Origin of the sequence: Paraburkholderia sp. J76, from assembly GCF_905220295.1 — a bacterium.
Classification (GTDB): domain Bacteria; phylum Pseudomonadota; class Gammaproteobacteria; order Burkholderiales; family Burkholderiaceae; genus Paraburkholderia.
The window spans coordinates 402469-515931 of sequence record NZ_CAJMZJ010000002.1; the positions used below are offsets into that span (position 1 = coordinate 402469).

At 62.9% G+C, this 113463-nt stretch carries 105 protein-coding genes and 2 pseudogenes (2 of these 107 cut by a window edge); 53 read left to right on the plus strand and 54 right to left on the minus strand.

Going from position 1 to position 113463, the window contains the following annotated elements; genetic code table 11:
- The 4 genes from U5768_RS05335 to rpsU all read left to right on the plus strand — a co-directional run.
- Window positions 1-63: the end of a cold-shock protein gene (locus U5768_RS05335; RefSeq protein WP_133186543.1), read on the plus strand. The gene continues 141 nt to the left of window position 1, outside the view; the window shows 63 of its 204 coding nt (coding positions 142-204); its start codon lies off the left edge, out of view; it ends in the stop codon at window positions 61-63.
- A gap of 279 nt (window positions 64-342) precedes the next feature.
- The gene (locus U5768_RS05340; RefSeq protein WP_322029332.1) at window positions 343-567 is read left to right on the plus strand and encodes a hypothetical protein; all 225 of its coding nucleotides are present in this window, start codon (window positions 343-345) and stop codon (window positions 565-567) included.
- Between the two features lie 405 nt (window positions 568-972).
- Window positions 973-1239 (plus strand): translation initiation factor IF-1, encoded by a 267-nt coding sequence (gene infA / locus U5768_RS05345; RefSeq protein ID WP_322029333.1) that lies wholly within the window; start codon window positions 973-975, stop codon window positions 1237-1239.
- Window positions 1240-1347: 108 nt separating this feature from the next.
- On the plus strand, window positions 1348-1560 hold the full coding sequence (rpsU, locus tag U5768_RS05350) for a 30S ribosomal protein S21 (RefSeq protein WP_322029334.1): 213 nt from the start codon (window positions 1348-1350) through the stop codon (window positions 1558-1560).
- A gap of 11 nt (window positions 1561-1571) precedes the next feature.
- Here rpsU and U5768_RS05355 read toward each other — a convergent pair whose 3' ends face one another.
- Window positions 1572-1934 (minus strand): BON domain-containing protein, encoded by a 363-nt coding sequence (locus U5768_RS05355; protein WP_322029335.1) that lies wholly within the window; start codon window positions 1932-1934, stop codon window positions 1572-1574.
- Window positions 1935-2358: 424 nt separating this feature from the next.
- On the opposite strand from U5768_RS05355, the gene U5768_RS05360 reads away from it, so the two are divergent.
- The 6 genes from U5768_RS05360 to U5768_RS05385 all read left to right on the plus strand — a co-directional run bounded on the left by U5768_RS05360 (window position 2359) and on the right by U5768_RS05385 (window position 8428).
- Window positions 2359-3330: a ferritin-like domain-containing protein gene (locus U5768_RS05360; protein ID WP_322029336.1), complete on the plus strand. Its 972-nt coding sequence runs from the start codon at window positions 2359-2361 to the stop codon at window positions 3328-3330.
- Between the two features lie 130 nt (window positions 3331-3460).
- Window positions 3461-4771 (plus strand): Nramp family divalent metal transporter, encoded by a 1311-nt coding sequence (locus tag U5768_RS05365; protein ID WP_322029337.1) that lies wholly within the window; start codon window positions 3461-3463, stop codon window positions 4769-4771.
- 110 nt (window positions 4772-4881) lie between these two features.
- Window positions 4882-5505: a sigma-70 family RNA polymerase sigma factor gene (locus U5768_RS05370; RefSeq protein ID WP_322029338.1), complete on the plus strand. Its 624-nt coding sequence runs from the start codon at window positions 4882-4884 to the stop codon at window positions 5503-5505.
- Entirely contained in the window at window positions 5502-6251 is a 750-nt protein-coding gene (locus tag U5768_RS05375; RefSeq protein WP_322029339.1) for an anti-sigma factor domain-containing protein, read from the plus strand. Before U5768_RS05370 ends, U5768_RS05375 begins: the two co-directional genes overlap by 4 nt.
- 234 nt (window positions 6252-6485) lie before the next feature.
- Window positions 6486-6950, plus strand: coding sequence for an SRPBCC family protein (locus tag U5768_RS05380; RefSeq protein ID WP_322029340.1), 465 nt, complete (start codon window positions 6486-6488; stop codon window positions 6948-6950).
- A gap of 341 nt (window positions 6951-7291) precedes the next feature.
- Entirely contained in the window at window positions 7292-8428 is a 1137-nt protein-coding gene (locus U5768_RS05385; protein WP_322029341.1) for a peptidyl-alpha-hydroxyglycine alpha-amidating lyase family protein, read from the plus strand.
- A 21-nt stretch (window positions 8429-8449) separates the two neighbouring features.
- On the opposite strand, the gene U5768_RS05390 is transcribed toward U5768_RS05385, so the two are convergent.
- Entirely contained in the window at window positions 8450-9268 is an 819-nt protein-coding gene (locus tag U5768_RS05390; RefSeq protein WP_322029342.1) for a DeoR/GlpR family DNA-binding transcription regulator, read from the minus strand.
- Between the two features lie 31 nt (window positions 9269-9299).
- Between U5768_RS05390 and U5768_RS05395 the strand changes: the two genes are divergently transcribed.
- A complete protein-coding gene (locus tag U5768_RS05395) occupies window positions 9300-9905 on the plus strand; it encodes an NUDIX domain-containing protein (RefSeq protein WP_322029343.1) in 606 nt (201 codons plus the stop codon).
- Window positions 9906-9937: 32 nt separating this feature from the next.
- Here U5768_RS05395 and U5768_RS05400 read toward each other — a convergent pair whose 3' ends face one another.
- Window positions 9938-10753, minus strand: coding sequence for a helix-turn-helix transcriptional regulator (locus U5768_RS05400; RefSeq protein ID WP_322029344.1), 816 nt, complete (start codon window positions 10751-10753; stop codon window positions 9938-9940).
- A gap of 255 nt (window positions 10754-11008) precedes the next feature.
- Here U5768_RS05400 and U5768_RS05405 point away from each other — a divergent pair, with 255 nt between their 5' ends.
- The 8 genes from U5768_RS05405 (at window position 11009) to U5768_RS05440 (ending at window position 23520) form a co-directional block, all read left to right on the plus strand.
- Window positions 11009-13210, plus strand: coding sequence for a TonB-dependent siderophore receptor (locus U5768_RS05405; RefSeq protein WP_322029345.1), 2202 nt, complete (start codon window positions 11009-11011; stop codon window positions 13208-13210).
- Window positions 13211-13227: 17 nt separating this feature from the next.
- On the plus strand, window positions 13228-14064 hold the full coding sequence (locus tag U5768_RS05410) for an ABC transporter ATP-binding protein (RefSeq protein ID WP_322029346.1): 837 nt from the start codon (window positions 13228-13230) through the stop codon (window positions 14062-14064).
- Window positions 14065-14066: 2 nt separating this feature from the next.
- Window positions 14067-14987: an ABC transporter substrate-binding protein gene (locus U5768_RS05415; RefSeq protein ID WP_322029347.1), complete on the plus strand. Its 921-nt coding sequence runs from the start codon at window positions 14067-14069 to the stop codon at window positions 14985-14987.
- Window positions 14984-17071, plus strand: coding sequence for a Fe(3+)-hydroxamate ABC transporter permease FhuB (gene fhuB, locus U5768_RS05420; protein ID WP_322029348.1), 2088 nt, complete (start codon window positions 14984-14986; stop codon window positions 17069-17071). Before U5768_RS05415 ends, fhuB begins: the two co-directional genes overlap by 4 nt.
- Before the next feature lie 40 nt (window positions 17072-17111).
- Window positions 17112-18857 (plus strand): cyclic peptide export ABC transporter, encoded by a 1746-nt coding sequence (locus tag U5768_RS05425; RefSeq protein WP_322029349.1) that lies wholly within the window; start codon window positions 17112-17114, stop codon window positions 18855-18857.
- A 105-nt stretch (window positions 18858-18962) separates the two neighbouring features.
- Window positions 18963-21329 (plus strand): ATP-binding protein, encoded by a 2367-nt coding sequence (locus U5768_RS05430; protein ID WP_322029350.1) that lies wholly within the window; start codon window positions 18963-18965, stop codon window positions 21327-21329.
- A gap of 17 nt (window positions 21330-21346) precedes the next feature.
- Complete coding sequence (locus U5768_RS05435; RefSeq protein ID WP_322029351.1) at window positions 21347-21784, plus strand: response regulator; 438 nt, start codon at window positions 21347-21349, stop codon at window positions 21782-21784.
- A 92-nt stretch (window positions 21785-21876) separates the two neighbouring features.
- Window positions 21877-23520: an ATP-binding protein gene (locus U5768_RS05440; protein ID WP_322029352.1), complete on the plus strand. Its 1644-nt coding sequence runs from the start codon at window positions 21877-21879 to the stop codon at window positions 23518-23520.
- A gap of 34 nt (window positions 23521-23554) precedes the next feature.
- Here U5768_RS05440 and U5768_RS05445 read toward each other — a convergent pair whose 3' ends face one another.
- Entirely contained in the window at window positions 23555-24199 is a 645-nt protein-coding gene (locus U5768_RS05445) for a biliverdin-producing heme oxygenase (protein ID WP_322029353.1), read from the minus strand.
- A 287-nt stretch (window positions 24200-24486) separates the two neighbouring features.
- Between U5768_RS05445 and glgA the strand changes: the two genes are divergently transcribed.
- Complete coding sequence (gene glgA, locus U5768_RS05450; RefSeq protein WP_322029585.1) at window positions 24487-26058, plus strand: glycogen synthase GlgA; 1572 nt, start codon at window positions 24487-24489, stop codon at window positions 26056-26058.
- A gap of 116 nt (window positions 26059-26174) precedes the next feature.
- On the opposite strand, the gene U5768_RS05455 is transcribed toward glgA, so the two are convergent.
- On the minus strand, window positions 26175-26333 hold the full coding sequence (locus tag U5768_RS05455; protein ID WP_322029354.1) for a DUF1328 domain-containing protein: 159 nt from the start codon (window positions 26331-26333) through the stop codon (window positions 26175-26177).
- A gap of 210 nt (window positions 26334-26543) precedes the next feature.
- Here U5768_RS05455 and U5768_RS05460 point away from each other — a divergent pair, with 210 nt between their 5' ends.
- Window positions 26544-26939: a response regulator gene (locus U5768_RS05460; protein ID WP_322029355.1), complete on the plus strand. Its 396-nt coding sequence runs from the start codon at window positions 26544-26546 to the stop codon at window positions 26937-26939.
- Window positions 26940-27027: 88 nt separating this feature from the next.
- On the opposite strand, the gene U5768_RS05465 is transcribed toward U5768_RS05460, so the two are convergent.
- Complete coding sequence (locus tag U5768_RS05465) at window positions 27028-28677, minus strand: thiamine pyrophosphate-binding protein (RefSeq protein ID WP_322029356.1); 1650 nt, start codon at window positions 28675-28677, stop codon at window positions 27028-27030.
- 452 nt (window positions 28678-29129) lie between these two features.
- Here U5768_RS05465 and U5768_RS05470 point away from each other — a divergent pair, with 452 nt between their 5' ends.
- Window positions 29130-29555, plus strand: coding sequence for a tripartite tricarboxylate transporter TctB family protein (locus U5768_RS05470; protein ID WP_322029586.1), 426 nt, complete (start codon window positions 29130-29132; stop codon window positions 29553-29555).
- 8 nt (window positions 29556-29563) lie between these two features.
- Complete coding sequence (locus U5768_RS05475) at window positions 29564-31123, plus strand: tripartite tricarboxylate transporter permease (RefSeq protein ID WP_322029357.1); 1560 nt, start codon at window positions 29564-29566, stop codon at window positions 31121-31123.
- Window positions 31124-31468: 345 nt separating this feature from the next.
- On the opposite strand, the gene U5768_RS05480 is transcribed toward U5768_RS05475, so the two are convergent.
- From U5768_RS05480 to U5768_RS05525, 10 genes are all read right to left on the minus strand, one after another.
- Entirely contained in the window at window positions 31469-32464 is a 996-nt protein-coding gene (locus U5768_RS05480) for a tripartite tricarboxylate transporter substrate binding protein (RefSeq protein WP_322029358.1), read from the minus strand.
- 97 nt (window positions 32465-32561) lie between these two features.
- The gene (locus tag U5768_RS05485) at window positions 32562-34292 is read right to left on the minus strand and encodes an L-aspartate oxidase (RefSeq protein ID WP_322029359.1); all 1731 of its coding nucleotides are present in this window, start codon (window positions 34290-34292) and stop codon (window positions 32562-32564) included.
- The gene (locus U5768_RS05490) at window positions 34289-34903 is read right to left on the minus strand and encodes a fumarate hydratase C-terminal domain-containing protein (RefSeq protein WP_322029360.1); all 615 of its coding nucleotides are present in this window, start codon (window positions 34901-34903) and stop codon (window positions 34289-34291) included. Before U5768_RS05490 ends, U5768_RS05485 begins: the two co-directional genes overlap by 4 nt.
- Before the next feature lies 1 nt (window position 34904).
- Window positions 34905-35780 (minus strand): fumarate hydratase, encoded by an 876-nt coding sequence (locus tag U5768_RS05495; protein WP_322029361.1) that lies wholly within the window; start codon window positions 35778-35780, stop codon window positions 34905-34907.
- Window positions 35781-35849: 69 nt separating this feature from the next.
- On the minus strand, window positions 35850-36203 hold the full coding sequence (gene sdhC / locus U5768_RS05500) for a succinate dehydrogenase, cytochrome b556 subunit (RefSeq protein WP_322029587.1): 354 nt from the start codon (window positions 36201-36203) through the stop codon (window positions 35850-35852).
- Window positions 36203-36550: a succinate dehydrogenase gene (locus U5768_RS05505; RefSeq protein WP_322029362.1), complete on the minus strand. Its 348-nt coding sequence runs from the start codon at window positions 36548-36550 to the stop codon at window positions 36203-36205. Before U5768_RS05505 ends, sdhC begins: the two co-directional genes overlap by 1 nt.
- Window positions 36550-37269: a succinate dehydrogenase/fumarate reductase iron-sulfur subunit gene (locus U5768_RS05510; RefSeq protein WP_415913859.1), complete on the minus strand. Its 720-nt coding sequence runs from the start codon at window positions 37267-37269 to the stop codon at window positions 36550-36552. The genes U5768_RS05505 and U5768_RS05510 overlap by 1 nt, the downstream gene beginning before the upstream one ends.
- A gap of 112 nt (window positions 37270-37381) precedes the next feature.
- Window positions 37382-38656 carry a C4-dicarboxylate transporter DctA gene (dctA, locus tag U5768_RS05515; protein WP_322029364.1) on the minus strand — a complete coding sequence of 425 codons (1275 nt, stop codon included), beginning with the start codon at window positions 38654-38656 and terminating at the stop codon, window positions 37382-37384.
- Window positions 38657-38822: 166 nt separating this feature from the next.
- Window positions 38823-39104 carry a UxaA family hydrolase gene (locus U5768_RS05520; protein ID WP_322029365.1) on the minus strand — a complete coding sequence of 94 codons (282 nt, stop codon included), beginning with the start codon at window positions 39102-39104 and terminating at the stop codon, window positions 38823-38825.
- Between the two features lie 41 nt (window positions 39105-39145).
- Entirely contained in the window at window positions 39146-39937 is a 792-nt protein-coding gene (locus U5768_RS05525) for a sulfite exporter TauE/SafE family protein (protein WP_322029366.1), read from the minus strand.
- A gap of 235 nt (window positions 39938-40172) precedes the next feature.
- On the opposite strand from U5768_RS05525, the gene U5768_RS05530 reads away from it, so the two are divergent.
- Window positions 40173-41051, plus strand: a complete 879-nt coding sequence (locus U5768_RS05530; protein ID WP_322029367.1) for a LysR family transcriptional regulator — start codon at window positions 40173-40175, stop codon at window positions 41049-41051.
- A gap of 21 nt (window positions 41052-41072) precedes the next feature.
- On the opposite strand, the gene U5768_RS05535 is transcribed toward U5768_RS05530, so the two are convergent.
- The 5 genes from U5768_RS05535 to U5768_RS05555 all read right to left on the minus strand — a co-directional run bounded on the left by U5768_RS05535 (window position 41073) and on the right by U5768_RS05555 (window position 46093).
- Entirely contained in the window at window positions 41073-42074 is a 1002-nt protein-coding gene (locus tag U5768_RS05535; protein ID WP_322029368.1) for an Ldh family oxidoreductase, read from the minus strand.
- A 2-nt stretch (window positions 42075-42076) separates the two neighbouring features.
- Complete coding sequence (locus tag U5768_RS05540; RefSeq protein ID WP_322029588.1) at window positions 42077-43012, minus strand: hydroxyacid dehydrogenase; 936 nt, start codon at window positions 43010-43012, stop codon at window positions 42077-42079.
- Between the two features lie 35 nt (window positions 43013-43047).
- Window positions 43048-44388, minus strand: a complete 1341-nt coding sequence (gene dctA / locus U5768_RS05545) for a C4-dicarboxylate transporter DctA (RefSeq protein ID WP_415913854.1) — start codon at window positions 44386-44388, stop codon at window positions 43048-43050.
- Between the two features lie 116 nt (window positions 44389-44504).
- On the minus strand, window positions 44505-45680 hold the full coding sequence (locus U5768_RS05550) for a UxaA family hydrolase (RefSeq protein ID WP_322029369.1): 1176 nt from the start codon (window positions 45678-45680) through the stop codon (window positions 44505-44507).
- Between the two features lie 62 nt (window positions 45681-45742).
- Window positions 45743-46093, minus strand: a complete 351-nt coding sequence (locus U5768_RS05555; protein WP_281177743.1) for a UxaA family hydrolase — start codon at window positions 46091-46093, stop codon at window positions 45743-45745.
- Between the two features lie 176 nt (window positions 46094-46269).
- Here U5768_RS05555 and U5768_RS05560 point away from each other — a divergent pair, with 176 nt between their 5' ends.
- On the plus strand, window positions 46270-47046 hold the full coding sequence (locus U5768_RS05560; RefSeq protein WP_415913860.1) for a GntR family transcriptional regulator: 777 nt from the start codon (window positions 46270-46272) through the stop codon (window positions 47044-47046).
- Between the two features lie 109 nt (window positions 47047-47155).
- Here the strand turns inward: U5768_RS05560 and U5768_RS05565 are convergent, their stop codons facing one another.
- From U5768_RS05565 to U5768_RS05575, 3 genes are all read right to left on the minus strand, one after another.
- Window positions 47156-47683, minus strand: a complete 528-nt coding sequence (locus tag U5768_RS05565; RefSeq protein WP_322029371.1) for a hypothetical protein — start codon at window positions 47681-47683, stop codon at window positions 47156-47158.
- Window positions 47684-47966: 283 nt separating this feature from the next.
- Window positions 47967-48200 (minus strand): hypothetical protein, encoded by a 234-nt coding sequence (locus tag U5768_RS05570; protein ID WP_322029372.1) that lies wholly within the window; start codon window positions 48198-48200, stop codon window positions 47967-47969.
- A gap of 179 nt (window positions 48201-48379) precedes the next feature.
- Entirely contained in the window at window positions 48380-49021 is a 642-nt protein-coding gene (locus tag U5768_RS05575; protein WP_322029373.1) for a TetR/AcrR family transcriptional regulator, read from the minus strand.
- A gap of 123 nt (window positions 49022-49144) precedes the next feature.
- Between U5768_RS05575 and U5768_RS05580 the strand changes: the two genes are divergently transcribed.
- Both U5768_RS05580 and U5768_RS05585 read left to right on the plus strand, forming a co-directional pair.
- Window positions 49145-49648 (plus strand): DinB family protein, encoded by a 504-nt coding sequence (locus U5768_RS05580; RefSeq protein WP_322029374.1) that lies wholly within the window; start codon window positions 49145-49147, stop codon window positions 49646-49648.
- Window positions 49649-49824: 176 nt separating this feature from the next.
- A complete protein-coding gene (locus tag U5768_RS05585; RefSeq protein ID WP_322029590.1) occupies window positions 49825-50439 on the plus strand; it encodes an HAD family phosphatase in 615 nt (204 codons plus the stop codon).
- Window positions 50440-50648: 209 nt separating this feature from the next.
- On the opposite strand, the gene U5768_RS05590 is transcribed toward U5768_RS05585, so the two are convergent.
- Entirely contained in the window at window positions 50649-51293 is a 645-nt protein-coding gene (locus U5768_RS05590; protein ID WP_322029375.1) for an aspartate/glutamate racemase family protein, read from the minus strand.
- A gap of 124 nt (window positions 51294-51417) precedes the next feature.
- Window positions 51418-51731 (minus strand): annotated as a pseudogene (locus U5768_RS05595) (transposase domain-containing protein); the annotation flags it as partial.
- Between the two features lie 379 nt (window positions 51732-52110).
- Here U5768_RS05595 and U5768_RS05600 point away from each other — a divergent pair.
- A complete protein-coding gene (locus U5768_RS05600) occupies window positions 52111-53271 on the plus strand; it encodes a DUF4919 domain-containing protein (RefSeq protein ID WP_322029376.1) in 1161 nt (386 codons plus the stop codon).
- Between the two features lie 490 nt (window positions 53272-53761).
- Here the strand turns inward: U5768_RS05600 and yfcF are convergent, their stop codons facing one another.
- From yfcF to U5768_RS05620, 4 genes are all read right to left on the minus strand, one after another.
- Window positions 53762-54379 carry a glutathione transferase gene (yfcF, locus tag U5768_RS05605; protein WP_322029591.1) on the minus strand — a complete coding sequence of 206 codons (618 nt, stop codon included), beginning with the start codon at window positions 54377-54379 and terminating at the stop codon, window positions 53762-53764.
- Between the two features lie 121 nt (window positions 54380-54500).
- The gene (locus U5768_RS05610) at window positions 54501-54956 is read right to left on the minus strand and encodes a GNAT family N-acetyltransferase (protein WP_322029377.1); all 456 of its coding nucleotides are present in this window, start codon (window positions 54954-54956) and stop codon (window positions 54501-54503) included.
- A 240-nt stretch (window positions 54957-55196) separates the two neighbouring features.
- On the minus strand, window positions 55197-55799 hold the full coding sequence (locus tag U5768_RS05615) for a hypothetical protein (RefSeq protein ID WP_322029378.1): 603 nt from the start codon (window positions 55797-55799) through the stop codon (window positions 55197-55199).
- Window positions 55800-55992: 193 nt separating this feature from the next.
- Window positions 55993-56373, minus strand: a complete 381-nt coding sequence (locus tag U5768_RS05620) for a VOC family protein (protein ID WP_322029379.1) — start codon at window positions 56371-56373, stop codon at window positions 55993-55995.
- Between the two features lie 259 nt (window positions 56374-56632).
- Here U5768_RS05620 and U5768_RS05625 point away from each other — a divergent pair, with 259 nt between their 5' ends.
- Window positions 56633-56929: a YciI family protein gene (locus U5768_RS05625; protein ID WP_322029380.1), complete on the plus strand. Its 297-nt coding sequence runs from the start codon at window positions 56633-56635 to the stop codon at window positions 56927-56929.
- On the opposite strand, the gene U5768_RS05630 is transcribed toward U5768_RS05625, so the two are convergent.
- The 7 genes from U5768_RS05630 to U5768_RS05660 all read right to left on the minus strand — a co-directional run bounded on the left by U5768_RS05630 (window position 56930) and on the right by U5768_RS05660 (window position 64875).
- Window positions 56930-57733, minus strand: coding sequence for an FRG domain-containing protein (locus U5768_RS05630; protein ID WP_322029381.1), 804 nt, complete (start codon window positions 57731-57733; stop codon window positions 56930-56932). It abuts the gene before it with no gap.
- 119 nt (window positions 57734-57852) lie between these two features.
- A complete protein-coding gene (locus U5768_RS05635) occupies window positions 57853-58353 on the minus strand; it encodes a pyridoxamine 5'-phosphate oxidase family protein (protein WP_322029382.1) in 501 nt (166 codons plus the stop codon).
- Between the two features lie 84 nt (window positions 58354-58437).
- Window positions 58438-59289: a carbohydrate ABC transporter permease gene (locus tag U5768_RS05640; protein WP_322029383.1), complete on the minus strand. Its 852-nt coding sequence runs from the start codon at window positions 59287-59289 to the stop codon at window positions 58438-58440.
- A gap of 19 nt (window positions 59290-59308) precedes the next feature.
- Window positions 59309-60271 carry a sugar ABC transporter permease gene (locus U5768_RS05645; RefSeq protein ID WP_322029384.1) on the minus strand — a complete coding sequence of 321 codons (963 nt, stop codon included), beginning with the start codon at window positions 60269-60271 and terminating at the stop codon, window positions 59309-59311.
- Between the two features lie 82 nt (window positions 60272-60353).
- The gene (locus tag U5768_RS05650) at window positions 60354-61616 is read right to left on the minus strand and encodes an ABC transporter substrate-binding protein (protein WP_322029385.1); all 1263 of its coding nucleotides are present in this window, start codon (window positions 61614-61616) and stop codon (window positions 60354-60356) included.
- 68 nt (window positions 61617-61684) lie between these two features.
- Window positions 61685-63685 carry a beta-galactosidase gene (locus U5768_RS05655; RefSeq protein WP_322029386.1) on the minus strand — a complete coding sequence of 667 codons (2001 nt, stop codon included), beginning with the start codon at window positions 63683-63685 and terminating at the stop codon, window positions 61685-61687.
- A gap of 23 nt (window positions 63686-63708) precedes the next feature.
- Entirely contained in the window at window positions 63709-64875 is a 1167-nt protein-coding gene (locus U5768_RS05660) for a sn-glycerol-3-phosphate ABC transporter ATP-binding protein UgpC (protein ID WP_322029387.1), read from the minus strand.
- 184 nt (window positions 64876-65059) lie between these two features.
- Between U5768_RS05660 and U5768_RS05665 the strand changes: the two genes are divergently transcribed.
- The gene (locus U5768_RS05665; RefSeq protein ID WP_322029388.1) at window positions 65060-66091 is read left to right on the plus strand and encodes a LacI family DNA-binding transcriptional regulator; all 1032 of its coding nucleotides are present in this window, start codon (window positions 65060-65062) and stop codon (window positions 66089-66091) included.
- 150 nt (window positions 66092-66241) lie between these two features.
- Window positions 66242-67993 carry a methyl-accepting chemotaxis protein gene (locus U5768_RS05670; protein ID WP_415913855.1) on the plus strand — a complete coding sequence of 584 codons (1752 nt, stop codon included), beginning with the start codon at window positions 66242-66244 and terminating at the stop codon, window positions 67991-67993.
- A gap of 18 nt (window positions 67994-68011) precedes the next feature.
- Here U5768_RS05670 and U5768_RS05675 read toward each other — a convergent pair whose 3' ends face one another.
- Window positions 68012-68995: a response regulator gene (locus U5768_RS05675; protein WP_322029390.1), complete on the minus strand. Its 984-nt coding sequence runs from the start codon at window positions 68993-68995 to the stop codon at window positions 68012-68014.
- A gap of 285 nt (window positions 68996-69280) precedes the next feature.
- Between U5768_RS05675 and U5768_RS05680 the strand changes: the two genes are divergently transcribed.
- A complete protein-coding gene (locus U5768_RS05680) occupies window positions 69281-69778 on the plus strand; it encodes an acyl-CoA thioesterase (protein ID WP_069265858.1) in 498 nt (165 codons plus the stop codon).
- 35 nt (window positions 69779-69813) lie between these two features.
- Here U5768_RS05680 and U5768_RS05685 read toward each other — a convergent pair whose 3' ends face one another.
- Complete coding sequence (locus tag U5768_RS05685; RefSeq protein ID WP_322029391.1) at window positions 69814-71301, minus strand: ATP-binding protein; 1488 nt, start codon at window positions 71299-71301, stop codon at window positions 69814-69816.
- Between the two features lie 519 nt (window positions 71302-71820).
- Between U5768_RS05685 and U5768_RS05690 the strand changes: the two genes are divergently transcribed.
- Entirely contained in the window at window positions 71821-73596 is a 1776-nt protein-coding gene (locus tag U5768_RS05690) for a diguanylate cyclase (protein ID WP_322029392.1), read from the plus strand.
- A gap of 182 nt (window positions 73597-73778) precedes the next feature.
- Window positions 73779-75353: an EAL domain-containing protein gene (locus U5768_RS05695; RefSeq protein ID WP_322029393.1), complete on the plus strand. Its 1575-nt coding sequence runs from the start codon at window positions 73779-73781 to the stop codon at window positions 75351-75353.
- Here U5768_RS05695 and U5768_RS05700 read toward each other — a convergent pair.
- Both U5768_RS05700 and U5768_RS05705 read right to left on the minus strand, forming a co-directional pair.
- The gene (locus U5768_RS05700) at window positions 75314-75955 is read right to left on the minus strand and encodes a GNAT family N-acetyltransferase (protein ID WP_322029394.1); all 642 of its coding nucleotides are present in this window, start codon (window positions 75953-75955) and stop codon (window positions 75314-75316) included. The two genes, U5768_RS05695 and U5768_RS05700, sit on opposite strands and share 40 nt — an antisense overlap.
- Window positions 75956-76060: 105 nt before the next feature.
- The gene (locus tag U5768_RS05705) at window positions 76061-76714 is read right to left on the minus strand and encodes a GntR family transcriptional regulator (RefSeq protein WP_322029395.1); all 654 of its coding nucleotides are present in this window, start codon (window positions 76712-76714) and stop codon (window positions 76061-76063) included.
- A 118-nt stretch (window positions 76715-76832) separates the two neighbouring features.
- On the opposite strand from U5768_RS05705, the gene U5768_RS05710 reads away from it, so the two are divergent.
- Window positions 76833-77306 (plus strand): OsmC family protein, encoded by a 474-nt coding sequence (locus U5768_RS05710; RefSeq protein WP_322029396.1) that lies wholly within the window; start codon window positions 76833-76835, stop codon window positions 77304-77306.
- A 72-nt stretch (window positions 77307-77378) separates the two neighbouring features.
- Here the strand turns inward: U5768_RS05710 and U5768_RS05715 are convergent, their stop codons facing one another.
- Entirely contained in the window at window positions 77379-78497 is a 1119-nt protein-coding gene (locus U5768_RS05715; RefSeq protein WP_322029397.1) for a succinylglutamate desuccinylase/aspartoacylase family protein, read from the minus strand.
- 35 nt (window positions 78498-78532) lie between these two features.
- Window positions 78533-79303 carry a transporter substrate-binding domain-containing protein gene (locus U5768_RS05720; protein WP_322029398.1) on the minus strand — a complete coding sequence of 257 codons (771 nt, stop codon included), beginning with the start codon at window positions 79301-79303 and terminating at the stop codon, window positions 78533-78535.
- 123 nt (window positions 79304-79426) lie between these two features.
- On the opposite strand from U5768_RS05720, the gene U5768_RS05725 reads away from it, so the two are divergent.
- Window positions 79427-80350, plus strand: a complete 924-nt coding sequence (locus tag U5768_RS05725; protein ID WP_322029592.1) for a LysR family transcriptional regulator — start codon at window positions 79427-79429, stop codon at window positions 80348-80350.
- An 8-nt stretch (window positions 80351-80358) separates the two neighbouring features.
- On the opposite strand, the gene U5768_RS05730 is transcribed toward U5768_RS05725, so the two are convergent.
- Window positions 80359-81276, minus strand: coding sequence for a LysR family transcriptional regulator (locus U5768_RS05730; RefSeq protein ID WP_322029399.1), 918 nt, complete (start codon window positions 81274-81276; stop codon window positions 80359-80361).
- 129 nt (window positions 81277-81405) lie between these two features.
- Here U5768_RS05730 and U5768_RS05735 point away from each other — a divergent pair, with 129 nt between their 5' ends.
- Window positions 81406-82416, plus strand: coding sequence for an NAD-dependent epimerase/dehydratase family protein (locus tag U5768_RS05735; protein ID WP_322029400.1), 1011 nt, complete (start codon window positions 81406-81408; stop codon window positions 82414-82416).
- 78 nt (window positions 82417-82494) lie between these two features.
- Here the strand turns inward: U5768_RS05735 and U5768_RS05740 are convergent, their stop codons facing one another.
- The gene (locus U5768_RS05740) at window positions 82495-83574 is read right to left on the minus strand and encodes a porin (RefSeq protein WP_322029401.1); all 1080 of its coding nucleotides are present in this window, start codon (window positions 83572-83574) and stop codon (window positions 82495-82497) included.
- Between the two features lie 1557 nt (window positions 83575-85131).
- Here U5768_RS05740 and U5768_RS05745 point away from each other — a divergent pair.
- The 5 genes from U5768_RS05745 (at window position 85132) to U5768_RS05765 (ending at window position 91320) form a co-directional block, all read left to right on the plus strand.
- Complete coding sequence (locus U5768_RS05745) at window positions 85132-86580, plus strand: carotenoid oxygenase family protein (protein WP_322029402.1); 1449 nt, start codon at window positions 85132-85134, stop codon at window positions 86578-86580.
- A gap of 99 nt (window positions 86581-86679) precedes the next feature.
- Entirely contained in the window at window positions 86680-88374 is a 1695-nt protein-coding gene (locus U5768_RS05750; protein WP_322029403.1) for a class I adenylate-forming enzyme family protein, read from the plus strand.
- The gene (locus tag U5768_RS05755) at window positions 88371-89090 is read left to right on the plus strand and encodes an alpha/beta fold hydrolase (RefSeq protein ID WP_322029404.1); all 720 of its coding nucleotides are present in this window, start codon (window positions 88371-88373) and stop codon (window positions 89088-89090) included. The genes U5768_RS05750 and U5768_RS05755 overlap by 4 nt, the downstream gene beginning before the upstream one ends.
- Entirely contained in the window at window positions 89090-90079 is a 990-nt protein-coding gene (locus tag U5768_RS05760) for a nitronate monooxygenase (protein WP_322029405.1), read from the plus strand. The genes U5768_RS05755 and U5768_RS05760 overlap by 1 nt, the downstream gene beginning before the upstream one ends.
- Window positions 90079-91320: an acetyl-CoA acetyltransferase gene (locus tag U5768_RS05765; protein WP_322029406.1), complete on the plus strand. Its 1242-nt coding sequence runs from the start codon at window positions 90079-90081 to the stop codon at window positions 91318-91320. The genes U5768_RS05760 and U5768_RS05765 overlap by 1 nt, the downstream gene beginning before the upstream one ends.
- Before the next feature lie 59 nt (window positions 91321-91379).
- Here U5768_RS05765 and U5768_RS05770 read toward each other — a convergent pair whose 3' ends face one another.
- The gene (locus tag U5768_RS05770; RefSeq protein WP_322029407.1) at window positions 91380-92339 is read right to left on the minus strand and encodes a helix-turn-helix domain-containing protein; all 960 of its coding nucleotides are present in this window, start codon (window positions 92337-92339) and stop codon (window positions 91380-91382) included.
- A 290-nt stretch (window positions 92340-92629) separates the two neighbouring features.
- Between U5768_RS05770 and U5768_RS05775 the strand changes: the two are divergent.
- Window positions 92630-92737 (plus strand): annotated as a pseudogene (locus tag U5768_RS05775) (hypothetical protein); the annotation flags it as partial.
- Here U5768_RS05775 and U5768_RS05780 read toward each other — a convergent pair.
- Both U5768_RS05780 and U5768_RS05785 read right to left on the minus strand, forming a co-directional pair.
- Entirely contained in the window at window positions 92734-93462 is a 729-nt protein-coding gene (locus U5768_RS05780; protein ID WP_322029408.1) for a peptidoglycan DD-metalloendopeptidase family protein, read from the minus strand. The pseudogene U5768_RS05775 and the gene U5768_RS05780 overlap by 4 nt on opposite strands.
- 280 nt (window positions 93463-93742) lie before the next feature.
- A complete protein-coding gene (locus U5768_RS05785) occupies window positions 93743-95485 on the minus strand; it encodes an IlvD/Edd family dehydratase (RefSeq protein ID WP_322029409.1) in 1743 nt (580 codons plus the stop codon).
- 285 nt (window positions 95486-95770) lie between these two features.
- Here U5768_RS05785 and U5768_RS05790 point away from each other — a divergent pair, with 285 nt between their 5' ends.
- The 8 genes from U5768_RS05790 (at window position 95771) to U5768_RS05825 (ending at window position 104541) form a co-directional block, all read left to right on the plus strand.
- A complete protein-coding gene (locus tag U5768_RS05790) occupies window positions 95771-96721 on the plus strand; it encodes an ABC transporter substrate-binding protein (RefSeq protein ID WP_415913861.1) in 951 nt (316 codons plus the stop codon).
- A gap of 96 nt (window positions 96722-96817) precedes the next feature.
- Window positions 96818-98341: a sugar ABC transporter ATP-binding protein gene (locus U5768_RS05795; RefSeq protein ID WP_322029411.1), complete on the plus strand. Its 1524-nt coding sequence runs from the start codon at window positions 96818-96820 to the stop codon at window positions 98339-98341.
- Window positions 98338-99375 (plus strand): ABC transporter permease, encoded by a 1038-nt coding sequence (locus tag U5768_RS05800; RefSeq protein WP_322029412.1) that lies wholly within the window; start codon window positions 98338-98340, stop codon window positions 99373-99375. The genes U5768_RS05795 and U5768_RS05800 overlap by 4 nt, the downstream gene beginning before the upstream one ends.
- A gap of 33 nt (window positions 99376-99408) precedes the next feature.
- A complete protein-coding gene (gene yjfF, locus U5768_RS05805) occupies window positions 99409-100554 on the plus strand; it encodes a galactofuranose ABC transporter, permease protein YjfF (RefSeq protein ID WP_322029413.1) in 1146 nt (381 codons plus the stop codon).
- A 253-nt stretch (window positions 100555-100807) separates the two neighbouring features.
- Window positions 100808-101911, plus strand: coding sequence for a sugar ABC transporter substrate-binding protein (locus U5768_RS05810; RefSeq protein WP_322029414.1), 1104 nt, complete (start codon window positions 100808-100810; stop codon window positions 101909-101911).
- A 27-nt stretch (window positions 101912-101938) separates the two neighbouring features.
- Window positions 101939-102952 (plus strand): ABC transporter permease, encoded by a 1014-nt coding sequence (locus tag U5768_RS05815; protein WP_322029415.1) that lies wholly within the window; start codon window positions 101939-101941, stop codon window positions 102950-102952.
- Window positions 102952-103761 carry an ATP-binding cassette domain-containing protein gene (locus U5768_RS05820; RefSeq protein ID WP_322029416.1) on the plus strand — a complete coding sequence of 270 codons (810 nt, stop codon included), beginning with the start codon at window positions 102952-102954 and terminating at the stop codon, window positions 103759-103761. The genes U5768_RS05815 and U5768_RS05820 overlap by 1 nt, the downstream gene beginning before the upstream one ends.
- Window positions 103762-103815: 54 nt before the next feature.
- Window positions 103816-104541, plus strand: coding sequence for a FadR/GntR family transcriptional regulator (locus U5768_RS05825; protein WP_322029417.1), 726 nt, complete (start codon window positions 103816-103818; stop codon window positions 104539-104541).
- A 59-nt stretch (window positions 104542-104600) separates the two neighbouring features.
- On the opposite strand, the gene araH is transcribed toward U5768_RS05825, so the two are convergent.
- The 6 genes from araH to U5768_RS05855 all read right to left on the minus strand — a co-directional run bounded on the left by araH (window position 104601) and on the right by U5768_RS05855 (window position 112208).
- The gene (gene araH, locus U5768_RS05830) at window positions 104601-105611 is read right to left on the minus strand and encodes an L-arabinose ABC transporter permease AraH (protein ID WP_322029418.1); all 1011 of its coding nucleotides are present in this window, start codon (window positions 105609-105611) and stop codon (window positions 104601-104603) included.
- A 76-nt stretch (window positions 105612-105687) separates the two neighbouring features.
- Window positions 105688-107232: an L-arabinose ABC transporter ATP-binding protein AraG gene (gene araG, locus U5768_RS05835; protein ID WP_322029419.1), complete on the minus strand. Its 1545-nt coding sequence runs from the start codon at window positions 107230-107232 to the stop codon at window positions 105688-105690.
- A gap of 67 nt (window positions 107233-107299) precedes the next feature.
- A complete protein-coding gene (locus tag U5768_RS05840) occupies window positions 107300-108304 on the minus strand; it encodes an arabinose ABC transporter substrate-binding protein (protein ID WP_322029420.1) in 1005 nt (334 codons plus the stop codon).
- A gap of 48 nt (window positions 108305-108352) precedes the next feature.
- Window positions 108353-109291 carry a Gfo/Idh/MocA family oxidoreductase gene (locus U5768_RS05845; protein ID WP_322029421.1) on the minus strand — a complete coding sequence of 313 codons (939 nt, stop codon included), beginning with the start codon at window positions 109289-109291 and terminating at the stop codon, window positions 108353-108355.
- Window positions 109292-109347: 56 nt separating this feature from the next.
- Entirely contained in the window at window positions 109348-110277 is a 930-nt protein-coding gene (locus tag U5768_RS05850) for a dihydrodipicolinate synthase family protein (RefSeq protein WP_322029422.1), read from the minus strand.
- Between the two features lie 179 nt (window positions 110278-110456).
- Complete coding sequence (locus tag U5768_RS05855) at window positions 110457-112208, minus strand: IlvD/Edd family dehydratase (RefSeq protein ID WP_322029423.1); 1752 nt, start codon at window positions 112206-112208, stop codon at window positions 110457-110459.
- Window positions 112209-112374: 166 nt separating this feature from the next.
- On the opposite strand from U5768_RS05855, the gene U5768_RS05860 reads away from it, so the two are divergent.
- Window positions 112375-113370: a LysR substrate-binding domain-containing protein gene (locus U5768_RS05860; RefSeq protein WP_322029424.1), complete on the plus strand. Its 996-nt coding sequence runs from the start codon at window positions 112375-112377 to the stop codon at window positions 113368-113370.
- A gap of 34 nt (window positions 113371-113404) precedes the next feature.
- Window positions 113405-113463 carry the 5' portion of a class I SAM-dependent methyltransferase gene (locus tag U5768_RS05865; protein WP_322029425.1) on the plus strand. Its footprint extends 802 nt past the window's final position, so only the first 59 of its 861 coding nucleotides appear in the window; it begins with the start codon at window positions 113405-113407; the stop codon falls past the right edge of the window.

Genomic DNA, 113463 nt, shown 5'->3' on the forward strand with positions numbered 1-113463 from the left:
GTGAGCTTCGAAACGAAGCAAGGCCCGAAGGGTCTGCAAGCGGCTAACATCAAGCCGCTGTAAAGTTTGAAGGACCCGGCATCCTGCAAGGGATGCCGGGTTGCAGCGACACCCTCGCGGAGTTTTATCTCCCATAGTTGGCGCGACCGCTCTTTAGCTGCCCCCGTTTATCGGCAGCTTGCCAGGCGCCATACGCCTCGTTGCACCTCATTCTCCCCTCTGGCTCCAACGCCGCTTTTTCGCTTTCCGACTGCTTCAGATTCGGCTTGCAATGGCTTTGAATCGGCGCCCCCGTGCACTTTTTGCGCGGCACGTGCGCATGCAAACATCATTAAAATTAAAATGCAAAACAAACAAGTTCAACAATACAACGGCTATGCCGTCCAGCCCTCGGCGCATCGTTTGCCCGACGGTAGCTTTTCATCCAACCTGCTGCTCGAACGCATCGATAGCTCGCGACCGGAAGGCCGCTACTGGTTCTATTCGCTCGATTACTTCAAGAGTGAAGCGCAGGCCTTGCAGCACTCGAGCCAGTGGGCACGCAACTGGGTCGACACGCGCGGCTGACAACCCCTCTTCCTTCTGGCCCTGCCGATAGTGGCGGTAAAGATGCCTGCCTTCGGTTACAATACAGGGATAGTTCGTTTCGCACGCACCGAAAAGGCGCGTGCTGATTCGCCGCGAATCTTCCTTTGATGGATAGTCCAGCGAACGCAGCATAAAACTGCTTGCTGGATTGCACGCCCCGACTCGCATCGAACCCGTAGTGCGAGCCGTCACGTCCGACCAATCCCCATCGCGTACCCGATTCTGCCCCCGGACAGGGCAGTGTCCGTAACTTCCGCGACGCAAGAGCCGCGCTGCAAATTCAGGCTTCCCGCCACCGCGCTAGCCCGTGCCGGGCAGCGCTCGCGACTCCTTTCTCAACGCGGCATCCGTGCCCATGTCCCGCCCCTCGATCAGGAACCTTGAATGGCCAAAGAAGAACTGCTGGAACTCGACGGTATCGTTGACGAAGTGCTGCCCGACAGCCGCTACCGCGTCACGCTCGACAATGGTGTGGTGATTGGGGCGTACGCGTCCGGTCGGATTCGCAAGAATCACATTCGCATCCTTGCCGGGGATCGGGTCACGCTGGAACTGTCGGTGTACGACCTGACGAAAGGACGAATCAATTTCCGCCATAAGGATGAACGCAGCGGCGGCGCAACGCAAAGACCCGCATTTCGCCGTCGTTGATGGTGCGGCACGCGGCCGTCGGCTGCGCCTCTTACCTGCGCCATGACGCTGCGTTCACATCCACATCCCCATTCGCCGCTGCTGCCGGATCTCAATCAGGAGAAAAAAGTGACTACCGTATTTCTGAAACCCGACGAGCCCGTAGACGTTGCATTACGTCGTTTCCGCCGCGCAATCGAGCGCAACGGCCTGATTCCGGAGCTTCGCGCACGGACAGCCTATGAAAAACCCACCACGGAACGCAAGCGCAAGAAGGCTGCTGCAGTAGCACGCCTGCGCAAGCAGATCAGACGGTCGATGCCGCCGAAAAAGCGGTACTGAGCGGGACTCCATCAGCCGTTGCCGCCGTGAAAAAGCGTCAGCCTGTTCGATACCGAATTCACGCCCTGCACCGAGCGCGCGACTTCTTCCGCCTGCCGGATCTGGTCGCCGTTGCGCACCGTGCCGCTCAGTGTCACCGCGCCGTCGCGTGAGCGCACGAAAACCCCGGAGACATCGAGTCCCTGCGCCCGCGACAGTGCCCGCCGCACCGCTCGCGAAAGCGCACGGTCCGACTTCGCCGCACCGGCCGGCGCCTGCATTGCGTCCGCCGACATCGCTATGTCTGCCGGCGTAGTCGCCGGCTGGGCGTGAGACACGCCCGCGAAAATCAATAGAAAAGACGCACACACGGCACGTCGCGCGTTCAATTTCATGACCGGCTCCTGTCAATACCGTGCGGATGCAACTCCGTGGCACGGAGAAAATGATCGGAGGAAATCCTCCCGAAGAAAGTCCTGACCGCGCGCATTTGATTTGAACGGCGCGCGCAGTGCTATACGGTTAGCGATCCGAACTGGATGCGCGGCCCACAAAAAATATTGCATGGCTTACCGCAGGCGTGCACTACCGTGACGCCCGAAATAAGTTGCGCGCCTTTGCATCCAGATGCCACGCGCATGCGTACCAGCATCTGAAGACATCATCCCGGACGTTCGTCTCACCACAAACGACGCGCGCCATCGATCCCCCGTCTTCTTCCGACTCCGCGATCCACCCGGGTTTCGCGAGGGCACGGTATCGCCCTCGTTCGCCCGGACGCGCGCGGCCAACGTATGACACATCGACTGGAGAATCACCATGTCTGATTCGAGCGCAATCCTGGATGTCTTCGATCGCCGCGTGCAGCGCCGCAACAGCCGTCGGCAATTCTTTCGCAATGCGGGCGGGCTGGGTCTCGGCATGACCGCGGGCACCTTGATCAGTGCGTGCGGGGGCGGCTCGGGGAATAGCGCGAACGCCAGCGGTGCCGCGGCTCCAACCGACGCGGAGATACTCAACTTCGCGCTCAACCTGGAATATCTGGAAGCGCAGTTCTACACCTATGCGACCACCGGCGCGGGACTGCCCGCTTCGATGACCACGGGCGCCGGTACGGCGGGCGCGGTGGTCCCGGGTCAGCAGGTGCCCTTCCAGGACCCCGTCGTCAAGGCCTACGCCAACGAGATCGCAAACGACGAGCGCGAACACGTGACATTCCTGCGCACGGCGCTGGGTTCGGCCGCCGTCGCGCAGCCAGCGATCGACATCGGCGGGACCAATCCGAATGGCGCGTTCTCGAACGCGGCCCGCGCGGCCGGTCTGGTCGGCGCCGGCGCGCCGTTCAATCCCTATGCGAACGACGACAACTTTCTGCTGGGCGCCTTCATCTTCGAGGACGTGGGCGTCACGGCGTACAAGGGCGCGTCGCCGCTTATCAGCAACAAGACCTTTCTCGAAGCGGCAGCCGGCATTCTCGCGGCGGAGGCCTACCACGCCGGTCTCGTGCGCACGACGCTCTATGCTCGCGGCGTGGACATGACGAGCCTTGTTACGGCGGCGAACGCGATCTCCGCCGCGCGCGACAGTCTCGACAACAACGGCCACGACGACCAGGGCATTACCGGCGCGAGCGCGGGCACGTCGAACATCGTGCCGCTCGATGGAAACGGCATCGCTTTCAGCCGCAACTACGCGAACGTCCTGAACATCGTCTATCTCACCAGCACTGCGGCAACGAAGGGCGGCTTCTTTCCCAACGGGGTGAACGGCAGCCTCAACATGAGTGCGTGAACGGCCTTCGGGTGCATTCGCAGTGACCGGACGGCACGCCGGCAACGGTGGGATCAATGGTCCAGCGAGGCTATACCTGTTGCCACCCCATGCACCGACTATCGTTGCGCACGCGCGCAAGGGAGTTTCGATGAACAGGCCGGCCCCCGTAACATTCGTTTCTCCCTCGCTCTCGGAACAGGCGCGCGAAACGATGCGCGCGGCGCTCGCCGGGACACGGCGCGGCCCGCGCGCGATGCTCGCGTTCGCCGGCCCCGCCGTCGTGGCATCCATCGCCTATATGGACCCGGGAAACTTCGCGACCAATATTCAGGCTGGCGCGGGTTATGGCTATTCGCTGCTGTGGGTCGTTGTCGTGGCGAACGTCGCGGCCATGCTGTTCCAGTCGCTCTCGGCGAAGCTCGGCATCGTGACAGGCCGCAACCTCGCCGAACTGTGCCGCGTGTCGTTGCCCCGTCGATGTGTATTCGCGATGTGGGCCGTCAGCGAAGCCGCGGCGATGGCGACCGATCTGGCCGAGTTCACCGGCGGTGCGCTCGGCGTTTCGCTGCTGTTCCATATCGGCCTCGCGCCCGCCATGGTCGTCACGGGCGTCGTCACATGGGGCCTGCTGCAACTCGAAACGCGCGGTTTCCGGCCGCTCGAATGCTTCATCGCGGCGCTGGTCGGCATCATGGGTTTCGCCTGGTTTGCCGAACTCGTGGTGACGCCGGTTTCATGGCGCGCCGTCGCACTCCACAGCGTCACGCCGGCGCTTCCCGACGCGAACGCGCTCACGCTCGCCGTAGGTATCGTCGGCGCGACCGTGATGCCCCACGCGCTTTTTCTGCACTCAGGCCTGATGCCCGGTCGTGTGGCGGCCAGCACGCAGCGCGAGCGCCGCAAACTGCTGGCATTCTCGAACCTCGAAGTGATCGCCGCGCTCGGGCTCGCGGGAGCCGTCAACATCGCCATGGTCGTCATGGCATCGGGCGCCTTCCACCGGGGTCATGCGACCATCGCCTCGATCGACAGTGCGTGGCAAGCGCTCACCCCCTTGCTCGGCAGCGCCGCAGCCGGTCTTTTTCTCACGGCGCTGCTGGCCTCGGGCGTGTCGAGTTCCGTGGTCGGCACCATGGCCGGACAAATGATCATGCAGGGTTTCCTGGGCTGGCGCATTCCGGTCGCCGTGCGGCGGCTCGTCACCATGGCGCCTGCGTTCGGCTTTGCGATGATGGGTGTCGACACGATGCGCACGCTCGTGATGAGCCAGGTCGTATTGAGTCTCGCGCTGCCGCTTCCCATGATCGCGCTGGTCTGGTTCACATCGCGCGGCGCTGTGATGGGGCCGTTTCGCAACCGGCCGCCCACTATCCTGCTTGCGGTGCTGTGCACTGCGGTCGTGCTTGCACTGAACATCGTCCTGCTGCTTCAGGCGGCGAACGTGACGCTCTTCCGATGAAACTCATCCAGCTCGCGCCAGGCACACGACGTGCGGCACTCCGGCTTCGCCATGCGATACCTGATCGCGCGAGCCCAGTCCGTACCAGCGACGCCCACTTCCATCCGCGCATGAACAACACTTCTCGTAACGCAGACAACCAGGACGCCTCGCCGCCCGGCTCAAGCGGCGCGAAGGACGGGGGCCTTGAAGACGCCCGCCGGGCGCAATTGGACCAGTTGCTCGAAGCGACGGCGCGCGGGGACCAGACCGCATTCGCAGAGTTATATCGTCTCGCATCGAGCCGCGTATTTGGAGTCATCGTACGGATGGTTCGCGATCGCGGCGAAGCCGAGGACCTGCTTCAGGACGTTTTCACGACGGCCTGGCGGCGCGCCGGTCTATTCGATCCCGCCCGCGGCAGCGCGATGACCTGGCTCGTGACGCTCGCGCGCAATCGTACGATCGATCGCCTGCGACAGCACCGCGACGAGGCGCTCGACGACGAAACGGAGCAGACGCTTCGCGACAACGATCCCACGCCGGCGGCGCTCGCGGAAGCGAGCGAGGAGCGCGTTCGCCTCGAGCGCTGCATGGAGCAGCTCGGCGCGCAGCAGCGCGGCGTGGTCCGCGAGGCGTTCTTCACGGGCGCCACCTACAGTGAACTGGCCGCGCATCTGAGCGTGCCGCTGGGCACACTGAAAAGCTGGGTCCGGCGCAGTCTCCTGCAACTCCGGGCCTGCCTGGAACAATGAACATGCCAAATGAAGAGGATTCCGAACTGCGCTGCGCGGAATACGCGTTGGGCGTTCTCGACGCGCAGGAGCGCAGCGGGTTCGAACGTGCCGCCCAGGCCGACCCTGCGATCGCCGCCACGCTCGCGCGCTGGCAGCAGCGGCTTGGGCCGCTCGCGGAGGACTTGAGCCCGATGGATGCGCCGGCGAGAGTCTGGACGCGTATCGAGCTGGAATTAGGCTTCGGGTCCGTGCAGCGCGCGCCGGTCAAGGCGGCTTCCGCAAAGGGCTGGTGGAACAGCCTGAGTTTCTGGCGCGGGGTGGGCATCGGCGCAAGCGTAGCGGCGATTGCACTCGTCGCTGTCGATGTTTTGCTGCAACGCGAGGCGGCACGTCAGGAGAGCGTCGCTGTCGCACCGGCCAATCCCTACCTGGTCGCAACGCTTGCGCCTCCCGACGGCGTTGCGCACTGGACGGCGACAGTGGACGTGCGGCGCCGCGAGATGATCGTCGTGCCCGCTACCAGGACTGCGGTCCCCGCCGGCCGCGCGACTGAACTCTGGCTCATCCCGCCCGGGGCGAAGCCGGTCGCGTTGGGCGTATTCCGTTCCGATGCACCCGTTCGTGTGACGCTGCCCGCGAGCATCGTCGGCGCGCTCGACTCGCGCGCCGCGCTGGCCGTGTCGATCGAGCCACCGGGTGGCTCGCCAACAGGGCAGCCAACCGGACCCGTTGTCGCGAGCGGCCTGATGCGCGGAGCGACGTGACCCCGCGATCACAGGCGAGCCGGGCGTGACGCCATCCTCCGGCAACGCTATCCGTAGAGCCCGGCTTTCGCGTCGATTTGAGAAGTTTCGGTCAAAGCCGGACTGCACCTGAAAATCGAAACCAAAACCGGTTTTTCGCTTTGTGTTTTGCTCTGTGAAAATCACCGGCTCAGCCTGAAAATTCCCGACATCGGAGCCCAACCGCTTTCTCGATTGCCAAACGGGAGTTCACTCATGCCGCGCCGATTGCACGCCAGCCACCGGATCGCCGTCGACGCTCCAGTCGAACAAGCCTTCCTTTTCTTTACACCGGCCGGCGAGGAACTATGGGTCGACGGCTGGAAGCCGACCTACGTGCACCCTCTCGATGGCCGTACCGAGGCGGGGATGGTGTTCCTCACGGGCCAAGGTGACGAGTTGACCATCTGGACCTTGACCGACTTCGACCGCCAGGCGCATCGGTCTCGATATGTGCGTTGCACGCCGGCCTCTCGCACGAGCATCGTAGACGTGCATTGCGCCGCGCTCGACGAGACACGCACCGAGGTATGCGTGAGCTACACGCTCACCGCACTGAACGCCGTGGGCGAACGCCTGCTCGAAGATTTTGAAGGCGAGCGTTTCGCGGCAATGATCGACGATTGGGCGCGCAAGATCGCGCAGCGTCGCGAGTTGCTGCTGGCGGCCTCGATCCGCTGACTTCAGCGCCCCTCAGTTCGACGCGCTGCGCAGCATAATTGCCCATCATTCCGGGCGATATGGCGTCGCGATTGTCGCTGCTCGCGAGAGGCGTGAGCGCGAGGGTTGTGGCAGCATTCAACGACGATAGCGTGTCTTGGCTCGATGCGTTCTTGTTCGTTTTGTGGCCCACTGCTTTACTACACTATCGTCAAGCATTACGAAATCTTTGGGGTGACCTTTCACTTCACCCTATGGGCACATTGGCGGCGGCCCGGTCGATGCGCCACGACGATTGCAATGCACACCACCCGGCACCGTCTTCGATGCCTCGATGCTTCGATGAAAAGGAGGAAGGTTCTATGAGCCCGCTTCATTCCATTGGCTGCCCGTGCTGTGGCGGCCTCTTGCAGGGCGCATTCACGCGTCGCCAGTTTCTCGCGGCTACCGCCGCCCTCGCCGCCGCGCCGGTGTTCGGCCAGACGCAAACGGTTCCGTCCATCGCTTACGATTCCGTTCCCAATCCCGTTGTGCTGCCCGTGGATATGTATTTCGGAGAATGCTCCGGCGTCGCAGTAAATTCACACGGCCATATTTTCGTGCTATCGCGTGGCAATAGCACGGGGCCGGCTTATGGCGCCGCCGCCGCGCAATTGCTGGAGTTTTCCGCCGATGGCCGGTTCGTCAGGGAAATCGGCCACAACCTGTATGCATGGTCGTTCGCGCACACCGTGAAGATCGATCGGCAGGACAACATCTGGGTGACGGACAAGGGTTCGGACATGGTCATCAAGTTCACACCGGATGGCCGCGTGGCAATGGTGTTCGGCCGCAAGCAGGAAGCAGCGGACGAGCAGACCGGACCGCTCAAGCACCCCAACCCACCCTTGCCGGCCGAGCCCGGACGCTTTCGCCAGGTCACCGACGTCGCCTGGGACGCCGCCGGCAATACGTACATCAGCGACGGCTATATCAACTCGCGCGTGGCGAAGGTCGACCGGGACGGAAACTGGCTCAAGTCATGGGGCGATCGCGGCACAGCGCCTGGACAGTTTCATACGCCGCACAGCATTGCGGTCGACGCGCAGGATCGCATTTATGTCGCAGACCGAAGCAATCGACGTATCCAGGTGTTCGACACCGATGGCAAGTTTCTCAAGCAATTCACGATCGACGTTCCCGTGCCCGCTGGCGCGCGGCCCGCAATCGGCCACGTGCCGGACGAAGCGACGATCGCCGAGGGCACGTTCGCGCCGGGCTCTCCCTGGGCAATCTGCATCTCGCCCGGTCCGGATCAGGTGCTGTACAGTGCCGATGCTTACCCTGGACGCATCTACAAGCTGAGCCTCGCGGGCGAGTTGCTCGGCGTGCTGGGCGAATCGGGCAAACAGTTGAAACAGTTCGGCTGGATCCACGAAATGGCGTGCCCCGCGAAAAACGTGCTGTTCGTCGCCGAACTGCTGAACTGGCGCGTGCAGAAGCTGGTGCTGCACGCCTAGCGTAACGGCGCGCCCATCGACTCAGGCGCGCACCACCGTCACACCGGCCGCCTCGATCGGACGGGTGAGCTTCGCCTCCGTCGAACGCTCGACGACGATAGTCTGCGCCATGCCGATCGGACCGATGCAGTATGGCGAAGCGGCGTTGAGCTTGGCTGCCGAAGCCAGTACGACCGTTTCCGCGGCGCGTGCCGCCAGTGCGCGTTTTACATAGGACTCCTCGAAGTCCCCCGTGCTAAGTCCCGCTATCGCATGAACGCCCGTCACGCCCATGAAATACAGGTCCGCGTGGATATGCGCGATCGCCTCCACGGCCGCCGCGCCCACCGTGACCACCGAATGCTTGTACAGCTTCCCGCCGATCAGCACGACTTCAATGGCGGGATGCTCCGCGAGCGCTACCGCGACACCGGGACTATGCGTGACGATGGTCGCCCGCAGGTCGCGCGGCAGGCACTCGACTAAAAGCGCCGAGGTCGTCCCGCCATCGACAATCGCAACCTGGCCCGGCGCGATCATCGCCGCGGCCCTTTGGGCAATGCGCCGCTTTGCCGCCACCTCCATGCCGCGCCGCTCGGCGATGGGCGCCACCGCGGGCGAAGCCGGCAGCGCGCCGCCGTGCACGCGCTGCAAGAGGCCTTCGGCCGCCAGCTCGCGCAGGTCGCGCCGCACCGTGTCCTCTGAAACGCCGAACTTCGCGCTCAGTTCGCCCGCGAGCACCTGACCTTCGCGCTTGAGGGCTTCGAGTATTGCTTTCTTTCGTTGATCGGTAAGCATGGGAGTGGCCCGAATCAGGTTGCACGAATTTTCTTGATTTTGCACGAAACTGCACGATACCATGAACGGCGAATCCTGACCTCGGGGGAACGAGATGACTGAAACGAAAGACCGCGTGCGATTGATCGACACCACTGTGCTGTCCGACGACTGGTATGTGCTGCGCAAGGTGACTTTCGACTTCCTGCGCAGCAACGGCACGTGGCAACGCCAGAGCCGCGAAACCTACGATCGCGGCAACGGCGCGACTATCCTTCTGCACAATCCTGCCACCGGCAACATCGTGCTCACGCGCCAGTTCCGCATGCCCGCCTTCGTCAATGGGCACGACGGCATGATGATCGAGGCGGCCGCCGGTCTGCTCGACCATGCCTCGCCCGAGGAGCGAATCCGCGCGGAGGCCGAAGAGGAGACGGGCTACCGTGTGCGCAATCTGCGCAAGGTGTTCGAGGCGTTCATGAGTCCCGGATCGGTGACCGAAAAGCTCTACTTCTATCTGGGCGAATACGACTCCTCCACGCGCATCGGTAAAGGCGGCGGCATCGCGGCGGAAGGTGAGGATCTCGAAGTGATTGAAATGCCGTTGCGCGAGGCACTGGCGGCCATCGAACGCGCAGAGATCGTCGATGGCAAGACCATCATGCTGGTGCAGCATCTCGCGCTGCATCAGCTTTCGCAGGGCCCATGGAATTGCCGTTAGCGGTTGCTCGCCCAGGCGTTGGCCCGCCGACCTCAGTCGGCCTGACCAACGCGTTGCCGGAACTGCTGAGGCGTGCTTCCAAACGCGCGCCGGAACATCGCGGAGAACGTGCGCACATCCGCGTAACCCAGGTCCTGTGCGATTCGCGCCAGGGGATGCCCGACTGCGAGCTTCGACATCGCCTCGGCAAGGCGTAACTGCTCGCGCCACTGACCAAACGTCATACCCGTTTCCTGGCGAAAGAGCCGTGCGACCGTGCGGGCGCTCGCACCGACTTCGTCCGCCCAGTCATCGAGCGTGTCGTTGCTCGCCGGTTGCGCGATCAGGCGCTCGCAGATCTGGCGCAGACGCGTATTGCCCGGCAGCGGCAGCCGCCTGTCAGGCGCGCGTGCGCAGGCAAGCGCCAGAAGCCGCAGGATCAGCGGCACCAGCAGCGCTTCGCGTGTATCCGTCGCCGCGCAGCCCGTCTTCACATCTTCATCCAGCGCCGGATCGAACATGCCGAGAATCGACGCGCGCAGCAGCGCGTCAACCGTCAGCATCTGGCATTCGGCGCCGCTTGCGGGCAGCGCACCGGGTTCGATATAGAGCGTGCGCATCGAGACCTTGCCGACCATGTGCAGTTCGTGCTCGACCTGCGAGCCGATCAGCAGCGCATGACCGGGCGTCAGCATCCAGAGGCCAAGCGGCGTGACCGCGCGCACGATGCCGGTCGTGGCGTAGACGAGTTGCGAGCGGTGATGAACATGCGCGATTTCGTGGGTGCCGTCGTCGTAATCGATGGACTGGGCGATCACCTCGCGCTCCACAGGGAGCACCCCGAAGGTCTGGAGTTTGGGCGCACTCATGACTGGATCAAATGCCTTGCGTTTAATTTCGCTTTGAAGTTGCCATTATTGGCCGGTTTAATGCCAAAGTTGTCCGGACTGCGCCGCAACACCGCAGTTATAGTAGCGCCTGAGCGGCCCAGCCGTCTTCTGTTTAATGTCCCCTTCGCCTGCAAATGCACCAAGGACCACCAAGAGTCCTTCGCATCGCATTTCAATAGTTAACGAGAATCATTTCGACTTGTATTATTATTTGCACTCGATGGAGATATCCACATGAAGACCGGGGTAGGCAGCACGACTGCCATTGCGTTGCTGCTTTATCTGCTCGGGGGCGGGGGCGCCGCGCTGGCGCAGACAGCCAACGAGAGCGCGCAAGGCGCGAACGACGCGGCAACGGATACGGGCGCGCAGCTTCCTGCCGTCCAGGTGAACAGCCGGCGCGAACGGACCACGACAGGCAGCGCTGACGGTTATGTGCCGATTACTGCCGTTACTGCCACTAAAACGGACACGTCGCTCATCGAAACGCCTCAGTCGGTTTCCGTCGTCACACGCGACCAGATGACCGACCAGAACGTCCAGAGCGTGACCGAGGCGCTGCGCTACACGGCGAGCGTGACGTCCGAAATCCGGGGTGCGTCGGCGGCCGGTGCGCCCTATCTCTTGAGCCGCGGCTTCTACCTCGAGCAGTTCCTCGACGGTGCGCGCCTGCCGAGCGATACCAGTTTCGGCTATGCGATCCCTGCCTTCGACCCTTACGGGCTCGAGCGCATCGACGTGCTGCACGGACCGGCCTCGGTGCTCTACGGGCAGGCGAACCCGGGCGGCGTCGCGAACCTGGTGAGCAAGCAGCCGACCACTACGCCCGTCCACGAGGTGTTCTTCACCACGGGCAGCCACAATCGCGTGGAGGGCGGTTTCGATCTTGGCGGCGCGATTACCGAAGATGGTTCGCTCTCCTACCGACTAACCGGAACCGCGAACCGCAACGAGACCCAGGTCGACGGCGCGAGGCAGAGCCACGTCTACATCGCCCCCGCCATCACATGGAAACCGGACGCGAACACGACGCTCACCGTGCTCGCGAAATACCAGCGCGACCCGGACGTCGGCTACTACAACTTCGTGCCGGCACTGGGAAGCGTGTTCGAGACGCCCAACGGCAGGATCTCGACGCACACGAATCTCGGCGACCCGAATTTCGATTCGCACTCCAGAACGCAGGCTTCGATCGGCTACCAGTTCGAGCACCGCTTCAGCGACGTGTGGACCTTCCGCCAGAACCTGCGCTACACCTATGTGCGCGACAACTTCTCGAACGTGTTCGCGAACGGCTTTTCGGACGAATCGGATACGACGCTCAACCGCTACGCGTTCTTCAACGACGAAAGCGCGAAGTTCTTCACCGTCGACAACCAGGCCCAGGCGAAATTCTCGACAGGCCCGGTCAGCCACACGGCGCTCTTTGGTTTCGACTTTCAGCGCGTGCTCTACCGCGAGCGCGTGGGCCTCGGCGCCGCGCCGCAGCTCAATCCGTTCGCGCCGGTCTACCAGAGCGTGGCGATGCCGAATGCCTTCTCCGACGACAACATCCGCATGAGTCAGATCGGCGTGTATGCGCAGGACCAGCTTGCGTGGAACAAGTGGCGCTTCCTGATCGGCGTACGCCAGGACTGGGCCTCGTCCGATGACAACAATCCGCTCACGGCCTCGTACACGTCGCAGTCCGAGCGCGCGTTCACGTGGCGCACCGGCCTCGTCTACCTGTTCGACAACGGCATCGCCCCCTACGCCAGCTTCGCGAAGTCGTTCGACCCGCAGGCGGGCGTGCTCGCGGATGGGTCGGCCGCGAAGCCGACCACGGCTGAGCAGTACGAACTGGGCGTGAAATACCAGCCTCCCGGCTACAACAGCTTCGTTACGGCAGCGGTGTTCGACCTGCGCGAGCGCAACGTGCTCACCGCCGATCTCGATAATCCCGGCTTCAGCAGCCAGGCAGGCCAGGTGCGCGCACGCGGATTCGAACTTCAGGGCCAGGCGAGTCTTTCCGACAATCTGAACGTCACCGCTTCGTACACCTATCTAAGCAGCGTCACGACGGATTCGAACGACTCGGCCACGACCTTCGAGGGCGGCACGACCCCGCTTCAGGGCAAGACGACCTGGGGGATTCCGCGCAACGTCGCGGCCGCATGGATCGACTACACGCTGCATGGCGGGTCGCTGCGCGGCCTCGGCTTCGGCGGGGGCATCCGCTATCTCGGTTCGAGCTACGACGAGTCGAACACGATCCGCGTGCCCTCGGTCACGCTCGTCGACGCCGCCATCCGCTACGACACCGGCCGTCACTGGCTGCTCTCGCTCAACGGGACCAACCTCTTCAACCGGAAGTACGTGGCGTCGTGTTTCAGCGCGAACACCTGCACCTACGGCGACGGCGTCGAGGTGCTCGCGACCGCGCGCTATCGCTGGTAATGCCGGGGATGAGATCGATGCAGGCAACACCCGCGCCCGACGTCGCCGCCGCGCAGCCGCCGCGAGAACATGCACGCGGCGGCTCGCTGTACGAGATCGAAGGCATGTCGTTCGAAGCGGACGGCCGGGTGCTGCTCGCGCCGCTCACGCTTTCGCTTGCGGCTGGCCGCATGATCGCGCTGATTGGCCACAACGGCTCGGGCAAGAGCACGCTCCTCAAGCTGCTCGCGCGTCAGCAGGCGCCCTCGCGCGGCGCGCTGCGCTTCGCGGGCCGCGAACTGGACGCGTGGTCCGGCCGCGAATTCGCGCGCCGCGTTGCTTACCTGCCGCAACATCCGCCGATGGCAACGGGCATGACCGTACGCGAACTCGTCGCGCTGGGCCGGTATCCCTGGCACGGCGCGCTAGGCCGCCTTCGCGCGCAGGACCAGGCCATGATCGACGAAGCGTTGCGCGTAACGGATACGACGCGTTTCGCCGCGCAACTCGCCGACCACCTCTCGGGCGGCGAACGTCAGCGAGTCTGGCTTGCCATGCTCGTCGCTCAAGGCGCTTCGTGCCTGCTGCTCGACGAGCCGACCTCGGCCCTCGACATCGCGCACCAGATCGAAGTTCTGCGCCTCTTGCGCAGCCTTGCCGACACGCACGGGTTGAGCGTCGTGATCGTCCTGCACGACATCAACCTCGCCGCGCGCTTTTGCGACGAACTCGTCGCGCTGCACGGCGGACGGCTGCTCAAGTGCGGCACGCCCGCCGAGCTGATGCACAGCGAGGTGCTCGAAGCGATCTACGGCGTTCCCATGGATATCGTGGCGAACCCGCGTGGCGGCAGCGCGATCGCGGTGGCGAGATGAACATGCAACGGCGAAGGTTTCTGCATACGCTGGCGGCCGGCGCGGCGGCCGTCTCCGGGCGCGCGGCGCGCGGCGCACCGCAGAGAGTCGCGCCGCGCGTCGTCGTGCTCGACTGGGGGCTTGCCGAGACGCTGCTCGCGCTGGGCGTCGTTCCTGCCGGCGTCGCCGAGATTGGCGACTACAACGCGAACGTGGTCACGCCGCGCGTGCCGCCCGGCGTGCCGGACGTCGGGCTGCGGCTCGCGCCGAGCCTCGAATGGCTCGCGCAGCTCGCCCCCGATCTCATCCTCATCAATTCGAGCCAGGCGTCACAGCGCGATATGCTGGAGCGTATCGCGCCGGTGCGCGCCTTCGCCGTCTATACCGATGCGGGTGCGCCCTACGCTCGCGCCGAGTCGGTCACGAGGGAACTGGGCGCGCTCTGCCACTGCGAGGCAGCCGCGGAGACCCTCATCGCGCAAACCGCGCAGGCGCTCGCCATCAACCGTGCGCACCTCGCGTCGGCCGTTGCGCCTATGCGGCCTCTCTATCTGATCCGCTTCTTCGACGCCCGGCATATCGGCGTGTACGGCGCACGCAGCCTGTTCCAGGACGTACTCGACACGCTCGGCGTCGCCAACGCGTGGCGCGGCCCAACCGACTATTGGGGCATCGGCGTCGCACCGCTGGAGGCGCTAGCCGCCACGCCCGATGCCCGGGTGCTCTATTTCGATCCGCTGCCACCGGACGTTGCGCGCACGCTCGCGTCGAACCGTCTCTGGCGAGCACTGACGCCCATCGCGCACGACCGCGTGGCCGCGCTGCCGCCCTTCTGGGGCTTCGGCATGCTGCCTTCGGCGCGGCGCTTCGGCGATGCCCTCACGCAGGCGCTGCTCGCGGCCCGGGGCGCCGCGCCTCCTGTAACCGGAATGGCCTACCGATGAGCAGACCAGATCGCCTCCCCCAGCCTTGCGCGCACGTGAGGCTCCCCGCGCCGGCGCGCACCGCGCGCTGGCGCTTGCCTCACGCGTTCGTCGCCGCGGCGCTCGTACTCGCGTTCATCGCGGCGGCGGGTTTATCGGCGGCCAATCTCGCGGCCATCGCGCCGCGCTCGCTGTGGTGGCCGGCGCTCGTCGCGCCCGATAGTCACGACATCCGGCAGATCATCGTGCACGACAACTGGTTGCCGCGCATCGTCACCGCCTGGCTCGCGGGCGCCACGCTCGGCCTCGCCGGGACGATCTTCCAGCAGGTGCTGCGCAATCCACTCGCCGAGCCGATGACGCTCGGCATTTCCGCGGGCGCCCAGCTCGCGCTGACGCTCGCCGCGCTCTGGGCGCCCGCCTCGCTCACCGTCCACGGCTTCTCTTTCGAACTCGCGCGCGAGCCCATTGCGCTCGCGGGCGCGCTCGCCGCCGCCGCGGTCGTATTCGGACTCGCGTGGCGAAGCGCTCTCGCACCGGTGACGGTCGCCGTCGCGGGTCTCGTTGTGACGCTCTGGTGCGGCTCGGTCGGCGTCGCGCTTCAGCTATTTCATACGCCCTATATGCGTGGCCTGTTCATCTGGGGCGGCGGCTCGCTCGTCCAGCAAGACTGGAGCGAGGTCGCCACGCTCGCACCCCGGCTCGCGGCGGGCGGCGTGCTCGCGTGGCTGCTGCTGCGTCCGCTCCAGCTTTTCAGCCTCGACGACGCCAACGCCCGCAGCCTCGGCCTCGCGCTGCGCCGTCTGCGGCTCGCCGCGCTTGCGCTCGCCGTAATGCTAAGCGCCGCCGTGGTGAGTACGGTAGGCGTAATCGGGTTCATCGGGCTCGCGGCGCCCGCTCTTGCGCAGCTTGCTGGCGCGCGCCGCATGGCGCAGCGTCTCGTGCTCGCGCCATTGTGCGGCGCGCTGCTGCTGTGGTTGACGGATCAAGCCGTGCAGCCGCTTGCCAACGCGCTCGGCGAACTGGTGCCCGCCGGCGCCGCAAGCGCGCTGTTCGGCGCGCCCATCATGCTGTTTGTCCTCGCGCACATGCGCCGCACACAGCGGCTCGACACCGCAGCCGCGCCTGTGCATCGCATCGCGTGCGGCGTTTCGATCCCGCGCCGCTTCGCGCTGCTCGTGTTCGTAACCGCTATCGCGCTCGTGCTCGCGCTCGATTTCGGCCGCAGCGTACACGGCTGGCAGTTCAGCAGCCTTGCCGATCTCTCTCGTGTCGCAATCTGGCGCGTACCGCGCGAGATTGCCGCGTTTGCGGCCGGCGTCATGCTCGCCCTGGCCGGCACGCTTTTGCAGCGGCTCACCGGCAACCCGCTCGCGAGCCCCGAGGTGCTAGGCGTTTCTGCCGGCGCCGCGCTCGGTTTCATCGCACTGGTAGCCGGCGCGGCCGACGCCGGGCACGGCGCGCGTCTCGCAGCCACTACCGGCGGCGCGTTCGCGACGCTGCTTGCCATTCTCTGGTTCGCGCGCCGGTCCGGCTTCGCGCCACAACGCGTGCTGCTGGTCGGCATTGCGATCAGCGCGTTGTTCCAGGCCGTGGTGGCAGTGGTGATCGCCTCCGGCGGCGAGCGCGCGGCCACCCTGCTCGCCTGGCTCGCGGGTTCGACCTACACGGTCACGCCTCGCGACGCGACGTTTGCGCTCGTGCTTTGCCTGTTGCTCGCCGCGCTTGTGCCGCTCACCGGCCGGCTGCTCCAGATACTGCCGCTCGGCGACGCCAGCGCACGCGCGCTAGGGGTGTCCACGCCGCTTGCGCGCGGCGCCTTGCTCGGGCTCACTGCCCTGCTGAGCGCCGCCGCGACGTTGATCGTCGGGCCGCTGTCGTTCGTCGGCCTCACGGCTCCCCATTTCGCCCGTCTGGCGGGCGCGCGGCGTCCGCTGGACCAGTTGCTGCTTGCCGCCCCCATCGGCGGACTCACGATCGTCGTTGCGGACTGGCTCGGGCGCACGCTGCTGTTGCCGCGCGAACTGCCAGCCGGCCTCGTCGCGACGCTCTTCGGCGCACCGTGGCTCATGTGGCTGCTCGCGCGCCGCCAGTCCGCCGCCTGATTCACGCACCCCACATTCAAGAATAACGACGGAGAACACCATGCTTGCCCACCTGTTCCGGCTACTGCGACGCCTGTGGCCCATCTCGGCGCTCGCGACGCTCATGGGCGCGGCGAGCGGCATCGCCACGGCGGCGCTGCTGGCGCTCACGAACCGCTCATTGCACGACGGCGCCGCCTCGCTGTCCACGTTCATCGCGAGCTTCGCCGGCCTCTGCGCGCTCGCGCTCGCGGGGGAAGTGGTCTCGGACATCGGCAACAACATCGTCGGACAGCGCGTGATCGCGGCGTTGCGCAAGGACCTGTGCGCCAGGATCATCGCTGCGCCGATCAGCGAAATCGAGCAGTTTCGCAGCCACCGCCTGATTGCCGCACTCAATCAGGATATCGATACGATCAGTACGTTCTCCTTCATGTTTTCGAGCCTCGCCATTGCGACGGCCACTATCGCCGGGTGCCTCGGCTATCTGTTCGTTCTCTCGCCGATGCTGCTCCTGATCGCACTCGTTGCCATCGCGCTCGGCTCGATCGTGCAGTCGCTCGCGAGGCGCGTCGGCATCCGCCGCTTCGGGGCCGCCCGTGAAGCCGAAGATCGCCTGCAGAAGCACTATCGCGCGATGGTGGACGGCGCCAAGGAACTGCGCATCAACCGGGAACGCCGCGCGTTCGTCTACGGGCATGAGCTGTCCGGCACGATCGACGCGATTTTCCGGCTGCGCGTGCGCGCCGCCAATGTGTTCGTGAGCGCGAACGCGTTCGGCTCGCTGCTGTTCTTCGCCGTGGTCGGACTGATGCTCGTATTGCAGGGGGGCGCGGGCCAGGTGGACCGCAGCGTGCTGACGGGATTCGTGCTCGTGCTGCTTTACATGAAAGGGCCGATCCAGGAGATCGTGGGTGCGCTGCCGTCCATCGGGCGCGCGCAAGTCGCGTTCAGACGCGTCGCGGAGCTTTCCGCGCGGTTCTCGAGCAGCGAGCCCGCGATGCTCGACGCACCGGCCAGCGCGACGACGCGCGAGGCGCGGTCGTTCGACACCATCACGCTGCGCGATGTCGCGTACCGCTTTCCCGAGCCGCAGGACGATAGCCACGCAAACACACCAGGCTTCGCGCTAGGGCCGCTTTCGCTGACGATTGCCCGCGGCGAAACGCTTTTCATCGTCGGCGAGAACGGCTGCGGCAAAACCACGCTGCTCAAGCTATTGCTCGGGCTCTATACGCCGGATAGCGGCACGCTGCTCGTCGACGGCGACCCCGTGCGCGCGGACGACCTGGACGCCTACCGCCAACGCTTTTCCGCAGTGTTCTCGGACTACCATCTGTTCGACACGCTTTTGCCGGGGGAAACCACGCGTCACGGTGAAGCGCGGCGATACCTGGAGCGGCTCGCGCTCGCGCACAAAGTGTCGGTTCACGACGGCATGTTCAGCACGACTGATCTTTCCACCGGGCAACGCAAACGGCTTGCGCTCGTGCACGCTTACCTCGAAGACCGGCCGGTGATGGTGCTCGACGAATGGGCCGCCGACCAAGACCCGACGTTTCGCCGCATCTTCTATACCGAGATCCTGCCTGACCTCAAACGCCAGGGCAAAACGCTGATCGTCATTTCGCACGACGACCGCTATTTCGAAGCCGCGGACAGGTATATCCGGCTCGAAGACGGGCGTATCGTCGACGAGGTGCGGCCTGCACCGGGTTTCCGTCAATGGTTTTCAGCGCGCACCGCACCTCCCGCGCCTGGCACTCCCGCGCCTGGCACACGCATTCCAGGCGCCATGCGCAAGTAACGATCCCGGCGCCAATAATGTCTCGCGGAGCCCTGAAACCGCGTCCATTCGCTGCGCATGCAACCGCTTCATGCCACAATGTCGGTAATTCCGGACGGAGCACCGATGGCTGACATGATTTCCCCAGCCGGCAGCGACTTCGCCGCCGACTGCGCTAAAGAGCCAATTCACATCCCCGGAGGCGTTCAGCCTCATGGGTTTCTCCTTAGCATCAACAACGATGGCGTAATCGTTCAGGTAAGCGAGAACGTCGCCGACTTCGCCGGCATGCCGGTTCAAGCGGTTCTCGGCAGCCCCCTGCAAGATATTCTCGGCGAAGGCGCTGCGGCCGTGTCAGAAGCGCTCGGCGCCATGGAGCAGGAAGGCGTACCGCAATACGCCGGCACGATTCGCGACCCGCGCGGGCAGCATGGCGAGCACCCGCCGCTTGCTATCGTTGTCCATCGCCATGATGGCGCTGCGATCGTCGAACTCGAACCGGCACGCGATTCCCGCGACGTTTTCGCGTCGATGTATCCGCTCGTCCAGACGTTCATCGCCGGCCTGCAGGGCAGCCAGGAAATCGTCGATCTCGCCCAGCTTGCCGCCAACGAGGTGCAGCGCATTACGGGTTATGGCCGCACGCTGGTCTACAGTTTCGACGCGGACGGTACAGGCCATGTGCTTGCCGAAGCCATCGAACCGGGCTATCCCTCGTATCTGGACCAGCATTTTCCGGGCTCCGACATTCCCGCGCAGGCTCGGGCGCTATACGTGCGCAACCGCATCCGTCTGATTGCCGACGCGGGCTATACGCCGGCACGTCTCGTCCCCGCCCTTCATCCCGTCACGAGCCGTTCGACCGACCTTACCTATGCGTCGCTGCGCAGCGTTTCGCCGGTCCACGTGCAGTACATGAAGAACATGGGAACGTGGTCGTCCATGTCGATGTCGATCGTGGTGCGCGGCAGGCTCTGGGGGCTGATTTCCTGCCATCACGCCGTCCCGCGCGTGCCGCCGTTCGAAGTGCGCACGGCGTGCGAGCACATCGCCCAGGTGCTCTCGCTCCAGATCGAAGCCAAAGAGGATCGCGACGACGCCGCGGCGCGCCTGGAACTGCGGCAAGGCCTTTCGCGGCTGCTTTCGGCGATGGCGAACAGCGAAAACTTCGTCGATGCGCTCACCGCGTCTTCCGCGCACGCCACGGAACTGCTGCGGCTGGCCGGCGCGAACGGCGCGGCCCTCGTTGTCGACGGCCGCACCGTCACGGTCGGCGAAACGCCGGCGCAGGACAGGATCGACGAACTGGTCGTCTGGCTCGACGCCAAGACCGACGACGTTTTTTCCACCGACGATCTTGCCTCGGCCTGGGGCCGTCCCGCCGGACCCGAAAGCGCCGGCATTCTCGTGCTGTCTATTTCGCGGCTGTTTCGAAACTACGTCGTCTGGTTTCGCGCCGAGGTCGTCCGCACGGTCAAATGGGCCGGCGATCCGCGCGCCAAGCTCGCGGCGTTGCCCGCTTCCCTGTCTCCGCGCGAGAGCTTCGAAACATGGACGGAGACCGTCCGCGGGCGCTCGCGTCCGTGGCGGGCCGCCGAACTCGAGATCGCTATCGAGTTTCGCACGGCGCTGCTTGGCATCGTGTTGCGGCGCGCCGAACAACTCGCCGAACTGGCCATGCAGCTAGGCCGCGCCAATCAGGAACTGGAAGGCTTCTCCTATACCGTCTCGCACGACCTGCGGGCGCCGCTTAGGCATATCGCGGGCTTTGCCGAACTGCTCGGGGAAATAGAGGCGCAAAACCTGTCGGACCGGGGCAAGCACTTCGTGGAACGCATCGCCCATGCGGCCCGCTTCGGCGGCAAGCTCGTCGACGACCTGCTCGCGTTCGCCCAGATGGGGCGCGCCGCGCTTCGACCGCAGCGGATCGATCTCGACGCCCTCGTTGAGGCAATCGTGGCCGCCGAAGCACGAGACAACCCTGGCCGCCCGATCGAATGGAAGATCGCCCCACTCGGCGATGTGATGGGCGACCCGCTCCTGCTGAACGTCGTCCTGCAAAATCTCGTTGCCAATGCGGTCAAGTTCACGCGCAACCGAACGACGCCCGGCGAACCGGCCGTGATTGAAATCGGCACCGAAACCAGCGAAGGCGAACTCGCCGGGCAGGACGTCGTCTACGTGCGCGACAACGGTGTGGGTTTCGACATGCGTTACGTCGACAAGCTTTTCGGCGTGTTCCAGCGTCTTCATCGATTCGAGGAATTCGAAGGCACGGGAATCGGACTGGCAACCGTAAGGCGCATCGTGGAACGGCACGGCGGTCGCGCCTGGGCAAGCGGCGAACCGGGCCGAGGCGCGACGATCCGCTTTTCCTTGCCCCGCGGCCCCAGCGCCACCGGGGTCGCCGGCGACGCGGGCGCCAGCGCCGCGGCGCGCCTCACCGCGCTCGAGCAGACCCGGCCATTCCGGCCTGTACCTAAGGAATCCTGACCAAGGAAAGCCGCAATATGTTAAGACCGATCCTGCTCGTCGAAGACAACCCGAACGACGTCGAACTCACGTTGATCGCGCTCGAAAGGAGCCGCATCGCCAACCCTGTCGTAACGCTGCGGGACGGCGCCGAGGCACTCGACTATCTGCGCCAGGAAGGCGAGTATCGAAACAGGGCTCCTGGCAGCCCGGCGGTGATCCTCCTCGACAAGAAATTGCCGAAGGTCGACGGCCACGAGGTGCTCAAGGCAGTCCGCGAGGACGAATCGCTCAAGCGAATTCCGGTAGTGATGTTGACTTCCTCGCGTGAAGAAAAGGATCTGCTGCGCAGCTACGACCTGGGTGTCAACGCGTACGTCGTCAAGCCGGTTGAATTCGACGACTTCATGGACGCCATCAACGATCTTGGCATGTTCTGGGCGGTGCTCAACGAGCCCCCTCCCTTCACGTCCTGACGTGAAGCGAAGTTATTTCCGTGCCGCGAGCCGTACACGACAAACGGTGTGCCCGTTGTCCCGCCCCTCTTGCAACCAGGTGAAGGACGCCTATGGATCATCGCATTCCGCACATGGGCATTGACCCCTCCACCAACGCGTTGTCGATCTTCGACTTGCTGCCGGATGCGTGGCTCATTCTTGACCGGCAGGCGCAGGTCGTTACCGCCAACGCGGCTTATCTCCAGCTCGTGGACACGACGCTGCCGGAGATAGCGGGCCGTTCCATCTATGCCATCAATCAACATGGCACCGAGGGAGAACGGGCCCAGCGTCGCGACTGGCTCATCAATACGCTCTCGGGCATCGGGCCCGGCGAGACCCGCGTTTCGCCGACCCTGCGCTACGACCTTGCCGCGCGCGCGGGCGCCAGCGGTCCCGCGGCCAGGTTCTGGCAGATCAGCGCGTCGGGCGTCAGGACGCAGCCGGAGGGCGACATACTGATCGCCCTGCGCGTGAACGACGTCACGGAAAGCGTCGACGCGGCCGAGCGCAGCCAACGCGAACGAGCCAAGTTGCGCTCGCAGGCGCGGCTGCGGCAGGTGTTGATGGAAGAGACCAATGTTCAACTGCGCCACAATCAGGAGCAACTGCGTCTTGCACTTGCCTTCGCGCAGATCGGCTCCTGGGAACTCTCGCCTGATACGGCCCGCATCGACTGTAGCGAACAATGCCGATCCTGCCTCGGCCTGGCGCCGGGAACCCGGCTGACGGTGAGGCACTTTTTCAATCACGTCGTCGATGCGGAAGATCGCCCGCGCGTACGAGGCATCGTGTTCCGGGCGCTACGGCGCCGCGAACACTTCGAGACGGACTTTCGCGTCGTCACGGCCAGCGGTTCCGTGCACTGGACACTCATGCGCGGTGCCGGGCGCTATCTTCCGGACGGAACGCTGCGCACCGTGTTCGGTTTCACTCTCGACATTACGCCCCGCAAGGAGGCAGAACTCGAGCAGCGCGCCATCGCGCAATCCGAGAAGCAGGCCAGGGTCCAGAGCGAGCAGATGGCGCGCGCAATGGATCACTTCGTGACGGCAGTCAGCCATGAACTGCGCTCGCCGCTTTCCGCGATTCTCTCCTGGTCCACCCTGCTTCAGCGTGCGGCCGACATGTCCCATCTGCAGCGCGCCAGCACGGTAATCGAACGCAATGCGCGCCAACTGGAGAACATGGTCAACGACCTGCTCGACAGCGGCGCCATTGCGACGGGCAAGCTCTCGGTCGAAGTGAGGCCCGTGGATCTCGGCTCGCTGGTCGGGCTCGTGGCGGAGGACATGCGCATGAACGCCGAAGCCAGAGGCATCGCGCTAATCGCGGAACAACTCTTCCCCTGCCAGGTGCTCGCCGACGAAAGCCGCGTGCGTCAGATCGTCTGGAATCTCCTGTCCAATGCGGTCAAATTCTGCGAGGCAGGAACGATCGAAGTCAGCGTCATCCAGCGCGGCAACCAGGCGGAGCTGACGGTGCGCGACAGCGGCAGCGGCATCGAACAGGACGCGCTCGCGCGAATTTTCGAACGCTTTGAACAGGCGAGCACGACAGGCAGCGGACGCGTTGCCGGTCTCGGGCTCGGCTTGTGGCTCGTGAAGCATCTGGTGGAACTGCACGGAGGCAAGGTCACCGCCGAAAGCGAAGGCCGCGGGCGCGGCGCCACGTTCCGGGTCTCGCTTCCAATCTATAGCTCAGCCTTCGCGTAGCTCGCGCGAAGGCAAAGCGCCCCGTGGGCCTGCGCTATCCGGGAGAGTGATCGACTTGCATCGGCGCTCCTCGCGCCGCCGAGAAGTCCGTGAGCAGCGAGATCAGGCAATCGAATGCGTCAACGGCGCCCTTGCACGCGTCGGCGATCTCGGGGGCGGCGGTAACGTCGCTTCGCATGGCCTGCACGAACCGGCGCCAGCGCTCGCCTACGGGCTCGCTGCCACCGTCGAGATAACGCAACGGATGCGGCGCGAGACGCTCGCGCAAACGTCGATAGAGAACGGCGCCGCCTAGTTGCGAGCCTTCCAGCACATAGGCCACGCCCCAGCGATACGCAGCGGTGCTCGGCGCCTTCGGCCAGGCGGTCTCGACAATCGTGGGAACAGGCCGCGCCGCTGCGGGATCGTACAGATCCGCGTCGATGAGAGGGGTTCGTCCGATCGGCACGAGCATGGCGTGCGCGTTGGGCCCGTCGTCATGGCCCGCGAGCCACTTCTCGATCGGCGCTACCCAGGCGCGCAGTATTGCGAGGTGATCACGATAATCCGCGAGAGTGGGTTCATGCGCCGCAAGCGGCATGCTTCTGTCCAGCACGGCGTGGCGACGAGCGGTGGCTTGACGCAGCGCTTCGAGCACGTCTGCTGCTGCGCCCGGCGTTGGCAAGGTACGAGTGGTCATGAATCTGGTAGGCGACGTAGGCGGACTGCCATTCTATCTCTCACCCGGGCGGCAACAATATCGAAACCGCATGCCCGCCCGGCACTTTCAGGCACTTCTGCGTCCCGTCAAGCGACGTTCCCAGCCACTCATGCCGCATAAAACAACGCGAAAATCGCGGTGCCTCCAGGGCAAGACAGACCGCGACGCACCTTCGTTGCGACCGTGGCCCGACAATTGCTCAGTGGACGCAATCCGGGGAGCGCTTCGCTTCCCTGCCTACCGAGGGGTGTGTCTTGCTCAACGTAATGATGGTTGCCGCCGAGGCGGCACCGCTTGCCAAGAGTGGTGGTCTTGGCGACATGGTCAGCGCTTTTTCGTCGGCGCTGCGCAGCAACGGCGTCGACGTCTCCATCCTGATGCCGGGATACGACTCCGCGTTCGAACGCGTCGTTGCGCCCACACCGCTCGGGTATCTGCGCGGCCTGCCTGGCGGCGACGCCCGGCTGTGGCGCGCGGCCATGCCGGACGCCGACCTGACCGTACTGCTTCTCCAGATGGACCACCTCTTCGCGGGGCGAAGCGGCAGACTTTACCAGGACGAGCAGGGCCGGGAATACCTCGACAACTTTGCGCGCTTTGCGTCGCTCTCGGTTGCGGCCGCACGCATCGCCGCAGGTGTGCGCGGCGTTAAGCGGCCACGCATCGTCCACGCGCATGACTGGCATGCAGGACTGACTCCCCTGATGCTCAAACTCGCGGGCGCACCCGCGCGCAGCGTCTTCACGATCCATAATCTGGCGTTTCAGGGCAACTATCCGCTCGGACTCGCGCCTTATGCAGGTATTCAGCCCGAACTGCTCGTTCCCGCGCTGAACGACCCTCGCAGCATCGAGTTCTACGACACCCTGAGCTTCATGAAGGCGGCCATCGTACACGCCGACCGGCTGACCACGGTGAGCGAGCGCTATGCGCGCGAAATCTTCACACCGCAGTTCGGCCATCGCATGGAAGGCGTGCTGGCCGCGAATGCGCACAAGCTCACGGGCATCGTGAACGGCATCGACGATACGCTGTGGAATCCGCTCAACGACGAAATGCTCGCGCAGCCCTACAACATCGACGATCTCTCGGGCAAGCATGCCTGCAAGAAAGCGCTGCAGCAGACGTACGGCCTGCGCGTCGATCCGTTTGCGCCGCTGGTGGCGGTCGGCAGCCGCCTGAGCACGCAAAAGCTCGCTGAAGTCGTTTGCGAAGCGCTGCCTGCCGCGCTCGCGCGCTGGCCGCGCGTGCAGTTCGCGGTGCTCGGCCAGGGGGACGCGGCCATCGAAAACGCGTTGCGCCGGCTCGCCGCGGCGTGGCCCGAGCGACTCGGTGTGCATATCGGCTATGACGAGGAGCGCGCGCATCGCCTGCACGCGGGCGCGGATATCCTTCTGCACGGCAGTCGCTTCGAACCCTGCGGGCTGACGCAGCTATACGCCATGCGGTACGGCACGGTGCCGGTGGCGTCTCGCGTAGGCGGGCTGGTCGACACGATCGTCGATTGTCCGGCGCTTTCGCCCAATGCGGAACGCGCGCAGAACACGCCTCTTGGCAACGCGACCGGATTTCTCTTCGACGGAGAAAGTCCCGCCGACATTTTCCACGCGCTCGGCCGCGCACTCGATGCGTACGGCCGCCCGCAACTGTGGCGCGCCCTTCAACGCAACGCCATGGGCCGCGACTCCGGCTGGTCAGTTCCCGCCCAACACTATCTGAACCTGTACCATTCGCTGGCCGGTCAGATTCATCGGCCAGACGCCGCTCCAGTTTGCCGCGCGGCACCGAAGATTGGCCGGGTGCGGGGGACGCAGCCGCGGATTCGCCGATCGGCCTGACTGGCCGGGGACGGCCAGGGACAGCAGACAGCACGAAACGGACCGGCTCTTCTTCGTCACGGTCCGTAAGCGGCCGACGCGGGGCGTCGGCCGGCAAACTCACTGAACGCGTTGTTTCAGCGTCTGCGGCCAAAAATCAGGCTGGCAATGAAAAGCACGAGGAAAATAAAAAACAGGATCTTGGCTATTCCGGCCGCTCCCGCCGCGATTCCACCAAAACCGAAAACGGCCGCGACCAGCGCGATCACCAAAAAAACAATTGCGTAGTAAAGCATTCAGCTCTCCGGTTTTAGACAAACTTCGTTTCGGGATTCATTCGCTCATCGCGAACCGCTCCATTGCATGGGGAAGGCTCGATGCGCTGCGAAGGCGCTTCCTGGCTTCGCCGGGAAGACGCAACTGTGAGCACAATCCGTGCCGCGCCGGTTCGGGCACGCGTCCTGCATGCTCATGCGTCTTCTTCGACCCCTTTCCCTCACATCAGCATGGCACGAATTCTCCTCGTCGACGACGATCCCGCCGCCCTTCAAGCGCTGGCCTCGGCTCTCGCCGTCGAATTCGAGGTATCCACGTCGCCGGACGGCGCATCTGCGTGGCAGTATCTGGAGCAGGCATCCGTAAGTCTTGTGATTTCGGACCTTCGCATGCCCCATATGTCGGGCGGCGTCCTGTGCGAAAAAATTCGCGATGACGCCCGGCTCGCGTCGCTACCGGTCATTCTCATGTCGGGCGAATACAGCCCTCCGGCTTTCGTTCGCTACGACTGCTATCTGCGCAAGCCCGTAAATACAGCGCATCTGATCGCAACGATCAACCGTTTGCTCAGCGCCGATTCCCACCGCGCCCCCGGCACCCCGCAGACCCGAAACCGTTTCATTTGAAACTGGAAAATCCCGGCACGAAGAAATGCAGGCACACAGAAGTACAAATTGCAGGCGCATTGAAGCAGGCCGGGCCGGGCATACGCGTCTAGGAGGCGCGGCGCTTGAAAGAGGGAGCCGCTACCCCTTCGATCATGATGTTCACACATGCTGGCCGTTTCGCGCGCTGCGCGGTCTGCGCCTGTTCGATCGCGTCTTTCATATCGCCGGCGTGTTCGACCAACGCACCCACTCCGCCAAAGGCCTCGGTCACGCGATCGTAGCGCGCGGGCAGCAGTTCGCAGCCGATCAACCGTTCAGGGCCATAGCTGCGCAACTGGATCTGATATTCGGCGTTCCAGCGCGCGTCGTTGCCGACCACGGCCACGAACGGCAATCCGTAGCGCACGGCGGTATCCATTTCTGCCGCGTGGAAGCCGAACGTGCCATCCCCCATCACGGCAATCACTGGCGCATCGGGGTGCGCAACGCGCGCGGCAAGCGCGAACGGAAGCGCGGCGCCGATCGCCCCGGCGACGCCGTTGATCACGCGATTGGGTGCGCGCAGGCAGGCTTGCGCCCACTGCCCGAATTCGCCGCCATCGGAGATGAAGACGGCTTCGGGATGGCTGTCGAGCAACGCCTGGAACGGCGCGAGCGCCTGAACAGGATGAACGCGCTTTTCAAGCGACGACGACGCTGTGTGCCATTGCTCGGGCCGCCATGCAATCGCGCCGCGCACATCATGCGCCCATCGTTCATCGCACTTGTGCGCATGGCGGGAAACGGTTGACAGCATGTCGAGCGCGATAAAACTATCCGCGACAGCGCTGCCGATCAAGCGCTCCCCCACGGCGCGGCGCGTGCGCGCAATCTCTTGCGGCTCCGGGTCGATCTGGAGAAACGTGCAGCCCGGCGCAAAGGCAGGCGATTTCCCGAAGGCCAGCGTGAAATCCATCCGCTTGCCCAGCAACATCACGCGGTCGGCCTGTGCGAGAACTTCAGCGAAGGCGCCGAGGCTCGGATCGTTGATGCCTCGCGGGCTCTCCATCCCGATGACCGGAACGCCGAGCGCCGCTGCAAGCGTTTCCGTCCCCTTGCGTCCCACACGGGTCATGCACGCCGGCCCCACCAGAATCAGCGGGCGCGACGCATCGGCCAGGCTGGAAACCAGACGCCGGGCCGCTGTATCGTCAAGCCTCTGCCCCACGGGTAAAAAACGTTCGGCATCGATTTCATCGGGCACGTGAGCGGCGCCTTCCAGTACGTCCGCTGGAAGGCTCAGATGAACGGGCCCGGGCCGCCCCGACTGCGCGACGCGTATGGCGTGAACCAGTTCATCGACCAGCGTGTCCGGATGCTGGGCGGTGGCAGCCATCTTCACCAGCGGCGCCGCCACGTCCGCCTGCCGCATCTCCTGAAATGCGCCCATGCCCAACTGGTCGTGCGGCGCGTGCCCGGAAAGAAGCAAAACGGGCGATTCCGCCATCTGAGCCGTATAGAGCGCCGAAACCGCGTTGGCGTGGCCAGGTCCGCCGGTGACCAACGCCACGCCGACCTTGCCAGTCAAGCGTGCGTAGGCATCCGCCATGTGCACGGCCGCGGCCTCATGACGCGTGTGAAACAACTCGATACCCGCGCCAATGCAAGCGTCGAACACCGGCATGATGTGGTTGCCCGACAAAGTGAAGATGTGCTTCACCCCTGCTTTCGACAACGCCTTTACCAGCGCGTCAGCGCCGCGGCATGCAATCGACATTGCGATATCTCCTGTTCAAGCGCGGCTGATTCCCGCATTAATTGGGTATCGAGTGGATTATTCGCGTCATCTATCGCGGCGAAAAGTCAGTAATTCTTGAAGTCGACGAAAGAATTGCTTCGTCTCGCACCCGGCACGCCGATACCCATGTTTTCCCTGATGGCAATCCGAAGGCTAACACATTACATTCCACTCATACATATGAGTTGTATGACTGTGACCGGCAAGCGACGCTCGCTGCGGGCCGCACGCAAGCGCCGGTTACACAGTAAATTTCAATTCGTAGTGCTACCTTTTTGCCCGGCCACACATGGGCCGGTCAACGTTGCCGGACCTCGCTCTCCAGACTTCATGCGCCGGGCTGCGCTGCGGACGTCAATCGCTCAGGCGGCGGAGGTGTACGTTTGAACCTCAGACTTTCTTTCAGCAAGGATTACTACGCCGGCGCACTGATGGTCGTGATCGGCGTGAGCGCCGCCTACGCCGGCATGTCCTATGACGTCGGATCGCTGACGAGCATGGGCGCCGGGTTCTTTCCCGTTGCCGTGGGCGTGCTTCTGGCTTTTATCGGCATTCTGATTGCGCTCGCGGCGAAGGATCTGCCCAAACCCGCATCGAACGCGACGGACGCGCATTCGCGGCTGCCCGACCTGCGCGGCGCCGTTTGCATTATCACGGGCACGCTCGCCTTCATTCTGATCGGCAGGTATGGCGGCCTGATTCCCGCCACATTCGCGATCGTCTTCATTTCCGCGCTCGGAGACCGATCCAATACCCTGTTTCGCGCAGCCGCGTTGTCGATCGTCATGTGCGCGATCGCCCTCGTTGTCTTCTCATGGGCGCTCAAGCTTCAGTTGGCGCCATTTGCCTGGGGATAGTGAGCAACATGATCGAACAATCCTTGCACGACCTTCTTTACGGCTTCTCGGTTGCGCTTCAAGGCACCAACTTGATGTGGTCGTTCTTCGGCGTTCTCGTGGGCAACATGGTGGGCGTGTTGCCGGGCATGGGCGCGCTTTCGGCCATCTCCATCCTGTTGCCGCTGACCTACGTCATGCATCCCGTACCGGCGATTCTGATGCTCGCCGGCATTTTCTACGGCTCCCAATACGGCGGCGCGATCGGCGCCATTCTGCTCAATCTGCCTTCTCACCCTCCCCATGCGATTACCTGCCTCGACGGGTATCCCATGGCAAAGGCCGGCAGAGGCGGCGCGGCGCTGGGCATCACGATGCTGAGTTCGTTCTTTGCCGCATCGACCGGCATCATCCTGATGATTTTCGCTTCGCCCCTGCTCACGGCAATGGCATTCAAGTTCGGCCCCTCGGAGATTTTCTCCGTCATGCTGCTGGGCCTGCTTGCGGGCTCGACCATGTCGAGAGGCTCCGCGCTCAAAGGCGTCGCCATGACGCTTTTCGGCTTGCTGTGCGGCATGGTCGGCACCGACGTCAATACGGGCACGTTCCGCTTTACGTTTGGGCTGACCGACATGAACGACGGGCTCGAACTCGTTGCGATCGCCATGGGACTCTTTGGCGTGGCCGACTTCCTCTGCAACGTCAACCGAATGCAGGTATCGAGCAAATCGCTCAGCGTACGTTTCAAGGACATGCGCCCCACGCGCGACGAACTCAAAGCCAGTTTCTGGCCAATGACGCGGGGAACGGCGGTGGGCGCACTGTTCGGCGCCATGCCTGGAACCGGCCCGACGATCACGACGTTCGTGGCCTATGCGCTGGAGCGCAAGATCTCGAAGCGTCCTCAGGATTTCGGCACCGGCGTGATTGCCGGCGTAGCGGCGCCCGAGGCGTCGTCGCACTCGAAAACCCAGGTCGATTTCATTCCGACGATGAGCCTTGGCATACCCGGCGACCCGGTAATGGCGCTGATTCTGGGCGCCCTCATCATTCAGGGCATTACGCCTGGCCCCCAGTTGATTTCCGAACACCCCGATATCTTCTGGGGACTCATTGCGAGCTTCTGGATAGGCAATATTCTTCTCGTTCTGCTCAATGTGCCGATGATCGGCGTGTGGGTCAAATTGCTCAGACTGCCTTACCGTTATCTTTTTCCCTCGGCGATGTTCTTTATTGCCGTTGGCGTGTTCAGCACCCAGAACAGCCTTTTCGAAGTGTGGCAAGTGCTGGCGTTCGGCTTGATCGGCACCGTGTTCAGCTATCTTGGTTTTTCCGTTGCGCCTATCTTGCTCGGCTTCGTCCTCGGACCGATGATCGAAGAGAACTTTCGCCGCGCGCTGCTTATTTCGCACGGAAATATGTCCATTTTCATCGAGCGGCCCATCAGTTGCGGATTCCTCGCTGCATCGCTGTTGCTCGTCGTGATGGTCACGCTGTCTGCACACCGAAACCGCCGCCGCGCAACAAAAACGGAGCGCATGCGCCAGAGAGAAACGCGTGCCGAAATGCCCCGGGCAAGCAGCGATTAAAATCTGTTGTAAGCAGACCATAGTATCGAAGGCGTGCGAGCATCTGATCTTCGCAATACGCGTACAATACGGGTTACTACCTAACTGAAAACCCGGTTGCCCGTGAATACCCCGTCCTCGCCCGTTCGCACTTCCTCCGATACCTTCCAACGCATTCAACGCCAGATCGCCACCGCAGCACGGTGGATGCTTGAATTGCACGACGACATCAGCGATCTGAATGCGGCCGTCAATCGTCGCTCGATTCAGTCCTGAAATCAGCAGACCAAATGAAAATCCCGCCAGGATATCTCATCCCGGCGGGCTTGATAACGATGAAATTCAGCGATTAGCTGGCGCTGGCCGTCAATTAGCGGTGATATGGCTCGAACTGACGACCTTTTGCCATTTCGCCGATTCCGTGGCAATTCTGGCCTGAAGTTGCTGAGGCGTGTCGCCTACCGGGTCCATGCCGAGCACGGCCAGGTGTTGGCGAGTATCAGGCTGCGATAGCACCTTCACGGTATCCTGCTGAATCTTGTTGATGACGTTCGCAGGCGTGCCGGCCGGCGCCACGAGCGCGAACCAGCCCGTCACATTGAAGCCGGGCAGCCCGGCTTCGCTCACGGTCGGAATATCGGGCCACGCCGCTGAACGATGGTCGCCGGTCACGGCGAGCACCTTGATCGTCTTGCCCTTCATGAAGGGCATGGCAGCGGCGATATTGGGCAATACGACCTGCACGCGATCGGCCATCAGGTCGTTGAGCGCCAGCACCTCGCCCTTATAGGGCACGTGAACCATCGGAATGCCCGCCGCGCCCGAGAACGCTTCGTCGGCCATGTGAACCTGACTCCCGATACCGGCCGAACCAAAGTTCAGCTTGGGATGCTGCGTTTTCCCATAGGCGATCAGCTCTTTGACATTCGAAATGGGCAGCGACGGCGCGACTGCCACGACCATCGGATTACTCGCAACCGTCGTGATATAGCTGAAATCCTTCCCCGTGTACGGGAGCTTTTTGTAGATGTACTGATTAACGGTGAACATGCTCCCCGACGCGAGCATCAACGTATAACCGTCAGGCGGCGACTTCGCTTCGACTTGAGCGGCGATCATGCCGCCCGCGCCGGGACGATTGTCGATGACCACGGACTGCTTCCATAACGTCCCCAAACCCTGGCCGATCGTACGGGCGAGCACATCGGTCGAACCGCCGGCGGAGAAGGGAACGATGATCCGGATCGGCTGGGAAGGCCAGGCGTCTTCTGCACGAGCGGCCGACGGCCCTTGCAGGACAGCGGAAAGTGCGGCAGCGAGTACGAACCCGCGCCGAAACGTGCGAACGAATTTGGGGGGCATTGCGTAGTCTCCGTTTGAAATAATGGGGAACGGCAGTGATCCGGTTCAAGGCCGCAGCAAAGTCGTGTCAGGAAATGCGCGTGCAACGCGGCATCCCTCATTGCGCCATCTGCTCGCAAAGAATCGTTTCTCCCGGCCGTACCCGGCTAAATGTCACTGGCTCCTGTTTGATCTCCACCTCTCCTCCACTCTTGCGAATCGTCGTGTAAGCGGACATCTCCAGATCGCCGGCCTCCGGATAATCCTCACGGAAATGCGCACCTCGCGAATTTTCGCGGGACAGGGCCGCCTCGGTGATGATCTGACTCATTGAAATCAGGTTCTTCAGGTTCAGCCAGTCGTGCCACTGCGCGTTGAATGCGCGGTCCCCATCAACGACGCCCGTGAGCATCAACCGTTCATGGAGTTCGCCCAAAATTTTTCGCGCTTGCAGAAGCCCATCGCGATCGCGGATGATGCCGACGTGCGTCCACATGCATTCGTAGAGCGCTTCCCGAATGCTTTCGAGCCCCTTTCCGTTTTTGGAAAAGGGAACTTCCGATTCCTTGATGGCGCATTCGATGGCAAGCGAATCGGGTTCGCGAAACTCGCCTTGCGCTTTCACCCACTTCGCCATGTTGTCGCCAGCAATACCGCCGAACACCGTGGAATTCGCCACGCCGTTACCGCCCAGCCGATTCGCGCCGTGCACGCCACCCGTGTCTTCTCCCGCGGCGAAAAGGCCATTCAGTTCGGTGCTGCAATCGGTGTGGAACGTGACGCCGCCCATCATGTAGTGCGCGGTGGGCACTACTTCGACGAGGCCGCCCGCGAGATCGAACCCGCAATCCGCGCAGCGCTCGACCATGCCCTTGAACTGCTTGCGCACTTTGTCAGGGCCAAGATGGTTCATCTGGATGTACACCCCGCCATTGGGCGAAGTTCGGCCCGCGCGCATTTCAGAATAAATGCCGCGCGAAACGATATCGCGAGTCGCACGTTCGCCACGCTTGTCGTAGTTGTCCATGAACCGCGCTTTCGAACCGTTCAACAGATGGCCGCCTGCACCGCGCAATCCTTCTTCGAGCACTGTTCCGGTCATCCGCGTGTGACTGCCGGCGAGCAGGCCCGTAGGATGGAACTGCACCATTTCCATATCGCGCAGCGTGAGGCCCGCGCGCAGCGCCATCGCGAGTCCGTCACAGCTCTTGTCTCCCGATGGCGTATGGAACTTGTACATCGTCGGACCGCCGCCCGTTGCGAGCAGCACCGCCCTCGCCTGCACGAATACGAACTTGCCCGTGCGCATGTCGATCATCAATACGCCCGCGACATGCTTGCCGTCGGCGGTCTTGATCAGTTCGATGGCGCGGTGCTCCTCCAGTCGATGGATGCCGCGGCTCCACACCTGCTCGGCCAGCCGGTTGATGATCTCGATTCCAGTCAGATCGCCTTTGTGGACCGTTCTGTCGAACGTCTGACCCGCGAACGCTTTCTGGTGAATCGACCCATCCGGGTTGCGGTCGAAAAAGCAGCCCAGCTCGTTTTCAAGCTCGCGCACGCGCTCGACCGCCGTGCTCACCAATGCCCAGGCGAGGTCCTGATTGGACAACCATTTGCTTCCTTCGATCGTATCCATGAAATGACGCTCGACCGAATCGCCCGGAGCCAGCGCGACGTTATAGCCGCCCTGCACCATGCGCGTGCAACCGCATTTTCCGAGCAGCCCTTTCACGGCAACCGTGATCGAGAGGTCTGGCGCCTGCTTGTGCGCATGGAGCGCAGCAAAAAGACCGGCGCCGCCCGATCCCAGAATCAGGATGTCCGTCTTGACGCGCTCGATATTCATCTTGTCTGCACTCCCAGGCTTTCGAGCACTTCGGCGCGCCGCGCGGCGGTGTCGCCCTTCACTTCGTCGTACAGGCTCGCGCCGTGGCTGTCCATGGCCACCAGCAGCGGACCGAAGCCCTTGATCCTGAATTTCCAGAGCGACTCCGGATTGAGGTCATCCAGATCGACGGCCTCGATCTTCTCGATCCACGTGGTTTCGAGCGCAGCGGTGCCTCCGATAATTGCGAGGTAGACGCCCCCCAGGTCCTCGAACGCGGATTTCGATCCTTCGCGCAAGCCGCCTTTTCCGACGATCATGCGCACGCCGTACTGCTCCATCAACGGCCGCGTAAAGCGTTCCATACGGTCCGAAGTCGTCGTGCCGATGCAGACCGGTTGATATCCGGCCGGGAATTCGTTGCTCGGTGTCACCTTGCGCACGTTCGGCGCCGTGTGAATGACCGCGTGCCCGCGAAGGTCGAATTCCGTCGTGCGCCCCTTGTCGAACAAGTGAATCTGCGTGGCGTCGCGAATGCCGAATAGCGTTTGATGCAATGTCACCGTATCGTTCACTCGCAGTTTGCGGATCTGCGACTCGTCGACAGGCGTATGGAGGTCGTAGTGAGCCATTTCAGAATCCGTAAATGAGACCGTCAGTGGTAAGCCGCGCTTTCGCGCGCCGCGCGGAGTGGCACTGCATGTTGACCGCAATGGGGTTCATGGTGATGTGCGTCGAAGCCAGTTCGATATGCACCGCAAACGCCGTACTGTCGCCACCCAGACCCTGCGGACCGACACCGAGGCGGTTCACCGCCCCGGTCAGTTCGCGCTCGAGCGCGGCGCCCTCGGGATCGGCGCACGCGGTGCCTAGCGCGCGCGTCGCGGCACGCTTGGCTAGCGCAATGGAAAGATCGGACGTGCCGCCGAGGCCCACGCCCACGATCGTCGGCGGACACGTCTTGCCGCCCGCTGAAATCACGCAGTCGACGACAAAGGTCTTGATCGCGTCGATTCCCTCGGCGGGCACGGCCATCTTCAGGAAGGAATTGTTCTCCGAGCCGCTGCCTTTCGGCACCATCTCGATGGTGGCGATTTCGTTTTCGTCCGTGAAGTCCACGTGAATGACGGGAACCTCGATACCGCACGACGTGTGATTGTTCTTGCGCGTGAGCGGATGCACGACCGATGAGCGCAGCGGGTGTTCCCGCGTGGCGCGCTCGCATCCCTTGCGAATGGCCGCCTTCAATTCGAATCCGTCGAACTCGACATTGCGGCCAAGCGCGACGTTGTAAATCGGAATGCCCGTATCCTGGCAAAGCAGGTTTTCGGTATCCTCGGCCACGCGGATATTGGTCCGCATCGTTTCGAGAACCCGCTGCGCCACGGGCGATGTTTCGCTAGCGGCGAGTCTTTCAATGCCGTCCTTTACGTCGGGCGGAAGCAACTTGAGGGCGCGGATATACAGTTCCTTCGAGGCTTCCTCGACGACGTCGAGATCGAGTTTCATGGCCGTCTCTTCCGGATTGGTGAATCTGATTGTGGGTGTCTGGCTCGGTGTGTACGCCAGGTTTCGGTACTAATGAACGAGCGCGAGCAGGAATGCGAGGCCAGTACAGGTGCTCGCGCCCAAACCAAAGGCGAGCCAGTTTTTCCTCAAGCCTGTCCACGGCAGAAGTTCGATCAGCAGAAGGCGAATGCCCCCCATCATGTGAAGCGAGAGCAGAACCACGAGACCCCACTCGCCAAACTTGAACAGCGGCTGGTCGGTCACGCGCAAAAAGCGATCTAAAGAAGCCTCGCCCGTAATGGCGTGGCCAAGCGCCCAGAAGTGAACCGGCAGAAACAACGCCAGCGCGAGACCGGAAACACGATGCACCAGAAAGGCCCACCAGGCAGGATGCGTGCGGGCGCGATAGTCGTTCTTTCGCATCACGATACGACTCCATAAACGGCGCGCAAGCCCATCAGCACGAGGCCTGCGGAAAATGCGAAACAGCCGAGCTGTACCGGCTTTCCGCGCCAGTGCAGCCACTCCTCCGCAATTCTCAGCAGACCGATAGGCACATGGATCGCGCACGCCATCGCGAATACCGTATAGAAGGCGCCGAACAACAAATTGCCGTGCGTGCGACCGAGAATGGCCGACGCACTCAGGCCGCCATGAACGGCGTAGATGATCACGCCCAGATGGACGAACACGCACAGCGCGAGCACGCTCGCACTCATGCGCTGCCAGTACCAAAGACGAGCCTGCGCGCGTAGAGATAGGCCTTGCATTACAGGTCTCCTTCGCGCGCGGCCTTCATCGTCATGCGCTTGAGGCCCGCAATACCGGCTGTGGGAGAAAGATGCTTGGGACAGCGTTCTGTACACGTGGCCTGCGTATGACACGAGTGACAGCCCGCATCGCCCGCCACGGCTCGCAGACGTTCCAGCGTTTGCGTGTCGCGTTCGTCGTTGACGAGCGTCCACGCGCGGTTCAGCGCGGCGGGCCCCAGATAGTCCGGACGCCACGTCACGACGTCGCAGGACGAATAGCACACGCCGCAACCGATGCACTCAATTCCGGCGTCCGCTGCCTTTCGTTGCGCGCTCTCGGGACTCACCCTCGCAAAATCGTCGTGGCGTGTTCGGGTTCCCGAAAACTGCCCTTTTGCCCGGCTCCATTTGTCGAAAAAGTCGCTCATGTCGGTCACGAGATCCTTGATGACCGGCAAGTTCGAAAGCGGCGCAATTTCCAGTTCGTCGTTCACCGCGACTTTCGCCACGTGCGTGCGGCACGTCCAGCGCGCCTTGCCGTTGACATTCATCGCGCAGGATCCGCACATGCCCACGCGGCACGCGAACCGGTACGCAAGGTCGGGCTGCAGTTGCCGCTGGATGAACGTCACGACGTCCAGCACCGTTTGACTTTCATGGCGCGGCACCTCATAGGTCGCAAGCGCTCGGCTAGCACTTCTCCAGACTCTGACTCGAAGTTTGTCGGTATTCACGATGCCTCTCGAATGGCTGCTGACTCAGTACGATTGAACATGTTTCGTCCATCGATTGTTCAGCAAATCGTCACCAGGAAAAATCGAATAATTCTGGCGTTCAGACAAAGGTTTCCTATGCCTCGCCGGGCACGCGCCGAAGCTTGAGCACGGTGGCCATTTGCACGTTGTCGCGCTCCTTCTCGAGGCCGGAAACCACGAGCGTGGCAACAGCATTGCCGATCATGTTCGTGACGGCCCGCACTTCCGAAATGAAGCGGTCCACGCCGAGAATGAGTGCGGCGCCTTCAATGGGAATCTGTTTGAATGCCGTGAGCGTGGCGAGCAACGTGACGAATCCCGCGCCCGATACACCGGCCGCCCCTTTCGAGCTGATCATCGAGAGGACCATCAACCCGATCTGATCTCCCCACGACAGCGGTACGTTGTAGGCTTGCGCGATGAACATCGCGCAGATCACTTGAGCCACGCAGGTGCCGTCGAGATTGAAGGAATAGCCCATTGGCATCACGATACCGACGACCTGTTTCGGACATCCCATGCCTTCGAGCTTTCGGATCAACTGCGGAAATACGGATTCAGACGATGTGGTGGCAAGAACGAGAAGTATTTCTCCCTTCAAATAATTGAGCAATCGAAGCAGGCTGAAACCGCTCATCCGGCAAATGGTGCCCAGCACGACCACGAGAAAAAAGATCGTTGCAGCGTAGATCGTGATGAGCAGCATGCCGAGCGAATTCAACGCCGACAGTCCGTACTTCCCGACCGCAAAGCCCATCGCTCCCAACGCGCCGAGCGGCGCGAGCTTCATGATGAAACCGACGATCTTGAACAGCACCTCGGATACCGACTCGAAGAACGTCAAAACAGGCTGCCCCTTCTCGCCGACATACGACAAACCCACCGCGAACAAACAGGCAATCACGACGATCTGAAGCATGTCGCCCGAAGCAAAAGGACTCAGGAAACTCGACGGAATGATGTTGAGGAAAAATCCCGTGAGCCCCCCGCCGTGATGCACTTCCGTTTGATATTGCGCCAGCACGTGCACATCGGCTGTGCCGGGCTGGATATTCATGCCGACACCGGGGCCGACGATGTTCACCATCAACATGCCGATGAGCAACGCCAGCGTGGTCACCACTTCGAAATAAATAATGGTCTTGCCCGCGATTCGCCCGAGCGTGCGCATCTCGCCGATCTGCGAGGCGCCGCACACGATCGTCGTGAAGATCAGCGGCGGCGTAATCATTTTGATCAGACGAATAAAAGCGTCGGACAGCGGCTTCAGGGATTGAGCAAACGTCGGGAAAAAGTGTCCGACGACAATCCCTATCAGGATGGCGATCAGGACCTGGACATAGATATGCCTGCAAATACGACGCAACATGGTGTCTCCTTGATCCCGCCTCACGCCGCGCGCACGCGACGTTGACGAGAAAGATGCCGGGCCGCGTAGACCCGGCACTCTGACCAGTTGTGGCAACAGCCTGAAGGTCGCCTCTGCCGGACGAATGTTTTCAGGCCGTCTCATGCATTCAATGTTGACCGCTGCTTTACCAGCGCTTCGTCTTGATGTTGTGAACGTGCGCGTGCTCCCCGGCCTTGATGGGCGCAACCACCTTGCCGATATCGACGCCGTACTTGTAAACGGTGTCGCCCACGGCCATGTCCTTGAGCGCCACCTTGTGACCGATGGGAATGTCCTGCTGTGCGACGATCGCGACGACCTCGTCGTCGTCCATGATCCAGGCATTCAACGCCAGGCCCGCCTTGATGCCCTCCACCACGGCAACGCCAACCGTGTCTTCGCGCTCATGCAATACCGCGTGAATCATCGTCTACTCCTTGTTTGAGGTGAACGAGGTGTGAATCTGGCCTACCCGAACAAGGCAGGCACTGAACGAATGATTAAATTGACCGCTGCGACGATAAGAACAACCCAAAGCAGCGTGAGGACGCGTGCTGCCGAAATTGCGCTGCGCAGCCTCGCACCCATGAACAATCCCACCGCGCCACAAGGCAACAGAAAGCTCGCGAGCGGCAGGACAGCAGGGTTTTTATAGAGTCCGGAAACAGAGAAGAGAATCAGCCGGGCGACCGCCGTGGCGGTAATGAGTGCGCTGATCGTGGCTCGCCGCTGGTCGGGATCGCGCAGACGGCCGGCCAGATAAATCGTATAAACCGGGCCCCCAGTACCGAATACTGCCGTCAGGCATCCGCCGAAAAAACCCAGGGGAAGTGCCCAGCGCCCCCCAATCTCGCGAAACTCACCGCGAGACCAGACCTTCCAGAGCGAATAGGCCAGGAGGCACACGCCCAGAATGAGTTCGAGCGGCTTTTCCGGCACGGATACCAGTACGCTCACGCCCAGCAGAAGCCCGATGCACAGCCATGGCCCGAGCCTTTTGAGTTCCTGTGTCTGAACAGACCGAAGGTTGCGCATGCCCACGAGCATCCCGGCGACGAGATCCAGAACCAGCATCACCGGGGTTGCCGTGCGCAGCGGAACCAGTTGCGTGAGCAACGGGATGGCGACGATCGACGAACCAAAGCCCGTCAACCCGTACACCAGATACGCAATCGCCACGACACCGCCCGCCACCGCAATCGAACTGACACCGATTCCGATGGCGCACGCGGACATGTGCGCATTCAACCAGGCAATCATTGATGAGACGTCCGGGGTGACTTTTCAGCGTTGTGGGGGACGAGCGGGGCGATGCCTTAACTGAACCGCTCTGAAACTTTGGGTCGCGAATTTCGGCCGCGTTGCTGCGTCCATTGTCGCGTGCGGCTTCCGAAAGATAAACGCAGTAATGGTTTTCCTGAGACCAGGAAATACTTTAGGGTGCGTAGAATTTCGGGAATCGAAGCGAGCCTGTCTTCTCTGCGAAACGCGAGCAATGCCATCCATTCGCACCCTCAAAATATTTCTCTGCGTCGCCCGATGCGGCACCTTTGCCGCCGCAGGCAACAAGGTTGGCCTCACCGCTGCTGCCATCGGCTTGCAGATTCGCGCACTCGAAAGCGATCTCAATGTGCAGCTTTTCGACCGCAACGCGCGCGCTGCCGTGCTGAATCCGGTTGGCCGCGCACTCATTCCCGAAATCGAAGAAATCGTTCGCCGTTACGAGCTTCTCGAGGTCGCCGCCGGCGGCGACGAAATGTCGGGAACGGTCGTGATCGGCGCACTCGTCTCCGCGCTGATGGGCGCGTTCGCAGATGCCCTATGGTCGATACGTCAACGTCATCCTCGCCTCGATGTGCATCTGCTCGCAGGCATGTCCAGCGATTTCGCGCACCAGGTCGAAGTCGGCGAACTCGATGCGGCGGTCGTCACGCAGTCCCCGCACCCGCTGCCGTCCACACTCCTTTGGACACCTCTGTATTCCGAACCGATGATTCTCATCATGCCAACGGCTCCGCACTTCGATTTGCCGCCAAAGCAGGATGAAATCCTCCGCAATGCACCGTTCATGCGCTTCGACCGCAGCACCTGGACCGGGCACCTCGTCCAGAACGTGCTCGATCAGTGCAAGGCCGAAGTCAACGAGGCGATGGAACTGAATTCCGTCGAGGCGATCGTCGCGCTCGTGCGCCAGGGCTTCGGCATTTCGATTGTTCCTGAACTCGCGAATGTCGATTTCGACAACGATCGCGCAATCAAGGTCATGTCGCTCGATGGCGTCGACGTGCGGCGTCACGTCGGCTTGCTCGAACGCGCGAAGCACAGCCGCACGGCATTCACCGACGCGATCAAAAGTTACTTCACTGCGAGCTGACGCGTCTGGCGCTCGCCGCACTCATCCCGCCAGCGCTCGCAACTGGTTGAGCAGCGCGTCGGGAATGTCGATGCCGTCGCGCGCAGCGGTATCGGCGAGATCGGCGCGACGTTGTCCCGGCAATCGCACGTCCGCGTCCTGCAACATCACTTCGATCAACGCCTCCACACGCGACAGATAGACCGCGTTGCCCGCCAGCGCGCCCGGATCGATCGCCCAGAACAGATGCCCCACGCGCGACTTGCCGCCCTCTTCGGTCAGGAACGAACCTGCCTCGTAGCCAAAGTTCGCCCCAGCCAACGCCGCCGCAAGCAGTTCGACCATCAGTGCGAGCATCGCCCCTTTCGCCCCTCCGAACGGCAGCATCATGCCTTCCAGCGCGGCCTTCGCATCCGTTGTCGGGCGGCCGTCGCGCGAGGTCGCCCACCCCTCGGGAATTGGCTTGCCTTCGCGCGCGGCCACCATGATCTTGCCGCGCGCAACATTGGACAAAGAGAGATCGATCATCAACGGCCTGCCGTCGCGGCGCGGGAACACGGCCGCCACGGGATTGGTGCCGAATACCGCATGTCGTCCGCCCCACGCGGGCATCGCGGCGGGCGTGTTGCTGAACGCAAGCCCGACCATGCCTGCTGCGCCGACCGGCTCCAGATGCCAGGCACCCGCACCGAGATGATGGCTGCGCTTCACGCTCACGACCGCGCTGCCGTGTTCGCGCGCGCGCTCCACGAGCGTTTCGACGGCGAGTTCGCAAGCCGGAAACGCCATGCCGTCCGCAGCGTCGATCAACACGGCTGCATTGCGCGACTCCACGATCGCCGGAATCGCCTTCGCATCGACACGGCCGTTGCGCAACTGCGCGACGTACATCGGCAAACGCGCGACGCCGTGCGAAGACAAGCCGCGTTCGTCGGCGTAGACAAGCGCGCGCGCGGTGGCCCGCGCCGTGCGCGGCGTGGCGCCCGCGGCAAGCATCGTGCGCGTAGCAAGGTCGTGAAGATCACCAGACGAAATCCGCGTCATATTTAAAGTTCCTTCGTTGTCGTTGAGTCATGCTCGCTCGCGAGCAACGCATCCATCACGCGCGATGCGACCAGCGTGCTGACGCGCTCGTTCGATTGCACCGTCAAGCCCGCAATGTGAGGCGTGAGGATCAGGTTCGGCACGCCCGCAAGCGGCGACGCTGCCTTGAGCGGTTCGTCGGCGAATACATCGAGCGCGGCGCCGCCAAGGCGGCCTTGCGTCAGCGCTTCGGCCAGCGCAGTTTCGTCGATCACCCCGCCTCGCGACGTATTGATCAGGACTGCATGAGGTTTCAGCATCTTTAGCTGCGTTGGACCAATCAGATTATGCGTGCTCTCGACGAGCGGCACGTGAATGGTCACGACGTCGGCGGCGCGCAGTGCGTCGTCGAACGACAGACCCCGTGCGCCCGTCTCCTGCCAGCAGGCCGCATCCGCCGGAATCTGCGGATCAAAGCCCACCACCTGCATGCCGATGCCCCGCGCGAGCTGCGCGACGAGCCTCCCGATGCCGCCAAAGCCGATCACGGCCATCGTGCCGCCCGCCGCTTCGCGCCCGTTCGAGAGCGCGGTGCGCGGCCACTGCCCCTGTGCGACGGCCGCGCTCGAAAGATACGCGCCGCGCAGCAGCATTAGCGCCGTGGCGATCACATACTCGGCCACCGCTTCCGCATTTGCGCCCGTTGCCGGGAACACCTGCACGCCGCGGTCCCTGCAAGCACCGAGTGCGATGTTGTCCAGCCCGACGCCAAGCCGCCCGACAACCGACAAGCGCGGCGCACAGTCCAGCAGCGCGGCGGTGACCTGGGTCCGGTTGCGCACGATCAGTGCGTCGGCGTCCGCCAGCAGACTGCGCAAGCGGTCGGGCTCGTCGACGAGCGACGCTTGCGCGTGCACGTCGAAACGCCGCCGCAGCGAGTCCACCGCCGGCGCATCCATGAACTCACTGATAACGATTTTTTTGCGATCGGTTTTCAATTCGGGCGCTCCTGCGCATAAGCGGGCGCTTTCCTTTCGTTGACACTCCCGACCGGTTCGGACTCCGCATCATTCTCGCCATGAGCGGCACGCGGCGCGGCCAGCACCTTGCGCGCCGTTTCGACGTCGAATACGCCCTCCCAGCGCGCGACCACGATCGTCGCAACCGCGTTGCCGATCAGATTGACGATCGCGCGAATCTCGTTGAGCACGCGGTCAATGCCAATAATGAGCGTGATACCGGCAACGGGAATGATGTTGTGCGTGGAGAGCGTCGCCGTGAGGGCCACCAGTGCCGCCCCCGCAACGCCCGCGCCGCCCTTGGACGTCAACAACATGACGGCAAGCAGGCCGAGTTGCTGCAACAGCGAAAGATGCGTGTTGGTGGCCTGCGCGATAAAGAGCGACGTCATCGTGAGATAGATCGCCGCGCCATCGAGGTTGAACGAATAGCCGGTCGGCAGCACGAGACCGACCACCGGCTTCGGGCAACCCAGACGTTCGAGCTTGTCCATCAGGCGCGGCAGCACCGATTCCGTGGTCGATGTGCCGAGCACGATGAGCAGTTCCTCGCGCAGATAGTTGAGCAGCGGCCACAAGCCGACGCCCGCCCAGCGGCAGATCGTGCCGAGCACCAGTACGATGAACAGGATGCTGGTCAGATAGAAGCATACGATCAGCAACCCTAACTGTTGCAGCGTGCCGATGCCATACTTGCCCACGGTGAACGCCATCGCGCCGAACGCACCGAGCGGCGCGAGCCGCATGATCATCTCGACGATACGCATGAGCGCTTCGCCGCTCTGCTCGATCACACGCGACAGGAAACGGCTGCGGCGCGACATGATCGACAACGCCACGCCAAAGAGCACCGAGAACAGCAGCACCTGCAACAGGTTGCCGCGCGCAAACGCGCCGACCACCGAGTTCGGCACGATCTCTTCGAGAATGCTTTGCGACGCCGCTGCATGCGCTTCGCTCACGTAGTGGCTAACGGCCTGCGTGTCGAGCGTAGCCGGGTCGATATTGAGACCTTCACCCGGATGCAGCACGTTCGCCACCACCAGACCGATCACCAGCGCAAGCGTCGTCACGGCTTCGAAATACACGATCGTTTTGACGCCGACTCGCCCGACATGCTTGAGATTTTCCATCCGTGCGATGCCGAGCGACACGGTGCAGAAAATCACCAGCGTAATGAGCATTTTGATCAGGCGAATGAACGTATCGCCCAATGGTTTCATTTCCACGCCGAAATGCGGCCAGAAATAGCCGACGAGAATACCGGCCGCAAGTCCGATCAGGACTTGGGCATAGAGATGTTTTAGCACGCGCAAGATGGTGTCTCCTCCACTCGCTGCTGCCTGGTCATTATGAAATGGCGCGAAACTGCGTTCGCGAAAGCCCGCTGCACGAGCGGGCTTTCGCCATATTGCTTACATACTCGCGTGTTTTACGCGCTTTCGAACAGACGCGTGAGCACAAACTCGCGATGGCCCAGCGTTTCCGCAGCGGTCCAGCGGCCGTTCGCCGTGGCAAGCATTGATTCGAGCAACTTGTCGCCCGCCTGGTCGAGGTTCTGCTCGCGCTGCAGCAGGCCCGACACGTCGACGTCGACGTGCTCGCCCATCGTGCGCACGGTGCGCGGATTCGCGCAGATCTTGATCACCGGCACGATGGGATTGCCGATCACGTTGCCCTGCCCCGTCGGGAAGAAGTGCACGGCGAAACCCGAGGCCGCGCACAGCGTGACCATCTCCGCCGCGGCGGAAGACGAGTCCATGAACCACAGGCCCGAATGCGTGGGTTCCTCGGCCTTGTCGAGCACGCCATCCACGCGGCACTTCTTGCCGATCTTCTGGATGTTGCCGAGCGCCTTTTCCTCGATTGTCGTCAGGCCGCCGGCGATGTTGCCCTTGGTCGGCTGCGACTCGGAGAGATCGTCGGTCTTCCAGCGGTTGATCATGTCCTGATAGCGGTCGAACATGAACTGGAAGCGCTCGCGCACCTGGTCGTTCGCGCAACGCGCCGCGACGATCTGTTCGCCGCCCGTAAGCTCCGACGTCTCGCCGAACACGAGCGTCGTGCCCAGCCCGTAGAGCTTGTCGAACGCGTTGCCCACAGTCGGGTTCGCGCCGCAGCCCGAAGTCGTATCCGACTCGCCGCACTTGGTCGACACCCACAGATCGGAGATCGGGCACTCTTCGCGATCGAGCGACGTGGCCCACTGCACCATTTCCTTCGCGGCCTTCGAAGCGCGCAGGATCGTGTCATGGTCGCCGTGCAGTTCGATACCGAAGCCCATCACCGGCTTGCCGGACTTCGCGATGCCGTCCACCACGCGCTTGGTCCAGCCTTCCTCGATACCGATGACGATCACGCCGGCCACGTTCGGGTTGCAGCCCGCGCCGATCAGCGTGCGGAAATGCAGATCGAGGTCCGCGCCGAACTGCAGGCGGCCATACGGATGCGGCAGCGCCATGGTGCCCTTGATGTTGTGCTCGACCGCTTGCGCGGCGGCGTTCGACAGGTCGTCGACGGGCAGGATGATGACGTGGTTGCGCACGCCGACGCGACCGTTCGAGCGGCGATAGCCGCGGAAAATGGTGTTCTGGTCAATCACGCTCATGGTGTCTCTCTCTGAATGGGAGGGGTTCGACTGGTTGGCTCGATCGCCGTGTGACCGGCGGCTTACCAGCGCTTCGTCTTGATGTTGTGAACGTGAGCGTGCTCACCCGCCTTGATGGGCGCCACCACCTTGCCGATATCGACGCCGTACTTGTAGACGGTGTCGCCCACGGCCATGTCCTTGAGCGCCACCTTGTGACCGATCGGAATGTCCTGCTTTGCCGGGACGGTGACGATTTCGTCCTCGTCCATGATCCACGCGTTCAGTTGCGTGCCCGCCTTGATGCCCTCGACGACTGCGACGCCCACCGTGTCCTTCGCTTCGTGCAGCACGATGTGTATCGTCCTGCGCGCCGGATCGGCATGGGCCGCCGTTGAATCAGCCTGCTGCGGTGCTTGAGCTGCCTGGCTCATATGAGTGTCTCCAGTTTTGTTCACGGGGTCTGGCGCGTGGCCATGCTGCGCATCTTAGACAGCCAACTCATCCATGTCAACCATATCATCTATATGTGTTGAATCAGCCAGATGGGGTAAAATCGCCCGAAAGTCTGGAACGCACACCAGGAAGGGAGCGCAGCGCCATGAATACGATGAAGAACAGCGTGCCCCAAGCGATCGGGGCCGCGAACGCGCCCGTCATCGGGGGCACGCGTTACAAGGAAGTCAAAAACGGGATCCTCGCCGCTCTGGCTGCCAAGGAATGGAAAGGCGGCGAGGCGATCCCCTCGGAAAAGCGCCTTTCGGAGCGCTTTGGCGTATCGATCGGAACGCTGCGGAAAGCGATCGACGAACTCGTGGCGGACAACATCCTCGTGCGCCATCAGGGGCTCGGCACATTCGTCGCGCAACATCAGCGCGATCGCTATTTCTTCCGCTTTTTCCGTGTGGTGCGCCAGGACGGCGAAAAGACCTACCCCACGGTGAGCCTCGTATCGTTCACGAAGGCGAAGGCGACGCGGGATGTCGCCGCGACTCTCGGCATCGAACCGAACGCACGGGTCTACACGTTCGTGAACCGTCTGGCGCTGCATGGCGAGACGGTCATGATCGACAGCATCACGGTTGCCGAGGAGCGTTTCGCGGGACTGACCGAAGCCGCGTTGCGCGAACGGCCCAGCACGCTGTACAACTTTTACCAGGACGCGTTCCACATCAACGTAGTCGGGACCGAAGAACGGCTGCGCGTTGCGACCGCCAACGAAAGCGAAAGCGAGCTGCTGGAAGTGGCGCCGGGTACGCCGCTGCTCGAAGTCCGGCGCATTGCGTACTCCTATCATCAGGAGCCGGTCGAGCTTCGCATCTCGCACGTGAACACGGCGCGTTACGAATACGTGGGCCCTTCTGCTTCACACGAAGAGCCGCTGTAACGGGCCGCGAAATGGATGTGCGCCGCGTCGCCCGCGATCTCTTGCCCCTGGTCCCTTCCTGGAGACGTCTGCCGGCTTTCGTGCACTTTCGCCCCGGCACTGCCGCCACTCACACCGGCCTGCCTTCCTGCGGCAGGCTGGGCATGGGACCAAAGAAGAACGCAAGCAGGCGGCGCCTGCCGATCACCCGCGAGAGTTCGGCGAGAACGCAGTAGTTGATGATTAGCACGACGAGCAGGATCTCGATACCGGCGAAATGCGCCCAGTCCACTTCGGCGAGCAACTGCTGGTTGGCGGCGGCGACGCTATGCACGCCCTTCCAGTAATCGTAGAGGCGCTCGAGGAAGTGGATCAGCGTGGCCACGAGCGTGTAGATCAGGGTCTTCCAGACTACGTTCCAGATCAGCGGCTTTTCGGGAAACCGGTTGACGAACGGCAGCATGTTAGCGATCAAAACAGATTTTCCCAGTACCAGTGCGGCGAGGGTGACAGCTCCCGACGTGGGCAGCGAGATACCAGTGTCGTGGGTCAACAGCGAGCGCACAACCGCAACAATGTGCAGGATGACGAAGAAAAACAGCGTGGGCGGCAGCATCTCCATGAATTCGTGCTTGATCTTCGCGGTCACGGTATTCATGAGCGTCTCCTTCGGGCGGGCAATCTGTCTGACAATGCCGAACAGACTTTGCAGTCCGTACTATACCCGGTTCGACCAGCTGGCTTTCGCCATCAATGACCGGAAAGACGAACGCCCCCACCGTGAACACGTCTGCAATCGTGACAATCGTAACGGTTGACCGCCTGCTGCCCTGCATCGGACCGGACGAGCGTTGCACACGGACAGCGATCACGCAGCGTCTCGGCGCGGATTGTCTTCTGTGCAACCTGATCAGCGCTGGTTCCCTGAACGCGGGCGTCGATCATGCAGATTGCTGGATGCGCTGCGCCCGACCAGAACGAACAGCGCGAGTATCGCGATTCCGGTCACTACGTACCGGGTGATTTCCATCGTTTCCATAGTTCGCCAGAATCTTTTCGAACTCAGCGTGTAGCGCGGATGGCAGGTTGTTTCTCGCGCTCCACTCCGTCACGGCGAACAGGGCGAGGGTCGCCATTGCGGCCAGTACGTATCCGGCGAACGGAAGAAATTCCATGATGCGATGCCTCCCGAAAGCACACGCGCAAAAAAGAGGCACGTCCGGGGAGAACGCGCCAAAGCATTGTCGTTTCGCAGCCGGGAAGTTCGGGTAATGCTGAAAGAATGAACGCCCCGACTGCCGCCCGATGGTACAGCGACAAGCGATCACGTTGAGCGCCCTTGGGTTAATCCATATCAACGTTCGGCAACGTAACCTTTCAGATATCCGGTCACGAGGCGCGCCGCTTCCTCCACAAGCGGCTCCATCGCTTCGTCCGAAAGCATCCCGGAATAGTGCAGCACAGCGTTGTGCGTCAACGCCTCAATGGTCGTCACGCATACATATGACGCGAGCCCCAGATCGTCGATACGCAGTTCGTCGCGGTGCTTCTCCAGATAGGTGCGGAACAGGGTGAAGTTCTCGCGGCTGAACGTTTCCAGATTCTCGAGCTTGCCCACGCGCGGAATCTGCTCCGCGAGGACGCGATGCAACTTCGGATCGACACGATGAGCCTTAACCGCAATCGCGACGAGTTTGCGCATCGCCTTGTCGACCGGTTCGTTCAACACCCCTGCCAACTCGCCCCGGACCATCTGCATGATCTCCTGCTGGTGGCGCTCGATGACGGCGGCCACGAGCGCCTCCTTGCTGGGGAAATATTGGTAGAGCGAACCAACGCTCACACCCGCCACTGTTGCGATGCGGTTGGTGCTGGCCTTGTCGAAGCCTTCCTTGACGAGAATGCGAGCAGTTGCTTCGATCAGCGCGTCGACGGTCGCACGAGATCGCTGCTGAGTGGCGACTTTCCTGGGTTTTATGAGCGGTCTACGTGCCATTTTTCCACGCCGCCAATGCGAGTATAAAAAGCGAATGATAGCTCGTACATTACCCGACATGGCAATGCAAGGCAGTAACTTGCACAACGCGCTCGCCACGCAAAACTCCTGGGAAGGCACGACATGCACGACACCTTGCAACATCTGTTTCGATACAAGGCCTGGGCGAATGACGAACTGCTGACCGCGCTGACCAGGCTTGGGGCCTGGCGTCGATTCACCCTCACCGGACTGGCTATCAAGGCCCTGAGCCACAGCTATGTCGTGGACCGGATTTTCGCGGCGCATTTGCAGCGAAAGGCTCACCCCTATACGTCGGCGAACCTGAGCGAGTTGCCGACGCTGGACGATCTGGCTGCGGACATCAGGACGTCCGATCAGGAATACATCCGCTACGTGTCCGGGCTCGATCGCGACGGCCTGGCAGAACGAATCGATTTCGTGTTTACCGATGGCGCACCCGGTCGCATGTCCCGGGAAGAAATGCTCCTGCATGTGATCAACCACGGCACCGGCCACCGCGGCCAGGTCAGCGCCCTTATGCTGCTCAACGCCGTGTCACCGGCAAAAGATGGCTTCACGACCTGGTTGCATGAAGCGGAGGCTTCGACGAGAGGGCGAGGTTGATGCGCAGCATGCAGGCGGCGACGCGGCGACACTTTTGTTCACAAGCTAGCCGGCAAGCATCATCGACATTCGACATCGGCGCAGAGATCGCCGACAATCAGCCTGTGTTTTTTCTGGTTTCGGCCACTAGTCGCATGCAGCAACAGCCCTCCCTCCAAACCATCCTGTATTTCAGAATGCCGATCTCGCTTGCTTTGTTCGATATGGACGATGTGCTGGTTCACTACGATCGTTCTGCCCGCGTAAGAAGTCTCGCATCGCTGTCGAATCGCACACCGGACGAAGTCTCTCAAGCCATTTGGGGATCCGGACTGGAAGCGAAAGCCGACGCGGGACTGATTGACGACGTCGCGTATCTGCGCGAAACGAGCGATCTGCTTGGGTGCCGGGTCTCCCTCGACGACTGGCTGCAGGCCCGCCGGGAGTCGATGTCTCCCAACATTCAGGTGCTCGCGCTGGCGGCGGCGGTATCGGGAACATGCAAGATCGCTGTGCTGACGAATAATCCTCGACTCGTCTCCGACCACATTGCTTATCTGTGCCCTCCTGTCGCGGACCTGTTCGGCAAGAATGTGTTTGCATCCGCATCGTTCAATGCTGCGAAACCTTCTGGCCAAACTTTTCTGAAGTGCATCGATTCGCTGGGTGTGGCTCCGGCAGAATCACTGTTTGTCGATGACCTTGAAGCGAATGTAAGGGGCGCCAGAAACGCTGGACTTCTCGGGCACTTGTTTACTGACCACGCGGCGCTCGCTGAAGAGTTCCGTGCGCACGGGCTGTTGATGCGCTGAAGCCAGAGTGCGGAAATCGAAACGAGAGGCGGCTAACGACGGGGAATAATGTGCACGCGGTTGCGCCGTGGGAGGTCACCAATCAGGCTGCCGTGCATACGTGGTTCGAAGCAGCTTTTGGTCATGCCGTTCGTAAGCGTTCAAGCGAGGCCGTAGCAGAACGTGTTGACGAACAACCTGGGATTGCTGCAGTGTTTAGGCATCCGCCTTTACAACAGCGCGGCCTTCATCGCGGAGACGAGACCCGTTGCCGGACTGGTTAGCGGCTTCGGTGCTCGCATTACCAACTCAGCAGCGCCCGCCATGGAAGCCTGGGCCAAGGCGACGACTGACGCGCCGTCCTTATAAGCCTGGTCCGCGGCCGCCGCAATAGCCGCCAGGTACGCCACCTGTTCCCCTGCCTTGAACAAGGTCCAGGCACCTTGCACCAACCGAACCTCGACGTCGGCGCCGGATCGCATCGCTGCGTCCGCAAATAGCAGAGTGGTCGGGCGAAGCGTCGTCTCAACGGCGCATAGTGCAATCACTTTGCCACCGACTCGAGTTGCCTCTTCTGCCAGGGCACTGTCCACTCTTATTGCGGGGATAGTGGTAATGGCAGAAACGGCGGAGATGGAGGGCCCTAACGTGGAGCATGTTAGAAGGATGACGTCTGCATAGCGTGCGAGACCCAATATTGCGTCGCGGGTTTGACGTTCGATCTCGAAGGTGAGGCCACCAGCCTGCTCTGCAGCCGCGAGAAGGTCCTCACGGACTTCGTGATGGAGTGACGTCGTTGGCAGATTCAGCTGTTGTGCCGCTGTGTCGAACACGGCGATGTTGCTTTCTGCAGTATGTAAGCACGCAATGCGCATTGCTCTCCTCCGGGTGAAGTGACCGTAGTTTCGCATAATCAGACGGTGAGGCTGAGGCACACGCGATCAAGCAGAAGCACATCGACGCGAGTACCCGGCTGTCCCGGCAAACACTCGGGAATCGCTATCGAATTGGCTTGATCTGCGCGGCGACCGGCAGGTGAGATGCGACATTCCAAGGCAGCAGGTTGTCAATGCGGTTGGCCGGGTGATCGGCGATGTGCGCGATGACGTGGTGCAGATACGCCCCAGAATCGAGTCCGTTCATACGAGCCGAACCAATCAGGCTGTACATTGCCGCGGCGCGTTCACCACCGGAATCGGCGCTGACTAACAGGAAGTTTCGTCTTCGATGGCCACACCGCGCAACGCGCGCTCGGCAATCAGGTTATCTATCTCAGCGCGGCCGTCAGAGCAATAATAGACCAGCGCCGCCCAACACCCGACCCAGCGTTTCAGTTCTGCACCGGGTACCCGACCCCGGCGCCACCCGGACGGCGTTGAGGAGCTGCTACGGCAAGCGCGTTTCCCGCCATCATTGAGCTTCCGGTGTCGACCCGGAACGGTCCGTCGGCATTCCCGAAAACGGACATCTAATATGAACGCCTGTTCCCGATTTAACAAGATAGCTAGATTTCACTTACTTGGCGTCAACGAGTCGCATTCACTCAAATATCGAGATATGTCGTCGTGGTAACCTTTTCGGCTTGATTTTATTCGGTCGCACGCATAGCTGCTGCAAGTGGAGGCTATAGCACTGCATTCGGGAATGTGAGATCTAGGGGGATAAATGCGCAAGTTTGGATGGCTAGTCAGCATGTTTCTCATTGCAGCATCCGCGAAGGGTTTTGCTGCAGCGCCAGCTTCGATCGTCGAGCAATTGCAGACGCAGAGGCAGGCGTTTGCGCAAGACAACAAATTAGATTTGCGGCTGTTTTCGCAGGAAGTCCAGGTGGTGGTTCGTGATGCGAACGCGCTGGATCAGGCAGGCAACGATGCCGATGCAGTTGCGCGGCTACAGACGCTGAAGAAGTTTGCGCCGTTGACGCAGTTTCCCAGCCTCGATGTTCAGATGCTCTGCGACCGACTCTATACGAAGCTTTCCCAGGCGAGCGATGCCGCAGGGTGTCGCGACCGTGCCGCGGCTATGGCCGAAATTCTTCAAAGACGATCAGGAAGCGGCGCCACCCCTGACGATCCGGTGCGAGTGATTACAATCAGCGAAATCGGAGAATGGACGCGTTCGCAAGCGGCAAAGATATCCGATGTCAGTGCGTATCCATATCACGATCAGAACCTTCAAGCGATTACCTACACCAGCCCAGCCACGGCTGGTAAGCCCGCCGTCGCTTATTTCCAGTTCACACCACGACTGTACGCGTCGCTCAACAACACAGTGAGCGATGTGTTCGCGCCTCTGCCCGTTTCTCCGAACGACGGCAAATATCAGATCGCACTGGCGCAGGCGCACGAACAACGCGTCAAATTTTTGAATGATCTTAGCTTCGATTATCCGGAGCTGATCCGACTATGCGACGGGACCACGCGTGAGGCAATGCAACTCGCCCAGCGAGGTGATTTTAATGCAGCGCTGTCGAAGCTCGGCGAAGTCGAGCGGATCCGCCCAATACGAGAGATTCCGATATACACTTTTATCTCGACGTACAGCTATCTGCTAGGAAAGGCTGGGAACGTCGATGCGCAATCAAACGCCCGGCTTTTCCTGTTTGGTATTACTCAGGATATCGCGCATAGCGGCAACGGATTGACGCCGGAGAATGCGGTTCACGTTATTGCGACATCGGAGGAGTACGCATGGGTGAACGCGAAAAAAATGCGTGTCATCAAGCAAGGCCTGATACAGAAAGGTGACCGTCGGTATGACATGATCGTTGCAGTACAGGAGAATGGGAGTGTCCAGACTTATTACTTTGAAGTAAGTCAGGTATATGCTCGGGAGGGCGAAGAATTAAAATAGTTGTGGGATTTTAATGCGAATTAAATCAAGATTCGGTTACCTGAGGAATCATTCCAGCGGGCGCGTCGCTTAATTAAGGCGTTGAGCTTCCCCGACTCGGAACGGTCCTCACCGGTTGACGAAATGGGGCGAGGGTGATGCCAAGAGCAAGTATCACGGTAGTGGTGGATGATCGAGACGAAGTTGCTGCAATTGACGCGTGGTTTGCGAAGTGGCGACCTTCACTCACCCACGTATCCGAGGACTTCGGGTGTGGTTGTTGCGTGCATATTTGGCAGCTAGAGGGGCCGGCAGAAGCACTCGCCGAGCTTCCTCCTGCTACAGTTTCAGGGGTCGAGTGGACCAACTAGAGCATAACGGTGTGGTTCGCTTGCGACCCACAAGAGCCGGTCGCATCTTCGAAGAGCGGACACTCAGCGGCGCACCCGACCGTGTGCCCTAACTCAATATGCCAGCTTGAACAGAAGCACCCGCCGCAGGTTCGACGGTTTCACAGCGGGGGACGATTCAGGGCGACCCAACATTGAACGGACGGCCTTTGCCACTGATGGGCAGCGTAGTCAGCAAACCTTTCCGGCACCGTATCACCATTCAGGACAAGCCGGTTCAACATTAGCGCAAGGTCGGCGTCCGCGATGCACCATTCGCCAAAGAGGTTCGGCGAGTGGTCGGTAAGCAATATCTCGCACGCAGAAAACAGTTTTCCTGCGGCCATTCGTGCCGTAGCAGATAGGGGCGCGGCGGAAGTGCCGTAAAACACCACCTCAGTGGAGCGCTCTTGCCGGATGGGCAAGAGATCGCTTCTCAGCCACGCTTGGACTTGACGCGCCCGAGCTCGGCTTACCGCATCTTTGGGGTACAGCGAGGTACCCGGAAAAACCTCGTCGAGGTACTCAGTTATTGCTGAGGACTCGGACAAAGCGAAACTGTCGTGAACCAGGGTAGGTACACGTTGCGTGAGTGAACTCGCGGCATATTCGGGTTCAAGGTTCGCATGGTTGGCCAGGTCGATGGTTGCAAGTTCAAACGACAATCCCTTTTCGTGAAGGGCCACGAAGCCCGACATCGCATATGGACTTGCAAATTGAGCATCGACGTAGAGACGCAGATTCGTTGATGACGAAGTGGGCTCCTGTTTGCTTACGGAAGGAAAACGATTGTCAACGATCCGGCGTCGATGTCGACCGTCCGCACCTGGCCGAGGCCGTGCGCCCGAACGAAGCCGCGTTTCAGGCTGCAATATGTTTCTGCATGAACACGCTCAGCGGGTCGTTCGTGTAATCGCCAAATGGTCCGCGGCGTTCATAACCCGCCGATGCGTATAACGCCAAGGCTTCAGGCTGGTAGGGGCCGGTTTCGAGCTTGAGCAAGTGACAGCCAGAATCTTTCGCCCGTGACTCAAGCAAAGACAGGAGCTTCTTGGCGACGCCTTGTCCGCGCCCATGAGGGGCTACATACATGCGTTTGAGTTCCCCGAATTCGGGGTTGAGAACTATTGCCCCGCAGCCAATTGCCTGGCCCTCACGATCTCGCGCAACAGCAAACAAGACGTTAGGCTGCTTCAACGATGCCAGGTCCAAGGAGTGGCGGCTCTCAGGCGGATACAAGGCGTCCTGATAGGCATCCAATTCGGCGATGAGGGTAATTACGTCGATTTGATCTGGTGATTCGAAGGCGATATTCATAGCGGCAAAGGCAGGATAAAAAGTCGACTATCCGCACCGATTGTCGACGATCCAAGGAGCTATGTCGAACGGCCGGTCATGGCCGCACAGAGCCCCACGAACGAGCGCAACGATCGCCCCCCATGTCGACTCTCATGTGGAAAGCATAAAGCGACCCGGGGCGGACGACAAGCATTGCCCAAATCGAACGTTCAAATTTGCCGCGCAGGCGACCTTGTACGGTTGGGGAACTACAAGCGATCAGCGATGATCCTTCATCGCTTTCAGGTCTTGCTGGCCGAAGAAGGAATCAATGGCATGAATCGAAAGAACTCGAATACCATACGGACCGGCCAGCACATGAACAATCGACGCTCTGCGCGCATTCCAGTCTGCCGGGTAATCGAAGAGCGCAAATGTAGAGCAGGCGAATACCATGCCATCGACTTGACGATCGAACCAGGTCACGGGGTTTTGGCATTTCCTCGACATTGGTTGCGCGGATATCAGGTAATAGCGGCTTTCGTGGGACGTGGTTCGGACGAGTAGTCGCTCACCTGCATCCGTCAGCATGCAGCCGGAAAAGACGAGATATGCAAAGACAAGGAGCAAGAGGCAGGTCAATTGGCGCCCGCTAATACGAGTGTTTGAATTCACCTGCCTGGCCGACATGCGAGTCAGCGTGCAAATCGCTATGACAAACAGGACGGCCACGCCAGATCCGATCAATACAGGATCGAATCGGCTACGAAGTGTACTATTTGCGAAAGAGTCGGAGACTGTGCCAGAGAGAATGAAAGCAACGGGAAAAATCGAGATCAGGCCGGTGAGCAGGATGTACGCGATGGTCTGCCGGGTTTTCATGTTCTATTTGTCAAAGGATCGTAAGCGTCGCGGCATGGAGCGAGCGCCCGAAGATGCCAGATTGTCAACGACTTGCGAGCCGGTGTCGACTGTCCGCGCATGACCGGTTGCCGCAGTTAGCAGGTCGGCCCTGTGCAGCCCGAGGGCACCAGACCCGTTTCGGCCAATCGCCTCACTCAACAAGGATCATTCGTTACGACAGGTCCTGGCCAATCATCATTCGATGACCGTCCGGGGTGGCTACGAGGAACTCACGCATGCCGTGCGGTTTGTCGGTCGGAGGTTGCAGGACGATGGCACCCCGAGCGACAAATTCTTCATAAAGGGCGTCGGCATTCTTCACGTGGAGGTAGCCGAAATAATTGTGATCGCCGGTTGCCGAAGGCAACATCGCGTCGGGGCAATGACCGATCATGATGCGCACGCCTCCTCTCGTGGCCAACTGCCACCCTATGCCGTCAGGCCAATTCAGTCGAAAACCAAGCGCGTCGCGGAAGTACGCGGCACTGGCTTCAAGATCTGGAACCGCGAGAACGAAAGAGAAAGAACTGAGTTCGGTAAGCGCCTCGGCCATGGCGTCACTCCTTCAGAATTAGGTCGGGGCCGCCGTGGCCGTCCGAGTGTCGGCGATTCTACTCCCAGCATCGAATGCCTCCTTCGGGCCGGTAACACCAGTTCGTCTTAGGCAGGCGCGAGCAGAAGGGCTCGCCGCGATCGCTTCGTTCCAGCTGTGCGTGCGCGACGTTACCGCGCAGCGTCCACGGCCGTCCCCAAGCCCCGGATGCGCCGCGCGCGCTAAGATAGACGCTTCATCACCTTTGAAATACCCGCTCATGTACATCGTTTCGCTGATCTACACCGCTTCGCTCGAACGCATCGACGACGCGCTTCCCGCACATCGCGCCTATCTCGACGCGCAGTTCGAAGCCGGCAACTTCATTGCCGCCGGCCCGAAAATGCCGCGCGAAGGCGGCGTAATCATCGCCTCGCACATGCCGCGCGAGCGGCTCGATGCGCTGCTCGCCGCCGATCCTTTTGCACAAGAAGAGCTAGCCACCTACGAGGTGACGGAATTCAAGGCCACGCGGCTTGCGCCCGGCCTCAACCTGCCGCGCGCCGAAACGCCTTAATCAGTTCGTTGAATCGGCAACGGGCAAAATCATGCCCGACCACACGATCTCCAGTTCCACCGCAATGGACCGCGCGAGCCCGTCGAGTCCGGGAAACAGCGACGCGTTCGTGATGTTCATGCGGTAGAGCCACTTCATCGCGTCCATGCGGATGCGCTCGGGCAGCACGATCTTGTGCAGCAGTTCCTCGTGGCTCTCGTAGCCTTCGAGAATTGCCTGCAACGGCTTGTCGATCACGCCTGGCACCACGAACGTGCCCGACTGGGCGACGAGCCGGTCGTCCATTTCCGTGGGTTCGCCCGACCAGAGAATTTCGTTCGTATTGCAAAAGAAATAGCGTTCGAAGTTGTCGTGCGCGCGCGGGTCGATCACGTCGCGCGTGAGCGTGGGATTGGTCTTGGGCAGCGCGCGGCTGTTCCAGAGCGCGGGTGTGTTCAGCGCGTAGACGGCTGCGTCGCCGGTTGCGCGTTCGAGTGCGAAAAAAGCCGCGACGAACGGGCTCTTGGTGAAATCGAGCAGCCGGGTGGGCGCGCCGTGGTGCTGCATGAGCGCGAGGCAGCGCAGGTCGTCCTTGAGCAGGTCTGGGTGCGCGAGAAAATTGTGCGCCTTGCGGCGAAACACGCGAATGGCGCGTTCTTCGCGCTGACGCCATTGCAGGCGGTCGCCCACGTAGTCGCGCATGTAGCGCGTGAGCGAGCTTTCAAGGTGCCACTGCGCATTCTGCTGGCCGCGAAACGCCCAGCCGTCGAGCTGCGTGGTCAGCGCCATGAACTGCTGCCAGTCTGTGAGTACCGTGGTTTGCATCGTTGTTCCGGTGGCTTACGTTTGGGTGTCGCGCCGGGTTTGCTCAAGCGCGCATCTGGACACGCTAGCACATCGGCAATGACAACATCACGAAGCGTTCGCCGCGCACTCCACGCACTTCAGGCGAATGCGCGCAGCATCGCGATCTGCTCGCGCCAGCGCGCCAGCACCCGCTCGGGCTCGTAGAGCCGGAACGTCACGCCGCTCAGCACTTCGGCGTATTTCGCGCGATGTTCGGTAACGGACTCGATTTCCACGCGAAATACGCTCAGTTCGAGCGCGGTTTGCCGCTGCGCCACGGCATGAGCGCGCGCGCGTATCTCCAGCAGCGCGCCGTCGTGCACGAGCGAGAGTGTGAGGCGTGCGTCGCGCGCGAGATTGGCCGTGGTGCTGGACTGCGGCCACACGGCAATAAGCAGCGTAGCGCAGTTCACGGCCAAAATCTCGCCCGCGCTCAGTTGCGCGCCGTGCGGCCAGCCGTCCACGCTTACGGTCGAAAGGCGGACCGCATCGGCAAGGCGAGCTTCGAGGTGATCGCCGTCGAATTCGCGCACGAGCGCTGCGGGCATTTGCGCGGGCGATGCGGGCCGAGGCGGCGGGGCCGGTTCGTTTTGCTGCATGGGGCATTCCTTGCGGACATGACGTGTGTCGGGTCTTCCGGAATTGGACCGTAGCGCTGCGCCGAAGTCAAATCGCCCCGCTTCTCATCCTTTTGTGGCGCCGAACGTGAGCCCCGCCACGAAGTGCTTTTGCATCGCGAAGAACATCATCACCGAAGGCAGCGCAGCCAGGATCGAGCCCGCCGAAACGAGGTTCCATGCCGTCGTCCACTGCCCCTTGAGGGCCGCCACACCCACGGTGATCGGCGCGGCATCGTCGCCCTGGGTCAGGCACAGCGCCCAGAAGTAATCGTTCCAGACGAAGGTGAATACGAGAATGGCGAGCGCGGCGAGCGCCGGGCGAATGAGCGGCAGCACGATGCGCACGAACACGGTCCATTCGTTTGCGCCTTCGATGCGCGCGGCCTCGACGAGTTCGAACGGCAGTTGCTTGATGAAATTGCGCAGGAAAAGCGCGCAAAAGCCGGTCTGAAACGAGAGATGAAAGAGAATCAGGCCGCCTACGGTGTTGTAGAGCCCGAGCTTGAGCGTGAGGTCGCGCACCGGGATCATCAGTACCTGAATGGGCACAAAGTTACCCGCAACGAAGGTCGCGAACAATGCCGAATTGCCGGGAAAGCGGTAGATAGCCAGCGCATAGCCCGCCAGCGCCGCGAGCGCGATGGCGCCGGCCACCGCGGGCAGCGTGATCTGCACGCTGTTCCAGAAGTAATGGAGCATGGGCGAAGTCGTGAGCGCATCGCGATAGTTCTCGATCAGCGCGAAGTGCCTTGGCCAGCCCCAGTAGTTACCTTCGCTCAGTTCTTCGGTAGAACGAACCGATGTGACCAGAACGGCAATGAGCGGCAGCAGCCAGATTACGAGCGCCACCGGCAGCGAGAGCTTGTACAGGCGGCGCGACGCGGGCTTCCATTTGTCGACCGGAATCGGAAACATGGGGGCTCCTCGTGCGGATTCAGTGCTCGCTGCGCAGCAGGCGGCGCAGGTGATAGACGATGTAAAGCAGCATGATCGCGAACAGCACGACGGCAATCGCGGCCGAATAACCGAGCCGGTAGTATTTGATCGCCTGGTCGTACATGTAATACGCGAGCACCGTTGAGCTTTCGAACGGGCCGCCGCCTGTCATCACGGAAATAAGGTCGAAACTGCGCAGCGCGCCGATAACGGTGACCACCACGGCCATGAACGTGACGGGGCGCAGTTGCGGCAGGATCACGTGCCAAAGCATGGTCCAGCCCTTCGCGCCTTCCATGCGCGCGGCCTCGATCTGCTCGCTGTTGAGCGTGGTGAGGCCCGTGAGATACAGGATCATGCAGTATGCGGTTTGCGGCCAGAGCGCCGCGAATATGATGCCGGGCGTGGCATAGTTCGGGTCGCCGAGCACGGGAATACCGCGGCCCAATATAAGCGCGAGCAGCCCGAAAGTGGGATCGTAGAACCACGAGTAGATGAGGCCCACCACCACGCCCGAAAGCACGAACGGCGCGAAAAACAGCGACTTGACGATGCGGATGCCGCCCACGGCCTGGTTCAGATATAGCGCGATCGCAAGACCCATCGGCGGCGCGAGCAGGAACAGCACCAGCCAGATCACGTTGTTCTTGAGCGCCGTGTAGAACGTGGGCGAATGGAACAGTTCGACGTAATTCGCGAGCCCCACGAAACTCGCTTCGCTCATGCCGTCCCAGTTGTAGAGCGACAGACGCAGCGTGGAGAGAATCGGCCAGATCACGTAGACCACGAACATGATGACCGCCGGCGCGAGAAAAAGGCACGCGGCACGGCGTTGACGGCGCGCCGTGGGCGACGCGCGGCGGCGCGGCTGGATGCCCCGCCCGCTCGCGTGCGGCATGCCGCCGTTCGCGCCGCCCGGTGGTGTCGCGCCGTCCACGCGATGCGCAACGGTGTGAGTCACTGCCTGTCTCACCACAAATCCTCCTGTTAGCCCACTCGGCAGGCGGCGACTTGACACACCGCCCGCCCCTGCTTCGAACTCCTTACTTCTTGTAAATCCGCTGACGCGTCTGCTCCAGTTGCGCGAGAATCGAATCCAGCTTCGTCGGGTCGGACACGAACTGCTGCATGCCCTTCATGCCTTCGTCGGCCATTTCCTTCGTCATGTCGCGGTCGTAAAACTGCGCAATGCCGCCCTTCGTGTTCGAGAGAATCTGGAAGCCGATCTTCGAAATCGGGTCATCCGGCTCCGGCGACTTGCTGTTGGCCGAAAGCGAACCCAGCCCCTTGGCAAGCTGCTCGCCAATCTGCGGCGTTTCCACAAACGCGAGGAACGCATGCGCATCGGCCTTGTTCTTCGCCTTGCCCGGAATATGCAGCGATTCGACCGGACCATCTTCTGCGGTCGGCACGTTCGGGTCGATGATCGGGAACTGGAAGTAGCCCATCTGCTGCTTGACCGTCGGGCTGAAGCCGCCCGTAATGAACGTGCCCATCAGCATCATCGCGGCCTTGCCCTGGAACAGGAACGGCTGCGCGGCGTCGAGATCGTACGAGAGCGAATTGGGAATGAAATCGCCGTCGTCGAGCAGTTGCTTCCACGTGACGTAGACCTTCTTCACGCGCGGGTCGGTGTACGGCACTTCGCCCGCCATCAGTTTCTGGTGGAACGCGTTGCCGTTCAGCCGCAGGTCGAGATAATCGAACCAGCCCGCCAGCGTCCACGCGTCGCGGCCCGCCACGGCAATCGGCGTGATGCCCGCGGCCTTGAGCTTCTTGCAGTCGTCGAGGAATTCATTCCACGTCTTCGGCTCGCTCTTGATGCCCACCTTGTCGAACAGGTCCTTGCGATAGAACATGCCCCACGAGTAATACACGGTGGGCGCCCCGTACTGCTTGCCCTGATACGACGAAGCCTCTTTCGTCGAGGCGTACATGCTGTCCCAGTTGTTCTTCTTCCAGTCGTCCGAAAGATCCGCGAACAGGCCGCGCTTCGCGTAATAGGCCATGCGCTCGCCGTCGTGCCAGTTCACGATGTCGGGCGGCGCGGTCGTGAGCCAGTTCGGCAACTGCACCTTGTAGGCTTCCTCGTCGACGAACGACACCTTCACGTCGGTGCCGGGATGCGTCTTCTTGAACTCGTCGATCACCTGCTCCCACACGGCGCGCTGGCTTGCGCCCTTGTAAGCAATGTTCATTTCGAGCGTGCCGGCCTGCGCGGCGCTCGCGAACGCGCCTGCAAGCGCGCCCGCCGCCAGCGTCGCAGCAACGAGCAGGGTGCGTGGTCTGAAGGTCTTGCCGATCATGCGTGTCTCCTTGGTTATACGTCGTTGTCGGTGCTGCATCGGTACGAACTGGGTCTGTTATTCGACTGTCATGTACGGTAGGCGCTCACGCCCTGCGCTTCTATCGTACGCGAGCCCATTACGATTGCCTCGTCGGGAATATCCGCAGAAAGCGTGTGCGTGAGAGGCCCGTAGTTGAACACCCAAGTGAAGCCGCCGCGCCGGCTCACGCGTATCGCGTCGCCGAGCGGCTGCGGCGTGAGGCCCGCTTCGCGCGCCACGCGCGCAAAGAGCGCCTGCGTGCTCGCCTCGTCGAACAGGCTCGCGAGGTAGTGCACCGCGCCGCTCTTCACATAGGCAGGATGGCCGTCGCTGAACGTCGCGCGCACTTCCGGCACGGCCCATTCGTTTTCGCCCGTATTCGCGCCCAGTTCGATCAGATCGCGCCAGTGGCGTGCATGGCCCTCGTGCGCGTCTTCCGTCTCGAAGCGAACCGGCTCGCTGATATTGGGCCGCAGCGACTCCACGCGCCACACGCGCAGCGGCAGCAGCGCCGCGAGCGGGCCTGGGGGCAGGTTGGCGGGAATCTGCAAATCGACCGTTTTCGAGCCCGTGCGCGGCCCGATCACCACCTGCGCGCCGGAGTCGGCGAGACGCTGCGCGAAGTCATCGGGCACGATGGGCAGCGGCGGCACGACCACGAGACGATAACCGTCGAGCGGCGCGTGCACCGAAACGATATCCACGTCGAAGCCGAGCGCGCGCAGCGCCGAGTAATACTCCACTGCGAAACGCGGATAGTGGAAATCTGCGCCCTGCGGATGAATCTCGAAGAGCCACTTCGCCTCGTAGTCGAACACGAGCGCAACGGGCGTCTTCACGTCGAAGTCCCGGCCGTCCTTTTGCGCCGCCGCGAGCACGGCCTCGATTTCCTCGGCCACGCGCGCGGCTTCGGCGCTGCCGAGGTCGGGGCGGTTGTCGGGCGTATTCAGGCCCGCGTGCATCTGCTCCTGGGCGAACGGTGCCTGGCGCCAGCGAAAATACGACACGCAGCCCGCGCCATGCGCGAACGCTTCCCAGCTCCACAAGCGCACCATGCCCGGCAGCGGCGCGGGATTCCAGTGCGCCCAGTTCACGGGGCCGGGCTGCTGTTCCATGACCCAGAACGGCAGCTTCGACATACCGCGATACACGTCGTGATTGAACGAGGCGAAATCCGGATGACCGGTGCGCAGATAACGCGCCTTCACTTCGGGCGCGTACCATTGCTGATCGAGCGCGCCGAGCGGATAGCTGTCCCATGTCGCGACGTCGAGATCGGCGGCGACCTTGTAGTGATCGAACTCCATGAAAAGCTGCATGAAGTTGTGCGCGATGGGCCGACCCGGCGAATGCGCGCGCAGGATATCCACCTGCATGCGGTTGTAGTGCTGCACTTCATCGGAGGCGAAGCGCTGGTAGTCGAGCCGGTGTGACGGATGCGCCTCGGTCACGGTGCCAGCCGGTGCGTCGATTTCGTCGAAGCTCCGATACTCCATGCTCCAGAACACGGTGCCCCAGGCGGTATTGAGCGCGTCGATACTGCCATAACGCGCCTTGAGCCATTCGCGGAAACGCCGCACCGCGGCGGCCGAATAGCTGACCACCGTTTGATGGCAGCCGTACTCGTTATCGGTCTGCCAATAGGCGACGGCGGGATGCCGGCCATAACGCGCCGCGACCGCCTCGCAAATGCGCCGCGAAGCCTCGAAATACGCCGGCGATGAAAAATCGTAATGCCGGCGCGAGCCGAATCCGCGCACGCGGCCATCGGCGCCCACGGGAAGGATATCCGGATGCCGGTCGATCAGCCACTTGGGCGGCGTGGCCGTGGGCGTGCACATCACCACCTGCAGTCCCGCCGCGCCGAGCGTGTCGATGGCGCGATCGAGCCAGCCCCAGTCGAATTCACCGGGCGAGGGTTCGATGCGGCTCCACGCGAACTCGGCGATACGCACCTGCGCGATGCCCAGCGCCTTCATGCGCGCGGCGTCGTCCTTCCACATGGCCTGCGGCCAGTGCTCCGGGTAGTAGCAGACTCCAAGTCGCATCCCTGTGTCCTCGTTTGTTGTTTTCATGCGGGTTGAGCGGCGGCGGCGAGCGGCGCGACGGCAAAGCCGTCCTCGGCGAACAGATGGCAGGCGCTCGCGCTCGCACGGAATTGCGCGGTGTCGCCGCCCGCGAGACGCGCATCGCCGGGCGCCTTCGCGACGAGCACCGCGCCGCCCGGCTGGTCGAGGTGCACGTAGCTGTGCTCGCCAAGTTCCTCGATCAGCGTGATGGCGCGCGTAATCGCCAAGGTATCCTGATTATCTTGTACTGATACAGCGCTGCCACCCACGAGTTCCAGATGCTCGGGCCGCACGCCGAACGTGACAGCCTCGCCAACGGCAAGCCGCGCGCCCTCCACCGGCAGGCGCACCGTTTCGCCGCTTTCGTCGAGCGCGACGCTCACGCCGTTCGAATCGATGGCCGCCACGCGCGCGGGCAGAAAGTTCATGCGCGGCGAGCCGATGAAGCCCGCCACGAAGCGGCTCGCGGGCCGGTGATACAGCTCCAGCGGCGCGCCCACCTGGGCGATGCTGCCGTATTGTTCGGTATCCTTACCGCTATGCAGCAGGACGATCTTGTCGGCGAGCGTCATCGCCTCGATCTGATCGTGCGTCACGTACACCACGCTCGCCTGTTCGAACTGGCGATGCAGCCGCGCGATTTCGATGCGGGTCTGGCCGCGCAAGGTGGCGTCGAGGTTGGAAAGCGGTTCGTCGAAGAGAAAAACGCCGGGCTCGCGCACGATCGCCCGGCCAATGGCGACACGCTGCCGCTGCCCGCCCGAAAGCGCCTTGGGATGACGCTCGAGCAACGCTTCGAGTTGAAGAATGCGCGCGGCTTCGCGCACCTTGCGGTCGATCTCGGCCTTCGGCGTTTTCGCGAGCTTCAGGCCGAACGCCATGTTCTCGTACACCGTCATGTGCGGAAACAGCGCGTAGCTCTGGAACACCATGGCCACGCCGCGCTGCGCGGCGGGCACGTCGTTCACGAGCTGGCCGCCAATCGAAATGTCGCCGTCGGTTACATCTTCCAGGCCCGCGATCATGCGCAGCAGCGTGGACTTGCCGCAGCCCGAGGGGCCGAGGAATACACAGAACTCGTTCCTGCCGATCTCCAGATCGACGTTGCGAATGACTGGCGCACTCTCGCCGTATGCCTTCTGAACGCCGCGTAACGAAATGCTCGCCATCGTCCCGTCTCCATGTTCTAATCAGCACCCGGAGATTAAGCGCTTAATCAGCAGCCCGTAAAAAACGATCGCTATGCGATCCGAGGCTGCCGCGTCTCCGAATTCGTCGTGATTGTCGGGCAATGTTGCAGTGCTTGTCACAATCACGCAAATGTTGAATCGCCTTCCCATATTTTGAGATTGCATGCCGACCCTGAACGAAGTCGCGCGCCGCGCCGGCGTCACGCCGGCCACCGTCTCGAACGTATTGCGCGAGCGCGGCCGCGTGGGCGAAGCCACGCGCCAACGCGTGCTCGAAGCTGTCGAGGCGCTCGGTTATCGCCCGCATTTGTCGGCGCGCGCGCTCGCCGAGGGGCGGCCGCCCACCATCGCGCTCATGGTGTCGAGCATCGCGAACCCGTTCTACCCCGAGTTCGCGCTTGCCGTGGAAAATGCGCTGCGGCGCAGCGGGCGCTTCCTCATCATCTGCAATACGGACGGCGATCCGCAAACGGGCCGCGCCTACCTCGAACAGATTGCGGGCACGCTCTCGGCGGGCGTGCTCGTGATGAACGCCAATCTCGACTTCGCCGACCTGCGCGCCACCGTGCGGCGCGGCGCGCCTGTCGTGCTGTGCATGTGGGAGCGGCCGCTCGATCCGCCGGGCCTGCCGTGCGTGGCCGTCGATTTCCGCCGCGCGGGGGAGCTTGCCGCGCAGCATCTGCTGGAGCTTGGGCACCGGCGCATCGGCGCGATCGTCGGCAGCAAGGTGTACGGCATTCACGCGGCGCGCTACGACGGCTTCGTCGCGGCCATGCAGGCCGCCGGGCTCGACGGCGCCGGGGCGCCCGTGCGCTATGCGCCGGATACGACGCAAGGCGGCTACGCGGCCACGCGCGAGTTGCTGGCGCGGCATCCGGACCTCACCGCGATCTTCGCGACCAACGACCTGCCCGCGCTCGGCGCGATGCAGGCGGCCGCCGATCTCGGCCTTCATGTGCCACACGCGCTTTCCGTGGTCGGCATCACCGACATCCAGCTTGCGCGCGAGTCCCGCCCCGCGCTCACGACCGTTGCGGTCGCAACGATCGAGGCCGCGGAGCTGGCCGTCGAGTTGCTGACTGAGCTGGTCGAGGCAACCGGGTCGCCTCCCGGCGCGGCGGCGCGCGTGTGCGTGGTCTCGGCGCCGCGGCTTGTCGTGCGGGCTTCTACGGCCGCGCCGCGAACGAAAGGTTAACGAAAGAAATAGGCGCGACAAACCCGCTCCGGCACAAAGAACCCTACGCCAGCCTTAAGGTTCCGTTCGAACCATCCGTTAAACACGATGGCGCTGCACCTGTGCATCGTCACGTCGAAAACAATCGAAGATGGCTGGAGAAAAGCGAACGTGAAGCGAATAACGTTGAATCAGAAAGCCTGGAGCATCGTCGGGCTGCTGTGGATCTCGCTCGTCGTGATGGTGGTGGCCAATGCCTTCATGACGCGCTCGGGCATGGTGGCGGACCGCAAGAACCTGCTCGAGCAGGAAACGCAAACGGCAATGGGCGTGGTCTCGTACTACCAGAAGGAGGCGGACGCCGGCCGCCTGAGCGCCGACGACGCGAAGCGCCTCGCCATCGCCACCCTGCGCGGCATGCGCTACGGCGACGACCAGAGCGGCTATTTCGGCATTTACGACAGCAACGTCGTGGCGTTGCTCGTGCCCCCCAAGCCGGAAATGGAAGGCAAGAGCCAGGCGGACACCACGGACCCGCGCGGCACGCGTGTGGCGTTCGGCATCGTCAAAAGCTCGTCCACCGGCGGCGACGGCTACAGCAGCTACTGGTGGCCGAAGCCCGGCAAGAGCGCGCCAGTCGAAAAGATCACGTATTCCGTCTTCGTGCCGAATTGGGACTGGCACGTCTTCACCGGCATCTATACCGACGACATCGACGACGCCTTCCGCAGCGCCCTGATCAGCGATCTCGTGCTGGTGACGGTGATCGGCGCGGCCGTGACGCTCGGCCTCATGTGGCTCATCCGCACGATTCGCCGCAGCCTTGGCGGCGAGCCGGAGTACGCCTCGGAGATCTGCCAGCGCATTGCCGAAGGCGACCTCACGGCCCACGTGAATCTCGCCCCCGGCGACCAGCACAGCCTGCTCCACTCGATGCAGCAGATGCAGCGCCAACTGGTCGATACCGTGCAGCGTATTCAGACTTCGGCCGAATCGATCACGACCGGCGCGAAGGAAATCGCCGCGGGCAATCTGGATCTTTCCTCGCGCACCGAGGAGCAGGCCGCCTCGCTCGAGGAAACGGCCGCCAGCATCGAAGAACTCACGACCACGGTCAAGCACAACACCGACAACGCGCGTCAGGGCAACACGCTCGCGGTGAACGCGTCGGAAGTCGCCGCGCGCGGCGGCGAAGTCGTGCGCCGCGTGGTCGAAACGATGAACGAGATTTCGAGCAGTTCGCAGCGCGTGGAGCAGATCATCGGCGTGATCGACGGCATCGCGTTCCAGACCAACATTCTTGCGCTCAACGCCGCCGTGGAAGCGGCGCGCGCGGGCGATCAGGGCCGCGGCTTCGCTGTCGTCGCGGGCGAAGTGCGCAGCCTCGCGCAGCGCAGCGCCACGGCCGCCAAGGAGATCAAGGACCTGATCGGGCAGTCGGTGACGCAGGTTTCGGAAGGCACCAGACTCGTCGACGAAGCGGGCAAGACGATCGACGAAGTGGTGATCTCGGCGCGCCGCGTGGCCGACCTGATGGGCGAAATCGCAGCGGCTTCGGAAGAACAGCACACCGGCATCGAGCAGGTGAACCGCGCCGTCGCGCAGATGGACGAAGTGACCCAGCAGAACGCAGCGCTCGTCGAGGAGGCATCGGCTGCGGCGCAGTCGATGGCCGCGCAATCTAACGGGCTGCGCGAAGTCGTGACGGTGTTCCGGCTCGGGGCGCAGGCGGAGTCCGCGGCTCCATCGGCAGTGGGAGCGCCTGTTCGAAGCGCGCGTACCGTGCGCCCTTCCGCGCCGCTCAGGCGCCCTGCTCCCGCGCGCGCGAAGCCCGCGCAACCCGCGCCCGTTCATCAGGCCGCGAACGCGCCCAGCCCGGCGGCCGCCGCGTCCAGCGAGACCGCAGACTGGGAAACGTTCTAAATGCCGGCAGGCCGGTAATCACGCAAGGCGCGCGCCGTCGCCCGGCGCGCCTTGCTGCGCCCGCCACTCGGCAAACGTAACCAACCCGGGCGCGAGCACCGGATCGCCGATACGGGTCCAGCTCGTATGCGTGTCGTCGAGTCCGGGCACCGGCTGCGGCGTGGCGAATTCCACGTGCGACATGCCCGGACGATACGCCTCGTTGGGCCAGTAAACCGGCATGATGCGGCGCGCGGCCATTTCCTCGCGCAAAGCTTCGGGGCCGCCTTCGTCCGCCACGACATCGTGTTGCGCCGCCCAGTCGTGGCTATCCCACGCGAGAAACACGCCGGCGTTGCCATCGGCATCGAACGTCAGCACGGCGTTCTGCTCGGGCCGCCAGTAATACTCGACAATGCGCTCGCGCAGCGCGACCTCGTGCAGCGCGTCGGCAACATGCCGGTTCGCGTAAATCGCGCCCACGCCATGCACGCCGATATGTCCGCGCCGCGCGCAGAACTTGCGCTTGGCGTCGCCGATCGCGCCGCGCAGCTTGCGTGTCATGGCGGGATCGGACTTCTTCACGTAGAAGTCGATCAGCCCCGCGTTGAACGCCTCCACCGCGTGCGATTCGTCGGCCGTGGCCGTGAGCAGGATGCGCGTGCACGCCACGTCCTTCGCCGCGGCGAGAAATTCGACGCCGGTCATCTCCGGCATTTCATAGTCCACGACGAGCGCGGCGATATCGCCAAAGCGCGCCGTGTCGGCCATCACATCCTCGCCCAGCGCGTTGCCGCCCCGCTTCTCGAACTCCGACCACGCAGCGCCCGCAGCGGGGTTGCGCGCGCTCTGCCGCGCTTCGTGCGAAGCGACGAAGGCCAGCGCTTGCGCCGCGCTCGTGAAGTAGCGGTCCGTGCCCGCGCCTGGAAAAAGGCCGCGCAACGCATAAAGAAAATCGGCGCTGTCGTCGACGAAAACGACGGAGACGGGATGAAAAACCGGCTGTCTGACGATGGAACTCATGCTGGATCTCGGTTAAGCGCGCTACGCTCCGCGCGGCGCATACCCTGCCGCGAGGAAAACATCAGGATTATGCGGCGTGTCGCCTGGACACAGCAACCCGCTGCTGCATTTGCGCGATCAGCGAAAAAACGCGCAAACGTTATCGCCCCCGGCATGCATGAACCGGTTGCGTATGTGGCGAGCACGGTATTGGATAAAGAGGAACGCGAAGAGAATGGTGCATGCCTCCTTGTTTGAGGAGGCATGCGCGGCTGCCGCCTGCAGTCCTTATCTGGAGTGACTCTGATGTACGCACGCGAATCCATTCCCGCCGTCCTTTCCCGTGGCACCGCCGGATTCTCCGACGAAATCATGGAAGCTACGCCGACCAAAACGTTCCATCACGTCATCGACATTTACCTGAAAGACTCGAACGCGTTCATGAACACGTATTTCGCCCGCTATTTCGAATGGCAAGGCATTTGCCGCGAACGCTGGTTTCACGAGTGCATTCACAACAATCTGCTCGCATCGGGCGGCGTATTCGTCACCAAGCGCGCGCACCAGGAATATGTGCAGGAAACTTTTCCGTTCCAGCGCGTGGATTGCTACCTCAACACCTTCCAGGTGCGTCAGTGCTCCGCGTATCTCGTGTTCCGCTTTTGCGTGGACGGGCGCCCCGTTTCGCTCGGCTATCAGCAGATTCTATTCGCCGGCACCGACAAGCGCATTCGCCGCTTTCCGCCCGGCATCATCGAGCGCGTGAAGGAATACGAGCTGGTTTTGCCCTCGGGTTCGAACTAAGTGCGGATCAGGCGCCTTAAACCCGGCTCCATGAACTAGCCCGCGAAATCCTGCCCCGCCGGAAAGCGGCGGGGTTTCGCCGGCGCTTCGTGCAGCGCGCGATCCGCGCTCGTACCGGGCTCGGGCAGGCGAATCGTGAAAGTGGTGTGAACGTGCGGCTCGGACTCGCACGCTATCGTGCCGCCCAGCGCCTCGGCCACTCGGCGGCAGAATGTGAGGCCCATGCCGGAGCCGCGCCCGTGCGCCTTGGTCGAATAAAACGGATCGAACACGCGCGGCAGAATATCGGCGGGAATGCCGCAGCCGTTATCGCTAAAGCGCAGCACGCAAAACCCCGCTTCGCTGGTCGCGCTGATCTCCACGCGGCCCAGGTAGTCGCTCACCTTGTCGCTTCTTTCGGCAATTTCCGCGTGAATGGCGAAAAGCGCATTCTTGAGCAGATTAAAAAGCACGAATACCACGAGCGAATCCGAACCCGAGAAACTCAATTGCGCGTCGATAGGCGCGACTTCCACCATATCGCGCTCGCCGGTGCGAAACGGAAAACGTTCGAGCGCGGCATTCACGCAGGAGCGCACCGGGTACGTCTCGAAGCTGCGGCGATCGAGCCGGTCGAGCGTGAACGAAGCGAGCGACATTTCGACCACCGTGCTCGTGCTGTCCACCTGGCGGCGTATCGACGTGGCAAGCGACGAAAGGCGCTCCGACTGCCCAGGATAGAGTCCGTCCACGCACAACTGATGCTGCACGGCCAACTGGTAGCCGCGCATGAGTTCGGGCAGCACGTTGCCGATTTCCTCGGCGTGCATGCCGATGGCCGCAAGCGGCGTGGCGACCTCGTGCGCCACCGTGGCCGCGATGAGGTACGGGCGCATGAGGCCGTAGCGCACGATGGTGACCGCGAGAATGCCCAGGCTGACCGCAATGAACACCGCGCCCGCCGGGTAGAACGCGAGCCCGTAATTCACGGCGTAGTCGGTGGCCGCGAGCGCATACAGGCCGAGGCTCACGAAGCACAGATCGAGCAGCTTGCGGCGGTCGTGCGCCTGCGTCTGGCGGCGCGCGGCGTACAAGAGCCACGCGCTGCGGCACGCGAGCAACACGGTCTGCGCCACGTGCACCGGATGCAGCATGCCCGCTTTCGGGTACTTGCCGAAAAAGAACGTGCCGTAGCCGTCCACGACAGCGTCGCTGAACAGCAGCAGCGCCGCGAGCAGTACGCTCAGCAGGTACGACGCGACGAGGAGCGGACGTTCGCCGCGCCGCGCGCTCACTTCAGTCACGAAGTGATAGAACGTGGTGGGCAGAAAGAGGATGAAGAGGTATCCGCCCTTCACCAGCGCGGCGGACAAATCGGGATCGGAGGTCTGGAACAAAAAGGCCCAGGTACCCTGCCAGAAGAACGTGGTCGCGCACATCAAGGCGAACGGGACCGAGAGGCGCGTGAAGCCCTCAGTCAGGAGCACGTAGACGCCGAATCCGAGAAATAAAGCGGACACGAACGCTGGCAGGATCGAATACATAGTCTGTCGCGTGGTTTCTTGTTCTTACCGACATGTCTGGCGCGGCGCGTTCCTGGCAGCGTCCCCGTGCGCCCGTTGCGGCCAATGAGCCCAACTTCGATTCGCATGCCGGATCGTCCCGCCATGCATGACGCATTCTTTGCGCGCCGTTCGAATCGATTTTGCCGATTATCGCCGCTAATCGCGTATTGCGGCGAAATTTTGCCGCCCATTGCGCCGCCATTATGCGCCGCGAATGGCCGATGGCTTAATTTCCGTCGAATTGGCAGAAAACAACGCCATCCGTCGCTTGAGGACAGCGCAAGCCCGCCGCCACCTTCGGTAACGTAAAGGCCGACGCGCACGCCTGAGGCGGCGCGCGGCGCGGTTCCCGCGCGCGATGCTATGCTCGTCGCGATGCCCGGAAACGCGCCGCCGGGCACGCCGCACCGCAACGCACGCGCGTCAGACGCTCTGCCCGGGGGCCTCATGCCGCACACGCCAGGCCGCACGCGGCCGCACAGCTTTTCCCGCCTGGTCATGAAACGCCCGCATCTCGTGGTGACGGTGTGCTTTCTTGCCGCCATGGCGCTGGTGAGCGGCGTGGGCCTGCGGCAGCTCTATCAGTTGACGCGCAACGACCTCCAAAGCCGCCAGCGCGACCTGGAGGTACGGGCCGTGGGCGTGGACGCGTTGATTTCCGCGGAACGCCGGCGCCTGCTGTTCCTGCGCGACTACGCGGAGCACGCGCTCGCCTCGCCGGCCGAGCAGCGCGCCGGTTTGCAGCATCCGGCCGTGCAGGCCGCGCTGCGCGACAGCGACAACCTTCAGTGGCGCGCTCCCGGCGCGATGGATGGGCCTCACGTTTTCGGCACCAATGCGCAGGGCCTCGCGGGAATCGAGGGCTTTCGCCGCGACGCAACCACGCTGGCCGCCGACATCGTGCTCGCGCGCTCGATCAGCCCGCTCCTCGCGATCAGCCAGCGCGCCGACGCGGTGCAAAGCACGGCGGCCTACATTTCGGCGAATGGCCTGTACGTGCTCTCCCCGGAGCGGCCGGGCGCACACGCGACCGACCTGTTGCGACGCTTCAGCACCATGCCCTACTACCGCCAGAGTCTTGCCGCCCAGAACCCGCGACGCGATATCGTCTGGACTCCGATCTATACGGAATCGAAGAAGAGCGAGGCGATCTCCACGCTCAGCGCGCCCGTCTACGCGAACGGCCAGTTTCGCGGCGCCGTGGTGATGGACGTCGCGCCCTCGCGCCTGCTCGCCCTCCAGCTCGCCTCCGCCAACCTCACCGAAGACGAGGAGCCCACCGAGTTCGGTCTCCTGAACAGTAACGGCGACCTCGTTTATTTCGTCGATGGCAAGATCACGGCGCAGCGTCCCGCGCGCTTCGACCCGTATCTGCTCGATGTGGCGCGCGCGCAGGCGTCGGCGTGGATGCGGCGCGGCCAGGGTTACGCAGAACGCTCGGGCCGCTACCTGCTTTTCCACCACGTGGGCGACTCGCACTGGATTCTCCTCGCGAACACGGACGACTCGCAGCTCACGCTCGCGGCCGCGCGCCGCGTGTTCAGCAGTCCGCTGATCGTTGCGTGGCTGGCTATCGCCGTGTTGCTCGTCGGCACGCTGCTCATCGTCAAGAACATATTCGGCCAATACGTCGAGGCGAGTTCGCGGCTCGAAACGCTCGCGCGCAGCGATCCGCTCACGGGGCTTGCGAACCGGCGGCGCTTCCAGGAGATCTTCGACGAAACGCTGGAACGCGCCGCCCGAGAGAGCGGCGACCACGCAGCCGCCCCCGCTCTCGCCATGCTCATGCTCGACATCGACTTCTTCAAGCGCGTAAACGACCGCTTCGGCCACGCGGCGGGCGACCGCGTGCTGGCGATATTCGCCGACATCCTGCGCAGGAACCTGCGCAGCGCGGAAATGCCCGCGCGCGTGGGCGGCGAGGAGTTCGCGGCGCTGCTGCCGGGCGCCGATCTCGCCACGGCCGCGGCCGTAGCCGAACGCATCCGCCGCGCGGTTGAAACACACGCGGCGCAGGCGGCGCACGCAGGCGGCGCGCCGGGCGAATCTGCCAATCCGAAAGCGAATTCGAATGCCAATTCGAATGCGAATACGAATGCGGATGCGATCGCGTTCACCGTTTCGATTGGCGTGGCGGCGAGTCCCGCCGATTGCCCCGCCCGCTACGAAGCGCTCATGTCGGTGGCCGACCGGCGGCTCTATGCGGCGAAGGAAGGCGGCCGCAACCGCGTCGTTGCAGAGGATTCCCGATCGATCGATCCGGCGCGCGCCTGACGTTTCGCGTGAACCGGGTTCATGCGCCATGCATGAACGGTCCTCGCGACGACGCCCGCGCGCGGAACACCAGCGCGTCGCTCGCGCCGGAAAGACGCTACCATCGGCAACGGCGATCGACGCAGGTTCACAGCGAGCCGTGCGCCGCCCTCGTTCGCGACGCCGGAGCCCGACCGTCCATCATGAGCAGCCGACTCACCGCCCTGACTACGTTTTGTGGCGTCGCGTTCGCCGTCCTGGCCGCGCTCGCGGCTGCGCTCTACGCCTCGGACGCCGTCTACGAACGCCAGCAGCGCGCACAGGTCGACGTCTTTTCGAGCCGCGCGCTGCTGCGCGCCGAACTCGTAAGCTCGGAAGCCGAATCCGCGCTGCGCCAGCTCTTGCCGGACAGCAGCCTCCCCTGCACAAGCGACCACCTGCTGCGGCTGCGCCAGGTCGAGGAACAGTTCCGGTACATTCGCGAAGTGGTCTGGACCGACGGCGAGCGCCTGCGCTGCAGCTCGCAACGCGGCGCCGTCGATACCCTGTTGCCGCCGCCCGAATGGGCCTATGCCGGCGGCTTTACCGCCTGGCATACCGAAGTGGGCAAGCGCGGCAACGAGCGGCGCATGCTCAACGTGCGCCTTGGCAGTCACGTAGTGGTTATCGATCCGCGCTTCTACCTCGACATCGTGCCGATCGACGACACCATCGAGCTTGCCGTGCTCGAAACGCAGGAGGGCGGCATCATTTCGCGCTGGGAACAGGCCGACGTTGCCCTCGTGCGCGCAGCGTTCGAGCGCACCAACGGCAGCGAGTATTTCGACGGGCGCTACTACGTGATCGAGCGCTCGCGTCACTTTCCGCTCGCCGTGGTCGCGTACGAGCCCGAACACATCATGCGCCGCAACCTGCCCGCACAGCTACGCACGCTGCTGCTGCCGGCGCTCGTCGTGAGCGCAATCGGCACGTGGTTCGTCATGCGCTGGCGCGGCAGGCTGCGCACGCCGCGCAACGCGATACTGGAGGGCGTGCGGCGGCGCCAGTTCGTCGCGTGGCTGCAGCCGCTCGTCTCGCTGGAAAGCGGGCGTTGCGTGGGCGCGGAAGCGCTCGTGCGCTGGAAGCTCGAAGACGGCACGGTCGTCGCCCCGGACACGTTCATTCCCATGGCGGAATCGCTCGATCTCGTCGAGCCGATCACCGATCAGGTCATCCGCTCCGTGTTCGAGGGCGTGGGCGCGGTGCTGGCGCGGCGCCCCGATCTGCACGTCTCGCTCAACCTTGCCGGCAAGGATCTCGCCGGTACGCGCGTGCTCGAAACCCTCAAGGGCAGCCTCGCGAAATATTCAGTGCGCCCCGAGCAGATCTGGTTCGAAGCGATCGAGCGCACGCTCGTCGACACGGCCGCCTCTGCGCCCGTGCTCGAATCGTTTCGCACGGCGGGCCACCGCATCTTCATCGACGATTTCGGCACGGGCTATTCGAGCCTTTCCTATCTTCAGGACCTGCCCGTGGATGGGATCAAGATCGACCGCTCGTTCATCCGCTCGCTCGCGCGCGGCGAGGAAATGAACAAGATCGTGCCGCACGTGATCGACATGGCGCGCAGCCTCGACCTGCTGATGGTCGCCGAAGGTGTGGAAACCGAGGCGCAGGCGCGGTATCTGCGCGAGCGCGGCGTGCAGTACGCGCAGGGCTGGCTCTATGCGAAGGCCATGCCGGCCGACGAATTCCTGCGCTATCTGGAGCAGGAAGCGGCGCTCACGCGCAAGGCGTGAGCGTTGGGAGCGTGCGGCAACCCCGCGCCGCAACGCGCCGCGGCGGCCTTGCTGAGCACGGCGCTGTCGTAGCCACGGCCGGCGAAGCGCACGACATCGACGAGACTAAAGCCCTGGGCGCGATAGAACGCGACGAGATGGGCAGCGGGAAACGGCGTGTCGAGCGCAAGCTGCGTGTAGCCGCGCGCGGCCGCCCAACGCGCCGCGAAGTCGAGCAACGCGCGGCCGATGCCGCGGCTTTGCCATTTGGGTTCGATACCGAACTGATGAACCGAAGCCACGCTACGCTGACGATAATGTTCGCACTGCGAATGGCTATCGTGACCTTCCACCGTGAGCGTGCCGACGATCCTGCCATTGCAGACGGCGACGAAACAATCTCCAGCCAGCGCGCGTTCACGCGTGAGGCTTGCCGCCTGATCGACGCATGCGCAGTGCAATCCGAGCGACGCGAGCCGCGAGAACGCGCGATTGAGCAAACGTGTGAGCGCTTCCCATGAGTCGTGGCGGGGATCGAAGCGCCTCAGCACGAGCCGGCCGAGGCCGGGCTTTACGGCGGTGAACAGCTCATCCGGGCACCGGGTTGCACGCGAGATCGACATGGCGTCTCCAGTCGTTTCGATGCATCCAGTCTAGGGTTGCCCCATAGCGCTCACAAGAAAAAATGTCGTAAAAACTGCGGCACCGAGCGTCGCGGTACACGAGCGCTAGCCTTGCGCCGCCATGCGCTCCACGACAGCGAGCACGATGCGCCTGGCCGAGTCGATATGGGCCACGGTCATGGCGCGCGCGCCGCGCGCGTTGCGCGCCAGGCACGCTTCGAGTATCGCTTCGTGTTCGTGCTGAAACGAAGGGGTATCCGCAAGCAACGTGTTTTGCAGCCGCTCGTAGCGCTCCACCTGCGCGCGCAATTCGCGTATGGCCGCCAGTTGGCGTGCGTTGCCGCACGCGCCGTAAAGCAGTTCGTGAAACTCGCGGTTGAGTTCACCCTGCTTCTGCGTGGCGGCCGCCTCGCCAAGCAGCCGGTGTACGAGTTCCGCGCGCGCGAGCGTTTCGTCGTCGATACGCTTGACGCCGCGAAAGATCGCGTCGCCTTCGAGCAGCGCGCGCAAGCCGTAGATCTCCTCCACGTCCTGCACTGTGAGCATGCGCACGACCGCGCCGCGATTGCGGAAGATCTCGACGAGCCCTTCGCGCGCGAGTCGCTGGATGGCTTCGCGCAGCGGTATGCGGCTCACTTCGAAACGCTCCGCGAGGTCGCGTTCGACCAGGCGCTCGCCGCCGCCCAACTCGCCGCTGACGATCAGATCGCGCAACCCGGACGCAACCGCGTCCGCCGTGGAGTCGAATTTTGTGTCCATACGTGTTTGGTCAGGTTTCCCGCCTGCTTTCGCTTACGTCATTTTTGCATAATGGTATACCAAAATTCCGAACACGGTCATAATGAAACACCCTTTCGACACACAACGGAGAGTGAGCATGGCGCACGGCGAACATACCTACCGCGTTTCGGTGCAATGGACAGGCAATCGCGGCACCGGCACCTCGGGCTATCGCGATTACGACCGCAATCACGTGATCCGCGCGAGCGGCAAGCCCGACATTGCAGGCTCGTCGGACCCGGCCTTTCGCGGCGACGCCGCGCGCTGGAATCCCGAGGACTTGCTCGTGGCTTCGGCTTCGGCGTGCCACAAGTTGTGGTATCTGCACCTGTGCGCCGAGGCGGGCGTCGCGGTGCTGGCCTACGAGGACGAGGCCGAAGGCACCATGGCCGATACGCCGCAGCACGGCGCCTTCACGAAGATCGTGTTACGTCCGCGCGTGACGATCCGCGCGAGCGACAATCGCGGCCTCGCCGAGCAGTTGCATCATGCGGCGCACGAGCAGTGCTATGTCGCCAATTCGGTGAACTTCCCCATCGAGTGCGAGCCGACTATCGAGCTTGCCGGGTAGGCCGCCGCTGCCAGCATCGCTCAAAGGGAAAAACCGCCGCATATTCGCGCGATGCGACGGCGAACCGTTCCCTCAAGCGCCCAGCAGCACGCCGCTGCGTATCGGCCGCGTGCCCGTCACGCGGCCGAGCGGCGCGCCGGCCGTCACGAAGCGAATCGCCCTTCGCATATAGAAAACGCCTTCCGCAGTGCTCTTCACGGTCGTCGTTTCGCCCGTCATCGGGTCGACGATATCGAATAGCGGGTCGTTTTCGCGTATCCAGTCGCCGATCTTCGCGCGGTGCACGAGAATGCCGCTGTGCGGCGCATAGAATTGCGCGCTCCCGGCGAGCGGCGTCGCGGGCATCAGCAGTTCCGGCAGCGGCTTCGCCTCGGCGCCCACGAGCGCGCCGCGCCAGCGCAAATAATCGATCAGCGCATCGGCGTCCTGCTGCGCGGTTTCCCACGACACGTCGCGCTGGCCGCGGCACTCGATCGTCACGGCGGTAGGACCGGCGGGCACGGGCTGCGCGGCCGGCATCTCTTGACGCAATTGCCACCAAAGCAGACTGTGCGCCTCGTCGAACGCGTGCGCGCCGGAGTCGGTCGCGAGCAGTTGCGCACGCGAACCGAGGTAGCGGGCAAGCGGCTCCACGTCGGGCCAGCCGGCCTCGCTCGTGTACACGTGCATGACCGCCTCCAGCGAGCAATGCAGGTCGATGATGAGGTCCGCGTCATGCGAAAGCCTCAGCAGCGCCAACTGAAGCGAATCGAATTCGGTAAGCGGCTCCTGAGCGTCCAGCGCTTCGCGCATCAATTGCCGGATCAGTTCGCGGTTGCGATCGACGTCCGCGCCGAGCGTTTCCTTCGCGCGCGCCAGCAGCCGGGGAAACGCGTGGAAATGGCGATTGAAGTTGCGCCCGCTCGCGAGATCGAACCGGCCGATGAACTGGCCAAGCACGTGCTGGTTCAGACCCACGGGGTTGGCAAGCGGCACGAGCACCACTTGCGCGGCGAGCGCGCCTTGCGCCTCGAGGTCGGCCAGTTGCGCGCGCAACAATACGGCCGTCAGCATGGCGGGCGTTTCGTCGGCGTGAAGCGACGCCTGGATATAGATCTTCTGGCGCGCATCGGCGGGGCCGAAATGGAAGCTCGTCAGTTCGCGGTGCGTACCCGGCGTTGCGCTCAGGAGCGGAATCGATTGCTGGTTCATGAATTCAATGCGGTTTCGAAAAGGGATGCGAAGGCTCAGTTTCCGTACGGATCGAAGTCGAAATAGCGGCGCGCAATCTGCGCATAGGTGCCGTCCTTCAACATGGACGCAATTGCGTCGTTCATCTGCGCCTGTAGTGCGGTTTCGTCCTTGCGCATGCCGATTCCGGTGCCTCGGTCGCCCATCGAAATCGGACCGCCCGCGAATGCGAAGCCGTTGCCCTGCGGCGTGCGCAGGAAGCCGTAGTCGGCCTCGACGTAGCCCAGCAGCGCGGCGTCGAGTCGTCCGTTGACGAGGTCGGCGAACACTTCGTCCTGGCTCTTGTAGGTCACGACGTGCACGCCCGCGGGCGCCCAGTTCGCGAGCGCATAGGTCTCGAACTGCGTGCCCGCCTGCACGCCGACTGTTTTCCCGGCCAGCGACTGCACCGTGGCGCCGAACGTAGCGCCCTTGCGTGCGACCAGCCGCGACTTGAACTGGAACAGCTTCGACGTAAAGAGGATTTGCTGCTCGCGCTTCGCGGTGATCGCCATCGACGACATGATCGCGTCGATCTTGCGCGCCTGAAGCGCCGGGATCATGCCCGAAAACTCCAGTTCGACCCACTGGCAATGCGCGTGAATGCGGCGGCAGATCTCGTTGCCGAGGTCGACGTCGAACCCTTTGAGCGAGCCATCGGGCGCCTTGGAGTCCATGGGCGGATAGGTCGGATCGATGCCGAGACGCACGGTGTCGCCCGCGCGCGCGAACGCACTGCCGCTCACGGCCAGTGCAAGGGAAAGCAAGATCGACGGGATTTTTTTCATGGTGACCGATCGGGGAAAGTAAGGAGTCTCCTGTCGACCCGATGGTAGGGCGCGGCCGCGTTCGGGAAAAGTCCGGATTCGTCTATCATGATCACTTCTACCGATCACAGCGGACCGCCGCCCATGAGCCTCACGCTTTCCCAGTTGCGCGTCTTCGTCGCCGTGGCCCAGCGCGGCAGCGTTCGCGCGGCTTCGCGCGCGCTCGGCGTGGCGCAAAGCGGCGTGACGCAGCAACTACAGAATCTCGAAACCGAACTGGGCGGCCCGTTGCTCACGCGCACCAATCGCGGCGTGACGCTCACCGTGCTGGGGCAACGCCTGCTGGTGCGCGCCGCGTCGATTCTGGGCGAATGCGAGCGCGCGAGCGAGGAGGCGCAGCAACTGCGCGGCGATTACGCGGGCGAAGTCGCGTTCGGCCTCACGACCGACCCGCTCATGGATGCGCTCGTGCCCGTGGTCGGCCAGTACGGTACGCGGTTTCCGCGCGTGGCGCTGCGGCTGCGCACGGGCACGTCGCGCATGATGATTTCGTGGATTCGCGAAGGCGCGCTCGATTTCGCGCTCGCGCTCGTTTCGGACCAGACCGATACAACCGATCTTTCGGTGACGGAGCTTTATCCCTCGGACCCGGTAGTCGTCTGCCGCCGCGGCCATCCAAAGGCCGGGGCGCGCTCGCTGCGCTCGCTCGCGCAGTGCGACTGGCTCGCGACGCGCTCGCCCAATATCGCGGACGCCTTTGCTTCGAACCGGCTCTCGGCGTTCTTCACCGACTACGGCTTGCCGCCGCCGCGCATCGTCGCGACGGTGGAGGGGCTCTTCGAAACGCTGCACTGGGTCAGCGAAACGGATTGCCTCGCGCTGGAGTCGTCGGTGGTCGCCGCGCGCGGGCCGTTTGCGGAGCGGCTCGCGCGCATCAAGATCGCCGAGCGGCCGGCGGCGCAGCAGGTCTCTTTGCTGCAACGCGCGGCCGTGCCGCTCACGCCCGCCGCACAGGAACTCGCGACGATGCTGGCTTCATACGCGCGGGCGGGACGGGTGCCGCGCTGAAATCGCCGTTACGCCCCTGCTCCATGCAAGCCGTGTTTGCCCATATACGCGCTCAACCCCGACGCCAGCGCAGTAAACGTCACCGCGCAGCGCGCGCTGGTTCGCAGATCCTCATGCATGGCCACCCACGTATCGAGCATCAGCGAGAACTCTTTCTTCAGAACGCGAACCAGTTTCGGGTCTTTTGCCGCTAACGGCGCCTGGCAACCGCCGATGCCGAATCCCGCACGTATCGCCGCGAGTTGCGCAAGGTCGCTGTCGGCGCGAAATGCAAAGTTATTGCGGTTGTACGCCGCGAACTTGTGCTGGACCGACCGGATGAACGCGTTTTCCTGATCGAAGCCGATGATCGTATGGCGCGCCAACTCCTTGATCGACCTGGGCACGCCGTGAAGCGCCAGATACCGTTCGTGGGCATGCAGCCCGACTTCGATCGCGCCAATGCGTTTGGCGACCAGTGCCTCCTGCACGGGCCGGAACATGCGGACGGCAATGTCCGCCTCGCGGCGCAGCAGATCGTCCGCCGTGTTCGACAACACAAGTTCGACCGACAACTCCGGGTATTCGTGGCGCAACGCGGCCAGTATGGGCGGCAAGACCTCTACGCCGATGATTTCGCTCGCCGTCAGTCGCACCGTGCCGCGCACCCCCGATCCATGACTGCTCGCCGCGCGGCGCAACGCTGCCGTGGTCATCGCGAGACCGACTGCGTACGGCCTTAGCTCATTGGCCGCCTCCGTTGGCGCGAATCCATCGGACGAGCGGGTGAAAAGCGTGAGCCCCAGCGCCGTTTCCAGACTTTCGATGTGGCGGCCCACGGTGGGCTGCGTGATGCCCAGCGCGCGGGCCGCCGCCGACAACGAACCGCTTTCCAGCACGTTCAGAAAGCTCCGGTACCACTCCCAGTTCGGTTCCTTGTCGGCCATGTCCGGTTCCCATTGAGTTCGCTAGCTATACATAAATGCATAGCTTCTAGCTTATTTTCGGCAATTTTCTATTGACGGCACGCAGCGCAGAATACGCCTCATGACAGCTCAACCGCAAGGAGAACCGGCATGAACGGCAGCCCCAATAATCGACAGAACCGCGCGCTCGTGCTGGGCGCGAGCGGCGGAATCGGCAGCGAAGTCGCGCGCCAGTTGCACGGCGCCGGCTGGCAAGTGCGCGCCCTGCGCCGCGGCGGCGCGCCGGGGAAGGCGTCGGCCAGCGCCATCGAATGGCTCGACGGCGACGTGCTCTCGCGCGAGGCAGTGCTCAACGCCGCGCAAGATTGCCAGGTGATCGTGCACGCCGTGAATCCGCCCGGCTACCGGCGCTGGGCGCAGGTCGTGTTGCCGATGATCGACAACACGCTCGCCGCCGCAGCCGCCGTGGGCGCGACCGTCGTGCTGCCGGGCACTGTCTACAACTTCGGGCCCGATACCTTCCCCGTGCTGCGCGAGGACTCGCCGCAGCACCCGCTCACGCGCAAGGGCGCGATTCGTGTGGAACTGGAGCGGCGCATGCAGGCCGCGAGCGAGCATGACGTGCGCTCGATCGTCGTGCGTGCGGGCGACTTTTTCGGGCCGCGCGTGGGCAATAGCTGGTTTGCGCAGGGACTCGTGAAGCGCGGCGCGCCCGTGCAGGTCGTGCGCCAGCCGGGCACGCGCGGCGTGGGTCACGCCTGGTCGTACGTGCCCGACGTCGCGCGCACGATGCTCGAGCTGATCGAGCGGCGCGCCGCGCTGCCTGCGTTCGCGACGTTCCACATGGCCGGCCATTGGGACGCCGACGGCTCGCAGATCGTCGACGCGATTTGCCGAGTCGCCCGGCGTCACGGACTCAAGCCGCAAAGCAAGCCCTTCGCCTGGGCCTTCGTGCGGGCGATCTCGCCCTTCGTGACGACGCTGCGCGAACTGATGGAGATGCGCTATTTGTGGCGCGAGCCTTTGCAACTCGACAACGCGCGGCTCGTGACGGAACTCGGACGCGAGCCCCATACGCCGCTCGACGAAGCCGTCGAGGCCACCCTCCTGGGCCTGAACTGCCTCCGTGTCGAAGAGCGTGTGTTTGAAGCGGCCTGCTAGAGTGGATTCTTAAAGGTGGAATTATTGAGCTGCCTTTCGGCGTTTTGTTGTGCGCAAACAGGATCAATCATGGCGAAATCAAAATTTGTGGTTAATCCCGACATTGACGCCGATCGTTTGCCCCTGCGCCCCATACAGAGTGTTGAGGCTGCATAGACACAAACCGGTGTTCATTGCTCCATGGTTGTCCACGCGTCCCACTTGCGCATACCAAGACGTTCTCTTCGACAGAAAATACTCTCCCCCTAAAGCGGCCAGGACTGAGTGGTTTTTCGAATTATTTTGATCGGCGGTCCACCACGCGCCGCCGTTTATTTCCAGATCCGGAAAGATCAAATAATTGAAGCCACCACCGTACACGTAGTTGTTGAACGAACCGGCCACGTGGTAGTTTTCGAACGTCGCGTTCATCGTCAGATTTTTGTAGCTATAGGACGCACCCACGATTTTCCCGATAAAGGCAACCGTCGAAGGGATTTTCGTCACCACAGTCCCGCCCGAGTTGCCGTTATAGTACGCCCCACCGACCAAAAGGCCGCCGGCTCTGTAACTTAGACTCGCCGAATACTGCCTTCCGGCCTGAAAATTCCCTGCCTCCCCTCCCAAAGCCACCATCATGCTGCCGCGCAGCCCCGCGATTTCAGGACTGGTGTAGGAAATAGCATTCGAATTAAATATGCCAGTCGCCCCTACCGCGTCTGCCATTGGCATACCGCCGCTCGCGTAGATGGTCTGACGCGGATCAAGCGCGACCAATGTCGTGAAAAACGGCGAAAACTGAAGACCCGCCTTAACCTCACCGAAGTTTCCGGCAAGCGCCAGCCAGGCCTGATTACCAAAAGTATTTCCGTTCGATATCCCCACTCCGCCATTGCCAAGATTGAACGCGCTCGCAAGTTCGAACTTTACCTTCATCCCGCCCCCAAGGTCCTCAATCCCTTTTATACCGAACTGCGTCACACCCATGCCACTATCCAGCATCTGAAACGCGTGGCCGCCATTTCCACCCGTCGCCAAATTCAGCGTTTTACTCGTATATGCAACCCCAACATCCGCAATACCAAACAGCGTAACACTACCTTGCGCCTGGACTCCCGCCGAAAGCAACATCGAAGCCAATCCAGTTGCCACTGCATACTTACCCACACGACGTACCATGACCCACCTCTTTTTCAAGTCATATAAAAACGCATAAAAATAAAAATCAACTCATCAGAACAATCCGAAACTTGATTTCAATAAATACGCGTTCGCTTCAGATGTGTCTCAAACACAGCCGATAGGTTTCCTGAATCGAATTGCGATAAAGGTCATCACTATCGCGAGGATCGCGAAAATCGACGGCACGTAGACCAATGCCAGCGGACTATAGTGAGTGAGCGATGCCATCAGAACGGGTAGAAGACCGCCGAGAACCGCTTGCGAGGTGTTATAGCCAAGCGCAATGCCATAAAGTCATAGTATTCAAGGACGCCGCCCAGCGTGGAGAGACCAAGTACTTTTAATTGTGCCCAACCGAGCCGCTTCGACCCGGTCTCAGGCAGACCGTCATGAACATTGAGATATCTCATTTCGTTCGTGATCCTCAATATTTATCAAATGAAACGCTAAAGATTTCCGTTTCCTTATCGGTCAACGCGATTATTTTTTAGGATAGGGTGCTGCCGCTGTAATAGCGTTATGCCGCGCGAAGCCTGCCGGGGGCGCAAGGCCCGAATCGTAGTGCTCCCTCTGATGCAAGAATCGCAGCGCGCCATCACGGCTCGCTTCCACAAAGAGTTCCCCTTCATAGGCAGCTCACGCCCCCGGCGCCCGGACTTTTGCAGACACGCCTGAGGAAAAGGAATCCTGGACAGCATCGAAGTTGATGCCATGCCAGCCCGTTGCCACACACATGTCCCAAGCGCTTCGACGGCTGAAAGTTTTACGTCAAGGTGATCCCTTCCACTCAATTTCACTTCTCTATATAGACTGATTAAGTCTATTTATCGCGAGGACCTGGAGCAACTTAGGGCTATCCCCAGTGAAGTTACGCACACCACCGCCCGCATCTTCGGTCTCGATGCGAGCCGGCCACGAGTCGCCCGGACAGCCTCGTCGAGTCCTCAAGTGTTTGCCGGTAAGCGGACACGTCCCCATTCGTTTCGAGCACCTATCGACGTTCACGTGTGCCGGGTGACTTTCCCCGACTGCTTCACGTTTGTTCGCGATTTGTGAACGCGCCTTTGATGTACCGACGCCTTCCCACTTGCATGCAACAAAAGGGTGTTCTACTATGAGTTCACTAAGCAAAGTAATTTAACTTCGAAGGCTCACACCATCGCACGCCGACAGCAAGCAAGAAACGCTGGGTCCCGTGGTTCGCCTTCTCCTCACGAGTACATATGCAGCAGCACCAGGCAAAAAAGTCGACGCCGTCGTGCGTCACTGTCCGGGGTCACGAAGCGACCGGTGAGTCGCGGTCTTTCAATCGTTCACGCCGGCTTCCGTGCAAGCAGACGGCTTCGTCAATACCTTGCCTGGTATGCGACGCACCCCGGGGTTCGGCCGCTGGCGTGCCAATCCCGAAGCTGATGCGACCACAAAACAATATTTCGACCCGCCACGCTATTTTTTGCCCGGCATGCAAGCAGCGTGGAAGGAGGCCGGCTTTACCGGCCAGACACCCTTTGCATGCCAATGTCAATTCACGCCCCACCGCTAAAGGATTCTGCGATGAGAACAAATGACGTGCCTGTATTGCAGGGCGGCTATGCGCCTGTTTATGAAGAAAATGTTTTTGACGACCTCAAGGTGATCGGCGAAATTCCCTCCGACCTCAATGGAATGTATGTCCGCAATGGACCAAATCCACGCTTTGTCGAAGAGGGCCGCTATCACTGGTTCGACGGTGACGGCATGCTGCACTCCGTCCTGTTCGAAGGCGGCAAGGTTCAGTACCGCAATAGATGGGTGATGACCGATTCTTTAAAGGAAGAACTCGGCGCCGGCCGTTCGCTCTGGCGCGGAATCAAGGAGCCGCCGCGTCGCGACCGCCCTGATATGCCGATCAAGAACACATCGAATACGGACGTCAAGTTTCATAACGGGAAACTCGTCACGATGTGGTACCTCGGCGGCGACCTCTATGAGAGCGATCCCTACTCGCTGGAAACCACCGGAAAAAAACCAATCGATAGTCGCATCGCGCCGCTTCCCGTTTCTGCGCATTCGAGGGTGGACGAACGCACGAACGAATTTCTGTTCTTTGCCTACGGGAAAGAAGCGCCTTACATGCACTATGGCGTAATCGGTGCGGATGGTTCGCTCAAGCACCTGATCCCGGTGGCGCTTCCGGGGCCGCGTCTTCCGCACGATATGGCGATTACGGAGCACTACACCATCCTGCATGATTTCCCGTTATTTCACGATCAGGATGCACTGGCAGCCGGCCGGCACAAGCTGAAGTTCCATTCGGAATTGCCGAGCCGGTTCGCAGTCGCTCCGCGCTATGGATCGGTTGACCAGATCCGCTGGTTTGAAGCAAAGCCAACCTATATGTATCACGTCTCCAACGCCTGGGAAGAAGTCAACGCGCGCGGAGAGACCGAGATCGTCATGACGGGCACGCCGTTCCGGCTTTCGCGCGACCGCGACGGCAATATCGAAGCCGACAAGGTCACCCGCCAGGCGACCAATCTGGAGCACGATTTCATCTTCTACGAATGGCGCTTCAACCTGGCAACGGGCCAAACCTATGAACGCGTTATCGACGACATCGTGAACACCGAGTTCCCGATCGTCAACTCCTGGATGCAGGGTTACAAGACCCGCTATTCGTGGAACGTTTTAATGGGCCGAAACCGGGTTCCGGAGCAGCCTCGTTTCTGCGGACTGACGCGCTTCGATCTGCAAACCGGCACTGTTCAGGCCTATAACGGGGGCGTGGACTTCTGGTACAGCGAGGCTCCCTTCGCACCGCGTGACAACTGGAAACACGAAGATGACGGCTATCTCGTCGGATTCGTCTGGAATGGAACCGAGCAGCGCTCCGAGGTTCACGTTTTCGACGCGAGCAATGTGGGGCAAGGCCCCGTTTGCCGGATTCTTCTTCCGAAGCGGGTCCCGCACGGCTTCCATGCCACCTGGGTCAGCAAGCCCCGATTGTTGGCTGAACTTGGCTGAACTCGGCTGAACTCAGCGGTTGAGGAGTTTTGCTGACCGGAACGTGAAGGGCTTTATTGCCCCGACGCGCGCGCACAAAACATTAACGGAGACAAAACGGTGATACTCGCTTCACAGGAAAAAATCGAAGCTTATACCGCCCGTGGATGGTGGGGTAACCAAACGCTCTGGGAAATCTTTTGCCAGAACGTCTCCCGTCATCCGTCTCGCGAAGCCGTAGTCGATGCCCCAAACCGGCTGGACTTTACCGATGGAACTCCGCGCCGCCTGACGTATGCTGATCTCGCAGACGAAGCAGATCGGCATACGTCGGTGCTACAGGCGATCGGCTTGCGCAAAGACGACGTCATCGTCGTCCAACTGCCCAATGGGGTTGAGCAATTCGCTCTTTATCTGGCTTGCGCACGCCTCGGCATCATTGTCTCGCCGGTGCCGATACAGTACCGCGAGCACGAACTCACGTACATTCTGGGCCATGTGGAGGCGCGCGCCATTGCTACGTCGGTCCGTATCGGAAAGCATGCGCATGCCGAAATGATGTTGAAGCTGAAGCAGTCGATCCCAACTGTATCTCACGTGCTTGCCTACGGTGACGCGGTTCCATACGGCGCTTGCGACATGCATTCGCTGTTGGCTCTTCCTGCATACCTGCAGCGGATGGAAGCGACGGTATGCGCCAACGACATTTTCACGATCTGCTGGACTTCTGGAACCGAGGCCCGCCCCAAAGGCGTGCCGCGCAGCCATAACGAGTGGCTGGTTGTCGCGCCGAACATCATCGCGGCGGCACAACTCAAGCCTGGTTGCCGCCTGCTGAATCCGTTTCCGTTCGTCAATATGGCGGGCATTTCCACCAACTTCGCCGGATGGGCGCTTCTCGGGGCAACGGTCGTCCAGCATCAGCCTTTTTCTCTCGCGATATTTCTCCAGCAAGTCCGCACAGAACGCATTCAGTACACCGTAGCGGCGCCAGCCGTCTTGAACATGCTATTGCAGGACACTCAGTTGCTGGATGGAATTGATTTCACGACGTTATGCACGCTCGGCTCCGGATCGGCGCCGCTCTCGGAGTGGATGGTGCGCAGCTTTCACGAGAAATACGGCGTCCAGATCGTGAACTATTTCGGTTCGAATGAGGGCGCCGCGCTGACCGGAAGCGCTTTCGACATCCCGGACCCCGAACTTCGCGCCAAATTTTTCCCGCGTCCCGGCGTTTCCGGATACGCGAGTTCGATCCCCGTGCCCACCAAAGTCGAGACACGCCTCGTCGATATCGACAGCGAAACGCTGATTACCGAACCTGGAGTCGTGGGAGAGCTTCGTTTCCGCGGGCCGGCAATCTTTTCGCAGTACTGGAGGGATCCGGAACGCACTGAACGCGCTTTTGACGCTGACGGATTTTATAGAAGCGGGGACCTGTTCGAAATCGCAGGCGATTCAGGCCAGTTCTATAAATACGTCGGTCGTGCGAAGGATCTCGTCATTCGTGGCGGCATGAACATATCGCCGGAGGAAATCGAAAGCCTGATCCAGTCACATCCGGCGGTCGTCGAAGTCGCGGTAGTTGGCTACCCCGACAAAACGCTTGGCGAACGCGTATGCGCCTTCGTAGCGCTGCGCGAACACGCCACCCTGACGCTGCCGGACCTCGTCGACTATCTTCGCACTACGCATCGCATTGCCAGCTTCAAGCTTCCGGAGCGATTGCTGATCGTCAATGCGCTTCCTCGCAATCCCGTCGGCAAGATACTTAAGCGTGATCTGCGCAGCCAGCTCCCAGCGGAGGCTGCATGAAGCGTCGCGCTCTCCTGCTGGTTCCAGGAATGCTCAACGACCGCAGGGTTTGGCAACGCGTGTGGCCACACCTGACGCAGCTCGCCGAACTCCATGTTGCGGATGTCGGCTCGCACGACTCTATCGAAGCGATGGCCGATGCCGCGGTCAACGGCATGCCGGAGCAGTTTTGCGTGGCCGGCTTTTCGATGGGCGGGTACGTGGCTATCGAGTTGGCAAAACGGTACAAATCCCGAGTCACGGGTATCGCCTTGATTGGCACATCGGCACGCCCGGAATCGCCCAGGGCTCGCAGCGCGCGGGCCAGCATGCTGGATCGGGCTCACGCCGATTTCGACGGGCTTCTTGAAGATCTGATGCCCTCGTTGGCACATCCGTCGAACCTCGAAGATGGCGTGTTACGAAACGAGCTTCTCACCATGATGCGAGACACCTCGGTTCAAGCCTATGCACGCCAGATCAACGCACTCATCGCACGCGCAGACCAGCGGGAATTCGTTCGCACGCTTGCCATCCCCACCTGCATTGTGCATGGCGTTCAGGATCAGGTTGTGCCGCCTGCGCTCGGCGAAGAGCTTGTCAAACTGATCCCCGGCGCGCGCTCGACATTCCTTCAACAATGCGGGCACCTCGCGCCGCTCGAATGCCCGGATTCGGTCGCCGCTGCAATGAGCGACTGGATCGCAACGTGCAGCCCCCTCACCGATGCAACGTGATGAGACACCCCACCTTTCCCTATTCGCTTAGCCTGCCGGTTTTCGCGGCGCCGATGTTCCTGATCTCAGGCCCCGAACTCGTCGTCGAAGCGTGCAAGGCCGGCATTATCGGTGCTTTTCCAACATCCAATGCGCGCCCTATCGAGATGCTGGATCAGTGGATGCGACGGATTACCGAGGACCTCGCGGCCGCCCGCGCGGCGGACCCGGACAAGCCGGTCGGCCCCTGGGCGGCCAACGTGATTACGCATTCGTCAAACCAGCGTCTGCCGGAAGACCTGGCGCTCATCGCAAAGTACAAGCCGCCCATTGTCATTACAGCACTTGGCAGTCCTAAACCCGTGCTCGACCTCGTTCACGCTTACGGCGGCCTGGTGTTTGCCGATGTCGTCAGCCTGAAACTGGCAAGAAAAGCGGCACTGGCCGGGGCGGACGGCCTGGCGTGCGTGTCGGCGGGCGCCGGAGGTCATACTGGCGGCCTCTCGCCGTTTGCATTCGTCGCTGCTGTACGCAAATTCTTTGATGGCTATGTCATTGTCGGCGGTGGCATCGCCGACGGCTGGGGCGTTGCCGGCGCAATTGGTGCGGGGGCGGATCTCGTATACATGGGGACACGATTCATTCCGACGTCCGAAAGCATGGCAGCGCAGGAATATAAGCAAATGCTGGTTGATTGCGATGCGGACGATCTTCTGGTTAGCGCGGCCATTACAGGTACGCCGGCGAGTTGGCTACGGCCCAGCCTGGTCGCGAATGGACTCGATCCAGACGATATGCCGCCCCCTCCCGCTCGCAATTACGACAGCACCAGATCGTTCGCTGGAAAGCGCTGGTCACAAGTCTGGGCTGCCGGCCAGGGCGTGGGATCGATCGCGGCCATGGAACCAGTCAGTCTCGTGGTTGAACGGCTGATTAACGAATATCACTCAGCGGTGGATCGCTTCGAGCAATTCGCCGCCGATTTCACGCAAAGCACGGAGAATCGCTAATGAGCAATCCGGTATATATACTCGGCGGCTATCAAACGGATTTCGCCAAAGTATGGTCTCGGCATGGTCAGGACATTTCCGACATGATAAAGGAGGCTACGTTAGGGGCACTCGAAGACACATCCCTGAAGCCAACCGATATCGAGTCGATTCACGTCGGCAATGCGTTTGGCGAAGCGCAGCGACAGCAGGGGCATCTTGGCGCACTGGTGGTCCAGGTTGTCCCGGAACTCTGGGGAACCCCGGCCATGCGGCACGAGGGAGCCTGCGCGTCTTCCTCTCTCGCCGCGCTAACTGCAATGGCGGAAATCGAGGCCGGCCGCTATGACTGCGTCCTTGTAATCGGCGCAGAAGAATTCAAGAATCTGCCGGGTCACGACGCCTCGCGCAATCAGAACAGCGCGGCGTGGCAGGGACGAGAAGACATTGCCTGCACCTTTATGTGGCCCGCGGTGTTCGGACGACTGGCCGATGAATACGACCGCAGGTATGGCCTCGATCGCATCCATTTGAACAGAATCGCGGAACTCAACTACACGAATGCGAAACGCAATCCGCTTGCGCAAACTCGCCAGTGGAACTTTGCCGAACGGGCCTTCACCGACGATGACGGAGCCAATCCGGTGATCGAACCCGGCATACGGCGGCAGGACTGCGGGCAGATCACAGACGGCGCCTGCGCGATCATCCTCGCATCGCAGCGCTTCGCCCAAGCCTATGCCAACGCGAGAAACCTGCCGTTAAATGGCTTGCCGGAAATTCTGGGTTGGGGGCATCGGAATGCCGGGATTCGTTTTCTCGACAAGCTTGCACGCAGCCGCGATTCTGCTTATGTGTTCCCCCACGTCCGCGACGCGATTGGCGACGCATGGCGGCGCGCAAACATCGAAGCCGTTACGCAAATCGACGGTATCGAAACCCACGACTGCTTCACGATGACCGAATATATGGCGATTGATCATTTCGGCATCACGCCGCCCGGTCAGAGCTGGAAAGCTGTCGAATCCGGTCTGATCGCCCGGGACGGCCGATTGCCAATCAATCCGTCCGGTGGGCTCATCGGTTGCGGACATCCGGTCGGTGCGACCGGAGCGCGAATGCTGCTCGACGCGGCCCGGCAGGTAACCGGGAAAGCGGGTGCGTGCCAGGTGGAAGGCGCTCGCACATTCGCCACGCTGAACATCGGTGGCTCATGCTCGACCGTTGCCAGCTTCGTGGTGGGAGTACGCGACGTTGCTTGAGCGTAAGCGACAACCGGCTCGCCGCGCAGGATCCCGCGCAGTATCCCGCGCAGTATCCTTTACGCCGAAGTCTGGATCCGGTAGTTGACGTCATGCGGCAGGAGCGGAGCGCGGCAGCGGTCACAAACAACCTTTGCCTCCAGGAGGCTCCCACAGGAAATGTGTGTCAATCGCAGACTTGTGGGACAGTCCGGCAAGTTGTCGCGACTCCACTGGCCGAGCGTAACGATGTATGAAAATAGGTCACGGCTGCGCGGCGTAAGCCGATACACGAAACGCCGGGCGTCGCTCTGCGAAACGCTACGAGTCAAAAGTCCGGTGTTGGACAACATTTTGAGTCGCGAGGCCAGTACGCTCGAACCGATACCGAGTATTTGCTGCAGCGTATCGAAGCTATGACAACCGAGCATTACCGCGCCAAGCAACAAAATAATCCACCGATCGTTTAGCAGTTCGATGAGATTCTCAGAGACGGCGCCGCCCGCTTTATTGCTCAGCGCCTGTGCGCCCCACCTCGGCGCCCGGGCGCCCGGGGATGCGGTAGTGACTGCTTCGCCGCAGTAGTGAGGTTTGACGTCCTCCACCGATACTTCGACACCGCAATGCGAACACACCATCATCGGCGTCATCTCGTAGCCGCAGACGCGATGCGTAAGTCTGTCCGGAAACGTCGGCCTTGGCCATCCCCAGCGTTTTTCCCAACGCCAGCTCATCAGGACACAAGGGTACATCGCCAGGCCTTTCGAACCCAGGCGGTACTCCGTGCGCGGCGGATTGTCCTGATACTGATGCGTTTCGAACATTTCCAGGGCAACTAGATTCTTCAGTCTCAGACTCAGGGTTTGGCGTGGAATACCGAGCTTGACCTGAAAGTCGTCGAAACGCTTCGTGCCGAGAAATGCAAGGAAAAGGAGCGATAACGTCCAACGATCGCCGATATGGTACAGCGCGTGAGTTATCGAACTATTCAGCAAAGCCTGACGGCGAACGGCAATATCGGTGTTATCGGTCAGGTCCATGTGGAGATCGTGCAATATTCCCGTTGACATAGGATTACATCTTTAATTCTATCACGCACGTCCAGCCCGATCTGAGCCGCGCCGGGCATCGCGGAGGCCGGCTGGTTTAAGTTAATGCGGGCACGTCGGAGATATTTCCAGGTTTCCCGTGGCAGTTCTCCCCAGGTCGATCAAAATTCGCTGTTCGGCGCTATCGGCAAGTTTAAACTCAGGGACATAGCCTGATAGTTCGGAGTCCGATGCATTTAGAATGAAAAGAAAGCCCGAAAGACGGGCTCCAGGGTTCCAACCGGAAGATCGCGAATCTGGGGAACATGCTGGATCACGCGCGATACGACGTACCCTGTTTCATCGACAGCGACGTAGCGGTCGATCGCGACGTGAGAAAGCGCCGTTAAGGCGTGACCGGCCCCGAGCCCGGCGGCAAATACGCGAGCGGGTCCACGGGGTGGCCATCCTCGCGCATTTCGAACTGCAATACCGCGTGGCCTTCGCGGTTCGTCCCGATCTCGGCGATGGTCGCGCCGCGCTGCACGGTGGCGCCTTCGGCTACCAGCAAGCGGCGGTTGTTGCCATAGGCGGTGACGAAGTGGCCGTCATGCTTCACGATGACCATGAGGCCATACTGCTTGAGCTTGTCGCCGGCGTAGACAACCCGGCCGCCCTCCACGGCCTTGACCGGCGCGCCGGCCTGACCCGCGATCTCGATGCCGCGCGAACCCTGCGCGCCGAACTCGCGCACCACCGTGCCCGCAACCGGCCAGACGAAGCGGTTCGCCCCGGGCGCGGGAGTCGCGGCCGCGAGCGAAACGCCTGCGCCGCCCGATGGCGGCCCTACGCGCAGCATCTGTCCGGCGCGTGGCGCGGAACCCGCCGTCAAGCTGTTCCAGTGCGCGATCTCGTCGGGCCGCCGCCCGAACGACGTTGCGATGGAGTCGAGCGAATCGCCTGGCTGCACGCAGTAGTAGCCGGCGGCGGCGCTCACGCATGTACCGGCCTGGTAACTGGGCATGTTGAACGGCGCTTCGGCGACACAACCCGAAAGCAGTCCCGCCGTGGCAAGCGTGACAAGGGCGCCTGCCGCGCTGGCGCACCGTCGCCATGAGCGAAGGCGGGTTGGCATACATCGTTGTTTCATGGCGAATCTCCGCGAATGGCTAAATGGATCACTGCCGCCAGCCCGCCGGCTGGCATCCGCTTAACGCGATCCATGTTTTCGCGTTGACCGCCGTATATGACGCATGACAAGCCTTTGCTTGCACGCGATCAAATGTTGCGCCGAATCCAAAACAATCAGGAAAACGACGGTAGGAAAACGCCGAGGGCGATTCCCCGAATCTTTAATTTTCTATGCAAGAACGGAAACCCGCGTCTGCCGCAGCGCGGGTTTCGTGCGAGCGTTGTCAATGCGAATGGCTCGGCACGTCCGCGCTGCGGCAGCCCACGAGGAAATCGAAATCGCAGCCTTCGTCGGCCTGCAGTACGTGCTCGACATAGAGCTTGCGATAGCCGCTGCGATCGGCGGGAATGGGCTGCCGGTTCGCACCCCATTCGTCGAGCCGCGCCGCGATTTCGTCGTCGCCGATGTCCACGCGCAGCACGCCGTTCTCGCAGTCCAGTTCGATCCAGTCGCCGTCGCGCACGATGGCGAGCGGGCCGCCCGCGCGCGCTTCGGGGGCCACGTGCAGCACCACCGTGCCGTACGCCGTGCCGCTCATGCGCGCGTCCGACACGCGCACCATGTCGGTCACGCCCTGCGCGAGCAGCTTGGGCGGCAGGCCCATGTTGCCCACCTCGGCCATGCCCGGATAACCCTTGGGCCCGCAGTTCTTCATGACGAGCACGGAGTCGGCCGTGACTTCGAGATCGGGGTCGCCGATGCGCGCCTTGTAGTCGTCGAAATTTTCGAACACCACGGCGCGCCCGCGATGCTTCAAAAGCTTCGCCGTAGCCGCCGAAGGTTTCAACACCGCGCCGTTCGGCGCGAGATTGCCGCGCAGCACGCACAGCGCGCCGTCCTCCACGAGCGGATTGTCGAGCGGGCGTATCACTTCGGCGTTGTGGATGGGCGCCTCGCGCACGTTCTCCCAGAGCGTTTTGCCGTTGGCCGTGAGCGCATCGGGATGCGGCAGCAGGTTCGCTTCCCCGAGGCGCCGCAGCACCGCAGGCAAACCGCCCGCGTAATAAAACTCCTCCATCAGGAAACGTCCCGAGGGCTGCAGATCGACGATGGTCGGCGTGCCTCGCCCAATACGCGTCCAGTCGTCGAGTTCGAGCGGCACGCCGATGCGCCCCGCAATCGCCTTCAGGTGGATCGCCGCATTCGTCGAGCCGCCAATGGCCGCGTTCGTGCGAATGGCGTTCTCGAACGCCGCGCGCGTGAGCAGCTTCGAGAGGCGCAGGTCTTCTAGCGCCATCTCCACGATACGCATGCCCGACATATGCGCCAGCACGTAGCGGCGCGCGTCCACCGCCGGAATCGCCGCGTTGTGCGGCAGCGTCACGCCCAGCGCTTCGGCCATGCACGCCATGGTCGAAGCCGTGCCCATGGTGTTGCACGTGCCCGCCGAGCGCGACATGCCCGACTCCGCCGACATGAACTCGTGGATCGAAATCTTGCCCGCCTTCACCTGCTCGCTCAGTTGCCACACCACCGTGCCCGAGCCGATATCGCGCCCTTCGTGCTTGCCGTTGAGCATCGGGCCGCCGGTCACGGCGATGGCGGGCACGTCGCAGCTGGCCGCGCCCATCAGCAACGCGGGCGTGGTCTTGTCGCAGCCCACGAGCAGCACGACCGCATCGACGGGGTTGCCTCGTATGGATTCCTCAACATCCATCGAAGCGAGATTGCGCGTGAACATGGCCGTGGGCCGCAGGTTCGACTCGCCGTTCGAGAACACGGGAAACTCGACGGGAAAACCGCCGGCTTCATAAATGCCGCGCTTCACGTGCTCCGCGAGTTTGCGAAAGTGCGCGTTACAGGGCGTGAGTTCGGACCACGTATTGCAAATGCCGATAATCGGCTTGCCGGCGAACTCGTGATCGGGAATGCCCTGGTTCTTCATCCAGCTTCGGTACATGAAGCCGTTCTTGTCGGTGGTGCCGAACCACGCGGCCGAGCGGAGTCTGGGCTTACGGGTGTTCATGGCTTCGCCCACTTAGTGAGAAAGTCCAATAAATAGCATGACTATATGCATCAGGCTTATCGGGAAAACGCTAATCGCAACCGTTCCTGGCGTTGCATATAGTTTGTCTATTGTGAGCAGCAGGGGCGGCCAATGGTGTATCGAAAGGATATAACCGGCGGCCAGGGATGGCGCGAACTTCTCGTGATTCTGTCCGGCCGTGATGGACGCGGGTGTAGCGCCGTGAATTAAAGAAATACAACGCATAGAGCTACATCGGAGACTCGCATGAAACTGGTAACTCGCATGGCAGGCGGGCTGGTCGCTGCGGCGGCCGCTTTCTCGTTGGCGGCGGGCGTCGCGCACGCCGAAGACAAGCAGATCACGCTGGGCTTCGCCCAGGTCGGCGCGGAAAGCGCCTGGCGCACGGCGAATACGGTGTCGGTCAAGGCGGCCGCCAAAGACGCCGGCATCAATCTCAAGTTCTCGGACGCCCAGCAAAAGCAGGAAAACCAGATCAAGGCGATCCGCTCGTATATCGCCCAGAAGGTGGACGTGATCGCGTTTTCGCCCGTGGTGGAGTCGGGCTGGGAACCGGTGCTCCAGGAAGCCAAACGCGCGAAGATTCCCGTGATTCTCACGGACCGCAACATCGACGTGAAAGACCAGTCGCTCTACGTGACCATGATCGGCTCGGACTTCATGGAAGAAGGCCGCCGCGCGGGCAAGTGGCTTGAAGATCACTACAAGAACAATCCCGGTCCCATCAATATCGTCGAATTGCAGGGCACGGTGGGTTCCGCGCCGGCCAACGACCGTCATTCGGGCCTCATGGAAGTGATCAAGAACGATCCGAAGTTCAAGATCATCGCGTCGCAAAGCGGCGACTTCACGCTGGCCGGCGGCAAGCAGGTCATGGAAGCGTTCGCGAAGACGTACGGAAACAAGATCAACGTGGTCTACGCGCATAACGACGACATGGCGCTCGGCGCGATCCAGGCCATGGAAGAAGCGGGTATGAAGCCGGGCAAGGACGTCAGCGTCGTGTCGTTCGACGCCACCAAGGGCGGCTTCGAGGCGATGATCGCCGGCAAGATGAACGTGGATGTGGAGTGCAGCCCGCTGCTCGGACCGCAGCTCATGTCCGCCGTGAAAGACGTCGTGGCGGGCAAGCAGTTGCCCAAACGCATCGTGACGAACGAAACGGTGTTCCCGATGGACGTGGCGGCGCAGGTGCTGCCGTCGCGCAAGTACTAAACTGGCTTGCCGGGCGGCGCGGTGTGCTTCGTAGACCTGAGTAATTAAGGGTTTTACGAAGCACGCCGCGCGCTCGAGCCTCTTTCACGGTTGCCCATGAGCGTTTCCCCGATACTCGAAACCGTCGGTCTTACCCGAACCTTCCCCGGCGTGCGCGCGCTCGACCGGGTCGATTTTCGTCTGTACCCCGGCGAGATCCATACGCTGATGGGCCAGAACGGCGCCGGCAAATCCACGCTCATCAACGTGCTGACGGGCGTGCACCAGCCCGAGGCGGGCGAGATACGCCTCGCGGGCGAGCCGGTACACTTCCCGACGCCGCAGATGGCGGAAGCCGCCGGCATCCAGACGCTCTATCAGGAAGTCAACCTCTGCCCCAACCTCTCGGTGGCGGAGAATATTTTCGCGGGCCGCCAGCCGCGCAAGCGCGGGCTCGGCCTGATCGACTGGAAGACGATTCACCGCCGCGCGGAAGAAGCGCTCGCGGAACTGAATCTTTCGCTCGACGTCACGCAGTCGCTCGACACGTACCCTATCGCCATGCAGCAGATGGTGGCGATTGCGCGCGCGGTGTCCGTCGATGCACGCATCCTGATTCTCGACGAACCGACTTCGAGCCTCGACGAAGGCGAAGTCGCGCGCCTGTTCGACGTGCTGCGCAAGCTGAAAGCGTCGGGCATCGCGATCCTGTTCGTCACGCATTTTCTGGAGCAGACCTACGCCATTTCCGATCGCATCACCGTGATGCGCAATGGCGAGCGCGAGGGCGAATATCTCGCCGCCGACCTGCCTGTGCAAACGCTGGTCGCGAAGATGGTGGGCCTGCAAAACGCGGGCGAGCGGCTCACGCAAGCCGAACCGGCGCGCAGCGAAGCGGCTGCTTCGGACACCAAACCGTATCTCGCGGCGCAAGGCGTGGCGCGCCGCGGCGTGCTCAATCCGCTCGATCTGGAAGTTCAGCCGGGGCAGATTCTGGGTCTCGCCGGGCTGCTCGGCTCGGGCCGCACGGAAACCGCGCGCCTGCTGTTCGGCGCGGATAAGGCCGATGCGGGCACCGTGCACATCAACGGCCAGGCGGTGAAGCTTTCCTCGCCGCGCGACGCCGTGCGCCACGGCATGGCCTATTGCCCCGAAGACCGCAAGAAGGAAGGCATCGTCGCCGATCTGTCGATACGCGAAAACATCGTGCTCGCGCTACAGGCGCAACTGGGCTGGTGGCGCATGATCCGGCGCTCGCGCCAGCGCGAACTGGCCAACGAATATATCGAGCAACTGGGCATCAAGGCGCGCGATGCGGAGCAGCCGATTGGGCTGCTTTCGGGCGGCAATCAGCAGAAGGTATTGCTCGCGCGCTGGCTCGCGACCAAGCCACGTTTGCTCATCCTCGACGAACCCACCCGCGGCATCGACGTGGCCGCCAAATTCGAAATCATGGACCGCGTGCGCGCGCTGTGCGCGAAAGGTCTTGGCATTCTGTTCATTTCGTCGGAGATCAGCGAAGTGGTGCGCGTGAGCGACCGCATCGCCGTGTTGCGCGACCGGCGCAAGGTGGCCGAGCTTTCGGGCGCGGCGCGCTCGGAGCACGAAGTCTACGACCTCATTGCCGGAGACCGTCGATGACGCGCCCCGCCCTTCCCGCCTGGCTCTCGCTCGTCATCCGGCATCCGCTGGTGTGGCCGGCAGTGACGCTCATCGCCCTGTTCGTCGTCGATGTCGCGCATCGCGGCAACTTCCTCGCCATCACGATGCTTGGCGGCCACCTGTTCGGCGCGCCCATCGACATCCTCATGCGCGCCGCGCCGCTCGTCGTAGTGTCGCTCGGCATGACGCTCGTGATCGCCACGCGCGGCATCGACATTTCCGTGGGCGCCGTCGTGGCGATTGCGGGTGCGGCGGCCGCGACAGTGCTCGCCGCCGATCCATCGCGCGTGGGCCTCGCGTTCGGCGCGGCGCTCGCGGTGGGCCTGCTCGCAGGCATCTGGAACGGCCTGCTCGTCGCGTTCGTCGGCATGCAGCCGATCATCGCCACGCTCATTCTGATGGTGGCGGGGCGCGGCGTGGCGCAGTTGCTCACGGGCGGCCAGATCATTCCCATCGGCGCGCCCGGCTATCTTTTCGCGGGCGGCGGCTATTTCGCGCTCATCCCATGCGCCGTGTGGATCGCGATTGCCGTGACCGTGCTCACCGCGCTCATCGTCAACCGCACGGCGCTCGGGCTCTTCATCCGCTCGATCGGCGTGAATCCGGTGGCCGCGCGTCTCGCGGGTTTGTCGTCGCAAGCCGTGGTGTTCGGCGCTTACGCATTCTGCGGCGTGACCGCTGCGATTGCGGGCATTCTCATCAGCTCGAACGTGCGCAGCGCGGACGGCAACAACGCGGGCCTGTTGCTCGAACTCGACGCCATTCTCGCCGTGACGCTCGGGGGCACCTCGCTGCTGGGCGGACGCTTCAGTCTTGCGGGCACCGTGCTCGGCGCGCTCATCATCCAGACGCTCACCTACACCACCTATTCGATCGGCGTGCCGCCCGAGGCCACGCTCGTCGTGAAGGCCGTGGTCGTGCTGCTCGTGTGCCTGATCCAGTCGCCCGCCGCGCGCACCTTCGCGCTCCAGCAACTCAAGCGTATCGCTCTCGCACGCCGCGCGCGCGCCTGAGCACCCCGTGCACCCATACGAGGGAAGCCGAGCATGAACCGCCCTGCCCTGTCCTTATCCAACGCATTCGCGGCGTGCCGGCGCGGCGCCAGCCGCTTCGTCGATCCGCGCGTGCTGCCCATCGTCGTGACGGTCGTGCTCTTTGCCGTGCTGTTCGGCTTCGGCTCGGTCATGTACACCGGGTTCTTTTCGCTCCAGGTAGCCTTCGGTCTGCTCGTCGACAATGCGTTCCTGCTGATCGTCGCCATCGGCATGACGTTCGTGATCATCTCGGGCGGCATCGATCTTTCGGTGGGCGCCGTAGTCGCGCTCACCACGATTCTCTGCGCCGTGGGCACCGAAAAGCTGCACTGGCCCGTGCTCGTGGTCGTGCCGCTCGTTCTGATCTGCGGCGCGCTTTACGGCGCGGCAATGGGCGCGCTGATCCACTTCTTCCGGCTGCAACCCTTCATCATCACGCTCGCGGGCATGTTCCTCGCGCGCGGCACGTGTTTTCTCATCACCACCGAATCCATCCAGATCAACGACCCCGGCTTTCACGCGCTCTCCGAATTCAGCATTCCAGTGGGCAGCGGGTCGCTCACCACGGGCTCGCTCACGGCCATCGCCATGCTGATCGCGGGCATCGTCATCGCGCACTTCACGCGCTTTGGGCGCAACGTCTACGCGATCGGCGGCAACGAGCGCTCCGCGCTGCTCATGGGCCTGCCGGTGGCGCGCACCAAGATCGGCGTGTATGCGCTCTCGGGGTTCTGTTCGGCGCTCGGCGGCGTGGTGTTTACGCTTTATGTGCTCTCGGGCTACGGATTGCAGGCGCAAGGCATGGAACTCGACGCCATCGCCGCGACGGTGATCGGCGGCACGCTGCTCACGGGCGGCGTGGGCTATGTGATCGGCTCGGTGTTCGGCGTGGGCATCCTCGGCACGATCCAGACGCTCATCACCTTCGACGGCACGCTCAGTTCGTGGTGGACGCGCATCGTGATCGGCGCGCTGCTGTGCGCGTTCTGCCTCATGCAGCGCGCCACCGAGCGCCATGCCGCGCGCCGCAAATCCACCGGCACGGGACGCGGTGCACCGCGCGCCACGCGCTCGCGCACCCAACCCGCGACGCCTATGGACCAGGCCAGGCTCGCGAGCCCGCCGCCTCATCTGCACGAAGCGAAGGGCGGCGCGTAAGCCAGTTGTCATTGTGACTGCAGCCTATGGAGTAGTTACGGGTATACATGGATTAGGAGGCCTCATCACGCTGCACTAAGATTTTTGCGGTACCGTCGGCGCCTTGCGAACACACGTTCGCAGCGGATGTCTGGCGCGTCACGGCTCCATTCAGCGAGCGTGGCGTGCGCGTTCTCCGGTACTGTCCAGTATCTGCACGCTTTTCGACGAAAAGTCGACTACATCGACCACGAAGACAAGACCGGAGGAAAACATGGCGCAGGATCGGGATGACGCAAAAGACGGCAAAAGCTTGATCGACACAGGCCGGCGCGGCCTGATGCAGGGCGCGGGGTTGGGCGCGGCGCTTTCGCTGCTCGGCGCGGTGGGCGGCGGCGGACTCATTTCCACGGCGCAGGCGGCCGAATCGGGATTCCCCTCGCACAAGAAGTGGAAAATCGTGTTCGTCAACCACGTCACCACGAATCCGTTCTTCGTGCCGACGCAATACGGCATTCAGGACGCGTGCGGTCTGCTCAACATGGACTATCAGTGGACCGGCTCGGCCACGTCCGACGCGGGCGAAATGGTACGCGCCGTGAATGCGGCGATCGCGGCGAAGGCCGACGCGATCGCTGTGCCGATCGTGGATCCCACCGCTTTCGACAAGCCCATCCAGGCAGCGCTCGACGCGGGCATTCCCGTGTTCGCCTATAACGCCGACGCGCCGCGCGGCAAGAAGAGCCCGCGCCTTGCCTATATCGGCCAGGACCTGTATCTCTCGGGCTACCAGATGGGCGAGCGCATCGTGAGCCTCGTCGACAGCGGCCTCGTCGCCCTCTTCATCGCCACGCCGGGCCAGCTCAACATCCAGCCGCGTCTGGACGGAGCGAGCGACGCGATCAAGAAGTCCGGCAAGAAGATCGAAATCCAGACCGTGGCCACGGGCGCGACCGTCAACGAAGAGCTTTCGAAGATCAAGTCGTTCTATCTCGGCCACCAGGACGTGAAGGGCATGTTCGCCGTGGACGCGGGCAGCACCCAGGGCGTGGCGCAGGTGATGAAGGAATCGAACCTGCCTTCGAAGGGCGTGCACGGCGGCGGCTTCGACCTGCTGCCCACCACGGTCCAGCTCATTCACGAAGGCTTCCTCGACTTCACGATCGACCAGCAGCCGTACGTGCAGGGCTTCTACACGGTCATGCAGGCGTTCGTGACGCTCGCGTCGGGCGGTCTTGTCGGTCCGGCCGATACGAACACGGGCCTGAAGTTCGTGACGAAGGACACGGTCGAGCCGTACCTCAATACCTCGACGCGTTACGAAGGCAAGACCACCAAGCCGCAAATCGTGCCGATGAACGGCGCGATCAAGTCCTGACGAACCGGCCGCAACGAACGACGAGTGATGAACTCCGTGAACGAAACTGGCAAGGCTGAAGTGACCGCGCGGGCTGCTGCCCGCCCGCGCGGGCAATGGCTCTCCGCGTGGGCGCCCGAGCTGCGTATTCTGCTCGTGGCGGTGATCCTCGCGGCGTACTTCGAATTTTCCAACCGCGATTTCCTGCTTACCAACGCGAGTCTAGTCAACCTCTCGCAGTTCATCGCGCCTGTGGCGATCATCGCGTTCGGCGAAATCATGCTGATGATCGGCGGCGACATCGATCTTTCGGCCGGCATGGTGTTCGCCTTCGCGCCATTCATGATGGTGTTCGCCAACGACGCCGGCGCGCCCATGTGGCTCGCCGTGATCGCGGGGCTCGTGGCCGCGGGTATCGTGGGCTTCGTGAACGGCGCCGTGACCGTATGGCTGCGGCTGCCCTCGTTCGTCACGACGCTCGGCACGCTCTTTCTCATCAACGGCATCACGCTCACCATCTCGCGCGGCACGCCGGTGCAAACGCCGGGCTCGCCCGAATTCGCGGCCTTCATGGGCGCGTGGGGCTACAGCGAGATTCTCTGGACAATCGTGATCGCGTTTGCCATGCACGTGCTATTGCGGCACACGCGCTGGGGCCTGCATACGCAGGCGGCGGGCGCGAATCCGCTCGGCGCGAGCGAGGCCGGCATTCACGTGAACCGGCTGCGGCTCGGCAACTTCGTCATTGCCGCCGTGCTCGCGGGCTTCACCGGCATTCTGGAAGGCTTTCGCATCACCTCGATCGACCCGCAGGCAGGCGGCAACCAGATCATGTTCCTCGCCGTGGCTTCGGCCGTGATCGGCGGCACGCCGCTCACGGGCGGCTCGGGCACGATCGTGGGCGGCCTGATCGGCGCGGCGGTGCTCGGCATTCTCAACGACGGCTTCACGCTCATCGGCATCAACGCGTTCACGTTCAACATCATCCTCGGCGCCGCCATTCTCGCCGCCATGGTCTTCAACATCCACGTTGGGCGCCTGCGCCGCAAAGGGAGCCGATGATGGACGAACCGCAAGCTGCACCGGGCGGCGCAACCGCCACGGCTGACACGCCGCTCGCGCTGCGCGGCGACAACATCGTCAAGCGCTTCGGCGCGGTCACGGCGCTCGACGGCGTTTCGCTCACGCTCGGGCGCGGCGAAATTCTCGGCATTCTCGGCGACAACGGCGCGGGCAAATCCACGCTCGTGAAAATTCTCACGGGCTTTCATCAGCAAACGAGCGGCACGCTGCAAATCGACGGCAACGAAACGTTGCTGCGCTCGGTGGACCACGCGCGCTCGCTCGGCATCGAATGCGTTTATCAGGATCTCGCGCTCGCCAATTCGCTGAGCATTTATCACAACATGTTCCTGAACCGCGAGATCGTGCGGCGCGGCCCCTTCAAACTGCTCGACCACAAGCAGATGCGCGCGCGCGCCGCGCAACTGCTCGACGACATCGGCGTGCACGTGCCTTCGGTGGACCTGCCGGTGGAGCGGCTTTCGGGCGGCCAGCGCCAGGCCATCGCGGTGGCGCGCGCCGTGCATTCCAACGCCAGGATCCTTCTGCTCGACGAACCGCTCGCCGCGATGGGGGCGCGCGAAGCCGGTCTCATCATCGATCTCATCATGCGGTTGAAGGAGAAAGGCGGCCTATCGATTATCATGATCATGCACAACTATGCGCAGACGCTCGACATTGCGGATCGCATCATGTTGATGCAGCGAGGCCGCGTGACGTACGAGCAGCGCAGCGCCAATACATCGGTGGCTGAACTGATGGACATCGTGCGGCGGGAATATCGGGCCATGCGCGCCACCAGCGCGTAATGAACCTATAAACAAGGGGGGCGCTCCGATCGGGTAGCCCCCGGCCGGACAATCATGGATTACCGCAATCTAGAGAAACGCAAGAGCATGCACGCGCGCATCGTGCAGGAACTTGGCATGCAGATCGTCGGCGGCTCGCTCGCCCCTGGGCAGCGTCTGCCCGCCGAACCCACGTTGTGCGAAACCTACGGCGTGAGCCGCCCCGTGCTACGCGAGGCCACGCGCGTACTGGTCGCCAAGGGCCTCGTGGTGTCGAAGCCGCGCGTGGGCAGTGTCGTGCGAGCGCGCGAAGATTGGCACATGCTCGATCCCGACGTGCTGTACTGGACCGTCAACAGCATTCCCGAGGGCGAATTCTTCCGCTCGCTCATGACCGTGCGGCAGATCATCGAGCCCGCCGCCGCCGCGCTCGCCGCGATTTCGGCGAACGACGAAGACCGCGCCCGCATTACCGCCGCGTACGCGCGCATGGAGGAGGCGCAAACCGCCGCCGACCTGCTCGAGCCCGATCTGGAATTCCATCGCGCGATCATGGCGGCCACGCATAACAACATGCTCGCCTACATCGGCAACATGCTCTCGCTCGCGCTTTCCGAGTCGATCAAGCTCACGAGCCGTCATCCCAACACACATGCGCTTTCCTTGCCGCGCCACAAGGCGATTCTCACGGCGATCGAGCACGGCGACGCGCTCGCGGCGCGGCAAGCGAGCGTCGTGCAGCTCGACAATGCGCGCGCCGACGCCAACTCGATTCTGGGCGGCGCTCCGCTGGGAACGTAGCCGCTCGCGCACGTCACGCACGAAGGCCGCCGCGCTCATACGGCGCCTCATACGGCCTGTTAGACCGCCCGCTTGCTGCGGCGGAACTGGTCGAACAGCACGGCGAGCAGCAGAATGCCGCCGCGAATGAGGTACTGATAGAACGTCGGCACGTTCATGAGGCTCATGGCGTCCTGCACCGCGCCCATGATGAGCACGCCGACCAGCACGCCCGAAATGGTCGCCACGCCGCCCGTGAGCGACACGCCGCCCAGCACGCACGCCGAGATCACGCCGAGTTCGAGGCCCACGGAAGTCTTCGGGTCGCCAAGGCTCATGCGCGAGGCCAGCATCACGCCCGCGAAGCCCGTAATGAGCCCTTGCAGCACGAACACCGTGATCTTGATGCGCGTGACCGGCAAGCCCGCGAGGCGCGCCGCTTCGCTATTGCCGCCCACGGCCAGCACGTTCTTGCCGAACACGGTTTTCTTGAGCAGGAAACCGAACACCACGAAGCCGATGATGTTGCTCCAGATCGGAAACGAAATGCCGAGAAACGAGCCGCCGCCCAGATCGAAGAAGCGCTCTTCGGAGATCATCACGGCGTCGCCGTTCGAGGTGAGGAACGCGAGGCCGCGCACCGCCTCCATCATCGCGAGCGTGGCGATCAGCGAGTTGATCTTGAAGCGCGCGATCAGCACGCCGTTCACGAGCCCAACCGCACCGCCCGCGAGCACGCCCGCGGCAATGCCGAGCAGCACGCTATGCGACTGCGTGATGACCGTGGAGGCAACCACGCCCGAAAACGCGACGATGGAAGCGACCGAAAGATCGACCTCGCCCAGCGCGAGCACGAACATCATCGTGACGGCGATCGAGCCGATCAGCGTGACGGAGAGCAGCAGGCCCTGAATGTTGCGGGTCGTGAGGAAGTCGGGCACCGTTGCGGAGAGCACCGCGAACAGCACCACGAACACCACCACGATGCCCGATTTGTTGATCATGTCCCACGCCCGCGCGCGCTGGGGAGTTATGGGCGCGGCGGCTTCGTTGACGGTAGGCGTGCCCTGTGGCTGCATGGCTTCACTCATTTCTGGTTCATCGTTTCGGACCGGTCACGCGACCTTGTTGCGCGCGCAACCGGAAAGGCAAAAAAAGCGTTCCGCGTTAGCGCGGCAGCGCCATCTTGATCAGTTCGTCGGGTGTGGCTTCGGCCTTGGGCAGGCTGCCCGCAATGCGGCCTTCGCGCATGACGATGATGCGGTCCGACACGCCGATCACTTCGGCAAGATCGCTCGACACCATGATCACGGTCTTGCCCGCTTCCGCAAGCTCGTAGAGCAGGTTGTAGATCTCGGCGCGCGCGCCCACGTCGATGCCGCGCGTGGGCTCGTCCATCAGGAACACTTCGATGCGCTCGGCGAGCCAGCGCGACAGGATCACCTTCTGCTGGTTGCCGCCCGAAAGCGTGCCGATGGCCGTGTCGCCATTGCGCGTCTTGATCGCGAGTTTCCTGATGAAGTCCTGCGCGAGATCGCGCTCGCGACGCGCGTCGAGCAGGAAGCGCGCGGGGCTGAAGTGACGGCGCGCGCTGATGTTGAGGTTGTCGGCCACCGAGGCGATCGCGACGATGCCTTCCTGCTTGCGGTCCTCGGGGCATAGCGCGAGGCCCGCGCGCACGGCGTCGCGCGGGCTTGCGAAGTTCACGCGCTTGCCGCCAAGCTCGACGTGACCCGCGCTTGCACGCGTCGCGCCGTAAATCAGCTTCATGAGTTCCGAGCGGCCCGCGCCCACGAGCCCGAAAAAGCCGACGATCTCGCCGCGCCGCGCCGCGAACGACACCGGGTCGGCCAGGCCCGGCCCAAGCAGGCCCTTCGCTTCGATCAGCACTTCGCCCGCTTCGCGCGGACGATAGCCGTACACGTCCTCGATCGAGCGGCCCACCATCGCGGCAATCAGCCGGTTGCGTTCGAGGTCGGCCACCGAATCGAACGTCTCGATGCGCTTGCCGTCGCGGAACACCGTCACGCGGTCGCACAGTTCGTAGACTTCGTCCATGCGGTGCGTGACATAGATGATCGCGCGGCCGTCCGCGCGCAGCGCGTTGATGATGCGAAAGAGGTTCTCGGTCTCGCGCGCCGAGAGCGAACTGGTCGGTTCGTCGAAGGCGATCACGCGCGCATTGCGCATGAGCGCCTTGCCGATTTCGATCATCTGCCGCTGGCCGATGGAGAGGTTCTTCACCGGCGTGCGCGGGTCGATGCGCTCGCCAAGGCGCTTGAGTTCACCCATCGCGCGCTTGACGAGCGTGCCTTCGTCGAGCACGCCGAGGCGGTTGGGCAACTGCCCGAGCATCAGGTTTTCCGCCACCGTCAACTCGGGCACGAGATGCAGTTCCTGATAGATGATCGCGATACCCGCTTCGAGCGCCGCCTTCGTGGTCGCGAAGCGATGCTCCGCGCCACCCAGCTTGAGCGTGCCCTCCTGCGGCTGGTTCACGCCCGAGAGCACCTTGAGCAGCGTGGATTTGCCCGCGCCGTTCTCGCCCATCAAGCCGTGCACTTCGCCGGCACGCACTTCCAGCGCCACGCGGTCGAGCGCACGCACACCCGGAAAACTCACGGTAATGCCGTCGAGTTCCAGATATGCGCGATTCCCCTGTTGAGCGCTCGCACTCGTGTTCGCTTTTGCCTGCGCATTTGCGTCAGTCATGGTTTCAGTCATTGCATCCCTGCCCTATCCCGTCTCGACCGTGCGTTACGCAGTCCTTATTTGCCTGTTAAATACCCAGCTCGCTGCGCACGGCCGTCCAGTTGTCGCGCGTCATCAGCTTGCCGGTAGTCTGCGTGTCGGCGACAGGCTGCTTGCCGGCGCGAATCCAGTCGACGAGGTTCTCGGCGCTTTCCTTGCCGTGGTTCGTCGAACTCACCGCGATCGTGCCGTAGAAGCCCGTGGGCTGCTTCTTCTGGAACTCGGCGAACGCTTCGCCCGCGCCGTTGATGCCCACGCCGATCACGTCAGCCGAAGGAATATGCAGTTGCTCGGTTGCGCGCACGGCGCCCAGCACGCTTTCTTCGTTGAGCGCGAACACCACCCACTTCTTGATGTTCGGATGTTGTGCGAGCACCGGCGACGCCGCATTGAAGCCGCCTTCGTCGTCGGTGGTCTTTTGCGGGGCGTCGAAGATGTTTTCCTTCTTGAAGCCGCCAGCCAGCAACGATTGCGTCGCGCCGTCCGTGCGCAGCTTCGCCGTGGGCAGTTCATAGTCGGTGATGCGCAGCGCGCCGACTTCTTCCGGCTTCCAGCCGCGGCGCTTCATTTCGTCGGTGATCGCCTGACCGACCTGATTGCCGATCTTGAACGCCGACATGCCGAGGTGCGGCACGTTGGCGAGCGGCTTGCCCGACGAGTCCACGAGCTGGTCGTCCACCGTCACGAACTTCATGTTGTAGCGCTTGGCGCGCGCCTGAATGGCCGGTCCGAGGCGCACGTCGGGCGCGCAGATCACGAAGCCCTGTGCGCCTTGTGCGCCGAGGTTGTCGATGGCGGCGAGCACCTTCTCGCCGTCGGGCGTGCCGATGTTCACCACCGAAAAGTTCTCCTTCTGGCCGAGCGCCGTAGCCGCTTTCTGCTCGTTGATGAACCATGCCTGTTCCGGCATCTTCACGAGAAAGCCGATCTTCACGGGCGAGTCGGCGTGCGCCGCCACGTTCATGCCGAGCGGGGCGATGCACATCGCCGCGAATGCGGCACGAAGGGTCAAGCGGCGGATCTTGCTGGTCATGCTCCTGTCTCCTCAGGTTGTGGTTTTGCTGCTGTCTGTAGTGCGTAATCAATGCGTCTGGTGGCCGAAGGCCTCGACTTCGATGTGCCGGCCCAGCAGGAACGCGTCCGCCACGAGGCGCAGCGGGCGCACGTCCACGTCGTCGGTGCCGTGGGCGACCAACCAGTGAAAACGCTCATAGAGCGCCGAATATTCCCGCTCGGCTTCGAGCGCGACGGGTTCGCCCGCAATCGTGAGACGCTTGCCGCCTTCCGCGATCGAGAGCAAGCCGTCCGTTGTCTCCACATCGATTTCCCATTGCTCGACCGGGCCGTGGCGCCAGTCGAACTCGGCGCGCACGGGCACGCCATCGGTGTCGATGCAGTCGAGTTCCGCGGCGATGGGCGTGGCGCAATCGCCCGGCACGTGCAGCGTCGCGCCCTGCAGCAACACTTCGCGCGGCAGGATACGCGTGACGATGGAAAGCGCGTTGATGCCCGGATCGAACACGCCCAGGCCGCCCGGTTCCCAGATCCACTGCTGACCCGGATGCCAGCGGCGCACGTCTTCCTTCCAGCGCACGTGCACGGCGCGGAGGGTGCGCCCGGCAAGCCACGCGCGCGCGGGTTCCACGGCGCTCGCGCAGCGCGAGTGCCACGTGGTGAACAGCGTGCGCCCGCGCTTTTGCGCGAGTTCGCGCAGCGCCTCGACCTCGCTCACGCTCGCGCCCGGCGGCTTTTCGAGCATCACGTGCTTACCCGCTTCGAGGGCTGCGCGCGCCTGCGCATAGCGCACCTGCGGCGGCGCGCACAGCGACACGGCGTCGAGATCGGACTCGGCGGCCAGCAGCGCGCCGATGTCCTTGTAGTTGCGCACGTTCTCCACTTCCGCGTTGCGGCTCGCGCTCGCAACGAGTTCGAAACCGGGATTGCCCGCGATGGCAGGCAGATGCTGATCGCGCGCAATCTTGCCCACGCCGACGATGCCCAACGTATAGGACGCTTTCATGACGTATCTCCGCCCCTTCTTTTCAGGGAGAATTTTTATTACGGATGACGAATGAATTATTTACCCCAGCGCAGCACGAGCGGATCGAGACGGCGTGCAATCTCGACCAGTTCGGCGCGCGTCGCGGGATTCATCGCGGGCAGCGGGTGGCGCGGCAGTTCGCACTCGATCACGCCGCCTTCCTTCATCAGCGACTTGCAGGCAAGCAGGCCCGCCTGGCGGTTCTCGTGATTGATGAGCGGCAGCCACTTCTGATAAAGCGCGAATGCGTCGTCGGCGCGGCCTTCGCGGTGGGCTTCGATGATCGGGCGTATGCCGTCCGGAAAACCGCCGCCCGTCATGGAGCCGGTTGCGCCCGCGTTGAGATCGGCGAGCAGCGTGATGGCTTCTTCGCCGTCCCACGGGCCTTCGGCGGCTTCGCCCGCCAGCTTGATCAGCTCGCGCAGCTTGTTCGCGGCGCCCGGCGTTTCGATCTTGAAGTACGAGACCTGTTCGATCTCGCGAGCCATGCGCGCGAGGAACGCCGCGGAGAGCACCGTGCCGCTCGCGGGCGCGTCCTGAATCATGACCGGAATGTCGATCGCGTCGGACACGCGCGCGTAGAAGTCGTAAATCTGCTGCTCGGGCACGCGGAAGGTCGCGCCGTGATACGGCGGCATGAGCATCACCATCGCCGCGCCCTGCTCCTGCGCGCGCTTGCTGCGCGCGGCGGCGATGGAGGTGCCGTAGTGCGTGGTCGTCACGATCACGGGCACGCGGCCCGCCACGTGCTCGAGCACGGTGCGCGTGATGAGTTCGCGCTCGTCGTCGGAGAGCGAGAACTGCTCCGAGAAGTTCGCGAGAATGCACAGGCCGTCCGAGCCCGCGTCGATCATGAAATCGACGGCGCGCTTCTGGCTTGCGAGATCCAGTTCTCCGGTTTCGGTGAACGTGGTCGGCACGACAGGGAAAATGCCCCGGTAGCGGGGCGTACGGCTCGTAGTCATGTCTTCAGTCCTGCTTGATAAAGGGTGTCGGGCCGCGCCTTTTACGCAAAGCCGTTCCGCGGTGGAATTGCTCGCGTCGGACGCCTTGACAATGGTAGGCAACCCGGGCGCCAAACCCTAGCCTTACGTGAAGAGGATGCACGCGAACCGCGCGCGCCCCGCCTCGATCCATCCAGCACCTAGTGCGAATGCCGCGGCACCGCCGCCCCGCGTTTGCCGACGAGGAAGTCGAGATCGCAACCTTCGTCGGCCTGCAGCACGTGATCGACATAGAGGCGCGCATAGCCGCCCTTGCCGAGTTGTTCCGCCACGCCCGGCGCGGCCGCCGGATCGACGTCGCTCAAACGGCGCGCGAGTTCCTCGTCGCTGATGTCGAGATGCAGCCGGCCCGCTTCGCAGTCCAGCTCGATCCAGTCGCCGTTGCGCACCGCCGCGAGCGGGCCGCCCGCCGCCGCTTCGGGCGCGACGTGCAGGACCACGGTGCCGTATGCCGTGCCGCTCATGCGCGCGTCCGAAATGCGCACCATGTCCTTCACGCCCTGGCGCAGCAGCTTGGGCGGCAGGCCCATGTTGCCCACCTCGGCCATGCCGGGGTAGCCGCGCGGGCCGCAGTTCTTCATCACGAGGATCGAGTCGCGGTCGACGTCGAGCGATTCGTCGCCGATGGTCGCCTTGTAGTGATCGAAGTTTTCGAACACCACGGCGCGGCCGCGATGCCTGAGCAATTCGGGCGTGGCCGCCGAAGGCTTGAGCACCGCGCCGCGCGGCGCGAGATTGCCGCGCAGGATACAGATGCCGCCGTCCGCGATCAATGGGTTGTCGAGTTGACGAATCACTTCGTCGTTGTAGTTGGGCGCTTCGCGCACGTTGTCCCAGATGGACTTGCCGTTCGCCGTGAGCGCATCCGGATGCGGCAGCAGATTCGCTTCGCCAAGCCGGCGCAGCACGGCAGGCAGTCCGCCCGCGTAATAGAACTCTTCCATCAGGAAGCGGCCCGAAGGCTGCAAGTCGACGATGGTCGGCGTGTTGCGGCCAATGCGCTGCCAGTCTTCGAGTTCGAGGTCCACGCCAATGCGGCCCGCAATCGCCTTTAGATGGATCACGGCGTTGGTCGAGCCGCCAATGGCCGCGTTCGTGCGAATGGCGTTCTCGAATGCCTCGCGCGTGAGGATCTTCGAGAGCTTCAGGTCTTCCAGCGCCATCTGCACGATGCGGATGCCGGACATGTGCGCGAGCACGTAGCGGCGCGCATCCACCGCCGGAATCGCGGCGTTGTGCGGCAGCGAAACGCCGAGCGATTCGGCCATGCAGGCCATCGTCGAGGCAGTGCCCATGGTGTTGCACGTGCCCGCCGAGCGCGACATGCCCGCTTCTGCCGAAAGGAACTGGTGCAGATCGATCTCGCCCGCCTTTAGCTCCTCGTGCAGGCGCCACACCACCGTACCCGAGCCGATGTCCTTGCCTTCGTGCTTGCCGTTGAGCATCGGGCCGCCCGTCACGACGATGGCGGGCACGTCCACGCTCGCGGCGCCCATCAGCAGCGCGGGCGTGGTCTTGTCGCAGCCGCACAGCAGCACGACGGCGTCGATGGGATTGCCGCGAATCGCTTCTTCCACGTCCATGGAAGCGAGATTGCGCGTGAGCATGGCCGAGGGGCGCAGATTCGATTCGCCGTTCGAGAACACGGGAAACTCGACCGGGAAGCCGCCCGCCTCATAAATGCCGCGCTTCACGTGCTCGGCGAGCTTGCGGAAATGCGCGTTGCAGGGCGTGAGTTCCGACCACGTGTTGCAGATGCCGATAATCGGGCGCCCATCGAATTCGTGATCGGGAATGCCCTGATTCTTCATCCAGCTTCGGTACATGAAGCCGTTCTTGTCCGTGGTGCCGAACCACTGTTGGGAGCGCAGTTTGGGTTTGGTTTCCGACATCGTATTCGTCTTGTGGTGCGGGAGATCGCTCAATCTTTCGAGCGCCAGGTTCGGCACAGTCTAGGGATAAGTCTGATAACCTTCTAATGAAAAAATGGACGCTTCCGATATCGAAATCGGCATTGGTATAAACACCTAAAACTATTTGGGAAATCAGGCGAAAGACATGCTCGACACGAGCCCCTGGTACGTGCGCACGCGGCTGAAAACGCGTCAACTGCTCCTCGTCGTGGCGCTGGCCGAGGAAGGCAATATTCACCGCGCGGCAGCGGCGCTGAGCATGACGCAGCCCGCCGCCTCGAAGCTCCTGCGCGAACTCGAAGACATGCTCGGCGCGGTGCTGTTCGAGCGCATGCCGCGCGGCATGCGGCCAACGCTTTACGGCGACGCGCTGATCCGCCACGCGCGCGCCGTGCTCGGCAGCCTCGACCAGGCGCAGGAGGAACTGAGCGCGCTCAAGGCGGGGCGCCTTGGTCACGTGGCGGTGGGCGCGATCACGTCGCCTGGCGTGCGCGTGCTGCCGGCCGCCGTCGCGGCGGTCAAACGCACGAATGCGAATCTGCGCGTTTCCGTGGAGATCGACGCCAGTAACGTGCTGCTCGAACACCTCGCGCAGGACAAGCTCGACGTGGTGCTAGGCCGCCTTTCCTCCGAACACGACACGCTCCAGTTGCGCTACGAGCCGCTTGCCGGCGAACCCGTGTGCGCCGTGGTGCGGCCCGGGCATCCCATGCTCGGGGAAGCAGCGGACAAGGTGCAGTCTCGCGCCCAGCCGATCGCACTCGCCGACATCGCGCGCGCCACGTGGGTCGTGCCGCCTGTCGGCAGCGTGCTGCGCCACCGCTTCGAACTGATGTTCCAGCGCGCGAGCCTCGCGCCGCCATCGAACGTGGTGGAAACGCCCGCGCTGCTTTTCATTACGCGCGTGCTGGAGCAAAGCGACATGATCGCCGTGCTCACCGAGGACGTGGCGCGCTACTACGCGGCGCACGGCATGGTCGCGATCCTGCCCGTGCCGATGGATTGCCAGATGGACGATTTCGGCATCATCACGCGCGCGGACGGCCTCTTGACGCCCGCGGCGAGCGTGATGATCGAGGCGCTGCGTCGAGTGAGCGCCGACATTTACGGGGCGCGCGCCCGCGAACACGCCGCGCGATAATCGTGCGACGACACCCGCCACAAAGGACCGAACCATGCCCGCCAGCCACGCCGCCGCTCCCGACAGCACCGCCATTCGCGTCGCGTTGTGGCG

Excerpts from the sequence above, each read along its gene's own strand:
- U5768_RS05340 (WP_322029332.1), top strand. The coding sequence starts at position 343 with ATGCAAAACAAACAAGTTCAACAATACAACGGCTATGCCGTCCAGCCC.
- infA (WP_322029333.1), top strand. The coding sequence starts at position 973 with ATGGCCAAAGAAGAACTGCTGGAACTCGACGGTATCGTTGACGAAGTG.
- U5768_RS05355 (WP_322029335.1), bottom strand. The coding sequence starts at position 1,934 with ATGAAATTGAACGCGCGACGTGCCGTGTGTGCGTCTTTTCTATTGATT.
- U5768_RS05360 (WP_322029336.1), top strand. The coding sequence starts at position 2,359 with ATGTCTGATTCGAGCGCAATCCTGGATGTCTTCGATCGCCGCGTGCAG.
- U5768_RS05365 (WP_322029337.1), top strand. The coding sequence starts at position 3,461 with ATGAACAGGCCGGCCCCCGTAACATTCGTTTCTCCCTCGCTCTCGGAA.
- U5768_RS05370 (WP_322029338.1), top strand. The coding sequence starts at position 4,882 with ATGAACAACACTTCTCGTAACGCAGACAACCAGGACGCCTCGCCGCCC.
- U5768_RS05375 (WP_322029339.1), top strand. The coding sequence starts at position 5,502 with ATGAACATGCCAAATGAAGAGGATTCCGAACTGCGCTGCGCGGAATAC.
- U5768_RS05380 (WP_322029340.1), top strand. The coding sequence starts at position 6,486 with ATGCCGCGCCGATTGCACGCCAGCCACCGGATCGCCGTCGACGCTCCA.
- U5768_RS05385 (WP_322029341.1), top strand. The coding sequence starts at position 7,292 with ATGAGCCCGCTTCATTCCATTGGCTGCCCGTGCTGTGGCGGCCTCTTG.
- U5768_RS05390 (WP_322029342.1), bottom strand. The coding sequence starts at position 9,268 with ATGGTATCGTGCAGTTTCGTGCAAAATCAAGAAAATTCGTGCAACCTG.
- U5768_RS05395 (WP_322029343.1), top strand. The coding sequence starts at position 9,300 with ATGACTGAAACGAAAGACCGCGTGCGATTGATCGACACCACTGTGCTG.
- U5768_RS05400 (WP_322029344.1), bottom strand. The coding sequence starts at position 10,753 with ATGAGTGCGCCCAAACTCCAGACCTTCGGGGTGCTCCCTGTGGAGCGC.
- U5768_RS05405 (WP_322029345.1), top strand. The coding sequence starts at position 11,009 with ATGAAGACCGGGGTAGGCAGCACGACTGCCATTGCGTTGCTGCTTTAT.
- U5768_RS05410 (WP_322029346.1), top strand. The coding sequence starts at position 13,228 with ATGCAGGCAACACCCGCGCCCGACGTCGCCGCCGCGCAGCCGCCGCGA.
- U5768_RS05415 (WP_322029347.1), top strand. The coding sequence starts at position 14,067 with ATGCAACGGCGAAGGTTTCTGCATACGCTGGCGGCCGGCGCGGCGGCC.
- fhuB (WP_322029348.1), top strand. The coding sequence starts at position 14,984 with ATGAGCAGACCAGATCGCCTCCCCCAGCCTTGCGCGCACGTGAGGCTC.
- U5768_RS05425 (WP_322029349.1), top strand. The coding sequence starts at position 17,112 with ATGCTTGCCCACCTGTTCCGGCTACTGCGACGCCTGTGGCCCATCTCG.
- U5768_RS05430 (WP_322029350.1), top strand. The coding sequence starts at position 18,963 with ATGGCTGACATGATTTCCCCAGCCGGCAGCGACTTCGCCGCCGACTGC.
- U5768_RS05435 (WP_322029351.1), top strand. The coding sequence starts at position 21,347 with ATGTTAAGACCGATCCTGCTCGTCGAAGACAACCCGAACGACGTCGAA.
- U5768_RS05440 (WP_322029352.1), top strand. The coding sequence starts at position 21,877 with ATGGATCATCGCATTCCGCACATGGGCATTGACCCCTCCACCAACGCG.
- U5768_RS05445 (WP_322029353.1), bottom strand. The coding sequence starts at position 24,199 with ATGACCACTCGTACCTTGCCAACGCCGGGCGCAGCAGCAGACGTGCTC.
- glgA (WP_322029585.1), top strand. The coding sequence starts at position 24,487 with ATGATGGTTGCCGCCGAGGCGGCACCGCTTGCCAAGAGTGGTGGTCTT.
- U5768_RS05455 (WP_322029354.1), bottom strand. The coding sequence starts at position 26,333 with ATGCTTTACTACGCAATTGTTTTTTTGGTGATCGCGCTGGTCGCGGCC.
- U5768_RS05460 (WP_322029355.1), top strand. The coding sequence starts at position 26,544 with ATGGCACGAATTCTCCTCGTCGACGACGATCCCGCCGCCCTTCAAGCG.
- U5768_RS05465 (WP_322029356.1), bottom strand. The coding sequence starts at position 28,677 with ATGTCGATTGCATGCCGCGGCGCTGACGCGCTGGTAAAGGCGTTGTCG.
- U5768_RS05470 (WP_322029586.1), top strand. The coding sequence starts at position 29,130 with ATGGTCGTGATCGGCGTGAGCGCCGCCTACGCCGGCATGTCCTATGAC.
- U5768_RS05475 (WP_322029357.1), top strand. The coding sequence starts at position 29,564 with ATGATCGAACAATCCTTGCACGACCTTCTTTACGGCTTCTCGGTTGCG.
- U5768_RS05480 (WP_322029358.1), bottom strand. The coding sequence starts at position 32,464 with ATGCCCCCCAAATTCGTTCGCACGTTTCGGCGCGGGTTCGTACTCGCT.
- U5768_RS05485 (WP_322029359.1), bottom strand. The coding sequence starts at position 34,292 with ATGAATATCGAGCGCGTCAAGACGGACATCCTGATTCTGGGATCGGGC.
- U5768_RS05490 (WP_322029360.1), bottom strand. The coding sequence starts at position 34,903 with ATGGCTCACTACGACCTCCATACGCCTGTCGACGAGTCGCAGATCCGC.
- U5768_RS05495 (WP_322029361.1), bottom strand. The coding sequence starts at position 35,780 with ATGAAACTCGATCTCGACGTCGTCGAGGAAGCCTCGAAGGAACTGTAT.
- sdhC (WP_322029587.1), bottom strand. The coding sequence starts at position 36,203 with ATGCGAAAGAACGACTATCGCGCCCGCACGCATCCTGCCTGGTGGGCC.
- U5768_RS05505 (WP_322029362.1), bottom strand. The coding sequence starts at position 36,550 with ATGCAAGGCCTATCTCTACGCGCGCAGGCTCGTCTTTGGTACTGGCAG.
- dctA (WP_322029364.1), bottom strand. The coding sequence starts at position 38,656 with ATGTTGCGTCGTATTTGCAGGCATATCTATGTCCAGGTCCTGATCGCC.
- U5768_RS05520 (WP_322029365.1), bottom strand. The coding sequence starts at position 39,104 with ATGATTCACGCGGTATTGCATGAGCGCGAAGACACGGTTGGCGTTGCC.
- U5768_RS05525 (WP_322029366.1), bottom strand. The coding sequence starts at position 39,937 with ATGATTGCCTGGTTGAATGCGCACATGTCCGCGTGCGCCATCGGAATC.
- U5768_RS05530 (WP_322029367.1), top strand. The coding sequence starts at position 40,173 with ATGCCATCCATTCGCACCCTCAAAATATTTCTCTGCGTCGCCCGATGC.
- U5768_RS05535 (WP_322029368.1), bottom strand. The coding sequence starts at position 42,074 with ATGACGCGGATTTCGTCTGGTGATCTTCACGACCTTGCTACGCGCACG.
- U5768_RS05540 (WP_322029588.1), bottom strand. The coding sequence starts at position 43,012 with ATGGATGCGCCGGCGGTGGACTCGCTGCGGCGGCGTTTCGACGTGCAC.
- U5768_RS05550 (WP_322029369.1), bottom strand. The coding sequence starts at position 45,680 with ATGAGCGTGATTGACCAGAACACCATTTTCCGCGGCTATCGCCGCTCG.
- U5768_RS05555 (WP_281177743.1), bottom strand. The coding sequence starts at position 46,093 with ATGAGCCAGGCAGCTCAAGCACCGCAGCAGGCTGATTCAACGGCGGCC.
- U5768_RS05560 (WP_415913860.1), top strand. The coding sequence starts at position 46,270 with ATGAAGAACAGCGTGCCCCAAGCGATCGGGGCCGCGAACGCGCCCGTC.
- U5768_RS05565 (WP_322029371.1), bottom strand. The coding sequence starts at position 47,683 with ATGAATACCGTGACCGCGAAGATCAAGCACGAATTCATGGAGATGCTG.
- U5768_RS05570 (WP_322029372.1), bottom strand. The coding sequence starts at position 48,200 with ATGGAATTTCTTCCGTTCGCCGGATACGTACTGGCCGCAATGGCGACC.
- U5768_RS05575 (WP_322029373.1), bottom strand. The coding sequence starts at position 49,021 with ATGGCACGTAGACCGCTCATAAAACCCAGGAAAGTCGCCACTCAGCAG.
- U5768_RS05580 (WP_322029374.1), top strand. The coding sequence starts at position 49,145 with ATGCACGACACCTTGCAACATCTGTTTCGATACAAGGCCTGGGCGAAT.
- U5768_RS05585 (WP_322029590.1), top strand. The coding sequence starts at position 49,825 with ATGCCGATCTCGCTTGCTTTGTTCGATATGGACGATGTGCTGGTTCAC.
- U5768_RS05590 (WP_322029375.1), bottom strand. The coding sequence starts at position 51,293 with ATGCGCATTGCGTGCTTACATACTGCAGAAAGCAACATCGCCGTGTTC.
- U5768_RS05600 (WP_322029376.1), top strand. The coding sequence starts at position 52,111 with ATGTTTCTCATTGCAGCATCCGCGAAGGGTTTTGCTGCAGCGCCAGCT.
- U5768_RS05610 (WP_322029377.1), bottom strand. The coding sequence starts at position 54,956 with ATGAATATCGCCTTCGAATCACCAGATCAAATCGACGTAATTACCCTC.
- U5768_RS05615 (WP_322029378.1), bottom strand. The coding sequence starts at position 55,799 with ATGAAAACCCGGCAGACCATCGCGTACATCCTGCTCACCGGCCTGATC.
- U5768_RS05620 (WP_322029379.1), bottom strand. The coding sequence starts at position 56,373 with ATGGCCGAGGCGCTTACCGAACTCAGTTCTTTCTCTTTCGTTCTCGCG.
- U5768_RS05625 (WP_322029380.1), top strand. The coding sequence starts at position 56,633 with ATGTACATCGTTTCGCTGATCTACACCGCTTCGCTCGAACGCATCGAC.
- U5768_RS05630 (WP_322029381.1), bottom strand. The coding sequence starts at position 57,733 with ATGCAAACCACGGTACTCACAGACTGGCAGCAGTTCATGGCGCTGACC.
- U5768_RS05635 (WP_322029382.1), bottom strand. The coding sequence starts at position 58,353 with ATGCAGCAAAACGAACCGGCCCCGCCGCCTCGGCCCGCATCGCCCGCG.
- U5768_RS05640 (WP_322029383.1), bottom strand. The coding sequence starts at position 59,289 with ATGTTTCCGATTCCGGTCGACAAATGGAAGCCCGCGTCGCGCCGCCTG.
- U5768_RS05650 (WP_322029385.1), bottom strand. The coding sequence starts at position 61,616 with ATGATCGGCAAGACCTTCAGACCACGCACCCTGCTCGTTGCTGCGACG.
- U5768_RS05655 (WP_322029386.1), bottom strand. The coding sequence starts at position 63,685 with ATGCGACTTGGAGTCTGCTACTACCCGGAGCACTGGCCGCAGGCCATG.
- U5768_RS05660 (WP_322029387.1), bottom strand. The coding sequence starts at position 64,875 with ATGGCGAGCATTTCGTTACGCGGCGTTCAGAAGGCATACGGCGAGAGT.
- U5768_RS05665 (WP_322029388.1), top strand. The coding sequence starts at position 65,060 with ATGCCGACCCTGAACGAAGTCGCGCGCCGCGCCGGCGTCACGCCGGCC.
- U5768_RS05675 (WP_322029390.1), bottom strand. The coding sequence starts at position 68,995 with ATGAGTTCCATCGTCAGACAGCCGGTTTTTCATCCCGTCTCCGTCGTT.
- U5768_RS05680 (WP_069265858.1), top strand. The coding sequence starts at position 69,281 with ATGTACGCACGCGAATCCATTCCCGCCGTCCTTTCCCGTGGCACCGCC.
- U5768_RS05685 (WP_322029391.1), bottom strand. The coding sequence starts at position 71,301 with ATGTATTCGATCCTGCCAGCGTTCGTGTCCGCTTTATTTCTCGGATTC.
- U5768_RS05690 (WP_322029392.1), top strand. The coding sequence starts at position 71,821 with ATGAAACGCCCGCATCTCGTGGTGACGGTGTGCTTTCTTGCCGCCATG.
- U5768_RS05695 (WP_322029393.1), top strand. The coding sequence starts at position 73,779 with ATGAGCAGCCGACTCACCGCCCTGACTACGTTTTGTGGCGTCGCGTTC.
- U5768_RS05700 (WP_322029394.1), bottom strand. The coding sequence starts at position 75,955 with ATGTCGATCTCGCGTGCAACCCGGTGCCCGGATGAGCTGTTCACCGCC.
- U5768_RS05705 (WP_322029395.1), bottom strand. The coding sequence starts at position 76,714 with ATGGACACAAAATTCGACTCCACGGCGGACGCGGTTGCGTCCGGGTTG.
- U5768_RS05710 (WP_322029396.1), top strand. The coding sequence starts at position 76,833 with ATGGCGCACGGCGAACATACCTACCGCGTTTCGGTGCAATGGACAGGC.
- U5768_RS05715 (WP_322029397.1), bottom strand. The coding sequence starts at position 78,497 with ATGAACCAGCAATCGATTCCGCTCCTGAGCGCAACGCCGGGTACGCAC.
- U5768_RS05720 (WP_322029398.1), bottom strand. The coding sequence starts at position 79,303 with ATGAAAAAAATCCCGTCGATCTTGCTTTCCCTTGCACTGGCCGTGAGC.
- U5768_RS05725 (WP_322029592.1), top strand. The coding sequence starts at position 79,427 with ATGAGCCTCACGCTTTCCCAGTTGCGCGTCTTCGTCGCCGTGGCCCAG.
- U5768_RS05730 (WP_322029399.1), bottom strand. The coding sequence starts at position 81,276 with ATGGCCGACAAGGAACCGAACTGGGAGTGGTACCGGAGCTTTCTGAAC.
- U5768_RS05735 (WP_322029400.1), top strand. The coding sequence starts at position 81,406 with ATGAACGGCAGCCCCAATAATCGACAGAACCGCGCGCTCGTGCTGGGC.
- U5768_RS05740 (WP_322029401.1), bottom strand. The coding sequence starts at position 83,574 with ATGGTACGTCGTGTGGGTAAGTATGCAGTGGCAACTGGATTGGCTTCG.
- U5768_RS05745 (WP_322029402.1), top strand. The coding sequence starts at position 85,132 with ATGAGAACAAATGACGTGCCTGTATTGCAGGGCGGCTATGCGCCTGTT.
- U5768_RS05755 (WP_322029404.1), top strand. The coding sequence starts at position 88,371 with ATGAAGCGTCGCGCTCTCCTGCTGGTTCCAGGAATGCTCAACGACCGC.
- U5768_RS05760 (WP_322029405.1), top strand. The coding sequence starts at position 89,090 with ATGAGACACCCCACCTTTCCCTATTCGCTTAGCCTGCCGGTTTTCGCG.
- U5768_RS05765 (WP_322029406.1), top strand. The coding sequence starts at position 90,079 with ATGAGCAATCCGGTATATATACTCGGCGGCTATCAAACGGATTTCGCC.
- U5768_RS05770 (WP_322029407.1), bottom strand. The coding sequence starts at position 92,339 with ATGGACCTGACCGATAACACCGATATTGCCGTTCGCCGTCAGGCTTTG.
- U5768_RS05780 (WP_322029408.1), bottom strand. The coding sequence starts at position 93,462 with ATGCCAACCCGCCTTCGCTCATGGCGACGGTGCGCCAGCGCGGCAGGC.
- U5768_RS05785 (WP_322029409.1), bottom strand. The coding sequence starts at position 95,485 with ATGAACACCCGTAAGCCCAGACTCCGCTCGGCCGCGTGGTTCGGCACC.
- U5768_RS05790 (WP_415913861.1), top strand. The coding sequence starts at position 95,771 with ATGGCAGGCGGGCTGGTCGCTGCGGCGGCCGCTTTCTCGTTGGCGGCG.
- U5768_RS05795 (WP_322029411.1), top strand. The coding sequence starts at position 96,818 with ATGAGCGTTTCCCCGATACTCGAAACCGTCGGTCTTACCCGAACCTTC.
- U5768_RS05800 (WP_322029412.1), top strand. The coding sequence starts at position 98,338 with ATGACGCGCCCCGCCCTTCCCGCCTGGCTCTCGCTCGTCATCCGGCAT.
- yjfF (WP_322029413.1), top strand. The coding sequence starts at position 99,409 with ATGAACCGCCCTGCCCTGTCCTTATCCAACGCATTCGCGGCGTGCCGG.
- U5768_RS05810 (WP_322029414.1), top strand. The coding sequence starts at position 100,808 with ATGGCGCAGGATCGGGATGACGCAAAAGACGGCAAAAGCTTGATCGAC.
- U5768_RS05815 (WP_322029415.1), top strand. The coding sequence starts at position 101,939 with ATGAACTCCGTGAACGAAACTGGCAAGGCTGAAGTGACCGCGCGGGCT.
- U5768_RS05820 (WP_322029416.1), top strand. The coding sequence starts at position 102,952 with ATGGACGAACCGCAAGCTGCACCGGGCGGCGCAACCGCCACGGCTGAC.
- U5768_RS05825 (WP_322029417.1), top strand. The coding sequence starts at position 103,816 with ATGGATTACCGCAATCTAGAGAAACGCAAGAGCATGCACGCGCGCATC.
- araH (WP_322029418.1), bottom strand. The coding sequence starts at position 105,611 with ATGAGTGAAGCCATGCAGCCACAGGGCACGCCTACCGTCAACGAAGCC.
- araG (WP_322029419.1), bottom strand. The coding sequence starts at position 107,232 with ATGACTGACGCAAATGCGCAGGCAAAAGCGAACACGAGTGCGAGCGCT.
- U5768_RS05840 (WP_322029420.1), bottom strand. The coding sequence starts at position 108,304 with ATGACCAGCAAGATCCGCCGCTTGACCCTTCGTGCCGCATTCGCGGCG.
- U5768_RS05845 (WP_322029421.1), bottom strand. The coding sequence starts at position 109,291 with ATGAAAGCGTCCTATACGTTGGGCATCGTCGGCGTGGGCAAGATTGCG.
- U5768_RS05850 (WP_322029422.1), bottom strand. The coding sequence starts at position 110,277 with ATGACTACGAGCCGTACGCCCCGCTACCGGGGCATTTTCCCTGTCGTG.
- U5768_RS05855 (WP_322029423.1), bottom strand. The coding sequence starts at position 112,208 with ATGTCGGAAACCAAACCCAAACTGCGCTCCCAACAGTGGTTCGGCACC.
- U5768_RS05860 (WP_322029424.1), top strand. The coding sequence starts at position 112,375 with ATGCTCGACACGAGCCCCTGGTACGTGCGCACGCGGCTGAAAACGCGT.